Source organism: Kribbella sp. NPDC023972 (assembly GCF_040639075.1).
Classification (GTDB): Bacteria; Actinomycetota; Actinomycetes; order Propionibacteriales; family Kribbellaceae; genus Kribbella.
The window spans coordinates 1778227-1891591 of the sequence record NZ_JBEZZH010000001.1; the positions used below are offsets into that span (position 1 = coordinate 1778227).

Annotated in this window: 109 protein-coding genes (2 of these 109 running past the window's edge); 47 read left to right on the plus strand and 62 right to left on the minus strand. The window is 69.4% G+C overall.

Annotation, left to right across the window (positions count from 1 at the left end; genetic code table 11):
• Window positions 1-354 carry the 3' end of a substrate-binding domain-containing protein gene (locus tag AB0F43_RS08470; protein ID WP_360472501.1) on the plus strand. It extends 762 nt beyond the left edge of the window, so 354 of the gene's 1116 nt are visible here — the last part of the coding sequence; its start codon lies off the left edge, out of view; its stop codon occupies window positions 352-354.
• Here the strand turns inward: AB0F43_RS08470 and AB0F43_RS08475 are convergent.
• Both AB0F43_RS08475 and AB0F43_RS08480 read right to left on the minus strand, forming a co-directional pair.
• Window positions 334-2205 carry a DUF2264 domain-containing protein gene (locus tag AB0F43_RS08475; protein ID WP_360472503.1) on the minus strand — a complete coding sequence of 624 codons (1872 nt, stop codon included), beginning with the start codon at window positions 2203-2205 and terminating at the stop codon, window positions 334-336. The genes AB0F43_RS08470 and AB0F43_RS08475 overlap by 21 nt on opposite strands.
• Complete coding sequence (locus AB0F43_RS08480; protein ID WP_360472506.1) at window positions 2202-4016, minus strand: heparinase II/III family protein; 1815 nt, start codon at window positions 4014-4016, stop codon at window positions 2202-2204. The genes AB0F43_RS08475 and AB0F43_RS08480 overlap by 4 nt, the downstream gene beginning before the upstream one ends.
• 251 nt (window positions 4017-4267) lie before the next feature.
• Here AB0F43_RS08480 and AB0F43_RS08485 point away from each other — a divergent pair, with 251 nt between their 5' ends.
• The 6 genes from AB0F43_RS08485 (at window position 4268) to AB0F43_RS08510 (ending at window position 10941) form a co-directional block, all read left to right on the plus strand.
• Window positions 4268-6238 carry a septum formation family protein gene (locus AB0F43_RS08485; RefSeq protein ID WP_360472509.1) on the plus strand — a complete coding sequence of 657 codons (1971 nt, stop codon included), beginning with the start codon at window positions 4268-4270 and terminating at the stop codon, window positions 6236-6238.
• On the plus strand, window positions 6235-6744 hold the full coding sequence (locus AB0F43_RS08490) for a hypothetical protein (RefSeq protein ID WP_360472511.1): 510 nt from the start codon (window positions 6235-6237) through the stop codon (window positions 6742-6744). Before AB0F43_RS08485 ends, AB0F43_RS08490 begins: the two co-directional genes overlap by 4 nt.
• On the plus strand, window positions 6737-9217 hold the full coding sequence (locus AB0F43_RS08495) for an Hsp70 family protein (RefSeq protein ID WP_360472514.1): 2481 nt from the start codon (window positions 6737-6739) through the stop codon (window positions 9215-9217). The genes AB0F43_RS08490 and AB0F43_RS08495 overlap by 8 nt, the downstream gene beginning before the upstream one ends.
• Window positions 9214-10140, plus strand: coding sequence for a hypothetical protein (locus AB0F43_RS08500; protein WP_360472517.1), 927 nt, complete (start codon window positions 9214-9216; stop codon window positions 10138-10140). Before AB0F43_RS08495 ends, AB0F43_RS08500 begins: the two co-directional genes overlap by 4 nt.
• 40 nt (window positions 10141-10180) lie before the next feature.
• Window positions 10181-10669, plus strand: coding sequence for a DUF2505 domain-containing protein (locus tag AB0F43_RS08505; RefSeq protein WP_360472520.1), 489 nt, complete (start codon window positions 10181-10183; stop codon window positions 10667-10669).
• A gap of 74 nt (window positions 10670-10743) precedes the next feature.
• Window positions 10744-10941 carry a hypothetical protein gene (locus tag AB0F43_RS08510; RefSeq protein WP_360472523.1) on the plus strand — a complete coding sequence of 66 codons (198 nt, stop codon included), beginning with the start codon at window positions 10744-10746 and terminating at the stop codon, window positions 10939-10941.
• Window positions 10942-11701: 760 nt separating this feature from the next.
• On the opposite strand, the gene AB0F43_RS08515 is transcribed toward AB0F43_RS08510, so the two are convergent.
• Window positions 11702-11914, minus strand: a complete 213-nt coding sequence (locus AB0F43_RS08515; protein WP_360473091.1) for a hypothetical protein — start codon at window positions 11912-11914, stop codon at window positions 11702-11704.
• Between AB0F43_RS08515 and AB0F43_RS08520 the strand changes: the two genes are divergently transcribed.
• Complete coding sequence (locus AB0F43_RS08520; protein ID WP_360472526.1) at window positions 11851-12219, plus strand: transposase; 369 nt, start codon at window positions 11851-11853, stop codon at window positions 12217-12219. The genes AB0F43_RS08515 and AB0F43_RS08520 overlap by 64 nt on opposite strands.
• On the opposite strand, the gene AB0F43_RS08525 is transcribed toward AB0F43_RS08520, so the two are convergent.
• From AB0F43_RS08525 to AB0F43_RS08560, 8 genes are all read right to left on the minus strand, one after another.
• Complete coding sequence (locus AB0F43_RS08525) at window positions 12194-12679, minus strand: GNAT family N-acetyltransferase (RefSeq protein WP_360472528.1); 486 nt, start codon at window positions 12677-12679, stop codon at window positions 12194-12196. The two genes, AB0F43_RS08520 and AB0F43_RS08525, sit on opposite strands and share 26 nt — an antisense overlap.
• A 149-nt stretch (window positions 12680-12828) precedes the next feature.
• Window positions 12829-13896 carry a hypothetical protein gene (locus AB0F43_RS08530; protein WP_360472532.1) on the minus strand — a complete coding sequence of 356 codons (1068 nt, stop codon included), beginning with the start codon at window positions 13894-13896 and terminating at the stop codon, window positions 12829-12831.
• A gap of 64 nt (window positions 13897-13960) precedes the next feature.
• On the minus strand, window positions 13961-15589 hold the full coding sequence (pruA, locus tag AB0F43_RS08535; protein WP_360472535.1) for an L-glutamate gamma-semialdehyde dehydrogenase: 1629 nt from the start codon (window positions 15587-15589) through the stop codon (window positions 13961-13963).
• Between the two features lie 146 nt (window positions 15590-15735).
• Window positions 15736-16323: a helix-turn-helix domain-containing protein gene (locus tag AB0F43_RS08540; protein ID WP_360472538.1), complete on the minus strand. Its 588-nt coding sequence runs from the start codon at window positions 16321-16323 to the stop codon at window positions 15736-15738.
• Window positions 16324-16432: 109 nt separating this feature from the next.
• Window positions 16433-16942, minus strand: coding sequence for a VOC family protein (locus AB0F43_RS08545; protein ID WP_360472541.1), 510 nt, complete (start codon window positions 16940-16942; stop codon window positions 16433-16435).
• A 58-nt stretch (window positions 16943-17000) separates the two neighbouring features.
• A complete protein-coding gene (locus tag AB0F43_RS08550) occupies window positions 17001-17936 on the minus strand; it encodes a Ku protein (RefSeq protein ID WP_360472544.1) in 936 nt (311 codons plus the stop codon).
• 33 nt (window positions 17937-17969) lie between these two features.
• On the minus strand, window positions 17970-18485 hold the full coding sequence (locus AB0F43_RS08555; protein WP_360472547.1) for a hypothetical protein: 516 nt from the start codon (window positions 18483-18485) through the stop codon (window positions 17970-17972).
• On the minus strand, window positions 18482-19984 hold the full coding sequence (locus tag AB0F43_RS08560) for a wax ester/triacylglycerol synthase family O-acyltransferase (protein ID WP_360472549.1): 1503 nt from the start codon (window positions 19982-19984) through the stop codon (window positions 18482-18484). The genes AB0F43_RS08555 and AB0F43_RS08560 overlap by 4 nt, the downstream gene beginning before the upstream one ends.
• A 172-nt stretch (window positions 19985-20156) precedes the next feature.
• On the opposite strand from AB0F43_RS08560, the gene AB0F43_RS08565 reads away from it, so the two are divergent.
• Window positions 20157-20666 (plus strand): cupredoxin domain-containing protein, encoded by a 510-nt coding sequence (locus AB0F43_RS08565; protein ID WP_360472552.1) that lies wholly within the window; start codon window positions 20157-20159, stop codon window positions 20664-20666.
• Complete coding sequence (locus tag AB0F43_RS08570) at window positions 20663-21994, plus strand: hypothetical protein (protein ID WP_360472555.1); 1332 nt, start codon at window positions 20663-20665, stop codon at window positions 21992-21994. Before AB0F43_RS08565 ends, AB0F43_RS08570 begins: the two co-directional genes overlap by 4 nt.
• Before the next feature lie 14 nt (window positions 21995-22008).
• On the opposite strand, the gene AB0F43_RS08575 is transcribed toward AB0F43_RS08570, so the two are convergent.
• The 5 genes from AB0F43_RS08575 to AB0F43_RS08595 all read right to left on the minus strand — a co-directional run bounded on the left by AB0F43_RS08575 (window position 22009) and on the right by AB0F43_RS08595 (window position 27071).
• Window positions 22009-23196 carry a glycosyltransferase 87 family protein gene (locus tag AB0F43_RS08575; protein WP_360472558.1) on the minus strand — a complete coding sequence of 396 codons (1188 nt, stop codon included), beginning with the start codon at window positions 23194-23196 and terminating at the stop codon, window positions 22009-22011.
• Window positions 23197-23240: 44 nt separating this feature from the next.
• The gene (locus AB0F43_RS08580; RefSeq protein WP_360472561.1) at window positions 23241-23912 is read right to left on the minus strand and encodes an HAD family phosphatase; all 672 of its coding nucleotides are present in this window, start codon (window positions 23910-23912) and stop codon (window positions 23241-23243) included.
• 75 nt (window positions 23913-23987) lie between these two features.
• Complete coding sequence (locus tag AB0F43_RS08585; RefSeq protein WP_360472564.1) at window positions 23988-24776, minus strand: DUF4097 family beta strand repeat-containing protein; 789 nt, start codon at window positions 24774-24776, stop codon at window positions 23988-23990.
• Window positions 24777-25146: 370 nt separating this feature from the next.
• Entirely contained in the window at window positions 25147-26409 is a 1263-nt protein-coding gene (locus tag AB0F43_RS08590; RefSeq protein ID WP_360472567.1) for a hypothetical protein, read from the minus strand.
• The gene (locus AB0F43_RS08595; protein ID WP_360472569.1) at window positions 26409-27071 is read right to left on the minus strand and encodes an SAF domain-containing protein; all 663 of its coding nucleotides are present in this window, start codon (window positions 27069-27071) and stop codon (window positions 26409-26411) included. Before AB0F43_RS08595 ends, AB0F43_RS08590 begins: the two co-directional genes overlap by 1 nt.
• A 168-nt stretch (window positions 27072-27239) precedes the next feature.
• Between AB0F43_RS08595 and AB0F43_RS08600 the strand changes: the two genes are divergently transcribed.
• Complete coding sequence (locus tag AB0F43_RS08600; RefSeq protein WP_360472571.1) at window positions 27240-27488, plus strand: helix-turn-helix domain-containing protein; 249 nt, start codon at window positions 27240-27242, stop codon at window positions 27486-27488.
• A gap of 136 nt (window positions 27489-27624) precedes the next feature.
• Here AB0F43_RS08600 and AB0F43_RS08605 read toward each other — a convergent pair whose 3' ends face one another.
• Window positions 27625-28170, minus strand: a complete 546-nt coding sequence (locus AB0F43_RS08605) for a hypothetical protein (protein ID WP_360472574.1) — start codon at window positions 28168-28170, stop codon at window positions 27625-27627.
• Window positions 28171-29335: 1165 nt separating this feature from the next.
• Between AB0F43_RS08605 and AB0F43_RS08610 the strand changes: the two genes are divergently transcribed.
• From AB0F43_RS08610 to AB0F43_RS08640, 7 genes are all read left to right on the plus strand, one after another.
• On the plus strand, window positions 29336-29572 hold the full coding sequence (locus tag AB0F43_RS08610; RefSeq protein WP_360472577.1) for a LysM peptidoglycan-binding domain-containing protein: 237 nt from the start codon (window positions 29336-29338) through the stop codon (window positions 29570-29572).
• 625 nt (window positions 29573-30197) lie between these two features.
• Window positions 30198-30572 carry an Rv3235 family protein gene (locus tag AB0F43_RS08615; protein WP_360473068.1) on the plus strand — a complete coding sequence of 125 codons (375 nt, stop codon included), beginning with the start codon at window positions 30198-30200 and terminating at the stop codon, window positions 30570-30572.
• A gap of 682 nt (window positions 30573-31254) precedes the next feature.
• Window positions 31255-31617: a YciI family protein gene (locus AB0F43_RS08620; protein WP_360472580.1), complete on the plus strand. Its 363-nt coding sequence runs from the start codon at window positions 31255-31257 to the stop codon at window positions 31615-31617.
• 1069 nt (window positions 31618-32686) lie between these two features.
• Complete coding sequence (locus AB0F43_RS08625; protein ID WP_360472583.1) at window positions 32687-33391, plus strand: helix-turn-helix domain-containing protein; 705 nt, start codon at window positions 32687-32689, stop codon at window positions 33389-33391.
• 74 nt (window positions 33392-33465) lie between these two features.
• On the plus strand, window positions 33466-33705 hold the full coding sequence (locus AB0F43_RS08630) for a hypothetical protein (protein ID WP_360472586.1): 240 nt from the start codon (window positions 33466-33468) through the stop codon (window positions 33703-33705).
• Complete coding sequence (locus AB0F43_RS08635) at window positions 33702-34136, plus strand: MarR family transcriptional regulator (protein ID WP_360472589.1); 435 nt, start codon at window positions 33702-33704, stop codon at window positions 34134-34136. Before AB0F43_RS08630 ends, AB0F43_RS08635 begins: the two co-directional genes overlap by 4 nt.
• A 27-nt stretch (window positions 34137-34163) precedes the next feature.
• On the plus strand, window positions 34164-35216 hold the full coding sequence (locus AB0F43_RS08640) for an aminoglycoside phosphotransferase (RefSeq protein ID WP_360472592.1): 1053 nt from the start codon (window positions 34164-34166) through the stop codon (window positions 35214-35216).
• Window positions 35217-35262: 46 nt separating this feature from the next.
• Here the strand turns inward: AB0F43_RS08640 and AB0F43_RS08645 are convergent, their stop codons facing one another.
• The 9 genes from AB0F43_RS08645 to mtrA form a co-directional block, all read right to left on the minus strand.
• Complete coding sequence (locus AB0F43_RS08645) at window positions 35263-36219, minus strand: nitronate monooxygenase (protein ID WP_360472595.1); 957 nt, start codon at window positions 36217-36219, stop codon at window positions 35263-35265.
• Window positions 36220-36312: 93 nt separating this feature from the next.
• Entirely contained in the window at window positions 36313-39243 is a 2931-nt protein-coding gene (gene secA, locus AB0F43_RS08650) for a preprotein translocase subunit SecA (RefSeq protein WP_360472597.1), read from the minus strand.
• A 185-nt stretch (window positions 39244-39428) separates the two neighbouring features.
• Window positions 39429-40577, minus strand: coding sequence for a crosslink repair DNA glycosylase YcaQ family protein (locus AB0F43_RS08655; RefSeq protein ID WP_360473071.1), 1149 nt, complete (start codon window positions 40575-40577; stop codon window positions 39429-39431).
• Window positions 40578-40699: 122 nt separating this feature from the next.
• Complete coding sequence (locus AB0F43_RS08660; RefSeq protein ID WP_360472599.1) at window positions 40700-41251, minus strand: helix-hairpin-helix domain-containing protein; 552 nt, start codon at window positions 41249-41251, stop codon at window positions 40700-40702.
• Window positions 41252-41401: 150 nt separating this feature from the next.
• Entirely contained in the window at window positions 41402-42031 is a 630-nt protein-coding gene (gene raiA / locus AB0F43_RS08665) for a ribosome-associated translation inhibitor RaiA (protein WP_360472602.1), read from the minus strand.
• Window positions 42032-42249: 218 nt separating this feature from the next.
• Window positions 42250-42840 (minus strand): phosphoribosyltransferase family protein, encoded by a 591-nt coding sequence (locus AB0F43_RS08670; protein ID WP_360472605.1) that lies wholly within the window; start codon window positions 42838-42840, stop codon window positions 42250-42252.
• Between the two features lie 161 nt (window positions 42841-43001).
• Window positions 43002-44777: an LpqB family beta-propeller domain-containing protein gene (locus tag AB0F43_RS08675; RefSeq protein WP_360472608.1), complete on the minus strand. Its 1776-nt coding sequence runs from the start codon at window positions 44775-44777 to the stop codon at window positions 43002-43004.
• Window positions 44774-46417: an MtrAB system histidine kinase MtrB gene (gene mtrB, locus AB0F43_RS08680; RefSeq protein WP_360472612.1), complete on the minus strand. Its 1644-nt coding sequence runs from the start codon at window positions 46415-46417 to the stop codon at window positions 44774-44776. The genes AB0F43_RS08675 and mtrB overlap by 4 nt, the downstream gene beginning before the upstream one ends.
• Window positions 46418-46554: 137 nt before the next feature.
• Complete coding sequence (mtrA, locus tag AB0F43_RS08685; protein ID WP_141859693.1) at window positions 46555-47232, minus strand: MtrAB system response regulator MtrA; 678 nt, start codon at window positions 47230-47232, stop codon at window positions 46555-46557.
• Between the two features lie 230 nt (window positions 47233-47462).
• Between mtrA and AB0F43_RS08690 the strand changes: the two genes are divergently transcribed.
• The 5 genes from AB0F43_RS08690 (at window position 47463) to AB0F43_RS08710 (ending at window position 52671) form a co-directional block, all read left to right on the plus strand.
• Entirely contained in the window at window positions 47463-48476 is a 1014-nt protein-coding gene (locus AB0F43_RS08690) for a hypothetical protein (protein ID WP_360472615.1), read from the plus strand.
• Complete coding sequence (locus tag AB0F43_RS08695) at window positions 48473-49099, plus strand: DUF4129 domain-containing protein (protein WP_360472618.1); 627 nt, start codon at window positions 48473-48475, stop codon at window positions 49097-49099. The genes AB0F43_RS08690 and AB0F43_RS08695 overlap by 4 nt, the downstream gene beginning before the upstream one ends.
• Complete coding sequence (locus tag AB0F43_RS08700) at window positions 49096-50238, plus strand: DUF4350 domain-containing protein (protein WP_360472621.1); 1143 nt, start codon at window positions 49096-49098, stop codon at window positions 50236-50238. Before AB0F43_RS08695 ends, AB0F43_RS08700 begins: the two co-directional genes overlap by 4 nt.
• A 169-nt stretch (window positions 50239-50407) precedes the next feature.
• Entirely contained in the window at window positions 50408-51379 is a 972-nt protein-coding gene (locus AB0F43_RS08705; RefSeq protein ID WP_360472624.1) for a MoxR family ATPase, read from the plus strand.
• Window positions 51379-52671: a DUF58 domain-containing protein gene (locus tag AB0F43_RS08710; protein ID WP_360472627.1), complete on the plus strand. Its 1293-nt coding sequence runs from the start codon at window positions 51379-51381 to the stop codon at window positions 52669-52671. Before AB0F43_RS08705 ends, AB0F43_RS08710 begins: the two co-directional genes overlap by 1 nt.
• Here AB0F43_RS08710 and AB0F43_RS08715 read toward each other — a convergent pair.
• From AB0F43_RS08715 to AB0F43_RS08725, 3 genes are read right to left on the minus strand one after another with little or no spacing between them, the layout of a single operon-like run.
• Complete coding sequence (locus tag AB0F43_RS08715; RefSeq protein WP_360472630.1) at window positions 52649-53359, minus strand: phosphotransferase; 711 nt, start codon at window positions 53357-53359, stop codon at window positions 52649-52651. The two genes, AB0F43_RS08710 and AB0F43_RS08715, sit on opposite strands and share 23 nt — an antisense overlap.
• Window positions 53356-54153 (minus strand): VOC family protein, encoded by a 798-nt coding sequence (locus tag AB0F43_RS08720; RefSeq protein ID WP_360472633.1) that lies wholly within the window; start codon window positions 54151-54153, stop codon window positions 53356-53358. Before AB0F43_RS08720 ends, AB0F43_RS08715 begins: the two co-directional genes overlap by 4 nt.
• On the minus strand, window positions 54150-54485 hold the full coding sequence (locus tag AB0F43_RS08725) for a metalloregulator ArsR/SmtB family transcription factor (RefSeq protein ID WP_360472636.1): 336 nt from the start codon (window positions 54483-54485) through the stop codon (window positions 54150-54152). The genes AB0F43_RS08720 and AB0F43_RS08725 overlap by 4 nt, the downstream gene beginning before the upstream one ends.
• A 73-nt stretch (window positions 54486-54558) precedes the next feature.
• Here AB0F43_RS08725 and AB0F43_RS08730 point away from each other — a divergent pair, with 73 nt between their 5' ends.
• The gene (locus AB0F43_RS08730; protein ID WP_360472639.1) at window positions 54559-54813 is read left to right on the plus strand and encodes an amphi-Trp domain-containing protein; all 255 of its coding nucleotides are present in this window, start codon (window positions 54559-54561) and stop codon (window positions 54811-54813) included.
• Between the two features lie 76 nt (window positions 54814-54889).
• On the opposite strand, the gene AB0F43_RS08735 is transcribed toward AB0F43_RS08730, so the two are convergent.
• The 5 genes from AB0F43_RS08735 to AB0F43_RS08755 all read right to left on the minus strand — a co-directional run bounded on the left by AB0F43_RS08735 (window position 54890) and on the right by AB0F43_RS08755 (window position 60620).
• Window positions 54890-55873 (minus strand): ABC transporter ATP-binding protein, encoded by a 984-nt coding sequence (locus AB0F43_RS08735; RefSeq protein ID WP_360472642.1) that lies wholly within the window; start codon window positions 55871-55873, stop codon window positions 54890-54892.
• Complete coding sequence (locus AB0F43_RS08740) at window positions 55867-56826, minus strand: ABC transporter ATP-binding protein (protein ID WP_360472645.1); 960 nt, start codon at window positions 56824-56826, stop codon at window positions 55867-55869. The genes AB0F43_RS08735 and AB0F43_RS08740 overlap by 7 nt, the downstream gene beginning before the upstream one ends.
• Window positions 56826-57710, minus strand: a complete 885-nt coding sequence (locus AB0F43_RS08745; RefSeq protein WP_360472648.1) for an ABC transporter permease — start codon at window positions 57708-57710, stop codon at window positions 56826-56828. Before AB0F43_RS08745 ends, AB0F43_RS08740 begins: the two co-directional genes overlap by 1 nt.
• Before the next feature lie 76 nt (window positions 57711-57786).
• The gene (locus AB0F43_RS08750) at window positions 57787-58830 is read right to left on the minus strand and encodes an ABC transporter permease (protein ID WP_360472651.1); all 1044 of its coding nucleotides are present in this window, start codon (window positions 58828-58830) and stop codon (window positions 57787-57789) included.
• Window positions 58827-60620 carry an ABC transporter substrate-binding protein gene (locus tag AB0F43_RS08755; protein ID WP_360472654.1) on the minus strand — a complete coding sequence of 598 codons (1794 nt, stop codon included), beginning with the start codon at window positions 60618-60620 and terminating at the stop codon, window positions 58827-58829. Before AB0F43_RS08755 ends, AB0F43_RS08750 begins: the two co-directional genes overlap by 4 nt.
• A gap of 208 nt (window positions 60621-60828) precedes the next feature.
• Between AB0F43_RS08755 and AB0F43_RS08760 the strand changes: the two genes are divergently transcribed.
• Genes AB0F43_RS08760 through AB0F43_RS08770 form a run of 3 tightly spaced genes read left to right on the plus strand, consistent with a single transcriptional unit; the run spans window position 60829 to window position 63928 of the window.
• Complete coding sequence (locus AB0F43_RS08760) at window positions 60829-61437, plus strand: TetR family transcriptional regulator (protein WP_360472657.1); 609 nt, start codon at window positions 60829-60831, stop codon at window positions 61435-61437.
• Window positions 61438-61439: 2 nt separating this feature from the next.
• A complete protein-coding gene (locus AB0F43_RS08765) occupies window positions 61440-62336 on the plus strand; it encodes an ABC transporter ATP-binding protein (RefSeq protein WP_360472660.1) in 897 nt (298 codons plus the stop codon).
• Window positions 62333-63928, plus strand: coding sequence for an ABC transporter permease (locus tag AB0F43_RS08770; protein WP_360472663.1), 1596 nt, complete (start codon window positions 62333-62335; stop codon window positions 63926-63928). The genes AB0F43_RS08765 and AB0F43_RS08770 overlap by 4 nt, the downstream gene beginning before the upstream one ends.
• Here AB0F43_RS08770 and AB0F43_RS08775 read toward each other — a convergent pair whose 3' ends face one another.
• On the minus strand, window positions 63929-64780 hold the full coding sequence (locus tag AB0F43_RS08775) for a DUF1206 domain-containing protein (RefSeq protein WP_360472666.1): 852 nt from the start codon (window positions 64778-64780) through the stop codon (window positions 63929-63931).
• Window positions 64716-65714, minus strand: coding sequence for a stage II sporulation protein M (locus AB0F43_RS08780; protein WP_360472669.1), 999 nt, complete (start codon window positions 65712-65714; stop codon window positions 64716-64718). Before AB0F43_RS08780 ends, AB0F43_RS08775 begins: the two co-directional genes overlap by 65 nt.
• Window positions 65715-65794: 80 nt before the next feature.
• Here AB0F43_RS08780 and AB0F43_RS08785 point away from each other — a divergent pair, with 80 nt between their 5' ends.
• Window positions 65795-66904 (plus strand): RDD family protein, encoded by a 1110-nt coding sequence (locus AB0F43_RS08785; RefSeq protein WP_360472672.1) that lies wholly within the window; start codon window positions 65795-65797, stop codon window positions 66902-66904.
• Window positions 66905-67041: 137 nt separating this feature from the next.
• Here the strand turns inward: AB0F43_RS08785 and ahcY are convergent, their stop codons facing one another.
• On the minus strand, window positions 67042-68478 hold the full coding sequence (gene ahcY / locus AB0F43_RS08790; RefSeq protein WP_360472675.1) for an adenosylhomocysteinase: 1437 nt from the start codon (window positions 68476-68478) through the stop codon (window positions 67042-67044).
• A 120-nt stretch (window positions 68479-68598) separates the two neighbouring features.
• On the opposite strand from ahcY, the gene AB0F43_RS08795 reads away from it, so the two are divergent.
• Window positions 68599-68958 carry a MerR family transcriptional regulator gene (locus AB0F43_RS08795; RefSeq protein ID WP_132215156.1) on the plus strand — a complete coding sequence of 120 codons (360 nt, stop codon included), beginning with the start codon at window positions 68599-68601 and terminating at the stop codon, window positions 68956-68958.
• Between the two features lie 100 nt (window positions 68959-69058).
• Here AB0F43_RS08795 and AB0F43_RS08800 read toward each other — a convergent pair whose 3' ends face one another.
• The 5 genes from AB0F43_RS08800 to AB0F43_RS08820 all read right to left on the minus strand — a co-directional run bounded on the left by AB0F43_RS08800 (window position 69059) and on the right by AB0F43_RS08820 (window position 73955).
• Window positions 69059-70018: a cation diffusion facilitator family transporter gene (locus AB0F43_RS08800; protein ID WP_360472678.1), complete on the minus strand. Its 960-nt coding sequence runs from the start codon at window positions 70016-70018 to the stop codon at window positions 69059-69061.
• Between the two features lie 31 nt (window positions 70019-70049).
• Window positions 70050-71222, minus strand: a complete 1173-nt coding sequence (gene manA / locus AB0F43_RS08805; protein ID WP_360472681.1) for a mannose-6-phosphate isomerase, class I — start codon at window positions 71220-71222, stop codon at window positions 70050-70052.
• Window positions 71216-72292: an SIS domain-containing protein gene (locus tag AB0F43_RS08810; protein WP_360472684.1), complete on the minus strand. Its 1077-nt coding sequence runs from the start codon at window positions 72290-72292 to the stop codon at window positions 71216-71218. Before AB0F43_RS08810 ends, manA begins: the two co-directional genes overlap by 7 nt.
• A 76-nt stretch (window positions 72293-72368) precedes the next feature.
• Complete coding sequence (locus tag AB0F43_RS08815) at window positions 72369-72569, minus strand: Trm112 family protein (RefSeq protein WP_360472687.1); 201 nt, start codon at window positions 72567-72569, stop codon at window positions 72369-72371.
• Window positions 72570-73955 (minus strand): phosphomannomutase/phosphoglucomutase, encoded by a 1386-nt coding sequence (locus AB0F43_RS08820; RefSeq protein ID WP_360472690.1) that lies wholly within the window; start codon window positions 73953-73955, stop codon window positions 72570-72572.
• A 181-nt stretch (window positions 73956-74136) separates the two neighbouring features.
• Here AB0F43_RS08820 and AB0F43_RS08825 point away from each other — a divergent pair, with 181 nt between their 5' ends.
• Genes AB0F43_RS08825 through AB0F43_RS08835 form a run of 3 tightly spaced genes read left to right on the plus strand, consistent with a single transcriptional unit; the run spans window position 74137 to window position 78715 of the window.
• Window positions 74137-77235 (plus strand): FtsX-like permease family protein, encoded by a 3099-nt coding sequence (locus AB0F43_RS08825; protein WP_360472693.1) that lies wholly within the window; start codon window positions 74137-74139, stop codon window positions 77233-77235.
• Window positions 77232-78071 (plus strand): ATP-binding cassette domain-containing protein, encoded by an 840-nt coding sequence (locus AB0F43_RS08830; protein WP_360472696.1) that lies wholly within the window; start codon window positions 77232-77234, stop codon window positions 78069-78071. The genes AB0F43_RS08825 and AB0F43_RS08830 overlap by 4 nt, the downstream gene beginning before the upstream one ends.
• Entirely contained in the window at window positions 78068-78715 is a 648-nt protein-coding gene (locus tag AB0F43_RS08835; protein ID WP_360472699.1) for an ATP-binding cassette domain-containing protein, read from the plus strand. The genes AB0F43_RS08830 and AB0F43_RS08835 overlap by 4 nt, the downstream gene beginning before the upstream one ends.
• A gap of 5 nt (window positions 78716-78720) precedes the next feature.
• Here the strand turns inward: AB0F43_RS08835 and AB0F43_RS08840 are convergent, their stop codons facing one another.
• From AB0F43_RS08840 to AB0F43_RS08850, 3 genes are all read right to left on the minus strand, one after another.
• Window positions 78721-79464 carry a ThuA domain-containing protein gene (locus AB0F43_RS08840; protein ID WP_360472703.1) on the minus strand — a complete coding sequence of 248 codons (744 nt, stop codon included), beginning with the start codon at window positions 79462-79464 and terminating at the stop codon, window positions 78721-78723.
• A complete protein-coding gene (locus AB0F43_RS08845; RefSeq protein WP_360472706.1) occupies window positions 79457-80533 on the minus strand; it encodes a Gfo/Idh/MocA family oxidoreductase in 1077 nt (358 codons plus the stop codon). Before AB0F43_RS08845 ends, AB0F43_RS08840 begins: the two co-directional genes overlap by 8 nt.
• Window positions 80534-80827: 294 nt before the next feature.
• Complete coding sequence (locus AB0F43_RS08850; protein ID WP_360472709.1) at window positions 80828-81274, minus strand: metallopeptidase family protein; 447 nt, start codon at window positions 81272-81274, stop codon at window positions 80828-80830.
• Window positions 81275-81305: 31 nt separating this feature from the next.
• Here AB0F43_RS08850 and AB0F43_RS08855 point away from each other — a divergent pair, with 31 nt between their 5' ends.
• Window positions 81306-81689: a DUF3499 domain-containing protein gene (locus AB0F43_RS08855; RefSeq protein ID WP_360472712.1), complete on the plus strand. Its 384-nt coding sequence runs from the start codon at window positions 81306-81308 to the stop codon at window positions 81687-81689.
• On the opposite strand, the gene AB0F43_RS08860 is transcribed toward AB0F43_RS08855, so the two are convergent.
• From AB0F43_RS08860 to AB0F43_RS08875, 4 genes are all read right to left on the minus strand, one after another.
• Window positions 81690-83168, minus strand: coding sequence for a DUF5719 family protein (locus AB0F43_RS08860; protein ID WP_360472715.1), 1479 nt, complete (start codon window positions 83166-83168; stop codon window positions 81690-81692). It abuts the gene before it with no gap.
• The gene (locus tag AB0F43_RS08865) at window positions 83165-86077 is read right to left on the minus strand and encodes a glycosyltransferase family 2 protein (protein WP_360472718.1); all 2913 of its coding nucleotides are present in this window, start codon (window positions 86075-86077) and stop codon (window positions 83165-83167) included. Before AB0F43_RS08865 ends, AB0F43_RS08860 begins: the two co-directional genes overlap by 4 nt.
• A 289-nt stretch (window positions 86078-86366) precedes the next feature.
• Window positions 86367-86633, minus strand: coding sequence for a WhiB family transcriptional regulator (locus AB0F43_RS08870; RefSeq protein WP_132150138.1), 267 nt, complete (start codon window positions 86631-86633; stop codon window positions 86367-86369).
• 352 nt (window positions 86634-86985) lie between these two features.
• Entirely contained in the window at window positions 86986-88341 is a 1356-nt protein-coding gene (locus tag AB0F43_RS08875) for a hypothetical protein (RefSeq protein ID WP_360472721.1), read from the minus strand.
• Window positions 88342-88456: 115 nt separating this feature from the next.
• Here AB0F43_RS08875 and cofD point away from each other — a divergent pair, with 115 nt between their 5' ends.
• From cofD to AB0F43_RS08890, 3 genes are all read left to right on the plus strand, one after another.
• Window positions 88457-89434: a 2-phospho-L-lactate transferase gene (gene cofD / locus AB0F43_RS08880; protein WP_360472724.1), complete on the plus strand. Its 978-nt coding sequence runs from the start codon at window positions 88457-88459 to the stop codon at window positions 89432-89434.
• Window positions 89431-90405 carry a coenzyme F420-0:L-glutamate ligase gene (locus AB0F43_RS08885; RefSeq protein ID WP_360472727.1) on the plus strand — a complete coding sequence of 325 codons (975 nt, stop codon included), beginning with the start codon at window positions 89431-89433 and terminating at the stop codon, window positions 90403-90405. The genes cofD and AB0F43_RS08885 overlap by 4 nt, the downstream gene beginning before the upstream one ends.
• An 86-nt stretch (window positions 90406-90491) precedes the next feature.
• Window positions 90492-91211: a DUF3105 domain-containing protein gene (locus tag AB0F43_RS08890; RefSeq protein WP_360472730.1), complete on the plus strand. Its 720-nt coding sequence runs from the start codon at window positions 90492-90494 to the stop codon at window positions 91209-91211.
• Between the two features lie 93 nt (window positions 91212-91304).
• Here the strand turns inward: AB0F43_RS08890 and AB0F43_RS08895 are convergent, their stop codons facing one another.
• Window positions 91305-92279 (minus strand): WYL domain-containing protein, encoded by a 975-nt coding sequence (locus AB0F43_RS08895; protein ID WP_360472733.1) that lies wholly within the window; start codon window positions 92277-92279, stop codon window positions 91305-91307.
• A gap of 85 nt (window positions 92280-92364) precedes the next feature.
• Here AB0F43_RS08895 and AB0F43_RS08900 point away from each other — a divergent pair, with 85 nt between their 5' ends.
• The gene (locus AB0F43_RS08900; RefSeq protein ID WP_360472735.1) at window positions 92365-92850 is read left to right on the plus strand and encodes a DUF488 domain-containing protein; all 486 of its coding nucleotides are present in this window, start codon (window positions 92365-92367) and stop codon (window positions 92848-92850) included.
• 49 nt (window positions 92851-92899) lie between these two features.
• Here AB0F43_RS08900 and AB0F43_RS08905 read toward each other — a convergent pair whose 3' ends face one another.
• The 5 genes from AB0F43_RS08905 to AB0F43_RS08925 all read right to left on the minus strand — a co-directional run bounded on the left by AB0F43_RS08905 (window position 92900) and on the right by AB0F43_RS08925 (window position 97751).
• Window positions 92900-93997 (minus strand): mannose-1-phosphate guanylyltransferase, encoded by a 1098-nt coding sequence (locus tag AB0F43_RS08905; RefSeq protein WP_360472738.1) that lies wholly within the window; start codon window positions 93995-93997, stop codon window positions 92900-92902.
• Window positions 93998-94008: 11 nt separating this feature from the next.
• Window positions 94009-95031: an NAD(+)/NADH kinase gene (locus AB0F43_RS08910; RefSeq protein WP_360472741.1), complete on the minus strand. Its 1023-nt coding sequence runs from the start codon at window positions 95029-95031 to the stop codon at window positions 94009-94011.
• A gap of 123 nt (window positions 95032-95154) precedes the next feature.
• Window positions 95155-96225: a hemolysin family protein gene (locus tag AB0F43_RS08915; RefSeq protein WP_360472744.1), complete on the minus strand. Its 1071-nt coding sequence runs from the start codon at window positions 96223-96225 to the stop codon at window positions 95155-95157.
• Entirely contained in the window at window positions 96222-97559 is a 1338-nt protein-coding gene (locus tag AB0F43_RS08920; protein ID WP_360472745.1) for a hemolysin family protein, read from the minus strand. The genes AB0F43_RS08915 and AB0F43_RS08920 overlap by 4 nt, the downstream gene beginning before the upstream one ends.
• 9 nt (window positions 97560-97568) lie before the next feature.
• Window positions 97569-97751 (minus strand): twin-arginine translocase TatA/TatE family subunit, encoded by a 183-nt coding sequence (locus AB0F43_RS08925; protein ID WP_360472747.1) that lies wholly within the window; start codon window positions 97749-97751, stop codon window positions 97569-97571.
• Window positions 97752-97817: 66 nt separating this feature from the next.
• Between AB0F43_RS08925 and AB0F43_RS08930 the strand changes: the two genes are divergently transcribed.
• Both AB0F43_RS08930 and AB0F43_RS08935 read left to right on the plus strand, forming a co-directional pair.
• Window positions 97818-98498 (plus strand): TIGR03089 family protein, encoded by a 681-nt coding sequence (locus tag AB0F43_RS08930; RefSeq protein ID WP_360472750.1) that lies wholly within the window; start codon window positions 97818-97820, stop codon window positions 98496-98498.
• Window positions 98499-98501: 3 nt separating this feature from the next.
• The gene (locus AB0F43_RS08935) at window positions 98502-99281 is read left to right on the plus strand and encodes an SDR family NAD(P)-dependent oxidoreductase (RefSeq protein WP_360472753.1); all 780 of its coding nucleotides are present in this window, start codon (window positions 98502-98504) and stop codon (window positions 99279-99281) included.
• Window positions 99282-99287: 6 nt separating this feature from the next.
• On the opposite strand, the gene galE is transcribed toward AB0F43_RS08935, so the two are convergent.
• Window positions 99288-100241, minus strand: a complete 954-nt coding sequence (galE, locus tag AB0F43_RS08940; RefSeq protein ID WP_360472755.1) for a UDP-glucose 4-epimerase GalE — start codon at window positions 100239-100241, stop codon at window positions 99288-99290.
• A 67-nt stretch (window positions 100242-100308) separates the two neighbouring features.
• On the opposite strand from galE, the gene AB0F43_RS08945 reads away from it, so the two are divergent.
• From AB0F43_RS08945 to AB0F43_RS08965, 5 genes are read left to right on the plus strand one after another with little or no spacing between them, the layout of a single operon-like run.
• Complete coding sequence (locus tag AB0F43_RS08945; protein WP_360472757.1) at window positions 100309-101046, plus strand: phosphocholine cytidylyltransferase family protein; 738 nt, start codon at window positions 100309-100311, stop codon at window positions 101044-101046.
• Window positions 101034-102143 (plus strand): iron-containing alcohol dehydrogenase family protein, encoded by a 1110-nt coding sequence (locus AB0F43_RS08950; RefSeq protein ID WP_360472760.1) that lies wholly within the window; start codon window positions 101034-101036, stop codon window positions 102141-102143. Before AB0F43_RS08945 ends, AB0F43_RS08950 begins: the two co-directional genes overlap by 13 nt.
• A 13-nt stretch (window positions 102144-102156) precedes the next feature.
• Window positions 102157-102864 carry a tyrosine-protein phosphatase gene (locus tag AB0F43_RS08955; protein ID WP_360472763.1) on the plus strand — a complete coding sequence of 236 codons (708 nt, stop codon included), beginning with the start codon at window positions 102157-102159 and terminating at the stop codon, window positions 102862-102864.
• Between the two features lie 38 nt (window positions 102865-102902).
• The gene (locus AB0F43_RS08960; protein ID WP_360472765.1) at window positions 102903-103784 is read left to right on the plus strand and encodes an ABC transporter permease; all 882 of its coding nucleotides are present in this window, start codon (window positions 102903-102905) and stop codon (window positions 103782-103784) included.
• Window positions 103777-104538 (plus strand): ABC transporter ATP-binding protein, encoded by a 762-nt coding sequence (locus AB0F43_RS08965; RefSeq protein WP_360472768.1) that lies wholly within the window; start codon window positions 103777-103779, stop codon window positions 104536-104538. Before AB0F43_RS08960 ends, AB0F43_RS08965 begins: the two co-directional genes overlap by 8 nt.
• Here the strand turns inward: AB0F43_RS08965 and AB0F43_RS08970 are convergent.
• Both AB0F43_RS08970 and AB0F43_RS08975 read right to left on the minus strand, forming a co-directional pair.
• Window positions 104524-105525, minus strand: coding sequence for a glycosyltransferase family 2 protein (locus AB0F43_RS08970; RefSeq protein WP_360473074.1), 1002 nt, complete (start codon window positions 105523-105525; stop codon window positions 104524-104526). The genes AB0F43_RS08965 and AB0F43_RS08970 overlap by 15 nt on opposite strands.
• Window positions 105526-105537: 12 nt before the next feature.
• On the minus strand, window positions 105538-107013 hold the full coding sequence (locus AB0F43_RS08975; protein WP_360472771.1) for an LCP family protein: 1476 nt from the start codon (window positions 107011-107013) through the stop codon (window positions 105538-105540).
• 265 nt (window positions 107014-107278) lie between these two features.
• Here AB0F43_RS08975 and AB0F43_RS08980 point away from each other — a divergent pair, with 265 nt between their 5' ends.
• Together AB0F43_RS08980 and AB0F43_RS08985 are read left to right on the plus strand one after the other, a co-directional pair.
• A complete protein-coding gene (locus tag AB0F43_RS08980) occupies window positions 107279-108121 on the plus strand; it encodes a serine protease (protein WP_360472774.1) in 843 nt (280 codons plus the stop codon).
• Window positions 108122-108269: 148 nt separating this feature from the next.
• Window positions 108270-110360 (plus strand): spermidine synthase, encoded by a 2091-nt coding sequence (locus tag AB0F43_RS08985; RefSeq protein WP_360472776.1) that lies wholly within the window; start codon window positions 108270-108272, stop codon window positions 110358-110360.
• Window positions 110361-110426: 66 nt separating this feature from the next.
• On the opposite strand, the gene AB0F43_RS08990 is transcribed toward AB0F43_RS08985, so the two are convergent.
• From AB0F43_RS08990 to AB0F43_RS09000, 3 genes are read right to left on the minus strand one after another with little or no spacing between them, the layout of a single operon-like run.
• On the minus strand, window positions 110427-111119 hold the full coding sequence (locus tag AB0F43_RS08990) for a hypothetical protein (protein WP_360472779.1): 693 nt from the start codon (window positions 111117-111119) through the stop codon (window positions 110427-110429).
• A 25-nt stretch (window positions 111120-111144) separates the two neighbouring features.
• Window positions 111145-111465, minus strand: a complete 321-nt coding sequence (locus AB0F43_RS08995; RefSeq protein WP_360472782.1) for an AzlD domain-containing protein — start codon at window positions 111463-111465, stop codon at window positions 111145-111147.
• Window positions 111462-112148, minus strand: a complete 687-nt coding sequence (locus AB0F43_RS09000) for an AzlC family ABC transporter permease (RefSeq protein ID WP_360472784.1) — start codon at window positions 112146-112148, stop codon at window positions 111462-111464. The genes AB0F43_RS08995 and AB0F43_RS09000 overlap by 4 nt, the downstream gene beginning before the upstream one ends.
• A gap of 54 nt (window positions 112149-112202) precedes the next feature.
• On the opposite strand from AB0F43_RS09000, the gene AB0F43_RS09005 reads away from it, so the two are divergent.
• A complete protein-coding gene (locus AB0F43_RS09005; RefSeq protein WP_360472787.1) occupies window positions 112203-112772 on the plus strand; it encodes an XRE family transcriptional regulator in 570 nt (189 codons plus the stop codon).
• An 80-nt stretch (window positions 112773-112852) separates the two neighbouring features.
• Here the strand turns inward: AB0F43_RS09005 and AB0F43_RS09010 are convergent, their stop codons facing one another.
• Window positions 112853-113365, minus strand: the 3' portion of a protein-coding gene (locus tag AB0F43_RS09010; protein ID WP_360472790.1) for an SAM-dependent methyltransferase. 318 nt of this gene lie beyond the right edge of the window; only the last 513 of its 831 coding nucleotides appear in the window; its start codon lies beyond the right edge, outside the window — the gene reads right to left on this strand; the stop codon is at window positions 112853-112855.

The following is a 113365-nucleotide window of genomic DNA, read 5'->3' on the forward strand; positions in this document are numbered from 1 at the left end:
CGCGAGACGATCGGCCAGCTGCTCGAACGCTGCCGTGCCACCGGTACGACGGCACTCGTCGTGCACTCCGACCCGGACGCGATGTCGGTGGCGCAGTACTGCACCGAGCGCGGCGTGGCGATCCCGGAGGATCTCGCGATCATCGCCTACGACGACGAGGTCGCGCGGCTGGCCGAGCCGGCGATGACCGCGGTCCGGCCGCCGAAGCCGATGGTCGGGCGGACCGCGGTCGAGCTGATGGTGGCCCGGCTGGTCGAGGGACGCCGGCGTCCGTCACAACGGATCCTGATCACGCCCGAGCTGTTCATCCGCGCCTCGTCGATCCCGCTGGCCTCAAGCGGTGTCCAGACGTAGGTGTTGCACCTGGCCGTCCGCCCACTCGACCCGGACCGTGCGGCCATCCGCTGACACCAGCGGCGCCCGCTCGGGCGAGCCGCCGAGGGTGACCACGGCCAGGTAGACCACACCGGCCTCGGGATGCGTTCTGGCACAGGGAATCGCGGTGTGGTTGCCTGTCGGACTCGCCTCGGCCAGACGGCGTACGTCGTACTCGAAATCGACTCCGCTGGCAACGCACGAGAGCAGGCCGTTCGCGGCGGCCTTCGCTTTCAGCCCCTCGACGGTTTCGGTCGGCGGCTCGGCTGCTGACAACGGCCAGCCGCTGAACTCGAGCTGCCAGGACGGATCGAGCTCACCCTCGATCACCACGGCGCGCACCTCGTGACTGCCACGCAGCAGCGAGCCCACGACCAGACGTGGACCCTCGACGACGCTGCCACCACGACCGGAGCCGTGCTCGGCGCCTTTGTCCTCGTCGGTTCGCACCCAGTGGGCCGAGGTGACCGAGACACCGGTGCGCACGGCGGTGAACCCATTGCGATGACTCGGGCCGTACTCCGGATGCACGATCGCCACGCTGTTCTCGACCGCGGCCGACCAGGCGGTCTGTTCCAGCGGCGGCATCGTGTGGGTCGAGTACCCGAGCCGCGCGTACAGCGGCGAGTCGGCGCGCTGGTCGCCGGGCACCGAGTGATCCGTGCCGTGGTTGACGATCCGGACGACACCGTCGGCCTTGGTACCGCTGACGATCCAGCCCGGCTCCGCGACCTCCAGCGTGAAGTCCCCGGCCTCCACCGGCAGCGGCTCCTCGGTCGCGGTCCATACCGGATGATCGGCCGGAAGCATCAGCCCGAGCATGCCTTTCACCGCCCAGTACGGCGAACCAGGTCCGGAGTACGACTGGGCGATCCGCGGCCATTCGCCGTACCAGCCGAGGTTCAGCAGACCGCGGTCGTCGGGGACGCCGCGGTCGAGGAAGTGCGCGAGCATCCCGGACGCCGCGCGCCGGAGCAGACCCGGTGGTACGTCGGTCGCGCCGGTGAGTGCGCCCATCCACAACGGTGCGGCGGCGGCGAACCGGTAGGTGAGGCTGCGGCCCTGGATCAGCGGCGAGCCGTTTCCGCCGATCAGGTGGACGGCGGTCCGGAGGTACTGCGAGAGCCGGTCACGCCAGGCGAGTTCCAGCTTCGGATCGACCAGCGCCGGGTCCATCGTTGCCCAGAGCAACGGATAGACGTGCAGCGCCCAGCCGTTGTAGTGGTCGAACGCGCGCTCGGGCCCGTCGGCGTACCAGCCGTGGTCGCGGTAGAGCGACTCGTGCACGGCCAGCCCGCTCTCGATGTCGGCGGTCGACCACGGGCCGCCCACGGACTTGAGGAACGTCTCGACGACGATCTGGAACCAGACCCAGTTGATCGGCGGATACTCCTCCCCGACCACCGTCGCCAGCCAGGCCACGACCCGCTCGCGGTCGGCGTCGCCGAGGCGATCCCACAGCCAGGGACGGGAGAGGTGCAGGCCGAGGGCGATCGAGCACGCCTCCACCTTCGCCTGGCCGAGCCGGTCGGGGCGCGGCCAGGCGTTCGGCGAGGCCGGATCGGTACCGGCGCGGAGGCCGTCGGCGTACCACTCGGCGAGGCCGTGGGGGTCGTTCCCCTGGTCACCGTGCAGCCGGATCGCCGCCAGCAGGAACGAACGCGCGAACGCCTCGAGCGAGTCGCTGTCCGGACCGTACGCACTCGGCTGACCGGGCAGCTCGATGCGAGCATGGTCCGGCGAGGCCCACGGCCGCAGCGACAGCAACAACCCGTCGGCCGTCGCCGCCCAGGCCTCCCGGGTCATCCCGGTGTACGGCGCATCACTCACGGTCGCTCTCCTCTGCGAACGGTCAAGTGGAACGAGTTGCCGGTGCAGTCGATGACGAGCCGGTGCACGGTCGGCCCCCAGACACCTTCCAGCAAGGCGTCGTCGACGGCCCGCTTCTCCAGGTGTCCGGCACCAAGATCTGGGTCCCAGGTCAGCTGCGCGTATCCACCGGCCAGCGTCTCGACCAGCAGCCGGCCGGGTTCGTGGCTGAGCGGTGCGCCGGCGATCACGAGGTGCTGCGTCGCCAAGCCTTCCCACTCGTCGGCGATGGTGATCGCACCCGAATCCAGCGTCGCCGTGCGCCGGTAGCTCGACGCATCTGGATAGGCCTCTGACAGCCGGAGGGACAGCGAGTTCGCTTGTACGACGAGCTCGGTCGCACGGTGCCCCGAGCCGGCCTGTTGTTCGTGGCCGTTGATCAGCGCGACGTTGTGCCAGGCGCTCTGGACGACCCATTGCTCGTAGCGGCGATCGGAGAAGGAGAGCGCGGTGTACGTCGGCTGCCCGAGGTCGATGAGCACCGGCGTGGAGTCGAGCGCCGCGATGAACGAGCCGACGTCGTTGTGATTGTGGTTCTCGTCGTTGTGGCCACCCTTGATCGCGAGGGTCAGACCACTGTCGTCGCGGGCTACGAAGAGTTGGACGTCCGGCAACCAGGTCGACTTCGGGAGTGGCAGGTCGGCTTTGGCCGCGTTCCACCACACGTCGTCGGTCAGGCCGAGGAGCGCACGCCCGAGTCCGGCGGCGGGCGCGATCGGCAGGTCTCGGTGGGCGGCGGCTTGGGCCATCACCTCGGGGTCTTGGTGATGGCGGCCCCAGCGGTGGAGGACATGCCATGGCTGGTTCGGATCGGGGCGGGCGGAGCCGTCGGCGACGTTGACGTACCAACCGTCGCCGAGGGCGACCCGGTGCGGATAACGCGCCAGCTCGGCGAGCGGCGTACAGGACCAAGGTGCGAAGGCGCCGTCGGTGACGCGGTCCAGTACGTCGAGGGCCTGAGCCAGCCGGGCCGGGCCGTTCCACCAGTACGCGTAGCCTTCGTCGCAGCCGCCATCCGCCGGCATGGCATCGAGATAGCGACTGAGGCCATCGACCACGAGGTCGGTGACTTCCAGCTGGACCGGCGGGTCGTCCTCGAGGAACAGCGCGACCGCGAGGACGTGGCCGTGGATCCACGGGTTCCAGTTGTGCAGGTGACCGTCGAGTCCGAGCCAGTGCCAGCGGCGATCGTTGCGGAACGGCTCGATGACACGCAGTCTTGCCTCCCGCCGCATCCGCCGACGTAGGCCGGGCACCCGGTCGTCCAGCGCGGGCCCGAGGACGAGGTCCGCCCAGGCGAGGATCTCCGCGGTCTCCGCCGCCCCGAGATCCAGGTAGGGCTCGTCGGGATCGCCGACGACTTCCTGCCGGGCGGTCGCGAAGGACTCATGTGCCGCCCAGCACCACGTGGTCTGCTCGCACAGCAACAACAGTCCGTCGGCGGCCTGGTCGACGTACGCCTGATCGGCTGTCAGCGCCGCGGCGAGCACCGCGGCCGAGGTACGACGCCGCAGCTCGCCGGCCGGGCCTTCGTACGCCGTGCGTACGCCGTCGCGCCAGTAGCGGGCGTAATCGGACAGCAGCGTTCGCGGCCACGGCTGATCGCGATCGGACTCCGCCTCGGCGAGGATCGCCCGTACCGCGGCCGGATCGCGGCTGCCCCACACGTCTCGCCGGGTCAGCTCCGGAACACCCGACCGGGCCCGAGCCGCTTTGACCGCCTGCTCGCGTCCCGCGGCACCGATCGCCGCCCATCGTTCCCTGAGCCTCACACCACCCACCCTATGGGCAAACGCTTCCCCGTCAACGAACGGGGTGGCCGCCGAACTGTTGCCCAGGGCAACTGGAGGGTTCCGGTCCAGCTTCGGTCCAGGGCGGGTCCAGGGCGCGTCCAGGACCGGGCAAACGCCATCCGCGGCACTCCGCAGCGGTGGAAAGGTGGACTCGGCCCCCGGAGAATCGAGATTCCGGACCAGACCGAGACGGGGTGGCGTGTGAGGCGAGCAGGATCGGAGCCGAGCCGGTGACGGACGCGATCACCGGCGAACTACGCTCGCTCGCCGGTCCGGAGCTCTATCGGCGCAACGCGTTCCGGATCAGCGGGCTGCCGGCGACCGTCGACCGGCGGACGACCAGGCAGGTGGTGCAGCGACTGCGCGCGGCCTTGCAGGTCGGAGCCGATGTGGACCTCGGCCCGAACGCGTCCAGCGACCCGGACGAGATCCAAGCCGCCTGCGACCTCATCCTCGGCGATCCGCGCCGCCGGCTGGTGCACGAAGTGTTCGCTCCCTGGGGTGACGACGTCAGCAAGTGCGGCTGCCCGCTCGAGATCCATCAGCGCCACGACACAGCGGTGGCGGAACACGCGGCGGCGATCGAGTCGGAACTCGACGACGGCTGGCGCAGGACTGCGTCCACAGTCCGGGCCCGGCACTGGACCGCCGCCGGCAGCGCCTGGAGACAACTGCTGGACGGGTACGAGTTCTGGGACCACCTGGATCACCGGGTGGCCGAGCTGGACGATCGGCAACTCGACCTGTCCGCGTCGAACCTGATCGAGGACGAACTGCCGAGGACCCTGCTGAAGCCGATCATCGACCTGGTCGTGACGGCGAAGACGAAACCGACCCGGCTGGTGGCGAACGCGCGGCGCTGGCCGGCCCCGGCCACGCTGGTCGACCAAATGCTCGAATCGGCGGCGGGCCCGCAGTACGACGAGCTCGAGGAACGCCGGGTCGCGATCACCCGCCGGTCCCGGGAGGAGGACGCCGACCCGATCGCCACCGAGATCGAGCGCGACCTCGTTCCCAAGCTGCACAAGCTGGACGCGATCGTGCCACCCGACCGGCACCACCGGACGGCGACCCTGCACGACCAGCTCGCCATCCTGCTGAACAACTGCTCGGTCCAGCTGCTCGACCGCGGCGAGGTGACCGACGGCCGCGCGCGGAGGTGGCTCGACACCGCGGCGCAGCTGGTGAAGGACCCCCGCGACCAGGAGCTGATCCAGGCGAACCGCGAGACGCTGCGGACCAGCACGGAGTTGGTCAATCTCCTGGGCGACTATCGCCGGCCCAGCGGCTACTCGTCGCTGCCGACCTACTCGCCGACGTACTACTACCGCCCGCGGCGGCGCTGGCCCCGGGTCCTGTTCTGGCTGCTGGCGATCGCCGCGATCGCGTACGGCGTCACCCGGTGCGGACCGTGGGGCGCGGTCACCGCCAGCCTGTACTCGTACAAGATCGTGGACAACGCCAAGGTGGGGAGCTGCCTCGCGCGGCAGACCGATTGGGCGACCAAACCCGGCGAGGTCCAGCTGGCGGACTGCGACGACGAGCACTGGGCCGAAGTACTGGCCTATGTGCCGATCACCGGCGTACCGGCGCCGTACCCGGGTGCCGACCAGGCGACCGCGTTGGCCCGGTTCCAGTGCGAGGAGGCGCGGGAACGGCAGCACCTGCCGGCGGGCGAGTACGTGACCGAGTTCGTGGTCGCGCCGGCCGACGAATGGAACGACGGCAAGAACCTGACGGTGTACGAGAACTACGCGCCCTGCATCGTTCGCCGCGCGGACGGTGAGTCGATCCCGGCGGGACAGAAGGTCAACGAGGATGTCGCACCAGCGGCGGTGGTGGTCAAGATGAACCTGTTCAGCACCGATGTGGCGGCCAACGCCCCGATCGGCATGTGCATCCAGCAGGAGCACCGGACCGGCACCGACGAGGTGCCGGTAGTCCGCTGCGAGGCGAGGCACTGGGCGCAGGTGTTCGGGTACCCGGTCATCTTCCAGCCGGGCGAGAAGTGGCCCGGTGACAACGCCGTGTACGCGAAGGCGAAGAAGGCGTGCGCCAAACTGGTACCGAGGCTGCCCGGGTACACGACCACGGTCGGCTGGCCGGGCCGGACCTGGTGGGACGACCCGAAGCGGGCGATCTACACGTACTGCCTGGTTCATCGGGCCGACAACCAGCTCACCGCGGGGAAGCTCGGATGAGCGCGGCGAAGCTCCGCCAATGGCGGCAGCACAAGGCGTTCCGGATCGAGGCGCCACGCTGGTCCGCGGCGCAGTGTGCCGATATCGAACGCTATCTCGGTGAACTCGCCGAGGCCGTTCCTGTCGAGGTGCCCGAGGTCGTTCGTCCTACGGCCGACGACAACGCCTTGGCCGAGGCGGCGACCAATCTGTGGCGCGCCCAGCGAAAACTTGCCCAAGGCAAGCAAGAGGCCCAGGGCAAGCAGGCCGCTCGCTACCTGCGGACCTGTGCCGAAGCCCTGGCCGAGGCCGGCCTCACCCTGCAGGACCACGACGGCGAGCCCTTCCACTCAGGTCGGTCCGTCGAGGTCCTGTTGTACTCCGAGGATCCCGAGGCCACCGCCGAGACAGTCCTCGAGACCGTTCGGCCGGCCGTCTACCACCACGATCGCCGGATCCAGACCGCGCAGGTGATCGTCGCCGTACCCATCGCACCCGTCGCCGACCCCAAGGACAGCCATGCGTGACACCATCGACTTCGGCATCGACCTCGGTACCACCAACAGCGCGATCGCGTTGGCCGAGGGTGACACGGTCACGGTGATCAAGAGCACCGACGACAGCCGTGACATCACCCCGTCGGCGGTGTGGCTGCCGCGCCCCGGGCTGACCCGGGTAGGCACGAAGGCACGCGAGCGGGCGGAGCAGGACCCGGACAACACCGCGGTGGAGTTCAAGCAGGGGATGGGTCTGTCCGACGCCGGCAAGTCCTTCGCGCGGGCGGGCGTACGGCTCACGCCGCCGCAGCTGTCCGCGGAGGTGCTGAAGGTCCTGCGGGCGGACGCGGCCCTGCACCTGAACGCGGACGCGCCGACCGCCGCGGTGATCACGGTCCCGGCTGCGTTCTCGCTCAACCAGAACAAGGCAACCGTCGAGGCCGCCGTACTGGCCGGGTTCGTGCCCGGCTGCCCGCTGGTCCAGGAGCCGACCGCGGCGGCGTTCGCGTACGGCTTCCACGACACCGCCGACCGGGCGTACTGGATGGTGTTCGACTTCGGCGGCGGGACCTTCGACGCGGCCGTGGTGAGCAAGCGCGACGGCGACCTGCGGGTGCTGAACCACGCGGGTGACCCGTACCTCGGCGGCAAGCTGATCGACTGGGCGCTGGTCGATCGCGTCCTCGCACCGGCCGCGGCCCGCGAGCTCGGCCTGACCGACTTCACCCGGGACGCCCCGGCCTGGCGGGTCAGCTTCGCCCGGCTCAAGAATGCGGCCGAAGAGGCCAAGATCGCGCTGTCGCGGTCGGAGTCGGCGCCGCTCATGGTCGAGCTGGACACCGGCGGCGGCCTCACCGAGCTGTTCGAGTACACGCTGACCCGCGACGAACTGGACCGGGTCGCCGAGCCGTACTACGTCCGCTCGATCAACCTGTGCCGGGAGGCGATGCGGGACAGCGGGCTTGCTCCGGACGCGATCGACAAGCTCCTGCTGGTCGGCGGCGTCACGCTCTCCCCCGGTCTGCGCGAGCGGCTTGCGGACCCGGCCGAGGGTCTCGGCATCGAGCTGGACACTCGACTCGACCCGACCACAGTCGTCGCTCGCGGCGCCGCCGTCTTCGCCAGCACGGTCAGGCATCCGGCGCCGACGTCGGCGGCACCGGCAGCCGGTGAGTACGCCGTCGAGCTCGCCTACGAGCCGAGTGTCACGACCACCACTCCGACGGTCGCCGGGCGGTTGCGGGCGGGGCGGGACCTGGATTGGTCCGGGTTCTCGGTGGTACTCGCGAACCCCGAGGGCCGGCCGCCGTTCCGGTCCGACAACATCGCGCTGAACCGCGTCGGCGCGTTCGCCACCGAGGTCGACATCGACGAGCGGCGTACGTCGCGCTTCACCATCGAGCTGTTCGACCCGACCGGTGCCCCGCAGAAGCTGACCCCGAACACGTTGTCCATCACGCATCGCGAGGTGGAGTTCGGCGGCGCCCGGCTGACCCACTCGCTCGGCATCCAGCTGGCCGACAAGGCGTTCTCGCCGTTGCTGCGCAAGGGCGCCGGGGTGCCGACCCGGGTTCGCGAGACGTTCCGGACCGCGCAGGCGCTGCACCGCCGCGACGACGAGGCGATGATCCGGATCCCGGTGGTCCAGGGCGAACGGGCCCGCGCGGACCGGAACCGGCTGGTCGGCACACTGGAGATCCGGCCGGTCGACGTACGGCTCGACCTGCCGGCCGGGACCGAGGTCGAGGTGACCTTCGAGGTGGACGCGTCCAACCTGGTCACCGTGGTCGCCGACGTACCGCTGATCCAGGCCCAGTTCGAGGCCGAGATCGACCTGGACTCGATCCGTACGCCGAGCACCGAGACGCTGCACCAACTGCTGGCCGACGCGGAACGCCGGGTCGACGAGGCGCGGCGGGCGGACGACAATCCCGAGGTCCGGGACCGGCTGGACAGACTGGAGGCGGAAGGGACGCTGACGACGGCCCGCGAGCAGGTCCGGGCGGCTTCGACCGACGCCGGCGCGGCCGCGACCGCCGAGGATCGGTTGCGTGACCTGCACGCCGACCTGGACGAGGTCGAGGCCGCGGCCGGCCTGCCCCCGCTCGTACGGGAACTGCTCGACCTGCTCGCCGAGGCCGGCGAGCTGGCCGCACGCACGGGTGCCGCGCGTTACGACCAGGAGCTCGCCGCCCTGCGCGAGCAGGCCCAGCGTGCCATCGACGACCAGGACATCGAGGCTGTACGGACCCAGATCGACCGGACCAGCCAGTTCCTGGTCAGGCTCGAGAGCCGGCAACCCGGCTGGCCGATGCGGCTCTTCTACGGTCTGACCGAGCAGCCCGGCCTGCTGCCGCCGACCCGCGAGGCCGACGACCTCGTCCGCGAAGGCCGGCGGGCCATCTCCACCGGAGACGAGCGCACGCTGGAGAACGTCAACCAGCAGCTGATTCGAATGATCCCGCGCGACGAGCAGAGCAAGATCATCGGGCTGATCAAATGACAGTGGCCGGTGAGCTCCAGCAGCAGCTCGCGTTGAGTCGGGCCGCCGAGGCTGCTCGGCAGGGGGACCTCGATCGAGCGGCCGCACTGCTGGCCGAGCTTGATGAGATGGGGCCGGAAGTGTTGGACCTGCTGGCCCGGATCGCGGCCCAGCAGAAGCGATGGGATGACGCCGATAGGTACTGGTCGCGCGTGCAGGAGCTCGAGCCGGACGATCCAGCCGCGGCGGCGGGGCGCGAGACGTTGGCGGCGATCCTCGCGGGTCGTCGACGGGCGCGGCCGGTGCTGCCCGTCGTCGGTGCAGCAGCGGGCGTTGTGGCGGTCGTCGTACTGATTGCCGGGGTGGTTCAGCTGGGTGGCGATAGTGAGCCGGTGGCGCAGCAACCGACGCCTCCGGCTGCGACTACGCCAACGCCTGCGCCGACGGTCGACGGGAGTGCGCAGGAGCGCGCGGATCGGTTGGCTCGGCAGTTGGCCGCGATCGAGGCCCAACGTCGGGCCGCGGCGACCGCGTTGGTTGCGCAGCTGGATGCGATCGAGGCCAAGGTGGCCGGTCCGGGGCTCGTCGTCCAGCGGCAGCCAGGTGCCGTTCGGATCCTCTTTGACCAGGGCTTGTTCTCCCGGGGCGCCGAGCTCACGCCGGCCGGCCGCGAGGCGTTGGATGCCCTTGGCAAGCGACTGGCCGGACTCGACGTCGCGATCACCGTTACCGGCCACTCGGTCGTCGTACCAGGAAGCAGCTCCTCCGGCGGTTCGGGTACGGCGTTGCTCCGGGCGCGTACCGCTACCCAGCAGCTCAGCCGATCGTCCGGACTTCCGCTCACCACCTTCACTCTGCAGTCCGGCGACCAGCGCGCCGCGCCGTTCCGCACGGCGGCACAGAACCGCACGGTCAGCCTGCTGCTGACTCCGCACCGGCAGTGACCTGGTGTTGTGACCGAGTGGTAATGCCATGATGTCCGGCATGGAGCTGAAGCTGTCGGCGTCGTACGACGCCACACCCGAGGAAGTGTTCGCGATCGTCACGGACGCCACCTTCCGCGAGCAGGCGTGCCAGAAGACCAAGGCGCTGTCGTACTCCGTGGAGGTGACCGAGTCCGGCGGTGACACCATCGTCAAGGTCCAGCGCGAGATGCCGTCGGACGACGTACCGGACATCGCCCGGAAGTTCGTCGGCCAGACGCTGACCGTCGTCCAGACCGAGACCTGGCACCCGGCCAAGCCGGACGGGTCCCGCGACGCCGACGTCACCGGCGAGATCAGCAACACCCCGGTCACGCTGAAGGGCACCGCGTCGATCACCGCCAGCGGGGCGGGCACGGTGCAGGCGATCGACCTCGACGTGAAGGTCGCGGTCCCGCTGATCGGCAAGAAGATCGAGCCGTTCGTGGTCGGCGCGATCCGGTCCGGACTGCAGAAGGAGCACGAGCTCGGGCGGGATTGGACCCACTGAGTGTCGTTGCGCCGACTGGCTCACCCGCGGTGGCAACCTGAAAGCAGACGAGTTGCCCCGGAGGTGAGCCAGTCGTGCGAAAGAAAGGCCGGCGGGCCGAGCAGGCCGGCGAGGATTCGCAGTACTGCGTCTTCTGCGCCACCGTGATGCCGTTCGAACGGATCGAGGCCGCCGATCACCTGGTCGACGAGCCGGACGAGTGGATCTGCGTCACGTGCGGATCCGCGCTCCTGGTCGATCCGCCGCTGCAGCAGCTCAACCGCACTGCCTGAGGCCGACACCGGCGGGCCGAACCCGCTCGGCGGCCCCTTCGACTGATCTCGGTCTGGCTCTGGACGCGGATCCGACCAGACCCGAGCAGATCAAGACCCTGATCGACGACCTGATGGCCCTGCCAACGGCCACGATGTGGTTGGGGGGTGGCGCGCGGGTTGTGTCACCGCTGGCGGGTTGTAGCAGGCCAGCGGTGAGATAACCCGCCAGTGGCCGCCGTTCCGAGGGGCTGGTTTCGGCCTGTGGCCGGTTTCGTCCGGATGGCGGGGTTCCGAGGGTCCAGCCTCGGTTCGATCGTCGAGTCGTCAATCGTGGTCGAGAAATCGCCGCGGCCCGAACCAGAATCCGCGACCCGATGCACCACAGCCCGCCTCGACCACCAGACCCGGCCGGCTCCACGGGTGACCCGGCAACCACGATCGCAAGCGTCATCCACCCCCTCGGCTCACACCTCCCGCGGGATCCACGTAGCTGTGTCCTTCCCTGGTCGGTGTGGTGTGTGTCAAGGGTCGAAGATCCGCGAAGCGGACGCCGCAGGCGCCCTAATGACAGCCGAGCGAGCCGAGACTTGGGTCGCTCGGCCGTCTTGTCGGGTGACGTCTGCACACCTCGTGGACCGGTTGAGTCCTCGTGCAAGACCGGCGCGCCTGACGAGCATTCCTCCCGGGCCTCGGGCGCGCCGAAGCCCGAGCCATCCTCGCGATCGCGCCCACGCCGGCCGCGGCCGCGAGGCTGACCAAGACCCGGATCGCTGCGGCACTACGCCGCGCCGGCCGCCAGCGGCGCATCGACACCCGCACAGCCGAGATCCACACCGCGCTCCAGCGACCACAGCTGCGTCAGCCGGAACTCGTCGAGCAGGCCATGGGCCGCCAGGCACTCGTGCTGCTGGCCACCCTCGACACCGCATGCCGCAACGTCGACCACCTCGGCCAGGCCCTCGCCGAGGCCTTCGCCCAGCACCCCGACCACGCCATCATCACCAGCTTCCCCGGCCTCGGCGACGACACCGGCGCGAAATCCTCGCCGAGCTCGGCGATGACCGGAACCGTTTCATCGACGCCCGAGCGGTCAAGGCCTACGCCGGATCCGCACCCATCACCCGGGCCTCCGGCCGCTCAAGAAGCATCACCTACCGGCGGATCAAGAACGACCTCCAAACCGGCCAACCCTACGATCCGGCGAGAGCCTTCCTACGCACTGACGATCCTGAGCACGCCGGCTCGGTGTCGGGTCGACCTCCAACATCCGTCACAGTGGCCGCTCCAATTGGATGATCGCCTCGCCACCGTGGTCGTGCACTCGGCCGGTCGGGACGAATCCGGCACGTCGATATAGCCGTTGAGCCCGCTCGTTCCGCGTCCCGGTCCAAAGCTGCAAGCGTCGCGCCCCGGTATGAACGGCCACTTCGGCGACCTCGGCCAGCAGCAGCTCACCTATCCGTCGGCCCCAGTGAGCCGGGTCCACGAACACCATCGACACGTGGCAGAGGTCCGGTAGTTCGGGGCCGGTGCCGTCGTCTGCCCGCCCCGGCTCGGCCAACGCCATCCCAACCACTGTGTCCCGGTTCACGGCGACCACCGGCAGGGCCACGGGATCGGTCAGCTTCTCCTGTACCCGCTTGATCCGAGCGGCGTCCGGCAGCTTGCCGCGAGCCTCATTCGCGGCCCGCCATACGCGCAACGCGCCGGCCAGCTCGGTTCGCTCCGCACGGCGGATGGTGACATCGTCGATCATGGGTGCATCCTCCCAGAACACCGTTCGGCTTGACGCGTACCGCTGATCGGAGGTCTTGACCCGCACCACACCGACCAGCACCATCACGCAGCCGCGGAACCACACCGGCCTCTTTACGGCGTCGAACCGTCAGGCACGGCCCAAGCTCATTAGTCGAAGACGAGGGTGCGGAGGGCCACGTGGCCTTCCTCGTCGATGACGTAGTGGGCGTGGCCCTCGTGGTCGACGGCGACGCCTTCGACCCGGCGGATGTCGCCGAAGTGGTGCACGACCTTGGCGCTGACGACACCGCCGCCGGTATCCGTCGGGAGCTCGAAGCGCACGTGCTCGGAGGCCGCCCGGGCTCCTTCCGGGTGATCCGCGAGTACGGTGGCCGACTTGCCGGAGGCGTCGAGATCACCGACCACGGCGTCGAACCGGTCCCCACCTCTGGTGTCGAGACCACGCAGCCCGGCCGGCGCCTCGATGCTGCCGACGTCCCCGAGCACCCAGACGTTGCCGCACCGCGGTACGGCGTTCGGGTCGGCGAACAGTTCCTCGACGTTCTCGAGCTCGACCAGGAGCGGGTGACCGTCGGCGGTCACCGGGTAGCGCAGCCCCAGCAGCAGCCGGCCGTCCGCGCGGAACTCGGCCGCCTCGATGTTGATCGGGTGATCCGTCGGGTGGACGGTCCCGTGCCAGCGCTTGGCCTTCTGCTGACCGATCGCGATGGTGGCGTCGACGTACGCCTGTCGCTCCAACGCACCCAACGGCAGCAGCTCGACGTCCGCCAACGCGTCATTGACGGCTCGGTGCAGTCCGAACCGGAACCGGACGACCTCGAGCTCTGCCCGGCCACCGTGCTCCACGGCCTCCGCGAGCGACTGCTCACGCACGCGGGCGAGCCAGGACCGCTTGGCCGCGAGCGGTCCCGCCTTCTTGCCGAACTGCGAACCGACGATGTAGACGTAGCCTTCGCGGGACGCGCAGGCTTCGGCGTCCTCGGTCTTGCCCGCGTTCGGCCCGGCGTCCGCGAACACCCGCAGCGCGTCCCACTCCTCGTCGAGCGGCGCGCCGGCGGTGTGGACGAGCAGTGCCAGCGCGTCCTCGGCCGTCGCCTCGTCCAGCACCGTGACAAACGCCCGGTCCCAGCCGTGACGGCTCAGCACGTCCGGCGTGAACACGCGGCACAGGTCGGACGCTTCGTTGGGCTCCAGGTGCAGATCGGTCTCATGCATACCCGGGAAACGACGCCACCGGTCTCGGTACTCCCGATCTCGCCAATTCCCGGGTAAACCCTGATCAACCCTGGTGCGGGTACCGGTAGTCCGTCGGCGGGGCGAACGTCTCCTTCATCGAGCGAGGGCTGGCCCAGCGGATCAGGTTCCACATCGAGCCGGCCTTGTCGTTCGTCCCCGACGCCCGCGAACCACCGAACGGCTGCTGGCCCACGACGGCACCGGTCGGCTTGTCGTTGACGTAGAAGTTGCCGGCCGCGAAGCGCAGGTAGTCGGCAGCCGCCGCGATCGCCTGCCGGTCCTGCGCGATGACCGCACCGGTCAGGCCGTACGGCGCCGCGCTCTCCATCTGGCGGAGCACGGTGTCGTAGTCGGCGTCGTCGTACACGTGCACCCCGAGGATCGGGCCGAAGTACTCGGTGGTGAAGACCTCGTCGGTCGGGTCGTCGGAGACCACCAGCGTCGGCCGGACGAAGTACCCCTCGCTGTCGTCATAGGTGCCACCGGCAACGACATCGGTCGCGTCGGTCTGCCGGGCCCGGTCCAGTGCTGCCTTGTGCTTGGCGAACGCGCGGTCGTCGATGACCGCGCCGATGAAGTTCGACAGGTCGGTGACGTCGCCCATGGTGAGCGACTCGGTCTCGGCGATCAGATCGTCGCGCACCCGCTCCCACACCGAACGGGCGACGTACGCACGACTCGCGGCGGAGCACTTCTGCCCCTGGTACTCGAACGCGCCGCGCACCATCGCCGTCTTCAGCACGGCCGGATCGGCGGACGGGTGGGCCAGGATGAAGTCCTTGCCGCCGGTCTCGCCGACGAGCCGTGGGTAGGTCTTGTACGACGCGATGTTCGCGCCGACTTCTGCCCACAGCGACTGGAACGTCTTGGTGGATCCGGTGAAGTGGATCCCGGCCAGGTCGGGGTGCGTCAGCGCGGCCTTGCTCACGTCGATGCCGTCGCCGGTGACCAGGTTGATCACGCCGGCCGGCAGGCCCGCGGCCTCGAACAGCCGCATCGTCCAGTGCGCCGCGAACTGCTGTGTCGGCGACGGCTTCCAGACCACCGTGTTGCCCATCAGCGCCGGCGCGGTCGGCAGGTTTCCGGCGATCGCGGTGAAGTTGAACGGCGTGATCGCGTAGACGAACCCTTCCAGCGGCCGGTAGTCGACCCGGTTCCAGATACCCGGGGACGAGATCGGCTGGTCGCTGACGATCTGCCGCGCGAACGCCACGTTGAACCGGAGGAAGTCGATCAGCTCACAGGCGGCGTCGATCTCGGCCTGCTGCACCGTCTTCGACTGACCGAGCATGGTCGCCGCGTTCAGGGTGTCGCGCCACGGGCCGGCGAGCAGGTCGGCCGCCTTCAGGAAGATCGCCGCGCGGTCGTCGAAGGACAGCGAACGCCAGGCCGGCGCCGCGGCCAGCGCCGCGTCCACGGCAGCCCTGCCGTCGGCCTCGGTCGCGTTGCCGAGGGTGCCGAGCACGTGCGCGTGCTTGTGCGGCTGGACCACCTCGATCGGCGCGCCCCCGCCGAGCCGCTGCTCACCGCCGATGGTGCAGGTCAGGTCGATCGCACCTGCCGCGGTGAACTCCTTGAGCTTCGCCTCCAGGCTCGCCCGCTCGGACGATCCGGGCGCGTATCCCTTGACGGGTTCGTTGGCGGGAGTGGGTACGGCGGTGACGGCATCCATCGTGCGGTGCTCCTCGATCGGGTGTGGATCGTGCTGGTACGCCGGTACGGGTGGGCGGCGCGACTCGCTGGTGATACGAGCATGCCATGACTGACCACCGGAAACGAACCTGACCACAGACCTGACCACGAGGCCGACTGGTCCGGTCAGGAAGCGACCACGCCACGCCGCAATATTCGGAGCATTCGTTTCACTCGAGCCGGGTCTGCTGTGGCCATCCCGGCCGCCAGGACGAGCAGGTCGACCGGGTCGACGTCAGCCTGTAACCCACCCGCGTTCCGCGCCCGATCGACCAGGCGACCGGCCGTCTCCACCATCGCCGCGTGCCACTCCTCATGCAACTCCGACCGCCGTACCGAAGGCTCCAGGCTGCGAGCGAGGTCGCCCTTCTCGGCGACGTGCCGCACGAAAGCGGCCAGCCACTCGAACAGCCGGTCGACGAGGGCATCGGCATCGCCCACCAGGTAGGCCCGGGCCCGGTCCACCGTGTCCAGCCCAGCCGCGTCCAGACCGGCCGCGCACAGCGCCTGCACCTCTTCGGCGTACACAGCGACGAGCAAGTCGTCCCGGGTCGGAAAGTGCCGGTACAACGTCGCGTTGCCGATCCGCGCCCGCCGGGCCACCTCATCCAGCGGCGCCGCCGTACCGAGCTCGGCAAACACCTCCCGCGCGGCCTCGACCAGTTGGTCGCGGTTCCGCTGGGCATCGGCGCGCAATGGCTTAAGTGGGGACATCCCTGGTTAGGCTACCCTTCTCGTTTAACCGGGGATTTCCCCACTTAGGAGGACCATGCATCTTGACGACCGGAGCGGGAGCCTGGCCGTCGCGTGCGGACGGTGGGTGCTAGGCGCGCCAGGGCATGTGTTGGAGGGTCCAGGTGTTGCCGTCGGGGTCTGTGAACCAGGCGTAGTAGACGCCGCCGAGATCCTCGGTCTCGCCGACGTCGACGCCGCGGCCGATCAACTCCTGGCGCGCGGCCTCGATGTCCTTGACGACCAGATGCAGAGCGCGCAGCGAGCCGGGCTCCATGTCCGCCATCGGCAGGCCTTGGAGCAGGCTGATCGAGCAGTACGAGCCTGGTGGCGTCAGCTGGACGACGCGTACGCCGTCCGCCGGTGAGACGTCCACGTCGACGTGGAACCCGCACTGCTCGGAGTAGAACCGCTTCGCCCGGTCGATGTCCGACACCGGCACCGGGATCAGCTCGAGCATGAAGGCACCGGGCCGGACCGGCGCCGCGGTCGGATCCGGCCGGATCTCCGAGGCATCCTTGGGGATCTCGGTCTGCGTCGGCGGAGGAGTCGGCGGTGGACCCGGTGGCTCCGGCACCCCGGCCGGCGTCTGGTCGCTCATGCGACGACCTCGCCGACACCCGGCTCCGGCCGGGCCGAGAGCCCGCTCGTCGGCCCGATCATGCCGACTTCTTCGCCGTCTTCTTGGCGGCCTTCTTCGCCGTGGTCTTCTTCGCAGCCGCGGCCTTCTTGGCCGGCGCCTTCTTGGCGGCTTCGGCCTTCTTCGCCGCGGCCTTCTTCGCGGGCGCGGCAGCCTCACCATCACCGCCACCGGCCCGGCGAGCCTTGGCGGCTTCGACCGAAGCGCGCAGCGCGGCGACCAGGTCGACCACCTCGGCGCCCTCCGGCTCCTCCTCCTCGGTCTCCGGCAGTGGCACGCCGCCCGCCTTCGCCTCGACCACCTGCTCCAGCGCGTGCCGGTACTCGTCGTGGTACTGATCCGGGTCGAACTCACCACGCAGCGTGTCGATGTAGGACGCCGCCATCGCCTTCTCCTGCGACCGGATCTCCACGTCCTCCGACGGCGCCGCGAACGAGGAGTCGCGGACCTCGTCCGGCCACAGCATCACCTGCAGCACGAGGATGTCGTCGAACGTCCGGAGCAGCCCGAGGCTCTCCCGCGACCGCAGCGCGACCTTCACCAGCGCGTACAGCTCGGAGCCGTCGAGGGCGTCCCGCAGCAGCACGTACGGCTTGGCGCCGGGCCCGCCGTCGGCCTGCAGGTAGTAGGACTTCCCCAGGTACAGCGGGTCGACCTGGTCCGCGGGCACGAACTCGAGCACGTCGATGACCTTCTTGCTGGACAGCGGCAGGTCGGCGAAGTCCTCCGGCTCCAGCACGATCATCCGGCCGTCGGCCATCTCGTAGCCCTTGCCGATGTCGGAGTACGGCACCTCCTCGCCGCACTCGGAGCAGACCCGCTTGTACCGGATCCGGCCGCCGTCGGCGACGTGCACCTGGCGGAAGGAGATGTCCTTCTCCTCGGTCGCCGAGAACACCTTGATCGGGATCGTCACCATCCCGAACGAGATGGCACCCTTCCAGATCGCCTGCATCGCCACCAACTCCCCTTGGTCAGCTCGAGCCGTTCAGCCCGCCGTCGGCCCCTCCGCCGCCAGCAGATCGGGAATCTCCTGTGTCGCGTACCACATCAGGTCTTCACCCTCGCACGAATCGAGGGCGAAGACCGCGTCGTCGTCACCATTCTGGGCCGCGTCCCACAGGTCGGCGGCCTTCCCGACCACGGCCGCGGCCTCCGCCGCGTCCATGTGGACGGCGGCCACCGTCGCCCACGGCACCACCACGTGCAGCTCCAGCCGGGCGTCACCCAGCTCGACCGTGCCGTCGGCCGGCGGGATCGCGCTCACCTCGCAGGCGACGACCACCCGTCTCCGTGCGGTACCCGGATCGGCCGCGAGCAGTCCCACCGAGGCCCGTGCCGCCTGCGCCATCGCGGCGTACTCGAGCTCCTCGTCGTCGCCCTCGGCGTACCACTCCCGCAGCGCCGGGGTGACCGCGTACGCCGTCAGCGGCGGCGGGCCGAACTCGCCGGCGTGGCAGGCGTCGTCGAGCAGCCGCAGCGTGGATGGGAGGTAGATCCTCATGAGCCCGCCTTCTTGGTCGTGCCACTTGTCCGTCCCCGCCCTTCCGCCCCAGTCTGGCCGCGGGGTTTCTTCCGGCCCCGGGAAGCCCGGTTCCGGCTGCCTCGGGTGGTCTCGAGCAACTCGTCCAGCGCATCCGTCACACACTGGGCGAACACGGCCAGATCGGGCATCGCGGTCCGGTCCGCGTTCAGCCCGAAGGACACCTTCCCGTCGTACGACGTGACGCCGACGGACAACCCCTGTCCCGGCATCAGCGGGACCACCGGGTAAGACGCCAGCATCGGCGCACCGGCGGCGTACAGCGGGAACTGCGGTCCGGGCACGTTGGTGATCACCACGTCGTCGATCGGCCGGACCGTGGCGGTCGCGACCCGCGCGGCGAGCGCGTGCAGCGTGGTCGGCGCGAACCCGGCGATACCGACCAGCGAGCGGGCGCTGACCGCGCGGCCGGTGTCCTTGTGCACCTTGGTCTGGTACGAGATCTGGTGCAGCCGCATCACCGGGGAGTTCTCGCCGACCGGCAGGTTCACGGTCGAGGCGATCACCCGCGACCCGAGCGAGGTCGGCTCCTCCTCCTCGTCGTCACGGATGCTCATCGGGACCACCGCCCGCACGCTCCGGGTCGGGCCGATACCCTCACCGCGCGTCATCATCCAGGCCCGGAACGCCCCGGCGACCACGGCCAGGATCACGTCGTTCACGGTGCCGCCGTGCATCGCCCGGACGGTCCGGTAGTCCTCCAGGTCGGTCTGCACGGTGGTGAACCGGCGCTGGCCGGAGGTCTTGACGTGCAGTGAGCTCTCCTGCACGTGCCGCTGCGCGACCAGCGAGCCGACCACGTCGCCGAGCACCTCGCGGACCGAGGTGGACCCGGTCAGGCTGGCCATCTCGGCCCGGGCCAGCTCGAGTACGGCGGTCGGGTGGCGGGTGGCGTCCGCGAACACGCCGGCGAGCAGCTCCAGCGCGGACGGCGGGTGAGCCGGCTGCCACGTGTCGGTCGGGGTCTCCCGGGGGTGCGCGGTCGAGTCCAGCACGACCTGGCCGATGTCGACCGTGCTGTTGCCGTCGACAAGGGCCTGATGGGACTTGGCGATGATCGCGAACCGGTCGCCCTGCAGGCCCTCGACCAGGTACATCTCCCACAGCGGCCGGGCCCGGTCGAGCCGGCGGGACATGATCCGGGCGACCAGCTCCAGCAGCTGCGCGTGCGTCCCCGGCCGGGGCAGCGCTGAGCGCCGTACGTGGAAGGTGATGTCGAACTCTTCGTCGTCCACCCAGACCGGGCCGGCGAACCGGCCGGGCACCTGCTGGACCCGCTGCCGGTACCGGGGCACGAAGGCGATCCGGTCCCGGATCAGGGCGACCAGGCTCTCGTAGTCGAACCCGTCGTCACCATGCACCGGCGGCTCGAAGATGTCGACCGTCCCGACGTGCATCGGGGTGGCCGGCGACTCGGCCTTGAGGAAGGTGAGATCCAGCGACGTCAGCCGGTCCGGCATCGGGCACCTTCCTCTCAGTCGATCAGCTTGTCTCGTCACCCTAGCGGCCCGCGCCGACAGTGGGCTGCGACACTGGCTCAACGGGAACACTGCGGTATCGGTGTTCGTCAGGCAAGAGGGTGTGTCCCACGCCCCGAGAAGTTCATCGACCCCTTGAAAGGCCCTCCGACCGATGCGTTCGACGCTCACTCGCGGTACCGCCGCCGCTGTTCTCCCCGCGCTCGCCGTGCTCGTCCTGGCCGGCTGCGGGAACGAATCCGACAGCGGCGCGAGTCCGAGCGGCACCCCGTCGTTGACCCCGGTCCTGCCCACGGGCACCCCCACTTCCACCCCGACCGACCTGCCGACGCTGACGCAGACGCCGGGCAAGCCGAACGCCGGCAGCCCGTCGAACACCGCCGACCCGTCCGGTGAGCAGGCCGACGTGACCATCAACGTCACCGTTGCCAATGGCAAGGTCAATCCGAGCGGCACGACCATCAAGGTGAAGGCCGGCCAGACCGTGCTGGTCACCGCGGTCAGCGACGCGCCGGACGAGCTGCACATCCACGGCTACGACAAGGAGCTCGCGCTGACACCGGGCAAGCCCACCTCGGTCAAGTTCACCGCGAACATGAAGGGCACCTTCGAGATCGAGACCCACGAGAGCGGCAAACTGGTCGCCAAGCTCGCCGTCTCGTGAGGGTGTCACTCCTGCTCCCGCTGCATGGGATCGGTGGTCGTCAGGATCTGCCGATCCCGTTCGGGCTGGCCGTCGGTGGTGCCGCGGTCGCGATCGCGTTGTCCTTCGTCGTCCTCGGCCTGGCCTGGCGGAACCCGAAGTACCGCGGCAACAGCTCCGGGAAGCCGTTGCCGTACGCAATCACCCGGACGGTCGACGCGGGCTGGTTCCGCTGGGTGGTCCGGCTGGCCGGTCTGGCGACCTTTCTCTACGCGATGGTCTCGCTGCTGTTCGGCGTGGACCGGCTGACCAATCCGATCTTCGGCTTCATCTACATCCTGGTCTGGGTCGGGCTGGTACCGATCTCGATCCTGCTCGGCCCGGTCTGGCGGACGCTGAACCCGCTGCGGACCCTCCACCTGCTGCTGTGCAAGGCGCTCCGCCAGCCCTCGTCGAAGGGCCTGCTGGAGCTGCCTTCCTGGCTTGGCCTCTGGCCCGCGGCGCTCGGCATCTTCGCCTTCACCTGGCTCGAACTGGTCGCCCCGGACCGGGCCACGATCCCGGTCCTGCAGGCGTGGATCGCGCTGTACGTGGTGATCATGCTCTTCGGCGCGATCCTGTTCGGCGACCGCTGGTTCTCCGCCGCCGACCCGTTCGAGGTCTACGCGACCCTGATGGCCCGGCTGTCGCCGTGGGGCCGACGTGCCGACGGTGCGCTGGTGGTCCGCCGGCCGCTGGAGAACCTCGACGGCCTGAAGCCACAGCCCGGTCTCGTCGGCATGGTGGCCGCGCTGCTCGGCTCCACGGCGTACGACGGATTCTCGAACTCGTCGGCGTGGATCGGCTGGGCCCAGAACACCGACTACTCGATGACCCTGCTCGGCACGGGCGCGCTGATCGTGTTCATCCTGTTCGTGTTGCTGACGTACTCAGGTGCGACGCTGCTAGCCGGGCGGCTGTCGCACAGTTCGCGTCGCGCGCTGCCCGGTCTGTTCGCGCACTCCGTCGTACCTATTGCCCTTGGGTACGTCGTCGCGCACTACCTGACGCTGCTGATCCTCGAAGGGCAGCGCACACTCATCTACCTGAGTGATCCGCTCAGCAACGGGGCCAACGTGTTCGGCACCGGCCTGCTCGCGGTGAACACCGACATCACCAACTACAGCGGGACGATCTCGGTGATCCAGGTGCTGGCCGTGGTCTGCGGTCACCTGCTGGGCGTCATCTCGGCTCATGACCGTGCGGTCGCGCTCTTCCCGCGGCACAAGGCGCTGGCCGGTCAGCTGCCGCTGCTGGTCGTCATGGTCGGCTACACCACAGGTGGCCTGCTCCTACTGTTCTCTTCGTGATGTACACCTGGCTGTCAGGCTTGAGCGGCCGTTGCGGGCGCTGGCTTAGGCAGGCTCCGGCTGGTGATCGCCAGGACGATGAAGGCGATCATGCCGAGGATCAGGTGGGAGTTGCCGGGGATGGACTGCCAGAAGGTCCAGTCCAGCTCGCGGTCGTCGCGGAACGGCACCCACCAGATCGAGCGCAGTACGAACAGGCCGTACCAGAGCACGCCCGTCGCCACCGCCGGGTTGAGCCCCCACACGCGGTTGACCGCGCGGATCAGGCTCACGCCGAGCGGGATGATCCACACCCAGTGGTGGCTCCAGGTCACCGGTGACGCGTACAGCACGGCCAGCGCCATCACGGAGATCGCGGTGACCCGCTCCTCCGCCAGCCAGTACCGTCGGGCCATCCACAGCACCAGCAGGCCGAACACGGCCGAGAGCACGAACCACGTCGGCTGCACCCAGCTCGCCTCGTCACCCAGCCGGTGCAGGAAGCCGTTGAACGACTGGTTGCCCGTGTAGGCGAGCCCGCCGACCCGGTTCGCGTCGAGGATCACCTCGGTCCAGTACCGCCAGGACTGGTTCGGCACCACCGCGAACCCGACCGCCATGGTCGCCAGCAACCCCAGCACGGCGTTGCGCAGCGCCCGCCACTGCTTGGTCACCACGAGCAGCGCCAGAAGAGGCAGTGGGGTCAACTTGACGCCGATCGTCACACCGAGCCAGAACCCACGCAGCCGCGCGTTCTGCGGCCGGACCAGGTCCAGCAGGATCATTGCCGTCAGCAACAGGTTGATCTGGCCGAACTGGATCGTCTGCCAGACCGGCTCGAGCAGCAGTGACAGCACGGTGAGGGCGACCAGTACGGCGGTGCGCTTGCGCTGGGTGAAGAACGACCAGGCAGTCTTGGGCAGGCTCGTCCGCCACAGCGCCGCGATGCACAGCACCGAGATGGTGGTCCAGACGACCAGCGCGACACCCCACGGCACGGCGGCCAGCGGCACCATCGCGATCGCGGCGAACGGCGGGTAGGTGAACGGCAACCCGGATCCCGGCAGCTTGGCGTCGTACAGCGAACCGCCGTCGAGCAGCACCGAGCCGCCCATCCGGTAGACGCGCAGGTCGATCATGCCGCCGAACAAGCCGTAGGCCCAGGCGCCGAGCGCGACCAGCGCGGCGCAGGCGACGATCCCGAGGAGGAGCCGGCGGGGCACGACGGGGCGGGAAGCAGAGGAGGAGGAAGAGGCGGTCGTCACGGTCACGTCAGGTCTACTCCGAACAGGGTTTCCAGCGCGCGCCGGGTCTCGTCGTACGAGGTGTGCAGGATGCCGGTCATGCCGAGCGCTCTCGCGCCCTCGACGTTCAGCTCGAAATCATCGATGAACACACAGTCCTCGGGCTTCAGGTCCAGCCGGCGGGCGGCCAGCAGGAAGATCTCCGGCTCCGGTTTGCGCAGCCCGACCTCGCCGGAGATGACGATGTCGTCGAACATGCCGTCCCAGGTGTCCCGCGGATACGTGTTGCCCCAGGAGTTCGACAGCAACGCGGTCCGGATCCCGTACCCCCGTGCCCGGCGGATCAGCGAGCTCATCGCCGGCTGGTGCTCGAAGTGCGCGAACATCCGCTCGATCAGGCCCTCGGCGGGCACCGGCGTACCGTCGTGGCGGACCAGGATCGAGGCCAGCTTCCGCTCGAAGTCGGGTACGGCGAGCTGGCCGCGCTCGAGGGCGTGGACCGGGTTCAGCTCGGCTTCCGCCACCGCGTCGGCGGGCGTCCCGGCCGGCAGCCACGCCATCACGGCCTGCACGTAGGAGTCGAAGTCGAACCCGTCCAGCTCGGCCCACCGCCGCAGCGCATCCTCCAGCCCGGAGGTGAGCACACCGCCCCAGTCCACCAGCAACCCGCGCGGCACATCCGACTCCAACGACATGCGCGCAAGCCTACTCAGGCCACTGACGCGTTAACCCTCACGGTCCTGGCAGTTACTCGCCGTACACACCACTCGTCAGCGGTTGTACTCGACCGTGACATCGCCTGAAGAGGTCTTGGCGTTGATGGTGCGGGTGGCGGCCGGGTCGCTGCGGACGGTGGCGGCCTCGTCGCCGGAGGACGTGTCAGTGTCGACCTTGTACGTCTCGGTCCCCGACGGGATCCGGATCGTCACGTCACCCGAGCTCGCCTCGGCCTCCACGATCTGCGGCGCGATGGTGAAGTCGAGGTCGATCTTCCCCGAACTGCTCTGCGTGCTCACCGTCGTCGCGGTCAGCCCCTGCGCCTCGAGGTCACCCGAGCTGGACTCCATCTGCAACGCCCCGCCGACGCTGTGGACCTCGATGCTGCCGGAGCTCGACTTCAGGTCCGCGCCGGCCGGCAGCCCGGTCACCTTCAGGTCCCCACTGCTGCTCTCGAGCGTCACCTTCACGTCCTTCGGCACCGTGAGGATGTAGTTCGTGTCGCACCCGAACGAGAGGAACCCGCAGCCGGCGTCCCGCAACTCCAGCTTCCCGTCCTCGTACTTCTCCTTCGGGTCCGAGCCGAACAGATTGCGCTCGAACTGCCGCTCCACCTTGACCTCGGACCCATCCCCGGACCGTACTTCGACATCCGCCGAGCTGGCGTCGATCGTCAGCGCCTGACCTTCCACCGGGTAGCTGGCCTGACTGATCTTGGTGTCCTCGGTCAGCCCGGTCAGCGCCCAGTACACCCCGCCGAGGATGAGCGCGACGGAGATGGCGATGCCGTACCGCCGCTCCGTGCTCATTGTGCTCGCCGGCCGGCCCTGAACCTCAGACATGCTTCCCCCTGGGATGCGGAGACTACGAGCCCACCCTGGCACATCCCCAGGCCCGTGTCGGTGGGGTTTTCCCCCCCATTCCCCACCAACCCGACCCTGACCCCGCCCACCCCGCCCGCACCCCACCCACAACGCGGTCCGTCAGCCCGCGCAACACCACCCACAACGCGGTCCGTCAGCCCGCGCAACACCACTCACCGCGTCCTGCCCCACCGCGACGTACCCGATCGACCGCTGACTTTGTGCACCGTTCGTGTACCAACGAGCCGCCAAAACGCGAATCTGGTGCACAAAGTCGCCTGCCCCGAGGCCGCACCTCACGCAGCACGCCAGCTCGACGCGCGGCGGGCTCCGGTCGGCCGGACAGGGGTCAGGTTCCGAGGTCTTTGGCGATGGCGGCCGCGAACTGCTGGAGCGACTTGCGGAGTTTGCTGGACTTGGCGGACTCGGCGAGGCTGCGGCCGTGGGACATGGCGGCGTCGACCGCGTTCTGGTCGAACGGCAGCAGCGCAGCGGCGTCGACCCCGGCGTACCGCCCGAGTGCCTCCGCGATCGCGTCCGCCGGCGAGCTGCCGAGGGAACCCGGACGGATCCGGTTCACCACCACCCGCATGCTGGCCGACGGCACCACCGCCCGCAGCTCGTGGAGCGCGCGGATCAACCGGGTCAGGCCGACCGGGTCCGCCGTGCCGACGACGATCACCTCGTCGGCTTCCTCGAGCGTCGCCAGCGTCGCACCGTTGCGCCGCGGCGCCAGCGAGTCGAACGAGATCTCCTCGTCGGTCTCGATGCAGAACCCGACATCCACCACCGTGCATGGCGCGAGCATCCGCGCCGTCGACCAGATCGACTCGATCGCGGCCGGCCGCAGCTCCGTCCAGCGGTCCGCCCGGCTGAGCCCGGTCAGGACCAGCAGATGCGGCTCGACCTGTCGCGCGTGCTTCGCGAGCATCGCCATGTCGAGGGCCCCACTCCCCGCCGACCGCGCCGCGGCCGCCAGCCCCGACGTCTCGTCGAGCATGCCGAGTTGCTGCGCTACGGTCCCGCCGTACACATCGGCGTCGGCCAGCAACGTCGGCACACCTCTCACCGCGAGCTCACACGCCAGGCCGACCGCGACCGTCGTACGTCCTGGAGCACCTGTCGGCCCCCAGACCGCGATCATCCGGCCGCTGCCCTGGTTGTAGACCGGCTGCGGTGGGCCGGTCGTCTCGGGCGTGGGTACGAACCCGCCGGCGAAGTGCGAGACCGACAAGGGCGGACCGGAATCGACTGCGTCGGTGATGGCCCGGCCGAGGTCCTCCGGGCTGACGTCGGCCGGGAGGATCCGCTCGATCCCCATCCGGCTGAGCCTGTCCTCGGTGCCGAAGGGTTCGCCACTCTCGGACGGGTCGACCAGCGCGACGACAGTGATCCCGCGAGCGTGCAGCGCGGCGACCGCATCGGACGTCAGCCTCGGCAGATCGTCCGCGAGCAGGACCGCCCGTGCCTGCCCGCTCGCGGCCGCGCCCATCACATCGGCGATGTCGACACAGCGCCGTACCACCCGGATTCCCGGCGCGCGCTCCGCTCGCCGTACGACGTCGGCCTCCCACGGAGCCCCGGTCACCGCGAGCAGGACTGGTATCGACATCAGCTGCCTCGCCTCAAGAGCACCGGCTCGCCTGTGCTCATCGCGGACAACGCGGCCCGGAGCCGTGTCAGGTCTTTGGGTGCCAGCCCGACCAGGACCTGTCTTCGAGCCGAACCACCCGCGACACCTTTCACCGCGTCGGCCTGGAGCACCCGGACGTTTGCCCACAACAACGTCGCCGGCTGGTCGGCATCCTTCGGCACCACCCAGATGTCGACGTCGTCCCCAGCCGCGGTGTCCGACGGCAGACGTCCGATGGCGACCGACAGCGGCAACTCGGTGCGGTCGTTGTCCGACTCCGTGACGGCCGCGTCCCGGGGCACGAACTCACCCGCGTCGACGGCCCGGGTGACGACCAGACCCTTCAGCTCCGCGTCGGCAGCGACGTACTTCTCCGCATCCTGGCTGTTGGTGAAGCGCACCCGCGCGGTGGTCAGGTTGTCGCCGGTCAGCGTCGTCCCGGCCGGCAGGTCGTGTTTGGCCGCCCAGATCGTGGTGGTGTCGTCGGCGGCCGAGAGCAACTTGGCGCCGGCCAGCGCGGTGACGGCGACGAGCAGTACGCCGAGCACGAGCCGCCCGTCCTTCCACCGGGCCCGCCGGTTGCGCTGGGCCGGGACGGACGGAGCCCCGAACCCGGTACCGCGCACTGCTGTGTCGACCACGTCGAACTCCCCAGTCAATCGATCGCTCGAAGCCGACATTCTGCCGTGTCCAGGCTCCTCCGCGTGAACGGATATCCACAGGCTGTCAGCCTGGGGACAAACGGGATCGTCCGGGTGCCAACCATGGCAAACTGAAGTAACCAGCCACTACATGAAGGAGCAGACCGGATGCCGACTCCGCGGTTCCTCCAGCTCGCCGACGTCGCCGAGGTGCTCAACATCTCCGCGAACCAGGTGTATGCCCTGGTCCGGCGCGGCGACATCCCCGCGGTCAAGATCGGCGGGCGCGGTCAGTGGCGGGTGGAGGCCACCGAGTTGGAGAAGTACATCGAGCGTCTCTACACCGAGACCCGGGAGTTCATCGACGCCCATCCGTTCGGCGAGGAGGCCGAGCAGGCGGAAGACGTCCACAACTAAGCGATGCCTCCGGCTCAGGTGGGCCGGTTATTCGGCCCGGGTGACTGCTCGGCTCGGCTGGTGGCTCGGCTCAGCTGGTGGCTCGGCTCGGCTGTTGGCTCGGCTCGGCTGTTGGCCGGCTGACTGCTCAGATTCGTCAGCGGCGCCGTAGGGCGCACAGCGCCTGGGTCGGCACCAGGCGCACGTTGTAGACCTCGGTGCGCCGCCGCGGCGCGTCCAGCGGATGTTCCGCGAGTTCCAGGAAGTCCGCGCCGACCCGATCGATCGTTCCGGTGACCGGCACCCCGCCGCAGAACAGCGTCACCGGCGAACGGTCCCGCGCGATGCCGCGTAGCAGGTGCGCCAGCCCCAGCTTCCCCGCCAACGCCCCGACAGCCGGCTCGGCCCACGGCCCGAGTCGGTGGACGGCGACCAGCGCGTGGACCGGGATCAGCCACTCCTCATAACGCTCGGCCTCGATCAGCAGACAGTCCTTCCCGACCCGGGTGAGCTGCCCCTGGACGGGTTCGGCGTGGGTGAGTTCCACGCGTACGACGGTGTCGACGGCCCCGCGAAGCCGGTCGAGCACAGTGATCTTGCCGACCTCGGCCCGGATCCGGTCCGCCACTTCGCCGTACAGATCCGCTTCCTGGAGCGCGTCGAACTGCGACTCCAGATCCGCGAACAACGCATCCCACCGCATGCCCGCGAACCTACCCGATCCTGCTCACCTTCCGTGCGGCAAGCCGACGCTGCGTGACATTTGCACTTGCGAACTGGGCTCAGTACCGGTCTATAGTGGTCAAGCCAAAGCAAACTAAAGCAAACTCATAGATCCGAGACTAAGCGGGGTGAACGCGATGATCCGGGGACTAAAGGGTCTCCTCGCGGTGGTGGCGGTGGGCGGCCTCGGCCTGGGATTGCGCTGGATGACAGCCGGTTCGATCGGTGCGGCAAGCAGTCACGACCTCGACTCTCTCGCCGTACTCGCGGTCGGGACGGTCGCGTGGATGGCCTATGGCTGGCTCGCCCTCGCCGTACTGGCGACCGTCCTGGAACAAATCCCCGGCGCAATGGGCGCGGCCGCCTCCGCCATTGCCGGCCGCATCACCTCGCGAACCTCCCGCACCCTGCTCCGCTCCGCCCTAGGCCTAGCCGCCGTCAGTCCCCTGACAGTCGCTACAGCCCACGCCACCCCACCCGACGCCCCCATTACCCGCCCCTGGCCCCAAACCGAACCCCGCTCCACGGTCCTAACGAGCCCCACACACCCCCACGCCAAGGTCGGCCTCTCCACCGCCCCTGGCACGACGGACAACTGGAGTTCCTCCGGTACGCCAGGCCGCACCCGCAGCTCAGATTCGGCCGGCGCACCAGGCCGCACCGGCCGCACGACTCCCTCCCGTACGCCAGGCTCCACCAGCGGCATGCCCCATCCGCCGGGCGCCGCGAACTGGCGCACCACCGAGCCACCGTCGTCCGTCCGCCTCACCGGTCCCATGCCGACCGAGGCCACCCACGCTGGCCGCCCTCAGGACGCCGTACGCCGGGACACTCCCCCGCACAACACAGTTGCTCGGGGGACTCACCCGCAGGGCGTCGTACCGGCGGAGCCTCAGAGGACGACCTCGCCGCCTCGCACCGCTCCTCCGGCCTCTTCAGACATTCGCACCAGCCAATCGGCACACCCAACCGAGCGGCCGACACCCGGCACCCCGGCCAAGGCCGACACCGCATCGCCGAATATGCCGACCGACGCCGGGACGCGGGATGAGCGGCCGGGTGGGGCGCGGGTGCGGGTTGGCGTGCCGGATCGGCCGACCGCGGGAGCTGCTACCCGGTACACGGACCTGCGGTCAGGTCAGCCGGTGCGACTGCCTGCACGTGTCGTCGTGAAGCCCGGCGACACCCTCTGGAGCATCGCCGCAACCGAGCTCGGCCCGAACGCCACCCCCGAGGACGTCGCCGCCCGCTGGCCGGCCTGGTACGCCGCCAACCGCCAGCTGATCGGGCCCGACCCCGACCTCATCCTTCCCGGCCAGGTGCTGCGCATCCCGGCACCCGCGACCGGCAATCCCGTGCCGCCCACCCACCAGGAGAAGTGACATGACCCAGAACCTGCCCGCGGTTCCGCGCCAACACCCGACGCCGCTCCGCACCCTGACCCCGGTCCCACCACCCTCCGAGGACCCGAACATGCCCAAAACCGCAACCACCCTGCCCGACCCGACCGAGGTGGCAACACCCCGCCTCCGCCCAGTCGACGCCTCCAAGATCCCGGCGACCGTCCACCACGCGGGCACCATGCCTCCGGAGTCCCTCCCCCTCCGCCACCGAGCCCTCACTCACCTAGGCATCTCTCGTCCCCCAGCAACACCAGACACCGCCTCGACACTCAACCCGAGCGAGCATCAGGTCGCGGTCCCGTCTGCGTCCGGCGAGCGCGAAAAGCTCTCCGCCGACCTCGGCTCCGTCGCCGATACCGGGGATCCCCGGCAGGCACACGGCCCCCTCAACACGGCCCCTGATGTCGGCGGACTGTCTGAGGTCTCTGAGTCTGAAGTGGTTGAGACTGCGGTTCCGTCTGCGGCTGGCTCGGGTGAGGTCTCGGTTTCGTCGCTCGGGACCACTCAAGGTTCCGTTGGCGGGGCGGGGGTTGGTTCTGGGCCGACGCTGGCTGCGGTGCCGGCGGTTGCGGAGGGTACGGCGGCCGACGGGGCATCGGCGGCGATGGATGCACCGGGCGGGGTTCGGGCGGTGGGCCCTCGGGTGCCGGATCCTCGGGCCTGGGGTGGACGGTTGGCGCAGGCGGTTTCCGAGGTGCTGGCAGGTGATCGGCCGATTTCGCAGCTGGTGAGGTTCACGGATGAGGCGGTGTTCGCCGACCTCAACCGGCGGGTACGGATGCTCGGCCTGACCACCACCGCCACCGCACGCGGCGCCAACGAACGCAGCTCCGTCCGGTCGGTCCGCGTCTGCACGCCGGCCAAGGAAATCGCAGAGGTGGCAGCGCACGTCCGCCACGGCGAACGCTCGCGCGCCATCGCCTTCCGCATGGAGATCCGCCGCAACCGCTGGGTCTGCACCGCCCTGGAGATCGGCTGATGCCACCGGCTCCCCCGCCAGGTGCCCACCCGCCGCGCACCCAGCGGCCACGCACCCGCCGCCGCGCGCCCTCTCGAACTGGAGGTCGTCGAAAGGCGGCGCCTGCGGTGCCCGCGGATCGCGGAGATGCCCCGCTGGACGACGTCTACATGGCGAAGGACGGCGGTCCGCACGATCCAAGCTAGAGGTCAGGATCGAGCGGGTGCGCCCGCGGCGGCCCGGGGGAACTCGCAGCGGACGAATGTCTCCGGTCCGGCGCCGATGGCAGTGCCGGTGCGATTCCCAAGGCAACTGCCGGCCCGGCTCCACATGGCAAGCGCCGGGCCCGTTCCACATGGCAAGCGCTGGCCGGTTCCACATGGCAAGCGCCGGTCCCGTTCCACATGGCAAGTGCCGGCTGGTTCCACACGGCAGGTGCTGGCCCAATCCCCGTGGCAAATGCCGGCAGGGGTCGCGGTCGCAGTGCTGGCCGGATTCCCCGTGGCACTGCCGTCCTACGGTGCTCGAGGGGATGGTTTCCGGGGCTGGGGTTGTCGAGGGAGCGCGGCGTCGAAGCGCATAGCTTGGGCTGGACGGCGGTCTTCCGTACGCCGAACTCGTGCAAGCGCGCCTTCGTTGGGTAGTGCACGAAACCGGGGTTGAGCTGGTGATGGGGCGGGGTGGGGCGAGTAGGTTTCGGGGTATGCGATTTGACCGGTACACCGTGATTTTGTTGACGTTGCGGGCTGATGCGCCGGTGATGTCGGAGGAAGAGGCGGCGGAGCTTCAGGATCGGCATTTGGCGCATGGAGCGGAGCTGCAGGATCGCGGGTTGGTGCTGGCTCGTGGGCCGTTGACTGAGCAGGATGATGAGCGCTTCCGTGGATTCTCCATCTGGTCAGTGGATGCGGAGACCGCGCGGAAGTATGCCGAAGCCGATCCGGCCGTACGGGCTGGGCGGTTGGCGGTGCAGGTTATGACGTGGATGATGCCCGCCGGCAATATCCAGTTCACCAAGGTGCGCGCCCCCAGGTCGATCGCCGAAGCAGCCGCCGACGAAGAGTGACTCCTCACGGTCCCCCCACCACGCACCTCGCAGTCCCTCCACTGTCTCGAGGTCCCATCACGTTCCCCGGGCGGTCCGCCTCATCTAACCCTCGACACCCAGTGGTCCTGGGAGGGTTTCCGCAAGGTCAGGGGAGGGTTTCCTTCTGGATCCGGGCAGAAACCTCCCAGAATTCGGCCGGCTGGGGGTCACCTGCTTGCCGATCACGTTCCCTGCGCGCCTTGTCGCAGGGCTCCTTGCGGTTCGGCGCCGCGGTGGCTTGAGTAGCGCAACGGGATCGTGGGGTTGTTGTCATGTGGTTGCGGCAGGGGCGGCGTAGCGTGCTGGGACCGGTCGAGGGATCGGTGGTCGTCGTTCGGGGGAACGAATATCTGACAACACGATCAGCGGCGCGGTGAACTTTGCGCGCTCAATCGCCACTTCAATGACACCCCGCTGGCCGGCGTCCATAGGGGGTGGCGCCGGATCAGCCGGTTCTCCATCAGTTGAGTCCTGTGTCGCCGTGGCTGACGGATGTACGGCGTTCGCGCGGTCAGACGATCGCTCAACGGGCGGCTGAGGAACTGGGCGCGGTCGGTGAGCGCGCGGCGGCACCCAGCAGGCGCGGGTCGACGCAGGCGAGGACCGCACACCCGGAGGCGCGGCACAGTGCCGAAACGATGCCTAAGGCAAGCACTGCCGGTCCGGCGGTAAGTGGCCGACAGGTGGTGGAGGTGAGTGTTGGATCCCCGCCCGAGGTGGGTGCCGCGAGGCGCGGGGCCGGGGATGGTGTTGCAGGTGGCGACGGAGTAGGCGGCGTACGGGCGGAAGCTTCGTACCCGGGCGGTGGTGCACAGGCGGGCGAGGGCCCGGACGCGGCTGATGGTGCTGGGTGGGGAAGGGTGTGGGCGCGTGTGGTGTGGCGGTGGCAAAAGCTGTCCGTGCGGCTGTGACGCGCGGGTGGTGCTGCTGGGCGGAGGCCGTGACGAGCGTACGAATGGACCGGTAGGGGTGGGCGCCGGCTGCGCGGGTGAGGACGGGGGGAAACGCGTGGGGTGGAAATGTCGGTGAGGGGTTGGAGACTGGAGGGGTGAGTGGGTTCGAGCCGTATCGTGAGCGGCCGGCGCGGGTGCCGGGGGCTGTGGTTTGGACGCGGACGGCTGAGGGCGGGGAGTATCGGGTTCTGCCCGACGGCTGCATGGATCTGCTGCTGATGGATGACGAGCTGGTCATCGCGGGGCCGGACAGCCGGGCGTGGATCGGGTCGGCTGAGGCCGGGACTCGGTATGCGGGGATCCGGTTTGCGCCAGGGACGGCGCCGGGGTTTCTCGGTGTGCCGGCGCGGGAGTTGCTGAATGAGCGGGTGCCGCTGGCCGATCTGTGGTCGCCTGCGCGGAGTCGGCGGCTGGTCGATCGGGTGCGGTCGGCGCCGGTGCCGGCGATCGCGCTGGAGCAGGCAGTGGGGAGCTTGGTCGAGGAGCCGCCTGATCGGTTGATCACGCAGGTGTTGCGGGCTGTGCGGAGTGGCGTCCTTCGGGGTGGCGCCGGCGTACTGTCGCTGGCGGGCAGTGTCGGGCTGAGTGAGCGCCAACTGCACCGGAGGTGCCTGTATGCGTTCGGCTATGGGCCGAAGATGCTCGACCGCGTGTTGCGGATGAACGTCGCGCTCGACCATGCGCGCACCGGTCTCGCCCTTGCCGACGTCGCGGCACTCACCGGGTACGCCGACCAAGCCCACCTCACCCGGGATGTCAAAGCCCTCACCGGCGTACCACCGCGCATCCTGCTCAGCTGATCAGCCCTGAAAGCGCCTTGCATCTCATAGCTTGCTATGTAAAACTCATAGCAAGCTATGGGAATGAGGTGCGGATGATGACTGCGATCGCGGAGCGACGGACCGGCGGCGGGAAGCGGGTTCGAGATCGGCAACGGCTGGCTCACCTGGTGGGTGGGTTGCTGCTGGTTGCCTATGTGTACGCGCCGGGCGCCCCGGTGCTCGAGACGGCGGTGCGATGGGTTGTACTGCCCGTGCTGGTGGCGTCAGGAGTTGTGATGTGGCAGTGGGGGAAGATTCGGCGGTGGATGCGGAAGGTGAGAAGTCAGGCGTGAGTCAGGCGTTTCGGCAGGAGTCCCTGGGATACCAGGTCAACCAGCTGGCGCGGTTGCTCGCGCATGCGCTGGCCGCGCGGATCGCGCCGTACGGCGTGGTGCCGGGGCAGTTCGCGCAGTTGCTCGCGTTGTACGAGGAGGACGGGCTGACGCAGCGCGAGTTGTGTGACCGGGTCCGGATCGAGCAGGCGACGATGGCGAACACGCTGCAACGCATGCAACGCGACGGTCTGGTGCGCTGCGTTCCCGACCCGGACGACAAGCGCCGGATGCGCGTGTATCTGACCGATCAGGCCCGGGCGATCGAACCTGACCTCGTCGCCGCCGCCCGTTCGCTCAACACGTCGGCAACGGCCGGGCTCACCGACGCGGAAGTCGCGCAGTACCTGGATCTGACCGCGCGGCTGATCAGGAATCTGGAAGCGGACTGAAGCCGGATCGTGTCACCATTGCTGGTTGTGAGCCACCCAGGCGAGATCGGTACGGCGCCCCTGCGGCACAACCCGCTCAACGCGGTGACCGCGACAGTCGAGCGGGTGACGTACGCCGACGGCCGCACGCTGATCCGGAAGCGGCTCCGGAAGCCGGCGACTACGAGCGGCACTCCGGCAGCACAATCATCCCCGTGGGCCGCCTCCGAGGACCCGCGGCACTGGAACTACTGGCGCCGTGAGGTCGAGGTCTATCGGGACGACGAACTTCGCAAGCAGCTCGCCGAGGCGGGACTGGTGCTGCCGGAGGCGGAGGTCGATGAGTCAGTGGACGGCGCCGTACTGCTGATGGAGGACATCGACGGCACCCACGGGACCGAGTTCTCGCTGGCGGAGCACGCGACGTTCGCGCGAGCGTGTGGGCGCTGGCAGGCGCGGCCGGCCGGCGATCGGCCGTGGACGTCGGTCGGGTTCCTGCGCGACTACTCGACGACCCGGGACGTGCCATGGGAGCTGGTCGACGACGATGCGGCCTGGCGGCAACCGCTGGTGGCGGAGACGTGGCCGGCCGGGTTGCGGGCGGCCTGGATCCAACTGCTTGCCCATCGCAACCAACTGCTCGACCTGGTGGCGAGTCTGCCGCGGGCTCGGTGTCATCTCGACCTCTGGGTGTCCAACGTCGTCCGGCGTCCGACCGGCGAGCTCGCGCTGCTCGACTGGGCGTTCACCGGCGACGGAGCGCTCGGTGAGGACATCGGCAACCACATCCCGGATGCGGTGTTCGACCTCTTCTGGCCGGCCGAGCGGCTGCCCGAGCTCGCCGAGACCTGCATCGACAACTACCTCGACGGCCTGCGCGAGGCCGGCTGGCGAGGCGACCCCGACCAGGTGCGCCTCGCCGTGATGGCGTCCGGCGTCAAGTACGCCTGGCTCCTCCCCGGCCTGCTCGCCCGCGCCTCGGACACCTCGCACAACGCCTACCACCAGCAAGCGGACAGCCAGCACCTCTTCTCCCAACGCGGTCAAGCACTCGCCTTCGTGGCGGACTGGTGCGCGCAGGCGATCACAGCACGATCGTGAAGCCGCCGGGTTGATACAGAACCTGAGAGCTGGTTGCTCCTAGCAATTACTTGGCACCGTCGTTGAGGGCGGCCTGCAGATAGGTGCGGTAGGCTGCGAACGAGCCGACGACCGCGGCGGCGCTTGTTTGAGTAGTCAGGGCGCCGACGCCTTGGCCCGCGTAGATGGAGGTGCGGGCCGGGTCGGCGGCGCGGACTCCGGCCACGTAGTCGGCGTGGCCGGTGTCGTCGGCCTTGAGTTCCTCCTCGCGGCCTTCCCACGTGTCGAAGTACGGGTTCCGGAGTGCGCGACCGCCGAACTCGTCCGGCCAGCCGGCGCGCGAGGCCGCGTCGAAGACGGTGCCGTACACGGTGTCGGTCTCGACGGCCTCGATCACTCGCTCCCGCACCGGCTCGGGCGTCAGCGCCTCGTGGCAGGTGAGGAACGCCGTACCGATCCAGCCACCGGCGGCTCCCGCGGCGAGTACGGCGGCCAGCCCGCGCGGACCGGAGATACCGCCGGCCGCGAGAACGGGGAGGTCGGTCAGGTCGAGGATCGCCTGCAGGAGTGGGAGCGTGGCGACCGCGTTCCGACCGTGGCCGCCGGCCTCGGCCCCGCGCGCCACGATCACGTCGACGCCGACCTCGATCGCCTCCCGCGCATCGGCCACCGTCCCGGCCTGCATCGCGACGACGATGCCTTCCTTCTGCAGCATCCCGACGTACGGCGTGTAGTCGCCGAAGCTGAGCGACACGAGGGCCGGCTTGAGCTCCAGGACCGCGTCGAGGTGCTCGGGACGGTCCTTGACCGACCACGCCATCAGGCCGACGCCGTACGGCTTCCCGCTCGCCGCGGCGATCGCGCCCTCGGTCCGGATCCAGTCAGCACTGACACCCGACCCGGCGCCGAGCATTCCCAGCCCGCCCGCCACCGAGATCGCCGCCGTCAGCTTGCCGCCACTCACGTTCGCCATCGGTGCACCGACCAGCGGAACGGACACCCCGAACTTCTCCGTCAGCCACATGAGTCCAGGGCACCACACCTGGTCGGTCGACCGCCATGGCGTCAGACACACGCAACGGCCGGCCCCGGGAAGGGCCGGCCGTTGCGCGGTGACTCAGTACTTGTAGACGTCCGACTGCGGGTCGCCGTGGCAACGCTTGTACTTCTTACCCGATCCGCACGGGCACGCGACGTTGCGCGGCGTCCCGGCGTACTGCAGGCCGCCCTCGTCGGCGCCCTCCTGGCGGACCGAGACCTCCTCGTCACCGTCGATCGTCGGCGCCGAGTACGACAGGCGCTGCGGGCGGCTGTCGCCGGTCAGGCCCTTGGCGCGCAGCCGCGGGGTGTCGCGCGGGCGCGTCGTGTCCTGCGGCCGCTCCTCGTCCTGCACCCGGCCCGGGAACTCCGCCACCGGCGCGCCCGGGGTGAGGATGTCCTCGATCCGGCGGCCTTCGAGGCTCTCGGCGCCGGCCTGCTCGGCGTCGTCCGCGAGCTCCATCTCGGCCCGCATCGCCTCCACGTCGACCTCGACGTTGAAGATGAAGGCGACAGACTCCTCCTTGATCGACTCCATCATCGCGGCGAACATGTCGTAGCCCTCGCGCTGGTACTCGACCAGCGGGTCGCGCTGCGCCATCGCGCGCAGGCCGATGCCCTCGCGCAGGTAGTCCATCTCGTACAGGTGCTCGCGCCACTTGCGGTCCAGCACGCTGAGCACCACCCGGCGCTCCAGCTCGCGCATCGCGTCCTCGCCGAGCGTCGCCTCGCGCCGCTCGTACGCCGCCTTGGCGTCGGCGATGAACGCCTCGACCAGGAAGTCCTGGGTCAGCCCGGACTTGTCACCACCGGCCTCCTCGATCAGCTGCTCCTCGGTCAGCTCGGTCGAGTACAGCGTCCTCATCGCGGTGAACAGCGCGTCCAGGTCCCAGTCCTCGGCGAATCCCTCCGCGGTCGCGCCCTGCACGTAGCCGGTGACGGTCTCCTCGAGCATGTCGCTCACCTGCTCGCGCAGGTTGGCGCCCTCGAGCACCCGGCGGCGCTCGTCGTACACGACATGCCGCTGCCGGTTCATCACGTCGTCGTACTTGAGGATGTTCTTCCGGGTCTCGAAGTTCTGCGCCTCGACCTGGGACTGCGCCGACGCGATCGCCTTGGTGACGACCTTGTTCTCCAGCGGCTGGCTGTCGTCGTTGTTGCGCGACATCGCCCAGTCGACCATCTCGCGCTTGAACAGCCGCATCAGGTCGTCCTCCAGCGACAGGTAGAACCGGGACTTGCCCGGGTCGCCCTGACGGCCGGACCGGCCGCGCAGCTGGTTGTCGATCCGGCGGGACTCGTGCCGCTCGGTGCCGAGCACGTACAGGCCGCCCACCTCGCGGACCTCCTCCTGCTCGTCCTTCACCTGCTTCTCGAACTGCTCCAGGACCGACGGGTACTCCGCCTCGTACTCCTCCGGCGATTCGGCCGGGTCGAGACCGCGGGCGCGCAGGTCCTTGTCGGCCAGGAACTCCGGGTTCCCGCCGAGGATGATGTCGGTACCACGGCCGGCCATGTTGGTGGCCACCGTGACCGCGCCCTTGCGGCCGGCCTCGGCGACGATCGCCGCCTCCCGCGCGTGCTGCTTCGCGTTCAGCACCTCGTGCGGGATGTTCTCCTTGCGCAGCTGGGCGGACAGCCGCTCCGACTTCTCCACGCTGGTGGTGCCGACCAGGATCGGCTGGCCGGTGGCGTGCACCTCGACGATGTCCTTGACCACCGCGTCGAACTTGGCGTCCTCGGTGCGGAAGATCAGGTCCCGCTCGTCGGTCCGGATCATCGGCTTGTTGGTCGGGATCGGCACGACGCCCAGGCCGTAGATCTTCTGGAACTCGGCGGCCTCCGTCATCGCCGTACCGGTCATACCGGCCAGCTTGTCGTAGAGGCGGAAGTAGTTCTGCAGCGTGATGGTCGCCAGCGTCTGGTACTCCTCCTTGATCTCGACGCCTTCCTTGGCCTCGATCGCCTGGTGGAGCCCCTCGTTGTAACGGCGGCCGTGCAGCGTCCGGCCGGTGTGCTCGTCGACGATCAGGACCTCGTTGTTCACGACCACGTAGTCCTTGTCCTTGCGGAACAGGTCCTTGGCCTTGAGCGCGTTGTTCAGGTAGCTGATCAGCGGGGTGTTCGCCGACTCGTACAGGTTGTCGATGCCGAGCCGGTCCTCGACCTTCTCGATGCCGCGCTCGAGGATGGCGACCGTGCGCTTCTTCTCGTCCACCTCGTAGTCGGCCACCGGACGCTGCTCCTCCGGGACCTTGTCGTCGGCGATCCGGGGCTTCAGCGTCGCCGCGATCTTGGCCATCTCGACGTACCAGCGCTGGGAGTCCTCGGCCGGGCCGGAGATGATCAGCGGGGTCCGGGCCTCGTCCACCAGGATCGAGTCCACCTCGTCCACGATCGCGTAGTTGTGGTCGCGCTGGACGCAGTCCTCGATGCTCTGCGCCATGTTGTCGCGCAGGTAGTCGAAGCCGAACTCGTTGTTGGTGCCGTAGGTGATGTCCTTGGCGTACGCGATCCGGCGCTCGGCCGGCGACATCTCCGGCAGGATCACGCCGTAGTCGAGGCCGAGGAAGTGGTAGACCCGGCCCATCCACTCAGCCTGGAACTTGGCCAGGTAGTCGTTCACCGTGACCACGTGCACGCCCTTGCCGGACAGCGCGTTCAGGTACGTCGGCAGCGTGCCGACCAGGGTCTTGCCCTCACCGGTCTTCATCTCGGCGATGTTGCCCAGGTGCAGCGCCGCGCCGCCCATGATCTGGACGTCGTAGTGGCGCTGGTGCAGGGTCCGCTTGGCCGCCTCCCGGACCACCGCGAACGCCTCCGGCAGCAGCGAGTCGAGCGACTCCCCGTTCTCGTGCCGCTGCTTGAACTCCGCGGTCTGACCGCGCAACTCCTCGTCGGACATGCCGACGAAGTCGTCCTCGATCGAGTTGACCATCTTCGCGATGCCCTGGAGCTGGCGCAGGATCTTGCCCTCGCCGATCCGCAGGACCTTGTCGATCACCTTCATGGTGGGGAGTTCTCTCCTTGCTGCTGAAGCCTGGTTGCGGCCGATGCCGACAGGGCACGGTCCACCCGTGGGCAGGCGCGCGTGACCCATGGTACGGGGCCGGGTGCGCCAAGCCCACGCCCGATGCGTGCCGTAGGGCCTATCGGACTCACGCTCCAGGCGGGCGAAAAGTTCCGCCTGCGGAGTCAGGAACCGCGGAGAGCGTCACTCAGCGCAGGCGACAGGTCACCGCCACCCGTGATCCGGACCTGGTCCAGCCCCAGCCACCCGGCCAGCTGCACCAGCTCGTCGGCCAGCTCGTCAGCGGTCTCGACCGGCGCCTTCGGCTCGGCATGCGCCGACTGGACCAGCAGCACCCCGGCGGACCGGTCCGCCTTGAGGTCCACCCGGGCGACCAGCCGATCCCCGAGGAGGAAGGGCAGCACGTAGTACCCGTGGATGCGTTTCTCCGCCGGGACGTAGATCTCGATCCGGTACCGGAAATCGAACAGGACCTCGGTCCGGGTCCGCTCGAACACCAGCGAGTCGAACGGGCTGACCAGGGCCCGCGTGTTCACCCGCCGGGGCAGCCGCGCGTCCCGGTGCAGGTACGCCTGCCGCTTCCATCCGTCGATCGTGACCGGGATCAGCTCGCCTTCCTCGACCAGCTCCCGGATCGCCTGCGCGGTCGGCGCCGGCGCGGTCCGGAAGTAGTCCTTCAGGCACTGCGCGGTCGACACCCCGTGCGCCCGCGCCGCGATCGACACCAGCCCCCGGTGCGCCTCCGCCACGGACGGTGTCGGAGTCGCGAGTACGGCGCTGGGCAGCACCCGCTCGGGTACGTCGTACATCCGCTCGAACTGCTGGTTGCGACGGGCCACCGTGATCTCCCCGGCGAAGAAGAGGAACTCGAGGGCACGTTTCACGTCGGACCAGTTCCAGCCCCAGTTGTCCTTCGACCGCTCGACGTCGTCGTCGATCTCCCGCGCGGTCAGCGGGCCGTGGGCGCGGACGTCGGCGAGCACCTGCTTGAGCAGGTCCGGCCGCTCGCGGGCGATCGATCGCGGGCCACCCCAGGCCTCGGTCGTCGCGCGGGCCATCCGCCAGCGCATCAACGGGTGCGTCTCGACCGGGATCAGTGAGGCCTCGTGCGCCCAGTACTCCACCAGGCGGCGTGGGGGCTTCCCGGCGGCGCGGTCGAGCAGGTCGCGCGGGTACGGACCGAGGCGGGAGTAGAGCGGCAGGTACTGGGCCCGGCTGAGCACGTTGACCGAGTCGATCTGGATCAGGCCTATCCGGCCGAGGACCCGCGACAGCGCCCGCAGGTCCGGAACGCCCTTCGGCCGTGGATCCATGAACCCCTGCGCCGCCAGCGCCACCCGCCGCGCCTGAGCCGTCGACAACACCTGAGTATTCACGCCAGGAATTCTGCCGGGCACCTCGGACACTTTTCCGTCCCCACCCAGGTCGGGCGGATTCAGTCCTGTGGCCGGACGACGATCAGCCTGTCCCGGAGCTCGTCGCTCGGCGAGCCTGGCAGGAGACCGCGGGTCCACAGCTCGTCGACGTGGTGGAAGCGGCCGGTCAGCTGCCGGCTGGTGACGATATCGGCGGCGAGCTGCGGGGTGAGGCCGGGCAACGTGGCGATCACGTAGGCCGAGGCTTCGTTCAGCTCCACGGGTTTGCCGGCGTACTTCCGGGCGCTGCCGATGGCGATCGCAGCCTGCACGCTGGCCGCCGCGATGGCTGCCAGCTGGCAGACCACGAGCACGTCGCCCGGCGTGGAGCTCGCCTCCCGGTCGTCGCCCCAGTCGAACGCCCAGAACGGAATCGCGATACCCAGGTAGGCCCCGACCGACGCCCACAGCAACAGGCTCCGCAGCCAGAACCTGCGCCTGCGGAAGGCGAGCACCCCCATCAGCACCGGGCTGCCGGCACCGAGCGTCAGGATCGGCACCGCGGCCCCGGCGAGCTTGAGGAGCACGGCCGTCCAGTCGGTTCGCGCTCTGGCCGGGACAGAAGGATGCACAGCCGAACTGTAGTGAGCGCCGAGGCCATAACTCGGGAGTTACCGCCAGTGGGAGGTGCACCATGGAGGGGGAAGGGGCCGGGCTTGCCGCCCGGCCCCTCTTTCTGTGCTCCTCCCGCAGGTTTCGGAGGTCGGCCTCACCCGACCAGGTCAGACGGCCAGACGAATCACGCCGTAGTCGTAGCCGCGGCGGCGGTAGACGACGCTGGGCTGGTTCTCGTCGGCGTCGACGAACAGATAGAAGTCGTGTCCGACCAGCTCGAGCTCGTAGAGCGCCTGGTCCAGGGACATCGGCTTGGCGGTGTGGGTCTTCTCGCGCATCACCAACGGCCCGTCGCCGGTGACCGTGAGGGATCCGAACTTGTACGTCGCCACCTCATCCTCGGCGGCTTTGTCTTCCTCCACTGCTGGTGTGGTGCCGTTGAGCGGCTGTTTCGCGTTCACGTGCCGCAGGCCTTCCGGCGTGCGCTCACCTCGATGCACCCGGCGGCGGTCGGCCGCCTTGCGGACCTGGGCCCGCAGCCGGTCCAGGCAGACGTCGAACGCCGCCTGCTTGGTCTCGCCGGTCGCTTCGGCGCGGACCACCGGACCCTTCGTGTACATGGTGAGCTCGACACGCATCGCTCGATCGTGCTGTCGCGGGTTCTTTTCCTGGCTGACTTCTACCTCGCACCGCAGTACCCGGTGATCGACCTTCTCGATCCGCTCGAGTTTTTCCTCGACGTACTGCCGGAAGCGGTCACTGACCTCGCAGTGATGACCCTTGACAACGACGTCCACGGAAACCTCCATCGATCGGCGACTTCTTTTTTACGTTCCCGGACCCCCGTACCTGTCGTGACGGTGCCCGAAACGAGAACACCCGCCATCGAGCCGGTCGAACTCCGTGGTGAGGATTCCGGCTGATCCGGCCCTGCACCACATCACTGTCCGACAAGCCCTAGCGGGTGTCATAGGCCAACGCTAGTCGGCTTCGGCGAAAACCGGTAGGGAAGTTCTCATGAACCAGACGGCCACTGCCGGCGGGTCGCGGCCAGCACCGCACATCCGAGCACGGGAATTCCCCGGGATTCCAAGGCCCGGCACGCTTCGGCCAGCGTGGAACCGGTGGTGATCACGTCGTCGACCAGCAGGACCGGCTGATCCGTCAGTCTTTCAGCCCAGCGCGAACGAGCCGCGAAAGCCCCGTCCACATTGGCGGTACGGCGTTGCGCGGACAACCCGGCCTGGTCGTCGGGACGCCGTACGACGGTCAACGCGGCCGCCGGCCGGGCGTCGATCCCCTGCCGCCGCAGGGCGCGTGCCGCGGCGCGAGTGATTCGGCGCAGGGGGTCATGCCCGCGGTGCCGGACGGTGGATCGCGCGGACGGGACCGGGCACAGCCAGACGGCCCGGCGCTCGCCGAGAGCAGTCCGTACGGCGGCCGCCAGGACCGCACCGAGTGGACGCGCCAGCGCGTACCGGGCGTCCTCCTTGTGGGCGATGATCAGCTTGCGCAGCTCACCGGCGTACGGCGCACTCGCGGTGGGCGGAGGCAGACCGGCCGGCCGAGGCTCCGGCCAGGCACGGAACGGAGTCACCGATGTCATGAGCTCCCGGCAACCACCACAGACAGTGACGCCCGGCCGGTCGCATCCAGCGCACCGCCCGCCCAGGACGAGATCCACGAACGCGTCCCGCACCGGCACCGCTCAACCATCCGCGACAGCACCGCCATCCGCAACCGGAGGTCGTCCAACCTGTGGACAACTCAGCCCGGGTAGGTCGGGATGATCGGCGCGTCCTTGCCGTCCTCGTCCATGTCGACCCAGGTGAGGTCGCGGGTCTGCCAGTGCAGGTGGCCCTTCACGTCCTGGATCACCGGCAACGTGTCCTTGTTCAGGTTCGACGCCAGCTGCGCGGTCTCGAACTCCGACGAGGCGCCGGGCAGCAACTGCAGCCGGGAGCCGTCGGTGTTCACCAGCCAGGGCTGGCGGGCGTTGCTGGCGGACGCATCCACACCGGCGACCAGGATGCCCTGCTTGTTCCATGCCGCGTCGGTGATGTCCTCGAGCGGCAACTGGAGCTGGCGGAGCTGCCCCAGGATCAGCCGGCCGCCGCTGGCCGTCTGGATCGTCCCGGTCTGGACGTAGTTCCCGCCGCTGGTCTTGGACCGCATCACGAGCAGCGCCCGGACCCCGTCCGGCGCCATCCGCAGGACCTCCGGGGTGTCACCGTGGAAGCTGGTCGTCACGTCGGCGATCTGGTTGCCGTCGCGGTTGCGGACGCGCAGCCGCGGCGCGGAACTGTCCGCCCGGTCCAGGATCCAGAGGTTGTCCTGGTTGTCGAAGCTCGGCCGCAGCACCCGGCCCTGAACCGGGATCGTGCTGACCGCGCCCTCCTGGTCGGTGGAGTCCAGTGGGGCGTAGACCACCACCTTGTCACCCGTATGCCTGGCGACGACCGCACCGGCGTCCGCGCGCAGGTTCACCGCGAACGACTCGGCCTGGTACTGGTACAGCATGCTGGTGTCCAGTGGCCGGGCCGCGATGTCCGACGCCCCGTCCAGCCCCTCGATCCGCTGCACCTTGCCCGAGCGGAGGCCGTACAGCTCGGTCAGCGCGCCGTTCGGGACCTGCGGGTCGTACTGGGTGAAGTTGGACAGCGGCAGCACGTCCGGATCGTCGGGCAGCAGCGGCGCGCCGTTGACGGTGATCTTGACCCGCAGGTTGATCTGGTTGAGGGTCCAGACGATCTGCGCCGCGAGCAACCGGCGTTCCGCGTCCCGCAGCGGGGCGGCCGCGTCGTTCAGCGCCACCGTCGCGACGCCGTACTCGACCGGTACCGAGACCTGGACCTCGGTGCCCGGTGGCGCCAGCGAGACCACGCCGTTGCCGAGCCGGCTGGTCGGGCCCTTGAGCAGCTCCTGGATCAGCTGGGTGGCGGCCTGACCGGGTGACAGGTTGACCGGCAGGTAGACCGGGTCGGGGACCAGCAGGTCCCGGCCCGGGGTGAAGAAGTAGAGGTTGCGCGGGGCAAGCTTCGGGTCCAGCTGGTTGCTGCCCAGGTACACCCCTGGCGGCACCGACGCGACCCGCCACTGCCCCTCGACCTTGCTCAGCTTGAACTCGAACGAGAACTGCTCGTCGAGCTTGGCCGGAATCCACGAACCGCGCTCGTCGATGGTCGCGATCTTGCGGGCCCGCAACTGGATCCGGTCGGTGCGCAGGCTGGTGACGGCGTCACGCTGCTGCTCGTACACGATCGTCTGTGACTCCGGCTTCCACGCGGCCGCGGCCTCCGGCGTCATGTACTCGCGGGCCACGTCGAAGGCCCGCGAGTCCGACATCGCTTCCAGGAAGCCGTTCACCAGCTGCAGCGGCTCGGTGTCGCTTCGCGGCGGCTTGGCCTCCACGCCGACACCGCCGAAGTCCGGCGCCAGGCCCTCCCGGCTGCCGTTGCGGATCGTGCCCTTGGTCGGCACCGTCGCACAGCCGGTGGCCAGCAGCAGCACGGCCAGCACGGCCGCGAGCAATTTGCGCGTCACCGTTCCTCACCACCGGTCAGCTTCTGGTACGGCGCTCCGACGTCGACCAGGGACTTGTCCGGCACCACCCGGCTGGCGTCCGGCGGGCGGGCCGGCAGCGGGGATCCGGACAGCGTGACGTCCGGCCGCCGTGGCAGCGTGAGCCGGAAGTAGGCGCCGTCGCCCGGCGAGCCCCAGGCGTCCAGCCGGCCGCCGTGCAGCCGGGCGTCCTCCAGCGCGATGGACAGCCCGAGCCCGGTGCCACCGGTCGTCCTGGCCCGGGCCGGATCGGCCCGCCAGAACCGGCTGAACACCATCTCGGCCTCTTCCGGCCGGAAGCCGACGCCGTGGTCGCGGACACCGACCGCGGCCGCGTCGTCGTCGTACGCCGTACTGATCCGGATCGGCAGGCCCTCGCTGTGCTCGATCGCGTTGCCGATCAGGTTGCGCAGGATCCGCTCGATCCGGCGCGAGTCCACCTGGGCTCGGCACGGTTCGGGCATGTCCACCTGGACCTCGCAGCCCTTGCGCTGCAGCAGGGTCTCGTGGTTCTCCAGCACCCGGTTGACGATGTCGCGCAGGTCCACGTCCTCCAGGTCGAGGGCCGCCGCGCCGGCGTCGAACCGGCTGATCTCGAGCAGGTCGGCGAGCAGCTCCTCGAACCGGTTGAGCTCGTTCTGCAGCAGCTCGACCGAACGCCGGCTGATCGGGTCGAACTGGTCCCGGCTCTCGTGCAGCAGGTCGGCCGCCATCCGGACCGTGGTCAGAGGCGTGCGCAGCTCGTGCGAGACGTCGGAGACGAACCGGCGCTGCAGCCGGGACAGCTCCTCGAGCCGGCGGATCTGCCGTTGCAGGTTGCCAGCCATCTTGTTGAAGGAGACCGCCAGCCGGGCCAGGTCGTCGGTGCCGCGGACCTGCATCCGCTCCTCGAGCTTGCCAGCTGCCAGCCGCTCCGCGATCCGTCGCGCCATCCGGACCGGGGTGACAACCTGACGGGTGACCAGCCAGGCCACCGCGCCGAGCAGGACGACCAGCAGCAGGCCGGCGGTGACCAGTGCGCGCTGGACGACGTCGAGGGTCTCCTGCTGCGGGGTGAGCGGGAAGAGGAAGTAGACCGCGTACCGCTCGGTGGGTGCGGTCGGGACCCGGAGCTGGGACCCGATCACCAGGCCGGGGACGCTGGGCCCGTCGCGGTAGTTGATCACCGTGTAGGTGTCCCACAGCTTGGTGTCGTCGCTCATCACCGAGGACGCCAGCTCGGTCGGGATCGAGTCGCTGTCGACGAGCCCGGTGTAGCGGATCGCGTTGGTCGTGGACGAGTCGGCCGGCACCAGCAGGACGTCGTACAGACCTGGCCGGTTGGAGCCGAGGACCAGCTCGGACAGCTGCTGGTTGATCGTGTTCGGTGGGGCTGCCTCGATCGTGCTGGACAGCGAGGCCAACTGCGCGACCGCCTCCGCCTGGGCACTGGTACGGCGGGACTCCAGCACGCCGTCGGTGACCTGGCTCATCATCACCCAGCCGACCAGGAGCAGTACGACGGTCGACATCAGCAGGGTGCCGGTGACGATCCGGGCCTGGATGGACCGGCGCCAGAAGTCCGGCCAGTGCTTCGGGTGCGTCCGCCACAGCGGCTGCGGGTAGGCAGGCCAATCGGCCACGGCGGCGGTGAGCTCCAGCTCCGTCCCGCGGGTCTCGGCCGTTTCCTGCTCGGCCGGGGCCGGCTGCTGCTCCGGCCCGGCCGTGGTGGCCGGGGCGTCGGCGGCCGCCTGCGACTCTTGGTCGCGTCCGTACTCGATCAGTCCGCACCCGCCTTGTAGCCGACACCTCGGACCGTGACCACGATCTCGGGGTGCTCGGGGTCTTTCTCGATCTTGGAGCGCAGTCGCTGGACGTGCACGTTGACCAGCCGGGTGTCGGCCGCGTGCCGGTAGCCCCAGACCTGCTCCAGCAGCACCTCGCGGGTGAACACCTGCCAGGGCTTGGAGGCCAGGCAGACCAGCAGGTCGAACTCCAGCGGGGTCAGCTGGATCGTCTCACCGGCCCGCTTCACCGAGTGCCCGGCCACGTCGATGGTGAGGTCGCCGATGGTCAGCGACTCCGGCCCGGGCTCGTCCATCCGGCGCAGCCGGGCCCGGATCCGGGCCACCAGTTCCTTCGGCTTGAACGGCTTCACCACGTAGTCGTCGGCGCCGGACTCCAGGCCCAGCACCACGTCCACGGTGTCGCTCTTGGCGGTCAGCATCACGATCGGTACGCCGGACTCGGCCCGGATCGCGCGGCAGACGTCGATCCCGTCCATGCCCGGCAGCATCAGGTCGAGCAGCAACAGGTCCGGCTTGAACTCGCGGAACGCCGGCACCGCCTTGTCACCGGTCGCGCACAGATAGGTGTCGTAGCCTTCGTTGCGCAGCACGATGCTGAGCATTTCCGACAACGCCGTGTCGTCGTCGACGATGAGGATGCGGCCCCGCATCGTCCGGTTACCTTCTGCCACGCCCTGCTCCTTGCCGTCCGATCTTTGTGCGCCCAGCGGATGCTGACCGTACGCACTACGGATAGTGTCCCATTCCCCGGGTGGTGCACACGCCGGATCGCCGTGTGACCCCGAGTTGGGCTGTGATCATGGTGCACAGCCCGGGCCCGGGACAACTTATGGACTACACGGCTCAGCGGGACCCGCGGTTCGACGGAGGGAGGTGACCGGTGGCCGACATCAGTCTGCACGAGGACCCGGCGGCGGAGCCGCTGCGGCCGTGGCTGCCCGCGGACCTGCTCGACAACGCGGCCCGGACCATCTCCGACAACAAGACCATCATGCTGGGGCTCCCGGTGCTGGCCGCCATCGCCCTGCTCGCGGTCCAGGCGGTGCTGACCGAGATCGCCGTACCAGGTGGGATCAGTGGGTTCTTCGGGGCCGACGACCCGTTCCAGCAGGCCGGTGCGGCGCTGCTGCTCACGTACGGCGTCCAGCTCGTGCTGTTCACCGTCGTGTCGAGCATGCTGGCCGGGATCATCGCCCTGGCCGCCGTCCGGAGTCAGCTGGCACACCGGGTCGGTCCGGTCGAGCTGCTGCGGCTGGTCCGCCCCGCGCTGCCCGCACTGGCCGCGGTCGGGTTGGTCCAGTCGCTGTCGTTCATCATGCTGATCGGCGGCTGGGGGCTGGCCGTGGTCGGCATCGGCTCCGGCGCGGAGTCGGCGGTGTCGTCCGACGTGGCCGGTGCGGTGGCCGTCGTGATGATGCTGGTCGGCGGCGTGCTCGTGCTGATCTTCGGCATCCGCCTGGTGCTGGCCGGGACCGTCGTACTGATGGAGGGCCGGCACGCGCCGGACATCGGTCTCTACATCCCCGCACGGGTGGGGATCTGGGGTGCGCTGAAGCGGTCCTGGCAGTTGGTGAAGGGCAAGTTCTGGCGGGTGTTCGGCATCCTGCTGTTCGCCGGCCTGGTGGTGAACATCGTCAGCTACGCGCTCCAGTTCGGGGTCACCACGCTGGTGATGACGGTCGGCTCGTGGGCCGACGCCAGCGACAGCAGCAGTGCGACAGTGGCCGCGATCGTGCTCGGCGTGGCGGCCGGGCTGGCGACCGCGATGACGCTGGTCGCGAGCCTGGCCTTCATGTCCGCTGTCCAGGCCCTCATCTACCTGGATCTCCGGGTACGGCGGGAAGGCCTCGACCTGTGGATGCGGCCGGTACTGCGCTCTGGAGGCACGCCATGATCATCCTGGAGCCGCCGGTGGACATCGGCCGGGACGAAGCCGCTGCCGAGGCGGCCAAGGAGCTGTCCAAGTCGGCGTACCGGCAGTCCGGCGACTCGCTGATCGAGCGGGGCTTCGGCAAGGTGATGGAGTGGATCAGCGAACTGGTGGACAGCCTGACCGGGACTTCTCCGAGCGGCCACGCCGGTCTGTTCATGCTGATCGGGCTGATCATCCTGATCGCCGTGGTGGTGCTCTGGCGAGCCGGCGTACTGCGGACGAGCCGCCGGGGGAAGCAGCAAGCGGTCTTCGACACCGCCAAGCCCCGCCGTGCGGCTGAGTACCGGGCCCAGTCGGAGCAGGAGGCCGCGGCCGGGGACTACGCGCTCGCCATTCGCAGCCGGTTCCGGGCCTGTGTGGCCGAGCTGACCGAGCGGACGATCCTGGACGAGCGGGCCGGACGGACGGCGTACGAGGTGGTGGCAGACGCCTCCCGGGCCGTGCCTTCGCTGCGGGACCCGTTGCAGCCCGCCGCGTTGGCCTTCACTGAGGTTGTCTACGGCAACCGTCCGGGAACGCCGGAACGGTACGCCGCCGTGGTCACGGCTGACGGTGCGGCCCGGACGGCGCGGGTGCTGGTGTGAGTACTTCGGTCGGCAGGAGCGCCGGGGAGAGCTGGCGGGCGTTGCGGACACCCGTGCTGGCGACCGGTGTGATCGTGCTGGTGGCGATCGTCATCATGATCGCCACCGCGGCACGGACTTCGGGACCGTTCAGCCCGGACTCCACCGAGGAGAGCGGTGCACGGGCTCTCGCGGCCCTGCTGGAGAACCACGGCGTCAACGTGCAGGGCACTGAGCTCCTGGACGACGCGGTGCAGCCAGGAGACGGCAAGACCTTGCTGATCGGCCCGATGGGCCAGCTGGATCGCTCCGACTGGCAGCGGATCGCCGACGCGGGCTGGAGCCACATCGTCCTCATCCGTCCTGGTTCCCGTGCGCTGGAGATCCTCGCGCCCGGTGTGCAGGACTCCGGCCACATCCTGTCCTCGGGCAGCCGTGAGCCGGACTGCGACCTCCCAGCCGCGGTCAAGGCCGGCACGGTGACTGTCAGCGGTTCCACCTACTCGGCGCCCTCCACGGCCGAGGCCTGCTACGGGGACGGCATCACGAACACGGTGATCCGGCTGGAGACCGCTGGGCGGATCGTCGATGTCGTGGGGTCGCAGCGCTCGTTCACCAACGGTCAGCTCGCGGACGACGGCAACGCGGCGCTGGCACTCAACCTGCTCGGCACGCACCAGGACCTGACCTGGTACCTGCCGCAGTGGGAGTCGACCGGCTACGACGAGCCCGACGAGGACGCTCCCCCGCTGATTCCTCCGGATGTCCGCTACATCGCCTGGGCGGTGGCGTTCGCCGTACTGGTCGTCGCGCTCTGGCGCGGTCGCCGGCTCGGTCCGGTGGTCGCCGAGCGGCTGCCGGTCATCGTGCACGCTGCGGAGACCACTGAGGGCAGGGCACGGCTCTACCGCCGCTCACGCGCCCGGGACCGGGCCGCGGCCGCTCTGCGCGAGTCCGCCCTCGGCAAGCTCCACCAGGCGCACGGCATCCCGCGCCGGGCCGAACCATCCGCTGTGGTCGCGACCGTTGCCGCACGCACCGGCCGCGACCCGGCCATGCTGTACGAGTTGCTCTACGGCCTACCGCCTCTCAGCGACGCCGCGCTGATGTCCTTGTCCCACGAACTCGACGTACTGACGCAGGAGGCACGACACCCGTGACTGTGCCTTTGGCCGGGCCTTCGGCGCCGGCGGGTCATTGGGCCCTTGGCTCCCGCCCTTCCCTCGTCACTCCGGTCGCTTCGCTCCCTCCGCTCCTCAGTCCAGGGCGGGAGGGCCCCATGACCGTCGCTTCGCTCCTTACGCTCCGCAGTCCACGCCGGGAGGCCCCGTGACCACTACCGAGATCAGCGCTGACCAGGCCAGGCAGGCACTGGTGGCGCTGCGGACCGAGATCGGCAAGGCGGTGGTCGGCCAGGACACCGCGGTGACGGCGCTGGTGCTCGCCCTGCTCTGCCGCGGCCACGTCCTGCTCGAAGGCGTCCCCGGTACGGCGAAGACGCTGATGGTACGGGCCCTGTCGACGGCGATGCGGCTGGACACGAAGCGGGTGCAGTTCACCCCGGACCTGATGCCCGGTGACGTCACGGGATCACTGGTGTACGACGCCAAGACCAGTGAGTTCGAGTTTCGGCCTGGCCCGGTGTTCACCAACATCCTGCTGGCCGACGAGATCAACCGGACCCCACCGAAGACTCAGGCGGCACTGCTGGAGGCGATGGAGGAAAGGCAGGTCACCGTCGACGGCTTGCCGCGCAAACTGCCGGTGCCGTTCGTGGTCGCCGCGACACAGAACCCGATCGAGTACGAAGGCACCTACCCGCTGCCGGAGGCCCAACTCGACCGCTTCCTGCTGAAGGTCACCCTCGACATCCCGCCCCGCGACGCGGAGATCGCCGTACTGGCCCGGCATGCGCAGGGCTTCGACCCGCGGGACCTGGCCGCGGCTGGTCTGCGCCCGGTGGCCGGGCCGGAGGACTTGTTGGCCGGGCAGGCCGCCGTACGACGGGTGGCCGTCCGGGAGGACGTGTTGGCCTACGTGGTCGATCTCTGCCGGGCTACGCGGCAGTCGCCGTCGTTGCAGCTCGGTGTGTCGCCGCGAGGGGCTACCGCGTTGCTGGCCGTGTCGCGGGCCTGGGCCTGGCTGTCCGGGCGCGACTACGTGATTCCGGACGATGTGAAGGCGATGGCGCGTCCTTGCCTTCGGCACCGAGTGCAGGTACGGCCGGAGGCTGAGCTCGAGGGTGTGAGCGCGGACGCCGTACTCGAGAGCGTGCTGGCCACGGTGCCGGTGCCACGCTGATGGTTCTCACTGGCCGGGCCGGGCTTCTGGCCGCTGCTGGCGTCGTCTTCGTCGCTCTGCTCATGCCGAGCTGGAGCGGAGTCGGCGTGGTGGTTGCGGTCGTGCTGGTGGTTTGCCTGGCCGACCTACTGCTGGCGGGTTCGCCCCGGCGGCTCCAGCTCAGTCGTGACGGTGACAACGCCGTACGGCTGGGTGAGCCGGCTGTGGTGCACCTGCTGGTCGCGAACCCCGGTCGGCGGGTCAAGGGGTTGCTGCGTGACGCGTGGCCGCCGTCGGCCGGCGTACAGGATCCGCCGCACAAGCTGGACCTGCCGCGGGGTGAGCGGCGACGGTTGACGACGCATCTGCTGCCGACGCGGCGGGGTGACCGCCAGGCGCATCGAGTCACGATCAGGTCGATCGGTCCGCTCGGCTTCGCCGGCCGCCAGGGGTCTCACCAGGTGCCGTGGACAGTGCGGGCGTTGCCGCCGTTCAAGAGCCGCAAGCACCTACCGTCACGGCTGGCGCGGTTGCGGGAGCTGGACGGCCGGACCGCCTTACTGGTCAGGGGTCAGGGCACCGAGTTCGACTCGCTGCGCGACTACGTGCCGGGCGACGACGTCCGGAGCATCGACTGGCGTGCCACCGCGCGCCGCGGCAACGTCGTACTGCGGACCTGGCGGCCCGAACGCGATCGCCAGGTCGCCATCGTGATCGACTCCGGCCGGATGTCCGCCGGCCGGGTCGGCGACGCACCGCGCCTCGACCACGCGATGGACGCCGCCCTGCTGCTCGCCGCGCTCGCCACCCGCGCGGGTGACCGGGTTTCCTTGCTGGCTTGCGATTCCGCGGTCCGGGCCGACGTACGGCGTCCCGCGCCGCAGGACGTGCTGCCGTCGTTCGTGAACGCGCTGGCGAACGTCGAGGCCGAGCTCGTCCAGACCGATTTCCGCGTGGTCGTGTCGCAGGTACTCGAACGGCTCGGCCAGCGCTCTCTCGTCGTACTCCTGACCGGCCTCGACCCGGCCGTCATCGAGGAGTCCCTGCTCCCGGTGATCGGCCCGCTGCTGCGCCGCCACGTGATCGTCCTGGCCTCGGTCGCCGACCCCCGCCTGACCGAGCTCGAATCCACGCGCTCCGACCTGATCGAGGTGTACGGCGCCGCCTCCGCGGCCCGCACCCGCCTCGACCGCGAACGCGTCACCGCCATCCTCACCCGGGCCGGCGTCACCGTCATCGACGAAAACCCCGACCAGATAGCCCCGGCCCTGGCCGACACCTACCTGGCCCTCAAGAAAGCCGGCCGGCTGTAAGAACTCGTTCGAACACGTCGCGGTTGGCGTGGATGAAAGCGTGCTCGTGGCGCGACCAGGTGATGCGGTCGGCTCGTTGTTCGGGGGTGACTTCGACCGTGGTTTCGGTCCAGAAGCGGGCGTTGCGGAGTTGGCGTTCGAGGATGGCGTCGACGACGGCGTCGCGGTGGGGTTCGGTGAGCCCGTAGGCGTCGACGAGGACTTTCACCTGTGCCGCTTGGGCTTCCGCGTCGTCGTACTTCGATGCGACGCACCAGGTCCACGCGGCGTAGCCGATGTCCTCCAGTACGCTGCCGGGCGCCGCCAGGTCGAAGTCGATGAACGCGGTCGGCACGTTGTCGCGGAACACGACATTGTTCGGGCCGGGGTCGTGGTGGCAGACCACGTCGTGATGACCGGCGAGCCGGCTGCCTCGGGTCGCGTCGTGGAACGCGCGCAGCAGGCGGCCGGCCGCGGCGACCTGCTCGTCGGCCCAGCGCTGGAAGTTCGCCGGGACCCAGCCGGCGAGGTAGGTGAGGATCTCCCGCCCCTCGGCGTCCCGGCCCAGGTAGCGTGGTGCGCCGGCGAAGCCCTGCGTCTCGAGGTGACGCAGAAGCCTGGCTGTGAAAGGAGACTCGGGCCTGCGGACCGTGTCACCTCTGCGCACCACGCCTGGTGTGAGTCTGCCGCCGGTGAGCGGTGTCGTCATGCCATCGTCGGGCGAGCCTGCGCGAAGACCCAGCGGTGACCTTCCAGGTCGTCGGCCTGATAGCGGCGGTAGCCGTGCTGGTGGATCTCCGAGACGATCTTGGCGCCGTTCGCCGTACTGCGGGCGAAGTGCGCGTCGAGGTCGTCGACGTACACCCAGACCTCGTGATCCAGCCCGCGGCGTTCCTCGGTCAGCTTGAAGAGCAGGATCCCGGCCGAGCCGACGTGCAACTCGATCCAGGACGGCTCCTCCCCCTCGGCCGGGATCTTGTCCCACGACCCGAGGCCGAAGACCGAGTGCAACCACCGCGCCGCGCCGGCCGGATCCTCGTAGTACAAGCCGATCGAGAGCCGGTCGAGCTCACGCGGAGCCTGCGGTACGTCGCGCCGCTCGATCCACTGCGGCACCCAGTGCAGGATGTTCGGCCAGAAGTAGAACGCCTTCTCGCCACCCTGGACCAGGCTCTGTACGACGGTGACCCGCGTACCGCCGTCGAGCCCTTCGAAGCTGATCCGGGTCTCGGTGTCGTCGACCGAGCTGCGGTACGCGAGCACCGCACCCGGCTCCCAGTCGGTGATCGTGCCCAGCTCGAGTACGTCGTCCGGCAGCGAGTACACCTCGAGGATGCGGCCACCGACACCCGGCTCGATTCGCATCGCGGTGGCCCGCGCGGAGTCGAAGAAGTTGATCGGGCCGCGGACCCACCACAGGTCGATCTCCTCGGTGAAGATGCGGAACGCGGTCGCTGGATCGGCGGCGACCTCGACGGCTGCGGTCGCGGAGGGCTTGGTCACGATGTCTCCTTCTGCTCGACGTGTCGTTTGAACGAGCCCAACTGGTCTCGCCAGTGCGCCTGCACCTGATCCAGCCAGGCCTGGACGGCCACCACGGGCTCGGGGTTCAGCCGGAAGATCCGCACCCGCGCGTCGTCCGGACCGCGCTCGTCGGCCACCAGGCCGGCGGACAGCAGGATCCGCAGGTGCCGGCTCATCGCGGGTGACGACGAACCGGTCGCGGCCGCCAGCTGACCGGCACGCCGCGGGCCCTCACCCAGCAGCCGCACCACCTGACGCCGGGTCGGATCAGCCAGTACTTCGAAGAACCGGTCCACCTGATCTTCCACCATGCTGGAATAGTTCTACTTCTCGTTAACTATTGTCAAGAGGTGGAAGAACCTTTCGCCTGGTTGGATGGGTCGCATGAGTGAAAGAGATGTCGAGAAGGACTACTCGGTCGCCGACTTCGCGGCCAAGCTGCGCCGGCTGGCGGACGCCCTGGAAGCGGGCAAGCCGTTCCGGATCCAGATCGCCGGTGAGCGGTTCACCGTGCCCAGGAACGCCCGGATCAGCGTCGAGCACGAACGCGGCGACAGCGAGGAAGAGGTCGAGTTCCAGCTCAAGTGGTCCCTCGCCGAAGCCGACGAAGAACCCGAACCCGCCGCCCCCGAGGTCTGACCCATCTGGCTGGCTGACCCACCAAGTGCTGGGTTTGCCACCCGGAATCAGGGTGGCAAACCCACAACCTCACGGGTCAGCCAGGCAAATCGGGTACGGCGGTGGGCTGCGGGGGCGAGGTGGTTGCGGGGAGTTGGGCCAGGTGGCAGGCGACGGCGGAACCGGTGGTTGCCGGGAGCACCGGAAGGGTGGCTGTTCGGCAGGCGTCGACGCCTTGGCCGGTGGCGAAGAGTTGGCAGCGGGGGTGGAAGCGGCAGCCGGTGGGGATGCGGGTGGGGTCGGGTGGTTCGCCGGTCAGGGCGATCCGCTGAGGTGACTCGGGCAGGACCGACAGCAACGCCTTGGTGTACGGGTGCTGTGGGTTCGTCAGCACCTCCTCCGCCGGGCCGCACTCGACGATGCGGCCGAGGTACATGACCGCCACTCGGTCCGCGATGTTCCAGGCCAGCCCGAGGTCGTGGGTGACGACCAGGGCACCCAGGCCGAGGTCGTCCCGTAACCGCAGGAGCAGCGACAGGATCTCGCCACGGACCGAGGCGTCCAGGGAGGCGACTGGCTCGTCGGCGATCAGGAACTTCGGACTCAACGCCAACGCCCCCGCGATCACGACGCGCTGCCGCTGGCCGCCCGACAACTCGTGCGGATACCGCAGGAAGAACCGCTCCGGCGGACGCAGCCCCGCCCGCGACAGGGCGGACGTCACGACCGACTCCTCGTCCGGCAGCCCGTGGATGCGCGGTCCTTCGGCGACCGCCTCGTAGACCGTCTGCCGCGGGTTCAGCGACCCCATCGGATCCTGCAGCACCAGCTGTACCTGCCGGCGGAACGCCCGCAGGCGACGACCCGAGTAGCTCAACGGCGTACCGTCGTACGCGATCTGACCGGACGTCGGACGTTCGAGGCCGAGGAGGGTCCGGGCGAGCGTGGTCTTGCCGCAGCCGGATTCGCCCACCAGCGCGACGATCTCGCCCGCACCGACGGCCAGGTTGACGCCGTCCACGGCTCGCGCCCGTCGGCCGCGTGACGCGAACTCGACCGCCACATCCTTTGCCTCTAGCACGTTCCCTCCCCTACCAGGACGCAGGCCGCCGTACGGCGATCGCCTGCCGGCCGCAAGTCCACGCTCTCGGTCGAACAAGACTCCAGCGCCACTGGACAACGGGGATGGAACGCGCATCCACCGGGCAGTTGCTGCGGATCCGGCGGATCGCCGGCCAGCCCGCGGGGAGCCAGCCGCGACGCCGGATCGCCGACCGTCGGGAAGGCCGCCGCGAGCGCCTGGCTGTACGGATGCTGGAACTTCCCGGACGACGGACCGGCCTCGACCAGCCGGCCGGCGTACATCACCGCCAGCCGGTCGCAGACGTCGGCGAGCACCGACAGGTCGTGCGAGATCATCAGCAGCGAGATGTCGTGCTCGGCGATCAACTGCCGGATGAGCGTCAGCACCTGCGCCTGCACCATCAGGTCGAGCGCGGTGGTCGGCTCGTCCGCGATGATCAACCGGGGCGAGCACGCCAGTGCCATCGCGATCATGACTCGTTGCCGTTGGCCACCACTGAGCTCATGCGGATAACTCCGTGCCCGCCAGGCCGGCAACCCGACCTGCTCCAGCAACTCCCGCACCCTCACCGACGCCTTGGACGGCGAAGCCAGCTTGTGCACGAGCAGCGGCTCGGCGATCTGGTCACCGATCCGCTGCACCGGGTTCAACCCGTGCTGCGCACCCTGGAACACGATCGACGCTGCGGACCACCGGACCGCCCGGAGCCGGCCCCAGTTCATGGTCAGCACGTCCTCGCCGTCCAGCAACACCCGTCCTTCGAGCCGCGCCGATCGCGGCAACAGCCGCAGCAACGCCATCGCGACGGAGGACTTCCCCGACCCCGACTCGCCCGCCAACCCGACCGCCTCGCCGGCCTCCAACGACAACGACACATCCCGTACGGCGGGAACCTCGCCGGACGCGATCCGGTAGGTGACGGACAGACCGTCCAGCTCGAGCAGACCCATCACGCCGCCCTCGTCCGCAACCGGGGATTGAGCACACTCTCCAGCGCCCGCCCGCACAGCGTGAACGCCATCACCACGATCACGATGCACAGCCCCGGCACGAGGATGTACCACCACGCACCAGCGGTGGCCGCTCCCCAGTCGTACGATCCGCGCAACATCGTCCCCCAGGAGGTCTTGTTCGCACTCACGCCGAGGAACGCGAGGGTCGACTCGGTGACGATCGCACTCGCCACCTCGAGCGTCGTACTTGCCAGGAGCAACGGTGCGACGTTGGGCAGCACGTGCCGGGTGGTGATGTGCCAGTGGCCGGCGCCGAGGGCCAGCGATCGTTCGATGTACGGCCGTGCTTCGACAGCGAGCGTCTGGGCGCGGATCAGCCGGGCCGTGGACGGCCAGGACGTCACCCCGATCGCGATGATGATGGTCGCCGTACTGCCGCCGAGAATCGCGGCCAGCACCAGCGCGGTGACCAGCGAGGGCAGCACCAGGAACCAGTCGGTGACGCGCAGGATGATCGCACCGAGCCAGCCGCGGAAATGCCCCGCCGCGATCCCGAGCACGGTGCCGATCACCATGCTCAGCAGGGCCGCGAGGAACCCGATCAGCAGTGAGGTGCGTGAGCCCCACCAGATCATCAGCAGCACCGAACGCCCGGACTCGTCGGTCCCGAGCGGATCGTCGAGACTCGGCGGCGCCATCTTCTCGCCGGTCCCGCTGACCACGTTCGTCACCCCGGCGTCGATGAACAGCGGCGCGATCAACGCCAGGACCACCGCCAGCACGAGAATGGCGAGACCGGCCACACCCGCTCGATGCGTCCGGAAGTCGCCCCAGAACCGCTTGAACGCCCGCTGCCGTCGTACCCAGGTCACGCTGCTCATCCACGTCCTCGCTTCGCTCCGGGCGCGGATGAGGCACAAGTTGCGCAGTGCCCGATCATGAACTCGCTTCGCTCGTTCATGCCGACCTCACCCGCGGATCAAGCACGTGGTAGACCACGTCGGCCAACGTGTTCATCACGATCACTGACACCGTGATCAGCAGGAACGTGCCCTGCATCAGGGTGAAGTCCGGCACCCGGATCGCCTCGTAGAACAACTGCCCGAGCCCCGGCCAGCTGTAGATCGCCTCGACCGTCACCGCACCGCCGACCACGAACCCGATCCGCATGAACACCAGCGTCACCGTTGGCAGCAGCGCGTTCGGTACGGCGTGCTTCCGCCGGATCTCGTCGTCCCGCAGACCCTTGGCCCGGGCCGTGGTGATGTAGTCCTGCCCGACCTCGTCCAGCACGGAGGACCGCATCACCAGCAGGTACTGCGCGTAGACGACCGCGACCATGGTCAGGCACGGCAACACCATGTGCTGCGCGACATCCAGCACATAGGCGAAACCGTCCGGCGCGTCCACACTCGAGCTCCCCCGGGTCGGGAACACACCGGGAATCGGCCCGACCCCGGCCGCGAACACCATCAGCAGAAGCAGGCCGAGCCAGAACGTCGGTACCGACCACAGCACCAGCGAGATCGCGGTCGAGAACCTGTCGAACCGGCTGCCCGGCTTCCATCCCGCCCGCGCGCCCTGCCAGATCCCCAGGCTGACCGCCAGCACCAGCGCCGTACCCGTGAGCAGCAGCGTGGAGCCGATCCGCTCCCCGATCAGATCAAGGACCGGACGCTTGTACTCGTAGGAGGTGCCGAGGTCGAACTGCAGCGTCTGCTTGACGAACTGGACGAACTGCTCCGGCAACGACTTGTCCAGGCCCAGCCGGGCCCGTTCGAGGTCGAGCTGCTCCGGCGTCATGTTCCGGCCCTGCGCGAGCGCCCGGACCGGGTCACCCGGCAGCAACCGGAACAGGAAGAACGTCGCGACGATCACCATCGCGATGCTGAACAGGGCCCCGCCCACCTTGGTCGCCGCGTAGCGCAGCAGACCATGGCGGGCCGGGCTCTCGTCCAGAGCCTCGACGGCCGGCTGGGTGACCGGCGGCGTTGCTGTCATTCGCGCTCGTCGGCCGCACTCTGCCGGCGCCGCAGCAGAAGGAATCCAAAGATGGCCAGTACGGTGACGCCACCCGCGACGCCGGCGATCACACCGGCGCTCGATCCGCCGTCGTCCGCGCTCGCGGCGTCGGTGCTCACCGCCTCGAGGGTGTAGAACGGCCAGTAGCCGCTACCGCCGTACAGCAGGCCCTTGTCCTCCGGGATCGAGGTGATGCCGGCGATCCGGTCCTTGCGGTAGCCCTCGAGGTTGTTCGGGTAGTACAGCGCGATCACCGGCGCGTCGGTGTAGAGCCGCTCCTGCATCTTCTTGATGAACTCGGCCCGCTTCGGCCGGTCGAGCTCCTTCTGCTGCTGCTTGTAGAGGTCCTCGTACTGCGGGTCGCAGTAGAACGACTCGGTGCCGCCGCCCTCACCGGACGCGGTCGGGCGCCGGCTGCACAGGTGGGTGGCCAGCACCTCCTCCGGGTCCGGGTTCACCGACCAGCCGCTGATCGCGATGTCGAACAGCGCCGTCGTCCCGGTCTCCTCGGAGAACTTGCTCGAGTCCAGTCGCTTGGTCGAGAGCTGGATGCCGATCTCCTTGAACCAGCCGGTCAGGTACTCGGCCAGCTTGTCCTCGATCGGGGCGTCGGTGTGGATGCTGAACCGGAACTGCAGCTTCCGCGACCCGTCCGGCATCGTCCGGATGCCGTCGGCACCTTTCTTGTACCCGGCGTCGTCCAGGATCTTGTTGGCCTGGGCAACGTCGTACGAGACCTTCCGGTCACCTTCGGCCTGCCAGAAGAAGTCCTTGTACATCGGCGGGACGATCGATCCGTCGGCCGGTTCGGCCAGTCCGTTCTGCACCTCGTCGACCAGTTTCTGCTTGTCGATCGCGTAGTGCAGCGCCTGCCGGACCCGCTCGTCCTTCAGCGCAGGGTGGCCGTCGCCGATCGGCTTGTTGTCGCTCGTGGTGGCGCCGTGGTTGATCTGCAGGTACGTCGCCCGCCGGCCCGCGGTGTTCCACTGGACGATGTTGTCGTCGCCCTTGAGCGACTCGAAGTCCGGCGGCGCGAGCCGGCCGATCAGATCGATGTCACCCTTCTTCAGCCCGACGATCGCGGCAGCCGGGTTGTCGTAGAAGATCATCTGCAGTTCGTCGATCTTCGCCGGCCCGCGCCAGTAGTTCGGGTTCGCCTGGAGCTTCACGTACTGGTCCTTCTTGTGCTCCACCGCGATGTACGGGCCGCTGCCGACGGCCGGGTAGACGTCGGCCTCGTACTTCGCGATGTTCGGGACCTTCTCCCAGACGTGCTTCGGCATGATCGGGACCGGGTTGTCCAGCATGGATGCCTGCGGGCTCTTCAGCTTGATGGTCAGCTCCTGGCCGTTCGCGCTGACACTGGCGAAGTTCTCCACCGCCGGGCCGTTACCGGTCTTGGCGCCGTCGTCGGTCATCATCTTGTTGAACGTCCAGGCCGCGTCGGCGGCGGTGACCGGCTGCCCGTCCGACCACTTGGTGTCCCGGATCTTGAAGGTCCAGGTCAGGCCGTCGGGTGACGTCGTCCAGGACTCGGCCAGGTCGGGGCTCGGCTGCAGGGTCTTGGAGTCGGGCACGGTCAGGAAGCCGTACATCCAGCGCTGCAGCGACCCGGACACGAGCCGGACGGCCAGGAACGGGTTCATCGAGTCGACCGACTGGGTGACCCCGACCCGGATGGTCTTCTTGGCCGGCTCGGCGGCACTGGCCGTCGTACCGGGTAATGCCAGTAGCCCGATGGCAGCGATGACTGCCAAGACCTTCCTCATCCGCCCCACACATCCTTCCGCTGTGGCCTGCCCACCCCGCCGCCCCGGCCAGGGAGGCCTGTTGGGGAAGAAACCACACCAGCAAGCGCTCTCCTGTCAACGAGCTACGGAAACTTGTCACAGTTTTGTTCCCGAGTAAGTAATCATTTTACGCTTGACTATACGATCGTGTAGTAGTTTGCTCTTATGTGTAGCGAGAGGACGTGAGATGGACCGACCGGCCGACGACCTGAACGCCCGGGCCCGGATCCGGGACGCGGCGATGAAGCTGTTCACCGAGCGCGGTATCGAGGGCGCCTCGATCCGCGACATCGCGGCCGAGGCAGGTGTCTCGTCCGGGCTGGTCCGGCATCACTTCGGCTCGAAACAGGCCTTGCGCGAAGCCTGCGACCACTACGCGAAGGAGCGGATGCTGCAGATCGGTGAGGAGCTCGTGTTCCAGGGCGGTGCGGCGCACACCAACGTGACCACGATGCACCCGATCATGCTGCCGCTGCAGACGTACCTGATCCGCTCGATGATGGACGGCTCGGAGACTGCGACCGCGCTGTTCCTGGAGATGGTCGACGCCGGGGAGGAGTTCACCAAGACGCTCGGCACCGCACCCAGCGACCGGCGGGCGTACGCCGCCGTCCTGGCGGCGATGAAGATGGGCGTCTTCGTGCTCCGCGACCAGGTCTCCAAGGCGATCGGCGAGGACATCGCCAGTCCCAGCGGCTATGCCCGGCTGACCCAGGCCGCGCTCGACATCTTCACCATCCCGATGCTGACGCCGGAGCAACTCGAACAACTACGGAAGTACTCAGAGGAGCATTGATCATGTCGGCTGCGATCAGCACCGAGGGCCTGGTCAAGACGTTCGGGCGCACCCGCGCCCTGGACGGCCTGGACCTCACCGTTCGGACCGGTGAGGTGCACGGCTTCCTCGGCCCGAACGGCGCCGGGAAGACCACCACCATCCGGATCCTGCTCGGACTGACCCGGGCGACCTCGGGCACCGCGCGGCTGCTCGACGGCGATCCGTGGTCGGGCGCGACCGCGCTGCACCGGCGGCTGGCGTACGTGCCCGGCGACGTGACGCTGTGGCCGAACCTGTCCGGCGGCGAGGCCATCGACCTGCTCGGCCGGATGCGCGGCGGGATCGACCGCAAGCGCAAGGCCGAGCTGCTCGAGCGCTTCGACCTCGACCCGCGGAAGAAGGCGCGGGCGTACTCGAAGGGCAACCGGCAGAAGGTCGCGCTGGTCGCCGCGTTCGCCTCCGACGTCGAGCTGTTGCTGCTCGACGAGCCGACCTCCGGGCTCGACCCGTTGATGGAGGAGGTGTTCCGGGAGGTCGTCCAGGAGGTGAGCGACCGGGACGGCCGGACCGTCCTGCTGTCCAGCCACATCCTGTCCGAGGTCGAGGCGCTCTGCGACCGGGTCACCATCATCCGCGCCGGCCGCGCGGTGGAGAGCGGGACGCTGTCCGGCCTGCGGCACCTGACCCGTACGACGATCCAGGCCGAGCTGGTCGGGCCGATGGACGGGCTGGCCCAGCTGAACGGCGTCCACGACCTGCGGGTCGAGGACGGCCAGGTCCGGTTCGACGTCGACACCGACGAGATCAACCCGGTGCTCAAGCGGCTCACCGAGATCGGCGTACGCAGTCTGGTCAGTCAGCCGCCGACGCTGGAGGAGCTGTTCCTGCGGCTGTACGAGCCGGAGGGGTCACGGTGACGACCCTGGCCGGCACGTGGGGGCTGGCCCGGCTGGTCCTGCGCCGGGACCGGATCGTGCTGCCGATCTGGATCGTGCTGCTGGTCGGCATCCCGGTGAGCTACGCGCAGTCCTTCAACGACCTGTTCCCGACCGCCGAATCGCGGCGGCAGTACGCGAGCAACGCCGGCTTCGTCACCCTGTACGGCGAGTTGACCGGGACGAGCCTGGGCGAGTTCCTCACCTGGCGGCTGGGGTTTGTGCCGGTTGTGGTCGGACTGATCAGCCTGCTGACGGTGATAAGGCACACCCGGGTCGAGGAGGAGACCGGCCGCGCCGAGCTGCTCGGCTCGAGTGTCGTCGGCCGGCACGCCGGACTGGCGGCCGCGCTGGTGATCACCTTTCTGGCGAACCTGCTGCTCGCCGTATTACTTGCCCTGGGCATGAACAGCCAGGATCTGCCGCTCGCAGGATCCGTTGCCCTGGGCCTCGAGTTCGCGTGCGCCGGCTGGCTCTTCGGCGGGGTGGGAGCGATCGCCGCACAACTGACCGCGAGCGCGAGTACGGCGCGCGGGATCGGGCTCAGTGTGCTCGGCGCGGCGTACGTGCTGCGGGCTGCCGGCGACACGAGTGCACACTCGGACGGTCCACTGGCGTGGCTTTCTCTGCTGTCGCCGATCGGCTGGGCGCAACGGATCCGCCCGTACGGCGACAACCGCTGGTGGCTGGTCGTCGTGGTGCTCGCGATCACCGCCGTACTCGTTGCCATCGCCGTCCGGCTGCAGGCCCGGCGCGACGTAGGCGCCGGGTTGTTGCCGGACCGGCTGGGTCCGGCCGAGGGTGGACGTGGTCTGGGCTCGCCGCTGGGGTTGGCCTGGCGGTTGCATCGGGGGTTGTTCGTCGCGTGGACCGCTGGATTCGCCGTTCTCGGCGTGCTGTTCGGCGGTGTGGCCGAAGGGGTCGGCGAGCTGATGCGGGACGATCCGGCCGTGCAGGAGGTGTTCGCGCGCCTCGGTGGTGCAAGCGGGTTGATCGACTCATTCTTCGCCGGGGTGATGACGATCGTCGGGCTGATCGCGTCGGCGTACGCCGTGCAGGCGACCCTGCGGTTGCGCACCGAGGAGACCAGCGGACGTGCCGAGCCCGTGCTCGCGACCGCTACCGCCCGGCTGCGGTGGGCCGCGAGTCACCTCCTCTTCGGGCTGCTCGGCCCCGCGGTTGCTCTGCTCGTCGCGGGGCTCGGCGCCGGACTGGCGTACGGCGCAGCGGTCGGAGATGTGGGTGGGCAGGTACCCCGGCTGATCGGTGCCGCGTTGGTGCAACTGCCGGCTGTGTGGGTGCTGGCCGCGATCACGGTCGCGCTGTTCGGGCTGTTCCCGCGGTGGTCCGCGGCCGCCTGGGCGCCGCCGTCGATCTGTCTGGTGATCGTGATGACCACCTCCGGCACCGAGTTGTCCCGGTGGATCAAGGACATCTCCCCGTTCAGCCATCTCCCCCAGTTGCCCGGCGGTTCGGCATCGGCCGCGCCGGTGATCACGCTGGTCGCGATCGCCGTCGTACTGGGTATTGCCGGTCTGGTCGGACTGCGACGGCGGGATCTGCCGGTCGGTTGATCAGTGCCGGGCGTTGCGTGACCACGCGAACGCGTACACCCCGAAGGCGGCGATACCGATCGCCAGGACCGTGAGCAGGACGGACCCGAACGGCTGGTCCTTGATCGTGCGCAGGGCCGCGTCCAGACCGCCGGCCTTCTCCGGGTCGTAGTCGATCGCGGCCCAGCCGAACAGGGCTCCGACGACGATGAACGCGACACCCTTGGCGGCGTACCCGATCCGGCCGAGCAGGATGGTCAGGTCGGAGACGCCGCCGACCAGGTCCTCGGTGAACTTCGTGGTGATCGCCTTGTAGACGTGGTAGATGCCGATCGCAACGATCGCCCCGCCGATCACGACGATCAGTGCCCGGCCGGCACCGTGCTCCATCAGCCGGGCGCTGATCGTCTTCTGCTCACCAGTGCTCGAACCACCAGAGCCGGTGGCGACCTTGATCGCGAGGACGCCAAGTCCCAGGTAGACCAGACTCCGCCCGGCCGCGGAGACCATCCTGGACGGCTTCAACCGCCCGAAGAACAACAGCAGGGCCTGCCATATCACCAAGGCGAACAGGCCGATCGCGACCGCCCAGAGCAGCACACCGCCAAGCGGTTTGCCGGCCAACTCCTCCAGGGCGCCCTGTTGCGAGGCCTCGTGGGACGCCTTGCCGAGGGCGAGTTGCAGGGCGAGCCAGGCGATCAGCAGGTGGACGACGCCGTACCCGATCAGTCCCACGGTGATCGCGGCGTCGTACGTACGGCTCTGTCGAGCTTCTTGGGCGGTAGTCACGCGACCCCTGTGCCCAGGCTTATGCGGAGACCGGGGCGGTGGCTTCGCGATCGGCTTCGTCGACGTCGCCGTACTCACCGGCACGGAAAGCGCGGCGGCCGAGGATCCAGACGTACAGGACGAAGCCGATCTCGGCCAGTACGCCGATGCCGACCCGGACCGCGGTCGGCAGCGACGACGGGGTGACGAACCCTTCGATGATCCCGGTGACCAGGAGGATCGCGGCCAGGCCGATCGCCATACCGACGGTGGCGCGGCCGGTCTGGGCTACGGCCTGCATCCGCGTGCGCGGCCCGGGGACGATCCAGGCCCAGCCGAGCCGCAGGCCGGCCGCGGACGCGACGAAGACCGCCGTAAGCTCGAGCAGGCCGTGCGGCGTGATCAGGCCGAAGAACACGTCCGCCCGGTCGTGGCCGATCATCAGGCCGGCGGTCACACCGAGGTTGAGGGCGTTGTCCCAGAGGATGAAGACCGACGGGATCAGCAGGATGCCGAGCGCGAGTACCGCGGCGCTGATGGTGGCGTTGTTGATCCAGACCTGGAAGGCGAAGTCCTGGGCCGGGTGCTCCGAGTAGTAGGAGGCGAACTGCTTGTCGACCAGCTCCTGGACCTGCGCCGACGTGAGGATCGAGTCCACCACCTCCGGGTGCGCGATCACGCGCCACGCACCCCAGGCCGCGACCAGGTAGAACAGCAGGCCGATGGTGAGCCACCAGCGTCTGGACGCGTAGAGCGCGGCCGGGAAGCTCACCAGGAAGTACTTGGAGATGTCACGCCAGACAGGGGCCTGTGCACCGGTCACGGCACCACGGGCGTCGGCGATGAGGCCGGACAGCCGTCCGATGGACACCGGGTCCGCACCGGCGGCCCTGAGCGCGGCCAGGTGCGTGCCGACGCGCTGGTAGAGGGTGACGAGCTCCTCTGCCTCCGCACCGGTCAGACGCCGCTGCCGGCGGGTCAGGTACGCCAGGCGGTCCCACTGCGGTTGGTGCACCGACACGAACGCTTCGACGTCCACAGCGGCCCTCCTCCCAGGTCTGGCTCTCCGCGCTGGCAGACTAGCCGGACCTAGTGTCTCGGCAGGAGGGGGGCGACGGAGTGTCTCAGCTGGTCACGGGCGAGGCGGTCGTCCTCCAGGTGCGGATCGCACGGATGCCGACGCGGGCTCTGGCGTGTGCGATCGACGTGATCCTGCAGGGCGTCGTACTCGGGGTGCTGATCTCGCTGCTGGCCGGATTCCTCATCGGCGGGGAGGCGAGCGAGGCGCTCGCGGTCGCGCTGATCTTCGTCGTCGTACTGGTCGTCGTGGTCGGCTACCGGGTGGTGATGGAGACGCTGACCCGCGGGCGGACGCTCGGCAAGATGGTGCTCGGGCTGAAGGTGGTCCGCGACGACGGCAGCTCGATCCGGTTCCGGCACGCGCTGGTGCGGACACTGATGTGGTTCTTTGTCGACTTCGCGCCGTGGTTCGCGGCCAGCCCGGGGATCGTGGCGAGCCTGATGAACAAGCAGGGCAAGCGGATCGGCGACATGGTCGCCGGGACGGTGGTGATCCGCGAACGGCACCAGCCGATGGCGTCGCCGCCGCTGTTCGTACCGGGTCACCTGGTGCAGTGGGCGCAGTCGCTGGAGCTGTCCAGGCTGTCGGACGAGCTGGCGAACGCGGCCCGTGAGTACCTCGCGCGCTACACCGAACTGCTGCCGGACGCCCGGGCCGCGATCGGGGACGCGCTCGCCTATCGGGTCAGCCAGGTGACCGCTCCGGCGCCGCCGGTGGCGCTGGTGGCGCCGGCCTTCCTGTCCGCTGTGCTGGCCGAACGCCGCCGCCGCGAACTCAACCGACTCGCCACCACCCGCCCAGCCCAGACCGGCCCCTTCGCCCCACCCAACCCATACGCCGCACCGGCCAGCCCGTACGGGAGTCCTGGCGGGCCTTACAGCGCTCCGGCGGGGCCGTACGGCGCTCCGGGCGGCCCGTACGGCGTGGCGGCCAACCCCTACGGCGGTCCGGCCGGTCCGTACGGCGTGCCGGCGGGGCCGTTCGCTCCGCCCAGTCCGTACGGCGTCCTGCCGCCGGCGCAACCCGCCATACCGGGGGCAGCCGGCCCGTTCCCCGCGCCGGCTCCGGTCGCGCCGTACCGCCCCGCCGTGGTCAACGCCGAGGGCTGGGCCGCCCCGGGCAGCAACGAAGCTGGGCAGGGGTTCTAGTCTTGCGACCATGTCGCAGCTAGTGGATTGGCCCGGTGGGGCTGCTCCTCTATCCCCACGCCGTAACCCCAGCCAGCCACAACAGCAAGGCGCCCCACCAAAGTGATGGGGCGCCTGCCGGGCGTACTGGAAAGAACTCAGTAGCGGTAGTGGTCTGACTTGTACGGGCCTTCGACGGGTACGCCGAGGTAGTTGGCCTGCTCCTTGGTGAGCTCGGTGAGCTTGACGCCGAGGGCGTCGAGGTGGAGGCGGGCGACCATCTCGTCGAGGTGCTTGGGCAGGACGTACACCTCGGTCGGGTAGTCGGCCGTCTTCACGAACAGCTCGATCTGGGCCAGCACCTGGTTGGTGAACGAGTTGGACATCACGAACGACGGGTGGCCGGTCGCGTTGCCCAGGTTCAGCAGGCGGCCCTCGGACAGGATGATCACGGTGTGGCCGTCGGGGAACCGGAACTCGTCCACCTGCGGCTTGATCGTGACCCGCTCGACCCCGTCCAGCTTGTAGAGGCCGGCCATGTCGATCTCGTTGTCGAAGTGGCCGATGTTGCCGACGATCGCCTGGTGCTTCATCGCCGCCATGTGGTCGGCGGTGATGACGTCGCGGGAGCCGGTCGCGGTGACGAAGATGTCGGCGATCCCGACCACGTCGTCCACGGTCGCGACCTGGTAGCCGTCCATCGCCGCCTGCAGCGCGCAGATCGGGTCGATCTCGGTGACGATCACCCGGGCGCCCTGACCACGCAGCGACTCCGCACAGCCCTTGCCGACGTCGCCGTACCCGCAGACCACCGCGACCTTGCCGCCGATCAGTACGTCGGTGGCCCGGTTGATCCCGTCGATCAGCGAGTGCCGGCAGCCGTACTTGTTGTCGAACTTCGACTTCGTCACCGAGTCGTTCACGTTGATCGCCGGGAACAGCAGCGTGCCGGCCTTGTGCATCTCGTACAGCCGGTGCACGCCGGTGGTGGTCTCCTCGGTGACACCCTTGATGCCCTGACCGATGGCGGTCCACTTCGACGGCGACTCCGCCAGCGACCGGGTCAGCAGCTTGAGGACGACGCCGTACTCCTCGGACTCCGCGGTCGACGGGTCGGGGACGACGCCCGCCTTCTCGAACTCAGTGCCCTTGTGAACGAGCATGGTGGCGTCACCGCCGTCGTCCAGGATCATGTTCGGGCCCTCACCACCGGGCCAGGTGAGGATCTGCTCGGTGCAGGCCCAGTACTCCTCCAGCGTCTCGCCCTTCCAGGCGAACACCGGGACACCGGCCGGGTTCTCCACCGTGCCCTCCGGTCCGACGACGACCGCGGCGGCCGCGTGGTCCTGGGTGGAGAAGATGTTGCAGCTCGCCCAGCACACGTCCGCACCGAGCGCGACCAGGGTCTCGATCAGTACGGCGGTCTGCACGGTCATGTGCAGCGAGCCGGCGATCCGCGCCCCGGCCAGCGGCTTGCTCTCGCCGTACTGCTTGCGCATCGCCATCAGGCCGGGCATCTCGTGCTCGGCCAGCCGGATCTCCTTGCGGCCGAACTCGGCCAGCCCGAGGTCCGCCACCTTGTAGTCGAACGTCATGCGGTTACCGCTCCCCTGAAGACTGTGATTGCTTCCTGCCTGCCAGAGCCTAGAGCGCCGGACCCGGACAGTTGATGGCCCCGGAGGTGTTTCTGACACTGAAATGTCAAGATTGGTGTCATGCGCATCACCGAGGCCGCCAGACACCTGGGCACCACCCCCCGAATGCTGCGGTACCGCGAGGCCCTCGGCCTGCTACCGCGGTCCCGCCCCGGACACAACACCCAGCGCCAGTACGACGAACGCGATCTGGCCGCGGTGAAACTCGCCCTCGACCTCGAGCACCGGTACGACGTGACGCCGGCCGCGCTGGCGTTCGCACTCCGGGCCCTGGCCGAGCCGTCCGTCGCGGCCGACATCCGCAACCTCGGCTACCGCACCGGCCGCCTCACCACCCCACCCACCCAGTCCGAGATCGACCGCGAACGAGCCCTCCGCTGGCTCGGCCGCTCCGGCGTACTCCCACCCCGCCCCCGCTGACCTCCAGGCATTTCCCTGGCTGGCCAGCGATGTGGGGGGTTTGCCACCCTGAATCAGAGTGGCAAACCCTCCAGCTCGGTGGTCAGCCAGGCAAATGGGGTCAGTGGGAGGGGGCCTCGGGGACCGGGGGGCGGTCGGCGGGGGTGTAGTTCTCGAGGTAGATGTCGGGCTCGAGGTAGACGTGGATCGACATCGGCTCGGCTTCGCGGATGGCGCGTTCGGCGGCGTTGATGGTCTGCGCCACGACGGCCGCGTCGGTAGTCGGCTCGACGCCGAGCTTGGCGGCGACCAGGACCTCCTCCGGGCCGAGGTGCAGGGTCTTGATGTGGATCAGCCGCTGCACACCCGGGGTGTTCTCGATCGCGGCGACGATCTTCTGCTGCGACTCGCGGGTCGCGGACTCGCCGAGCAGCAGCGACTTCATCTCGATCGCCAGGAAGACCGCCACGCAGACCAGCAGCGCACCGATCGCCATCGAGCCCAGGCCGTCGTACACACCGTTGCCGGTGGCAAGCGTCAGGACGACGCCGATCAGCGCCAGCACCAGACCGGTCAGGGCGGCGAAGTCCTCCAGCAGGATGACCGGCAGCTCCGGCGACCGGGCGTTGCGGATGAACCTGGCCCAGCCGACCGGGCCGCGGACCTTGTTCGCCTCGACGATCGCGGTCCGGAACGAGAACGTCTCCATGATGATCGCGGCGACCAGCACCGCGACCGGGACCCACTTCCAGTGGTCGATGGCGTGCGGGTCGTGGATCTTGTGCCAGCCCTCGTACAGCGCGAACAGGCCACCGACGCTGAACAGCACGATGGCCACGATGAACGAGTACACGTACCGCTCCCGGCCGAAGCCGAACTGGTGCAGTTCGTTCGCTTGCCGCTGAGCCCGCTTGCCGCCGACCAGCAGCAGCACCTGGTTACCGGCGTCGGCAACCGAGTGGATCGCCTCGGCGAGCATCGACGCCGACTGGGTCAGTCCCCAGGCGGCGAACTTGGTGATCGCGATCCCGGTGTTCGCCAGCAGAGCCGCGACGACCGCCTTGGTTCCGCCACCAGCCATTTTCTCCAGGTCCTCCGTCAACGTTGGGTGATCAGCGCGCGGACACGACGAACGCCGTGCCGGAACCACGCAGGCTACAGGGTCCTTCGGGTCCTGCCGCGAACGCGGACTGACCGGCGGACAACATCACAGCGGACTCGTTGCCGTCAGCACCGACTTCGACACTTCCCGCGACACAGCAAATGATCCGCGGTCCCTCACCGGCGACCATCCGCTCGTCGCCGGACAGGTCCACCCGGCGGATGGCGTAGTACTCGCACCCGGTCTCGTACGCCGAGATGCCGTCGCTCACCGGGGTCGCCGACAGCACCGGATCGGCGAGCGGTTCGAAGTCGACCACCGAGACCAACTCCGGTACGTCGACGTGCTTGCTGGTGAGGCCGCCCCGCAACACGTTGTCCGAGTTCGCCATCACCTCGAACCCGAGCCCGTGCAGGTACGCGTGCACGTTCCCGGCCGGCAGGTACACCGCCTGGAACCGTTCCAGCCGCACCCGGTTCAGCAGCAGGGCCGCCAGTACGCCGGGATCGTCGGGGAAGTCCGCGCACAGTCGCGCCAGCGTCTCCCGCTCCAACGCGAAGGCCTCACCGGCGTACTGCGCACAGGCCTCGCCCAACGCGGCGACCAGTGGACGGATGGTGTCCCGGTCGTTGCTCATGATCTGGGTGAACACGTCCTGGAGCTTGCCGTTGCGGAGCAGGTCGGTGCATTCCTCGAACCCGACCGGCGTCAGCGCGTCCAGGAACGCCACCGTGGCCTCCAGCGGCCGGAACCCGACCAGCGCGTCGAACGGGCCGAGCGCGATCAGGACCTCCGGCTTCGGCCAGGCGTCCTTGTAGTTGCGGTCACCGGCGTCCCGCGGGATCCCGGCGGCCTCGTCCCGCGCGTACCCGTCGATCGCCTGTTCGCGGGACGGGTGCGCCTGGATCGACAACGGCTGCGCGGCCCCCAGCAGCTTGGCCAGGAACGGGAACCGGCCGTCGAACCGCTCGGCCGTCTCCGCCCCGAGTACGTCGGCCGGCCCTGCGGACACCACGTCGTACAGGGAATCACCTGAAGGCAGCAGGGACGGCGCGGACTCGTGCGCACCCATCCACAGCTCGGCCTGCGGACGGCCGTCCGGCTCCACCCCGGTCAGCTCGGGGATCGCGGTCGGCGACCCCCAGGCGTAGTCCCGGATGGTGTTCCGCAGCCGAACTACCACGCTGGGTCCTCCGAGGGAATACCTGGTTCCGCGTGCTCGGTGTCGGTCGCCGTACCGTAGCGGCCCAGGCCGATGCCCAGGTACGCCGCGGCGTAGCGGCCGTGCTGGGTCAGTGCGGCGTACCGGGCGATGTCGGTGCCGTTGGCCTGCGTCACGATGTGTACCCGGACGTCGTGGGCCTCGGCCTTCGCCTCCAGCTTGCGGCGATGCTCGGTCACACCTGGGTCGTCCACACCGTCGTCCAGGATGACCAGACCCGGCCGCAGCTCCTCCGGCTTGTCGAACGGGTCGGCGAACAGGTCGCGCGGCGGCTGGTTGAGCACCGGCAGCAGATGCCCGGCGTCCGCGGCCAGCGCGGGCCGGCCGCTCGCGAGCCGGAAGGCCTCCACCACCCGACGTGCGGCACGTGCGGCCAGGACAGAGCCACCCCACACCAGCGGCAACGCGTCCGCGAGCATCAGGGCCAGGTCCTTCGCCGGGTTGGACGCCACGTCGTTGTTGGGCGAGCACTCGATCGCCACGTCGTCCAGCATCGACGCGACAGCCTTGACGTCCACCTCCGGGCCGAGCTCCATCTGGTGCAACCCCTGGAGTACGGCGACAGCCGCGGCCAACTGGTCGTCGGACTGCGAGGGCAGCCGGATCGCGTGGCGTGAGCCGGCGGAGGCCTGGGCGACCGGGGAGTCCGGTGGGCAGGCGACCATCAGGCCGCAGCCACGACGCTCTGCCTCCGAAGCGGCCGACACCGCGTCGGAGTCCTCGGAGGAGCCGCCGAGGACGATCACCAGGTCCAGCGGACCGGCCCACCCGGGCAGACCGGGACCGGGCCAGGCCACGAACGGAACCGGGCAGACCGGCTCCAGCACGGCCCGGACCAGCCGGGCGTCACGACCGGCGGCCAGCACCGCGCGCGGCCGGAAGCCGCCGGGGTCGACCTTGGCCAGCGCCTCTTCGGCCGCGTCCACCTCGGCCCGGACGCGGGCGCCGGCCATCGCCAGGCGGCGGAGCAGGTGGTCCGTCGCCGCGAGCGCGGCGGGGTCGTCCAGCCTCGAGTCGTCGAAGACGCTCATCCACGTCCTCGCTTCGCTCCGGGCGCGGACGAGACACGAGGCGCACTGTGCCTGATGATGAACTCGCTTCGCTCGCTCATGGGTTCTCAGCGACCTCTTTGGTGTCCCGCGCCTCGTCGATCAGCAGCACCGGGATGTCGTCGCGGACCGGGTAGGCCAGGGCGCAGGAGCCGTTCGTGCAGATCAGCTCGTTCGCCTCGTCGTCCACCCGGAACTCCGACCGGCACTTGGGGCAGACCAGGATGCTCAGCAGGTCCGGGTCCAGATTGACTGCCATTCAGTTCTCCTCCACCGATGCACCGGTGATCAGGGCCAGTACTTCGTCACGGACGCGTTCCATCGTGGCCCGGTCCGCCGCCTCGACGTTCAGCCGCAGCAACGGCTCCGTGTTCGACGCACGGACGTTGAACCACCACTGTCCCGCCGACACGGTCAGACCGTCCAGATGGTCAACGGTAATCCCGTCCCGGCCGCCGTAGGTGTCCTCGATCGCCGCGACCGTCGCGGCCGCGTCGTCGACCTTGTTGTTGAGCTCGCCGGATGCGACGTACCGCTCGTAGTCGGCGAACAGCTCACTGGCCGGCTTGTCCTGCTCACCGAGTGCGGCCAGCACGTGCAGTGCGGCCAGCATGCCGGTGTCGGCCCGCCAGAAGTCCCGGAAGTAGTAGTGGGCGGAGTGCTCGCCGCCGAACACGGCGTCGGTCTCGGCCATCTTCTGCTTGATGTACGAGTGCCCGACCCGGGCCCGGATCGGCGTGCCGCCGTGCTCGGTGATGAGCTCGGGCACGGCTTTGGAGGTGATCAGGTTGTGGATGACAGCCGAGCCGGGGTGCTTGGCCAGTTCCCGGACCGCGACCGCGCCGGTGATCGCGCTCGGCGAGATCGGGTCGCCCTTCTCGTCCACCACGAAGCAGCGGTCCGCGTCGCCGTCGAAGGCCAGGCCCAGGTCGGCGCCGACCTCGCGCACCTTCGCCTGCAGGTCGACCAGGTTCTTCGGGTCCAGCGGGTTCGCCTCGTGGTTCGGGAAGTTGCCGTCGAGCTCGAAGTACAGCGGGATGATCTCGACCGGCCCGGAGGCGAACACGGCCGGGACGGTGTGACCGCCCATGCCGTTGCCGGCGTCCACGACCACCTGGAGCGGGCGGATGCCGCTCAGGTCGACCAGGTCGTTGAGGTGGTCGGCGTACGCGGTGAGCAGGTTCTTGCGAACGACCTTGCCCGGTACGGCGCTCTCCGCCGGGCCCTCGGTGAGCGCCTTGGCGACCAGGTCGGCGATGTCGCGCAGGCCCGAGTCCGCGCCGACCGGAGCGGCACCCGCGCGGCACAGCTTGATGCCGTTGTACTGCGCCGGGTTGTGGCTCGCGGTGAACATCGCGCCGGGCAGCTGGAGCCGGCCGGAGGCGAAGTACAGCTGGTCCGTCGAGGCCAGGCCGATGTCGATCACGTCCGCGCCGGTGCTGGTCACCCCCTCGGCGAAGGCGGCCGCCAGGGCCGGGCTGGACGGCCGCATGTCGTAGCCGACCACGACCGCCCCCGGAGACGCCAGGACGTCCAGGACCTCGACGAAGGCCGCCCCGGTTGCCCGGGCCACCGACTCGTCCAGCTGGTCCGGGACGACCCCACGTACGTCGTACGCCTTGAAGATCGCAGCAACGTCAACCATGCGTGGACCCTATCCGGCCCACCGGCAAACCTGTATCTCAGCCTCGATCCGGGCATCCTGGCACCGGCAGGCAACAACTGGGCATCGTTGTCATCGATCGTCCTGACGCTGCCCCCCTCGTTCCGTATCTTCGGGCCTGGTCACCGACCGGGGTGGCCCGGCGGCTGGGGGGTGGCCAGTGATGTTCCTGCGGCAGGCTCTGCGGTACCACTGGTCGCAAGCCTTGGTCCTGGCTGGTCTCAGCCTTTTGATCGGGATGTGCGCGGCGTTCGCGCCCTGGTTCGCACGGGCGGTCGAACAGACTGTCGCAACCGAGACGCTGACCCGCCAGTGGAACTCGGCCAGCTGGCAGCTGGAGGCGACCCCGCCGACGGCGGTCGACGGGCCGAACGAACCGATCCCGCCGGAGGACCTGGCCCAGCTCATCCCGGCCGACCTGAAGCCGTTGTTCACCCCGCCGTCGTACGGACAGACCGTCAGCGTGACCTGGGGTCTCAGCAAGGACAAGCCGACGATCGGAGGCCGGCTGGTCTGGCGGGACGGCTACTGTGCCCAGCTCGTGCTGACCACCGGCCGGTGCCCCCGCGCCCCCGGTGAAGTCGTCGTGTCGGCAGCGGACGTGAAGAACTTCGCCGCGGGGGTCGGGGCGACGATCAAGGCCGAGTCCAGCAGCTACCCGGAGGGTGGAACGCTGCGAGTGGTCGGGGTCTACCAGGCGGACGACCAGGCCACCTTCTGGTTCGGCCGCGGTCCGACCGGCCACTCGAGTCCGGCCAGCGAAAGCAGGCCGGCCCAGGCCGATTTTCTGCTCACCGAGCGCGGCACCTTCGCCGCGGGCACCTGGGGCTACCACTCGACGCTGGACACCCGCCCGCAGCCGGGACATGCGCGAGTCGATGATCTGGACCGGATCCGGCAGGTGACCGATCAGCTCGAAAGCCGGATCGCCGAGCTCGGCCTCCAAGCGAAGAACAACTCCGGGTTGATCGATGTCATCGACGGGATCCAGGCGGAGCGCCGGCAGGCCGGCCTGATCATTCCCTTGGTGATGGTGCAGGTGGCCCTGTTCGGTGTGGTCGTGCTGGCGCTGGCGCTGGCCGCGGTGGTCGACCAACGCCGCCCGGAATTGGCTGTCGCGCGACTGCGCGGGTCAAGCGCCGGCCGGATCGGCCGGGCGCTGGCCGTCGAGCTGAGCGTGCCCGTGCTGCTCGGTACGTCGGTCGGCGTGGCCTCCGGCTTCGCCCTGCTCCTCGTGGTGCGGGTCGCCTGGCTGGACGGAGCAGCGCCGCTGGAGGTGCCGTGGACGGTTCCGGTGACGGCCGCCATGGCGGCTCTGGCCGGGCTGGCGGTCGTGTCGCTGTCGATTCGTGCTGTCGTCCGCAAGCCGATCTCCAGCCTGCTGCGGCGGATCGCGCCCCGGCGACGCCATCGAACCATCGGCCTGATCGATCTCACCGTCATCGTCGTCGCATCGGCCGGACTGGTGAGCGGACTGACCAGTGGCGGGCGAGGTCCGCTGCCGATCCTCACCCCGACCTTGCTCGCTCTGGCCGCAGGCCTGGCGTTCGCCCATCTGCTGCTGCCGGCGGCAGGGCTGGTGAGCCGCCACGCGCTGCGCAAGGGGCGTCTCGGTCTCGCGCTCGGCGCTCTGCAGGTGTCCCGGCGCCCAGCGGTGACGCGACTCGTCGCCGTCGTCGCGGTGGCGACAGGCTTGGTGTCGTTTGCCGGTCAGGCCGCTTCGGTCGCTGATCGCAACAGGGACGCCCGAGCCGGCTACGAGACCGGCGCCGAGGCTGTGCTGGCGATGGACACCACCAACCTCGGCGACTTCACCACGGCGATCGACAAGGTCGATCCGGACCGACGGTGGCTGACCCCCGTCGTACTTTCTCAGGCGCCCTCTACCGAGAGCCTGCGTGCCGTGCTGATCGAGCCGGACAGCTATCGGCAGATCGCCTTCCGCGGCGACCGGCTCACCGATGCCGAGAGCTTCCGCAACCTCAAGGCTCCCACGGAGCCGAGACCGATCGAGCTGCGCGGCGACCGGCTGACGGTGACCGCCGTCATCGGCGCGATGACGGCGTACACCAGTGACGGCGTGGTTCCTCCACCCGACGAGCAGGCCAGGTCCGTGATCCTGCAGGCGACTGTGGTCAACCAGCGCAGAGGGGTGCGCTACCTGATCCGCTTCCCGGCGATGCCATTGGGAACGGGCAAGCCGGTCCAGCTGAGTACGGCGATCGACTGCCGGCCGTCCTGCCGCCTGATCCGGCTCGGGGTGGCCCGCGAAGTGGATGACCCGGTGGGCATCAAGGGCGAGATCGTGATCAGCCACCTGGCGACCGACACGCAGCGATCGGTCCCGCTGGGCCGGGCGCAGGACTGGGCGAGCGGCCCAGAGACAGGAACGGACGACCAAGGCAGCATCGCGGCCGAGAACGGGCCGAACGGGCTGATCCTCGAGGTGGCCAGTCTCGGCAGCGACCAGACCCTCCAGCACGCCGCCATCCCGACGCCTGTCCCAGCGCTGGTGAGCCCGGACTTCTCCGTCAGCGAGGTCCAGACCGTGCCCGGCCTCGACGGGCTCTCGACCCCGGTTCGCAAGCTCGACGGCCTGCAGACGCCGGTACCCCGCCACACCGAGCGCGCCGCTGTCCTCGACCTGGAGACCGTCCGCCGGCTCGGTGGAAGCGTCGATGACACCTCGACCGATTTCGAGCTCTGGCTCAACGCCGACGGGCTCGCGAACGTCGCCAAGATCATCGACGACCTCACCGCGGCCGGCATCACCCCCACCCTCGTCGATCGGCGGTCGGACCGGATCGCGGGGTACGGGCGCTCCGCCAGCGCACTCGCGCTCCAGCTCACCCCGGTCGTCGGACTCGCCAGCTGGGCCCTCGCGATCATCGTGCTGCTGCTGATGGGGGTCAGCTCCTGGCGATCCCGAGCCCAGGACTACGCGAGTCTGCGCATCAACGGCGTACCGGCGACCACGACCGGCGGGGCGGCGCGCTGGGAACAGACCGGGCCGGTCGCGCTGGGAGCGCTGCTCGGGCCGGCCTGCGGGATCGTCGGCGCCCACATCGCGCTACCGAGGTTTCCGCTCTTCGCGGAGACCTCCGAACCGTCGCCCGTTCCGCTCGACTTCGCGATCAGCTGGTCTGCAGCGGGGATCCTCTGGCTGGTCGGCACCGTGGTGCTGACGGCGACCACGCTGGTGCTGGGCACCAGTGTGAACCGGCGAGCGGGCTACAGCCGGATCCAGGAGGAGCTGTCATGAGTGGACTCGCGATCAGCACCAGCGGCCTGGTCCACATCTACCGCAGCCAAGGCCATGACGTCGCCGCCCTGTCGGGGATCGGCATCACGGTGCGGCCCGGTGAGCTTGTCGGTCTGCTGGGCCCTTCCGGGGCCGGCAAGTCGACGCTGCTGCAACTGTGTGGTGGTTTGCTGACGCCGAGCGCCGGGCGCCTGCAGATCGGCGAGCACAACCTGGCCACGATGACCGAGGCCGAGCTCGACCGGATGCGCGCGCGTGACGTCGGCATCGTGTTGCAGGGAGCCGGGCGCAATCTCATTTCCTACCTGTCACCGGTGGACAACGTCCGTTACGCACAGCGCGCCGCGGCTCGTGATCGGTCCCTGCCGACCGCGGAGGAAGTGCTCGAACTGGTCGGCCTGACCGGCCACGCCCGTACTCCGCTGCCGTCGCTGACGCCGGGGCAGATCCAGCTCTGCGCGGTGGCAGTGGGGATCGCCACGTTTCCCGGCCTGCTGCTGGCCGACGAGCCGACCAGCCAGCTGGACCACAGGGCCCGGGACGAGGTCCTTACGGCGATCTCGACGATCAACGCGAGCACCGGCATGACGGTGCTGCTGATCACCCACGACCCCGAGGTCGCCGCGGCGCTCCCCCGCACCATCACCATCCGCGACGGGCGGATCGCGTCCGAAGGGCGGAGCGGCGAGGAGTTCGCGGTAGTCGCCACCGACGGATCCCTGCCGCTGCCGCCGCACGTCGCCGAGCTGTTGCCACCTGGAACCCTGCTGCGCGTCACCACCGCCGAGGACGGCGACGTCCGGCTGAGCCCGATCGAGCAGGAAGGTCAGTCGTGATCACGGTCACCAACCTCACCGTCGCGTACGACGACGTGGTCGCGGTGGCGGACGTGTCCCTGCGAGTGCCGCCTGGGTTCGTCCTCGCGGTCAGCGGGCCGTCCGGGGCCGGCAAGAGCTCGCTGCTCTGGGCGATCGCCGGCGCCGTTCCGGCGAAGTCCGGCACGGTCGAGGTGGACGGCCTCACGATCAGGGACCGGCCCGCGGCCGCGGCTCACGGCGTCGTGCTGATCCCCCAGGGCAACGGCCTGGCCCGGGTCCTGACCGCCCGGGAGAACCTCTCCATGCCACTGCTTGCCCAACGCAACGAACCGGAAGCGGTCGACCGCTCCGTCGAGCAGGCACTGGCCGACGTCGGGCTCCAGGACAGCGGCGACCACCTGGTCGAGGAACTCTCCGGCGGCGAGCAGCAACGCGTCGCCGTCGCCCGGGGGCTCGCTCAGCAGGGCCGTGTCATCCTCGCCGACGAGTCGACCAGCGAGCTCGACAGCACGAACCGTGAACGCATCCTCGACCTCCTCCGCCGGGAGGCCGGCCGCGGCGCCGCGGTGATCATCGCCACCCACGACTCCAACGTCGCGGCCGGCGCCGACGGACACGCCATCATGGACGAAGGCCAGCTGACCTGGCAAAGGCGCCTCTGAGGGCCTCAGGCGTTGTCGAACCAGCCCGGGGTCTTGCGGTGGTGGACCTCGGGGAGCTGCCGCGGGCTGGTCGGAGCGGCCCAGCCGACCGCGTTGGCGATGATCTGCTGGATCTCCGGCTGGTGGTACGTCGGGTACTCCTGGTCGCCGGGGCGGAAGTAGAAGACCCGGCCCTGGCCGCGGCGGTAGCAGCAGCCGGAGCGGAACACCTCGCCGCCGGAGAACGAGCTGACGAACACCAGCTCGTCGGGCTGCGGGATGTCGAACAGCTCGCCGTACATCTCCTCGCGCTCGATCACCAGCGGGTGCGGGACGCCCTGGGCGATCGGGTGACCGGCGGCCACGGTCCAGAGCAGCTCGCGGTCGTTGTCGGACCGCCAGTCCAGCGAGCAGGTGGTGCCCATCAGCCGGATGAAGATCTTGCTGAAGTGCGCCGAGTGCAGCGCGATCAGGCCCATCCCGGACAGTACGTGCCGCTGCACCCGCTCGACCACCGCGTCGTCGACGTCACCGTGCGCCGCGTGACCCCACCAGGTGAGCACGTCGGTCTCGGCCAGGACCTCCTCGGTCAGACCGTGCTCGGGCTGCTGCAGCCACGCGGTCCGGACCACCACGTCCTGACCCAGCCTGGCCCGCAGGCCGGCCGCGATCGTCTCGTGCATGGTGTCCGGGTAGACCTTCTGGACCGAGGCATCGCGCTGGTCGTGCACGTTCTCGCCCCAGACGGTGACGCGAATCGGATCAGTCATGGAGTACAACCTCTCGTCCCGCCTTCGCCGAGGCGTAGCAGGCGTCGATGACCTCGGTCCGGAGCAGTGCCTCGGACCCGTTGTGTGCGGCCCAGTCGCCGCTCTGGACGATCCGGACGAACTCCCGCACCACCGCGCGGTGGCCGAGCCCGGCGCCGGTCGCCGGCTTCACCTCGGCCGGTACGCCGCCGACGTCGGTGAAGATCCGCAGCGTGTCGACGGTGGTGTAGTTCTGCACCTCGATCTTGGCGCCGCCGTCGGTACCGAACAGCTCGATGCCGAAGTTGTCGCCGGGTGCGCGGTAGGTGGCCCAGCTGGTCTCCAGCTGCAGCGCGCCGCCGTTCTGCAGCCGCAGGTACGCCGTGGCCAGGTCCTCCACCTCGAACGCCGAGCCGAGGGTGTTCGCGTTCGGCACGGTGCTGCCCTTCCCGCGAGGGCCGAGCTCGGCGAAGGTGCTCGCGCTGACCGTGCTCACCTGCGGCTCACCCAGCAGGTGCAGGGCCAGGTCGAGGATGTGCACGCCGAGGTCGATCAGCGGGCCGCCGCCGGAGAGCTCGCGGTTGGTGAACCAGCCGCCCATCCCGGGGATGCCGTTGCGGCGCATCCAGTGCGCCTTCGCGTAGTAGACCCGGCCCAGCTGGCCCTCGTCGATCTGGTGCTTCAGCGCCGCGACGTCGCCGCGCTCACGGTGGTTGAAAATGACCTTCAGCACCTTGCCGGCCTGCTTGGACGCCTCGACCATCGCGGCGCCCTCGGCCACGGTCCGGGCCAGCGGCTTCTCGCACAGGACGTGCAGGCCCTTCTCCAGCGCCGCCAGCGCGATCGGGGCGTGCAGCTGCGTCGGCGTACCGATGCTGACCGCGTCCAGGCCGTCGGTGCCGAGCAGGTCCTCCCACTTCTCGTACAGGTGCGGGACGCCGTGCTTCTCGCCCAGGCTGGTCAGCGCGTCCTTCTCCAGGCCGGCCAGCGCCACCACCTCGACGTCCGGCAACTCGGAGAACGCCTCCAGCGCCGTACGCCCGGCGAACCCCAGACCGACCACTCCGACGCGCAGTTTTTGATCGTTCACACTCGCGATCCTCTCCCACTGCTGTTCAGCCTTACAAACCGGTTCCCACACTACGAAACAGGTTCGGACACCAGTTCTTCGACTGGTCTCATCTGCGGGTCATGGGGCCTCCCGGCCTGGACTGAGGAGCGCAGGGAGCGAAGCGACTGGAGCGACGAGGGAAGGCCGGGAGTCCAAGCCCCATGACCCGCCGCGCTGGAGGCGTGGCATTCAATACAGCGACCGGAGTGACGAGGGAAGGGCGGGAGCCAGGGGCCCCATGACCCGCCGGCGCCGAAGGCCCGGCAATTCAATTCAGTCGTCGCCGGACTCGAACTCGGGGTCGATCTGCTCCGGCGACAGCGCCAGTACGTCGGCCAGCTCGAGCACCAGCGCGGACCGGACCAGCCAGGCCAGGCTGGTGCCGGAACGCTCGGCCCGCAGCTCGATCGGGCGGCGGAACACGACGATCCGGTACGGCTCGTGCGAGGTGCCGCCGCTGGAGTGGGTGAGCGGGATCTCGACCGCGTCGAGGTCGAGGTTCGGCACGTCCTCGATGGCGAACTCGACCCGGGTGACGACCTGCGGCAGCCGTTTCTCCAGCCGGGTCACCTCGATCGCGACCACCTCGTCGAACTGGGCCGCGGCCGACCGCTGCAGCGGCAGCCCGCGGGGCGCGAACCTGCTCGGCCGGCTGATCGGGCCGAGCATGCCGCGGCCATGGCGGTCGATGTGCCTGCGATGACGGCGAGCCTCGGTCACGCGCTCAGCCTAGTGGGGGTAACGTCTGGTCGTGAGCATCGCCAGGATCTGTTCGCGCGCCGCCTGTCACAAGCCGGCTGTGTCGACGCTCACGTATGTGTATGCCGACTCCACCTGTGTGCTCGGCCCGCTGGCGACGTACGCCGAACCGCACTGCTACGACCTGTGTGCCGACCACGCCGACCGGCTGACGGCTCCGAACGGCTGGGAAGTGATCCGGCTGGCTCCGGACCCGGCCGCCGCCGGACCTTCGTCGGACGACCTGGAAGCCCTGGCCAACGCCGTCCGCGAAGCAGCCCGGCCGCTCCCCCCGCGGGAGCCCGGCCGCGGCACTCCGGGAGCGCCGGTCGAGGTGGCCCGCCGGGGCCACCTGCGCATGCTGCAGGACCCCGGCGCCAACTCCTCCGAAGCCTGACTACCTCAGCGCGGCTCGTACGTCCGGCTGCGCCCCGAGCTGCGCGCGGAACACCAGTGACGTGGTGAGCGGCCACGCCGCCACCTGAGCGACGTCGTCCTCGCCTGGCTTGGCCGCGGGCATCAACGTCACACCGGCCACCACCGTGCCACGGGTCTGCTCGACCATCAGGTACGTCGGACGCGGCTGAGCCTTGAAGGAGATCTGGCTGGTCGCGCCGGCGATGACATCCAGTGACCGCGTGTTCAGCACTCGCCCGGCCCCGTCTCGCAGCTCGAACTTCACGCTTCCGTTCTTGCCCGGCGCCGTCGCCTGCAGGATCGCCGGCTGCTGATGCGCCGGCAGCACCAGGTACGCCGGCCCGGTCAGTGCCTCGGCCGACCCGAGCGAGGCGAAGTCGCGCCCACTCGCGTCCACCATCCGCATCGAAGCCGTCACCGGCTGGTCGGAGGTCACCGTGATCGCACTCGGATCCCCGTGCAGCACGGGGTCGAGCCGGAACGTCTTCACCGAGCCGGCCGGGATCTGCACGGTCTCCAGACCGGCCGGTTTGAACGGACCGTTCGGCCCGTGCACGGTCAGGCTGGCGGTCGCCTGGAGGTCCGTCGGGTTCGCCACCGACAGGATCCGCAAGCCGGCCCCCGGCGCCGCGGCGGGCACGAACGCCTTGTTCGCCGGCGGCGCCGACGGGTTCAGCCAATCCACTCCAGCGGGCTTGCCACCAGTGGTCGCGTTGGAGCGCAATGCGGGCGCCACCCGGCCGCCCGTGGACTCGACGTGCAGCGCGATGTCCCGCAGGTTGCGGGCGACCAGACCGAGGTACAGCTCGGACGTCCCCCGCGCCGGTACGACGATGCCGCGCGCGTTCGGCAGATCCTGCGGACCGCTCCGCGCGTACACGCTGACGTTCACCTCGGCGTTGATGCTGTCCAGGTTCGTCAGCACCAGGACGTCGCGGCGGTCGCTGGCCCCGGACGCGCCGACGAACCAGAAGTCCGAGCCGGGCAGCTGGCACGGCGTACTGGCCATGCCGCGGTTCACGCCTTCGACGGAGGTCGTCGTACTGGTGCCGACGGCGCCGGCTGCGAGTGGGCCGACGCCGCGGATCGACAGCGGCGCGGGCTTCGTGACCGGAGCGGTCGAGGCGATCTTGCCGCGCACCAGGAGCGACCCGACGGGATCGGCCGTGGTCGGCAATGGCGTGATCGACAGCGGCGTCTCGTTTCCGGCCGCGGTCGGCGTACCTTCGGGCAGTGCGGGCGCGACCGCGTTGACCACGCTCGACAGCTTGCCACCGCCGGCCAGAGCCGGGCACGACAGCGCCGTACGGTTCACCACCGTGCGGGCGGGCTCGTCGGTTCCCTCCGCGCGGGTCACCGGTTCCTTGGCCTGCGTCACCACGCCCAATCCAGCGGCGGCAGCCATCGCCAGCACACACGCACCGAGCCGGATCCGTGCGTCCGAGAGCAGTCGCCTCATCGGTCCCTCCTGGCGTGGGTGCCGTGCGGGACCGCGACGGTCCGGCGGACGGTCGGCAGGCAGAAGATCAACGCGATGATCCAGGCGATCACGCCGAGCAGCCGCCACAAGCGGTTGGTGTCGTCGGTGAGCGGCGTACTGCCCTCGATGCCCGACCGGTCGACCAGCCAGGCGGCGTCACCGTCGTCCGCGCTGGCCCGGGTCAGCCCCGGAAGCGAGTCGAGGGTCGCCTGCAGCGTCGGGTCGACCGGCGCGGGCAGGTAGACGTAGTCGATCGCCAGCCCGGCCAACTGCCGGCCCTCCTCACCCGTGCCGCCACCGCCGAGCGTCGACAGCACATCCGTGATCGGTTTGGCCTGCTCCGGCTTGGGCGCTGCCTCCAGCGACCCCATCCGCGGCCCGCCGTCCTTCACCAGCGCATATCGCATCGGCCCGCTCGAGTCCTTGCGCACCACCAGGATCGACGCGTCCTCGGGCGGATCCTGCGCGGAGATCAGGTACGCAGGGAGGTCCTGCGCCGGCCCACGCCACAGCGGACCGTCGGCACCCCGCACCATCCAGAACCCAGCGGTCACGACCGTCGTCACCAGCACGATCCCGAGCACACCCTGCACGATCAGCGCGGTGGACTTCCCGACCGAGTCCCATGCGACTGTCACCGCGACGATCCAGCCCGCGGTCATCAGGAACATCAGCGGGCCACTGCCACCGCCGAGTCGGCTGGCGACCAGTGTCGCGAGCAGACCGGCCAGTGCGGCGAACCAGCCGAGCAGCTCGTAGCGCTGCCGCGACTCACGCACCAGGCTGAGCAAAGCCACCAGAATCAGCGGTACGACGAACCACCAAGGCGTCGGCGCACCGATCGGCGTACCGGTCAGCAAGTGCGGAAGGCTGTCACCCGGACCCACCGCGGCCGTAGGCGGTCCGCCCGCCTCCTGACCGAGTCGCGCCGGGTGCAGCACCAACTGGATCGTCCACGGCAGCACCAGCAGCAGACCCAGTACGACGGAGAAGACGAGCTGCCGACCCTGACGACGCCAACCAAGCCCGAGCACCGCACCGATGACCAGCGTGACGCTGACCAGCAGGCCCAGCGCCGGCGTGAACGCGAACAGCACGGCCTGGCAGATGCCCGCGAACCACGCAGCCCGCCAGCTGCCCTGGATGATCACGCGACGCCGCCGGGCGACCGTGTGCACAGCCGCACCGAGCAACGGCAGCACGATCGCCGCCACACACGTCCCGAGCCGCCCCTGCGTGATCGCGCCGTTGGTGAAGACCGCAAGCCCGTACGCCGACGCACCCCACGCCCGGGCGACACGGTCGACGACGAACGCCCGCAGCAGTACCCACGCGGCCAGCCCGGCCAACGGAACCGCACCGAGGAGCAGCAGGTTCGTCGCACCGGACGGACCGAACATCACTGTGGAGAAGGCCCAGAACTGCCCAAGCCAGGCAGGAGGTGTCACACCCGGCGGAGCGGCGGCCGCCGCATGCCAGAGCGCGCCGAGGGTCTCGTGCGGAGGCAGCAGCAAGTTGGAGCGGAGCACGCCCCCACCGATCAGACTGCGAGCCGCGACCACCGCGCCGATGGCAAGGAACACCCAGGCGATCAGGAACGGACGCCGAATCAGTTGCCGACGCCAACGAGGTTGGTCGACGGCCACCCGGGCCGTGGATTTCGCCCGGCGGGCAGTGGTGACGACCTGCTCTTCCGGTTCGTCCGCCCAGGCTTCGCGGATCCGCTCGGAGATCGTGCTGGTCGTCTCCTCCAGGTTGTGCCGCAAGGCGTGCACGGACCGGGAGAACAGTCCCTTGATGTCGTCGTATGGGACTCGATCGAGACTGCGGCGGTCCTTGCGGGCCTGGGTCCAGCCACCGGCGAGCAACGTGCCGAGCAGTGCGGTCCACTCGTCGACGGCGCCGGACGGCGTCTTGCCGATGAGGAACCAGACCGAGCGCAGGATCGTGCCGAGCAGGAAACGCAGGATCAGCAGCGGCAGCAGCTTGCCGGGCGCGTTCGCCAGGACGGTGTAGTACGCGTGCGAGCGGTCGAGCTGGTAGGCGTGCCGCCGGGTGCCGGCCAGCGCGCGCTCACCGGTCGCGGCGGCCTGGGCGTGGTAGACGACCGCGTCGGGCGCCACGCCGACCTTGTAACCCGCGCGGCTGGCCCGCCAGCCGAAGTCGAGGTCGTCGCGGAACATCGGCAGCCGCGGGTCGAATCCGTGCAGGGCTTCCCAGACGTCACGGCGGACGAGCATGCCGGCCGAGCTGACCGCGAGCACGTTGCGCAGCTGGTCGTGCTGGCCCTGGTCGAGCTCGCCGGTCTCGATCCCGGTGTCACGGCGACCGCCGAGCGACGTGGTGACACCGACCTCGAGCAGCTCCCGGTCCCGCGGCCAGAGCCGCAGCTTCGGGCCCCAGACGCCGGTGTCCGGAGACATTGTGGCCTGGAGCAACAATTTCTCCAGGGCCTTCGGAGCCGGCGCGCAGTCGTCGTGCAGCAGCCACAGCCACTCGACCACGGGCATGTGACCGTCATCGCCGTACGGGCCGACGGACGACGGGATCGGTGCGAAACCGACCGTCTCGATACCGCGGGAGACCGCCGTACCGAAGCCGGTGCGGGCCGAGACGCTGACCACGGGCTCGACGCCGGGCATCGCGGCGAGCAACTCGGCCGTCTCGTCGGTAGAGCCGGTGTCGACGGCGATCAGCCGGTCGGGGCGCGGGGTCAGCGCCCAGAGCGCCTCGGACAGCCTGGGCAGCCAGGCGGCGCCCTCGTGCCCGACCACCACCGCGGTGACGACATGGCGGACCCGCGGGCGACCCATCGGGTCGTCGGTGTGGTCGGCCGGGAAGTCGACGGAGTCGAAGAACTCCCAGCCGGCCGGAGCTTCTTGTTCCATGCGGAGCAGTGACACCTTTGCGGGGAAGGGACGGCCTCGGTCACGCCTGGTGATCCCCCGCCAGACCCGACCTCGCCGCGGCCGGAGTCGCGGCGAGGACTCACCATACAGCCGCCACCCTGAGCTACGCCCCGCTCACCCCACTACTCGCCCGGGCCCTGAACAGCCGCGAGCCCCGGCGACGATTGTCGAGCCGGGGCCTCCGCGGTTGATTCTTCTCGAGTTTTCCTGGTTTTCTTACCGATCGCGGCGGGGTGGCAGGGCACCCAACCGATCGATCAGACGGGCCCTAGACGGCCTTCTTCTTCAGCTTGCGGCGCTCCCGCTCCGACAGCCCGCCCCAGATTCCGAAGCGCTCGTCGTTCTGCAGTGCGTACTCGAGGCACTCGCCCCGCACGTCACAGCCGAGGCAGACCTTCTTCGCCTCGCGGGTTGATCCGCCCTTCTCCGGGAAGAATGCCTCTGGGTCGGTCTGGGCACACAGCGCCCGTTCCTGCCAGTTCGGCTCCTCCTCGATCGCCTCACCGTCGACAATCGCCATCAGGCCTTCTGTCACGGTACGACCTCCTCGACCCTGTTCGTTCCCCTGTCGCATGTGGGTTTGCGGTCCACATGCCTGACCTCGTCCGTCCTGCGCTCTGCAACGGTCCCCGATACCGAGTGTCCAACGAACGACACGGTTGAAATTACATTCCTGCAATCCACGAAAGTCAAGCCGTGGTCTGCTATTGGCATCATCCGCAACACGGCTGCAAAAGAACGAGAGGCCTGCGTACACAGGCCTCTCGCGTCCGTGTGGTGCCCCGCGAACCGGCAGAAAAATAATGAGTCCGCCGGTTCGGTAAGGGCTTGCTGCCTTGCCAGCAAGGCGATTCGGGGCGCAGTGATGTGATCAGGCAGTCGCCGGATCAGGACGGCTGCGACCACCAGCCCTGCTGGCCCTGACCCTGCTGCTGACCCGGCTCGTCCTTGTCGGACTCGGAAACCCGCGGATCCACACGGGTTTCGTCCGCCGCCTCGGTCGCGGGCTGCTCCGGCTGCGGAGCGGGCTGAGCTTCGGCGGCCGGGGTCTCGTCGGCCGGCCAGGCCTGCTCACCCTGCTGCCACGGCTGGGCTTCCGGCTGCGCCTGCTCCGACTGGCCCGGCTGCCAGGACTGCGGGGTCTCGGCCTGCTGCTCCGACTGGCCCGGCTGCCAGGACTGCGGGGTCTCGGCCTGCTGCTCCGACTGGCCCGGCTGCCAGGACTGCGGGGTCTCGGGCTGCTGCTCCGGCTGACCCTGCTCCGGCTGCTGCACCGGCCACTCCTGCTGGGGGTAGTCCTGGCCGGCCCACTGCTGCTGGCTGGCCTCGCCGCCGCCCCACTGCTGCTCCTGCGGCCACTGCTGGCCCTGCTCCTGACCGGGCCACTGCTGCTGGCCCTCGGAGCTCCAGGCCTGGGTCGGCTCAGCGTGCTGGCCCTCACCGGACCAGGCCTGCTCGCCGCCCTGACGCTGCTGAGCCTCGGCCTCACCGGCCGACCAGGCCTGCTGCTCTCCCTGGCTCCAGCTCTGCTCCTGCGGCCACTGCTGCTCGCCTTGAGCCGCGGCGTAACCACCGGCCGCACCAGCACCCGCACCGGCGGCAGTCGCGCCATAAGCGCCGTACTGCCCCTGGCCCTGGTCCTGGCCGTACTGCCCGTACTGGCCCTGCGGTTGGCCGTAGCCGCCCTGCTGCTGCCCGTACGGCGCCTGCTGCCCGTACTGCCCAGGCTGTCCGCCCGGCTGGCCGTACTGACCAGGCTGTGCCCCCGGCTGCGCGAACTGGCCCGGCTTCGGCGCGCGAACCGGGGCCGGCAGGGCCTGGAAGGTCTTGAGGATGTAGAGCCCGGCGGCGCCGTACAGCGCCAGGCCGCCGAGGGCGTAGATGAAGGCAACGATCTTCAGGCCGGCGGTGCTGGTCTCGGCGAACCCGGCGAACGCCGTGATCAGGCCGATCAGCAGGGCCACACCGGTGATCACCAGCGCGGCCAGTGCCACGGTACGCGCGTTCGGCGTCCGCTCACCCGCCTCGCTCACCAGCCAGACCGACGCGACCAGCGAGAGCAGGAGTAGCACTGCGCCGAAGGACGGCGGGGTGAGAATGCCTTGCACGCCTCCGGCGGCGGCCGTGAAGCCGGCACCACCGACGAACAGGCGAATCAGTGAAGCCAGCGCGATCAGGCCGGCGAAAGCGAGCAGGATATACGCGACCGGCTCTCTGAGCTTCTTGGTTGCGTCGGTGACCACGAGGGCTCCTCGGGATGTTGGGGGCCGTACAAACAGCTGTGCGGTTGGTTAGTGACGCACCGCAGCATAGTCGTGCGGTGGTCCGCCGCATTGACGACTCGTGCAGACTCTTCCCATGCGATTGACAGTACTCGCCGGTGGCATCGGCGGCTCCACCTTTCTGCGCGGGCTGATCAAGGCCCGGCCGGACGCCGAGATCACCGTGGTGGGGAACACCGCGGACGACATCACCCTGTTCGGGCTTCGGGTCTGCCCGGACCTCGACACCGTGATGTACACCCTCGGCGGCGGCATCTCGGCCGAGCGCGGCTGGGGCCGGGAGGACGAGACCTGGGTGATCAAGGAGGAACTGGCCGCGTACGGCATGGAACCGACCTGGTTCGGCCTCGGCGACCGGGACGTGGCGACCCATCTGGTCCGCACCCAGATGCTCGACGCCGGCTACGGGCTGACCGCGGTCACCGAGGCCCTGTGCGCGCGCTGGAAGCTGCCGGTGCGGCTGCTGCCGATGAGCGACGACCGGGTCGAGACCCACGTGGTGGTCGACGACCCGGACCAGCCCGGCCGGCGCAAGGCGATCCACTTCCAGGAGTACTGGGTCCGCCTGCACGCCGAGATCCCGGCCCACCAGATCGTCGCGGTCGGCCAGGACAAGGCCAAGCCGGCGCCCGGCGTCCTGGACGCGATCGCCGACTGCGACGCCCTGATCCTGCCGCCGTCCAACCCGGTCGTCTCGATCGGCACCATCCTCGGCGTCCCGGGCATCCGGGAGGCGGTCCGGGAGACGTCGGCCCCGGTCATCGGCCTGTCCCCGATCATCGGCACCGGTCCGGTCCGTGGCATGGCCGACAAGGTGCTGGCGGCTGTCGGTGTCGCGTCGACCGCCTCGGCCGTGGCCCGGTACTACGGCTCGCGCGCGTCCGGCGGCGTACTGGACGGCTGGCTGATCGACACCTCGGACTACACGCAGCAGGACTCGATCGCCGGAGCCGGAATTCATGTCCAGGCGGTGCCGTTGTGGATGACGGACGAGACCAAGACCGCCGCCATGGCCGATGCGGCGCTGAACCTCGCGGAGGCAGTCCGGCGATGAGGAAGCACCTGGAGATCTACCCGGTCACCGGCTTGCCCGAGGTGGCGGCCGGCGCCGACCTCGCCGTCCTGATCGGCGACGAGGCCGACCTGCGCGACGGTGACGTTGTCTCGGTCACCTCGAAGATCGTCAGCAAGGCCGAGGGGCGGCTGACCACCGGCACCCGCCAGGAGGCGGTCGACGCCGAGCTCGTCCGGGTGGTCGCCCAGCGTGGCGACACCCGCATCGTGCAGACCCGGCACGGCCTGGTGATGGCGGCCGCCGGCACCGACACGTCCAACACGGCCCCGGGCACAGTCCTTCTGCTCCCGGTCGACCCGGACCAGTCCGCGCGACAGCTGCGGAAGGCCCTGAAGCAGCAGTACGACGTCAACGTCGGCGTCATCATCACCGACACCCTCGGCCGCCCGTGGCGCAACGGGCAGACCGACCTGGCCATCGGCGCCGCCGGCGTCCAGGTGATGGAGGACCTTCGCGGTACGACGGACAGCCACGGCAACGTCCTCGCGGTGACCGAGCCGGCCCTGGCCGACGAGATCGCCGGCGCGAGCGAGCTGGTGAAGGGCAAGGCCGACGGTGTCCCGGTCGCCGTACTGCGCGGGCTGCAGGACGTCGTACTCCCGATCGGGGAGGACGGGCCGGGCGCCCGCGCGCTGGTGCGGGCCGCCGAGTTCGACATGTTCAGCCTGGGGACGCGGGAGGCCGCCCGGGCCGCCGTACTGGAGCGGAAGGCACCGACTGGGCCGCGCGAGGTCGATCCGTCGGTGTGGGACGGGCTGCTGGACGAGGTCGAGGACGTCCACCTCGAGCTGCTTGATAACGCTGTCACCGTGTTCGGCGACGAGCCGGTCGCGGTCGGGATGATCGCCGAGCGGCTCGCCGTACTGCTGCATGCGGAGGGGTACGGCGTCGAGGTCCGGACCGGCCCGGGCAGTGAGGCCACGGTCACGTTCGGCTCACGGTCGATGTAGGTTTCTAGGCAACTTCTCAGGGTCGATGCGTACACTGCATCCGCACGGCGGCGTCTTGGCCGCCCCGATCCGGGAAGACCAACACTGTGGGTAAAGCGTCGTCGCAGAAGCAGTCGCGCCGCGAGATGATCGAGAAGATGCAGCGAGACCAGGCGCGAGCCGACCGTAATCGGACCCTGTTGATCGTGATCGCGTCCATCGTGGTCGGACTGGCCATCATCGCCTACCCCGCGATCCGGCTGATCCAGGACTCCCGGACCAGGAACCAGGCGATCACCGAGATCGGCGTGCCCGCCGGGTCCGCCTCCTGCGACAAGGTCCTCGACGACCCCGCCTCCGGAACCCAGGACCACAAGCCGGACGGCGAGGTCATCGCCTACCCGGTGTCGCCGCCGTCGTCCGGCCCGCACTACGCCGTCTGGGCGCCGTTCGGGAAGAAGTTCTACACCGTCGACGACCGGCCCGCGGTGCCGAACCTAGTGCACAACCTGGAGCACGGCTACACCATCTTGTGGTACCGCGACACGCTGCCGAAGGACCAGATCGACCAGATCGAGAAGATCTCCAAGGCAAAGCTCCCGGACAGCTCGATCGGCAAGTTCATCGCCGCCCCCTTCAAGGAGTCCGAAGGCAAGCCGTGGCCGGACGGCAAGAACGTCGCCTTCTCCCACTGGAGCGGCAACACCGCCGGCCAGAACACCGCCTTCGGCCACCGCCAGTTCTGCAGCTCGGTCAGCGGCGAAGCCCTCCAGCAGTTCATGGACAAATACCCCGCCTCCGACGCCCAAGAACCCAACGGCGGCTGAGCCCGCTCGACCCGCAACTGCCGCCGCCGAAAGGAAACCACCTTCGGCGGCGGCTGTTCTTTGCCCGCATGCGGGGGAATCGCCCGTCGACGCTCAGGAGGTCACTTCGTAGCGGGCGGCGACTCCGGCGGCGCGGTTGTGTAGGGCGGTGCGCAGCCATTGCGGGGCCAGGGCTTCCGCGTTCGTAGCGAGCTGCCACAGCGCCCATTCGGCGTGTCTCGAATCTTGGAAGGTCACCTCCAGCCGCAACCAGCCGTCTGCGTCGGCATCCTCGGCCAGGACGGCCAGCGCGGTCCCCACCAGGTCCTCCCGCCGCGCCGGGTCCACTCGCACCAGCGCGGTGACTTGGTCGCCACCGGTTCGAAACTGCGTGCTGCGTTCCTGCCAGGCCCGGTCCAGATCGACCCGCTCTGGTCGCTGTGCGGGTTCGGCGAGTTCCTTGGCGGCCAAGATCCGGGACAGCCGGTAGGTGCGGTTCGCGCCCGATCTCGTGGCCAGCAGGTAGCCCTGGTCCCGTACGGTGACCAGGCCGATGGGATCCACCGTGCGCCATTTCGGGGTCTGCTCCACCGCCGCGTAGTGGATGCGCAGTTTGTGTCCGGCGAACACCGCGCGCCGGACCTCGGCCGCGATGGGGTCGGGCACCTCCTCGGCGACCAGCCGACGCGAGAGGAGGTCGGTCTCGGGGTCGATGAGCAGTCGCTCGGCCACGCCCTTCGCGGTGTCGCGATGGCTTTCGGGTAGCGCGTCGACCACCTTCAGCATGGCCGAAGCGAGCGCCGAGCCGAGGCCGAATGCCTGCGCGCCGCGCCGTGATCCGGCGACCAGCAGGGCAAGGGCCTCGTCGGGGTTCAGTCCAGTGAGCTCGGTCCGGAAACCGGGCAGCAACGCGAAACCCCCGTGCCGGCCGCGTTCGGCGTAGACCGGTACGCCGGCCGCGGACAGCGCCTCGATGTCGCGCAGCACGGTGCGGGTGGATACCTCCAGCTCGCGGGCCAGGGTGGTCGCGGACAGCCGACCGCGCTGGCGCAGCAACAGAACCAGTGAGACCAACCGGTCGGCGCGCATACGAAAACCTTAACGAATATGCGACAGAGGATGTCGTGATTTGCTGTGACGCTTGCCGGAGTAGCGGGCGATGGGGGCGGGGGCGATGAGGCGTATCGCGACGATCGGCATCTATGGCTTCACTGCCGAAACCTTCGTCGAGAGGCTCACCGGCGAGGGGGTGGGGCTGCTGCTCGACCTCCGGCAGCGCCGCGGCGTTCGGGGCTCCGACTACTCGTGGGCGAACTCGGCGCGGCTCCAGCGCGCGCTCGCCGCGGCGGATATCGGCTACCGGCACGTGAAGGGCCTGGCGCCGACGACCGAGCTGCGCCAACTCCAGTACCGCGAGGACGACCGACAGGGCGTGGGCAAACGCAACCGCCTCGCGCTCGCGCCCGAGTACGCCGAGCGCTACACCCGTGAAATCCTCGAACTGTTCGATCTCGACGCGCTCGTGGCGGAACTTCCGGGGGACTCGGCGACTGCCCTCCTCTGCGTCGAGCGCGACCCGGAGGCGTGCCACCGCTCGCTCGTAGCCGCGCGGCTGCACGCCCAGCACGGCATGTCGGTCAGAGACATCCTCCCGGATTGAGCCGACCGGATCTGTGCAAGCTCAGGGCGTAGCCGGGCCGCGGAAGCGGTCAGACGTAGCGGGTGGCGTGACTGGATTGGACTTGAGCTACCAGGTCTTTGATGCGTTCGCCGTCGGCCAGTGGGCAGACCATGGTGACGTCGTGGGTGTGGACGATGATGTGGCCGCGGAGGCCGACGGCGGCGATCAGGTGGTCGGGGTCGTCGGTGACGATGATGTTGTCATGTGAGTCGAGCAGGCAGCTCAGCGTGCTGTCGTCCGTACGGTTGCCGCAGGCATCGACCTCGTACGTGCCGGCCAGCGCCGCCCAGGAACCGACGTCCAGCCAGTGCACCGGCATCGGTACGACGACCACGTCGGCGTCGACCTTGCCCTGCGAGGCGGGCTCCATCACCGCGTAGTCGACGCTGATCTTGCGCAGGTTCGGGTAGATCTCGGCCAGCGTGGTGTCGCGCGACGGGGTGTCCCAGACCGAGGCGACCTGGCGCAGTTGGGCGGCCGACTCGGGCAGGAGCTCGTCGAGGACGCTGAGCACGGTCTCGGCCCGCCAGACGAACATGCCGGAGTTCCACCAGAACCGCCCGGTGGCAAGGTACTCCTCCGCGGTCGCCCGGTCCGGCTTCTCCCGGAACCGGTCGACGACGTACGCCGTGGTGCCGTCGATCGCGTCACCGCGTTCGACGTACCCGAGGCCGGTGTGCGGATGGGTCGGCTCGATCCCGAACGTCACGAGTGACCGGGGCCGTTGCTCGACCAGCTCGAAACCGCTCTCGATCGCGGCCCGGAACTCCTCCTCCGGGGTGATCAGGTGGTCGGACCCGACGATCGCCAGGACGGCGTCCGGGTCGTTCCGGGCGACGACCGCGGAGGCGAGGCCGACCGCGTTCGCGGTGTCCCGGCCGACCGGCTCGCCGATGATGTTGTGCGCGCCGAGCTCCGGCAGCTGCTCGCGGACCAGGTCGGTGTGCGCGGCGACCGTGCACACGTAGATGTTCGCGGGGTCGACGAGCCCTCGCAGGCGGTTGTACGCCACCCGCAGCAGCGAGTTGCCGGCCGCCAGCGGCAGCACCTGCTTGGGTTTGTCGGCCCGGGACAGCGGCCACAACCGTGTCCCCGAACCGCCGGCCAGGATCACCACGTTTCGCATGAGGAGAGACCTTACCGGGCGTCACCAGGTGGTGGGGGCAGGCGAAGATGCGCGAGGTCGGGCGGGACCGGGCTGGTCGGGCGCCAGAAGGCGTCGGATTCCCCGTCGAGGGCGGTCGCGGGGGCGTCGGTGAGGCGGAAGCGGTCGCGCAGCCGGCCGTAGAAGTCGGTCGGGCCGAGCCGGACCAGGCGGAGCCGCCGGGGCGATCCGTACACCCCGATCCAGTCGCCTGGGTCGAGTACGCCGCGCAACTGCCCGTCGATGCTGACCACGGCCTGTCCCGAGTGCGGCAGGACGCGCAACCCGATCGACTCGTCCGCCGCCGCGATGACGGACCGGTTGAACGTCATGTGCGGCGCGACCGGGGTGAACACGATCGCCTCGGTGTTCGGCGACAGGATCGGCCCGCCGGCCGCGAAGCTGTACGCCGTCGACCCGGTCGGCGTCGCCACGATCACCGCGTCGGCCGAGTACGACGCCAGCAGCCGGCCGGACAGGTACACACCGATCGCCACCTGGTGGTCCCGCGCCAGCTTCTCCAGTACGACGTCGTTCAGCGCGGTCACGTCCAGCGCGACACCCCAGCCGTCGCCGTCAGTGCTCTCCGGCCGGACCGTCGGCGGCGGCAGCGAAGGACCGTGCCCGTAGCGCAGCAGCGACTCGATCCCGGTCGGGATCTCCAGCGGACGGGACGCCCGCATGGTCAGCGTCATCCGCTCCTCGATGGTGGCACCACCGTGATGAACCGCCTCGAGTGCCGCCTCCACGTCGCTGCAGGCCACTTCGGTCAGGAAGCCGACCTTGCCGAGGTCCACACCGAGTACGGCGGCGTCGTTCTTGGCCGCGATCCGGGCACCGCGCAGGAACGTCCCGTCACCACCGAGCGTGACCACCAGGTCCGGCTCCCCGGCGCGGTGCAGCTCCTCCATGCCGCTGCGCCGGTCCTGGTGCGCTTTCCAGACGTCGATGTCCGTGCATCCGATCCCGTGCCGGCTCGCCCACTCCCGCACGGTCCCGGCCGTCTGCACGGCCACCGGACGCCCCTCGTGAACAACAAGTCCAAGCCGGCGCACGGGCACGACAGTCCTCCTCCGACGGTTACTTCCCCAACGGTAGCCGCCGCCGGAGGACCGGTCCGGGTCTGGCCTACGCGGAGACTACTGCTCCGGTGATTCTGCTCTCGCGGCGCTGATGATCGGGTCTGTCTCGTCGTCGAACTCCCCGATCACCTCCTCCAGCAGATCCTCCAGCGCGACCACCCCGAGCGGCTGATCCCGCTCCAGTACGACGGCCAGCTGCGAGCGGCGCTCACGCATCGTCCGGATCGCCGTCGCCACCGGGGTGTCGGAGGGCAGCTCCAAGGGGGCTGTCATCAGGTCGGATGCGTGCAGCGTCGTACCGCCGCTGGTCGTCGCGCGAGCCGCGTCGCGGACGTGCACGATGCCGCAGATCGTCGTACCCGAGCTGACGACCGCGAGGCGGGAGCGGCCTTCACGGCGACTGGTGAGCTCGACCTCGCGAGCGGACGCGCCGGCGGGGACCGTGCTGAGCTGCGAGAGCGGCGTCATCACCTGGACGACCGTGGTGTTCTGCAGGGCCAGCATCGCGGTCAGCAGCTGATGCTCGGGCTCCTCGAGGGTGCCGTGCTCACGGGACGACTCGATCAGGAGGCGGAGCTCGGCCGGACCGTGGGCGCTGGCCAGTTCGTTCTGCGGGGTCACCTTGAGCGCCCGGACGCAGGCGTTGGCGAGCCAGTTGAGCACCAGAAGCAACGGGCGGACGACGTACGTGAACCCGCGGAACGGCAACACCAGCAGCTGCGCGGAGCGTTCCGGATTGCTGATCGCCCAGGACTTCGGGGCCATCTCACCGAGCAGCACGTGCAGCAGGCCGATCCCGCCGACGGCGATGATCAGCGCGATCACGTGTCCGGCGTCCTCGGGCAGGCCGATCAGGTCGAAGAGCGGGTGCAGGAGGTGGGCGACCGCGGGTTCGGTCAGTGATCCGAGGCCAAGGGTGCACAGGGTGATGCCGAGCTGCGCTCCGGCCAGCATCAGTGACAGCTCGCTCACGCCGGCGATCGCGGCCCCGGCCGTCCGGCTGCCGGCCGCCGCGGCCTCCTCGAGCCGGTGCCGCTTCGACGCGACCAGCGCGAACTCCGCGGCCACGAAGAACGCGTTCAGGATCAGCAGCAGGACCGAGATGAGCAGGGCAACCGTCGTACTCATGAGACCCGCTCCATCACGACGATCCCCGGCACGTGCCGCTCGATGCTCTGCACGGTGAGCTGGACGAGCTCGGGCGGGATCGGCCGGCCGTCGTGGTCGAACCGCCGGGGCAGCTCCACCATCACGTCGTCACCGACCACCGGGATCCGGCCGAGCTGAGCCATCACCAGGCCGGACACGGTCTCGTAGTCGTCGCTCTCCGGCAGCCTGATGCCGGTCGCCTCCGCGACCTCGTCGAGCCGCCACCGGGCCGGCAGCACCCACGATCCGTCCGTTCCCGCGACCAGCCCCGTCTCCGGCAGGTCGTCCTCGTCCCGGATCTCGCCGACCAGCTCCTCCGCGACGTCCTCCAGCGACACGATCCCGGCGAACCCGCCGTACTCGTCCACCACGATCGCGAGCTGGCGATGCGCCGTCCGCAGCCGTTCCAGCACGACGGGCAGCGGCAGCGTGAACGGTACGACGACCGGCGCCGACGCGAGCGAGCCGGCGGTGACGTGGTGCCGGTCGGCCGGGTCGACCTCGACCACGTCGCCGACCGCGATCACGCCGACCACTTCGTCGACCGAGTCGGCGATGACCGGGAACCTGCTGTGCCCGGTGTCGAGCAGCTCGACCACCCGGGTCAGCGGGTCGTCCTCGTGCACGGTGATCACGTCGACGCGGGGTCGCATCGCCTCACCGGCGTTGCGGCCGCGGAAGTCGAGACCGCGGTCCAGCAGCCGCATGGTGTCCTCGTCCAGCAGGCCCTGCTCGTACGAGGTGACGATGATGCGGTCGAGCTCCTGCGCGGTGGCACCTTGGGGCAGCTCCTCGACGGGCTCGATCCCGACTCGGCGCAGGATCCGGTTCGAGGTCGCGTCGAACACCCGGATCACCGGTCCGGCGACGGCCAGGTACATCAGCGTGGACCGGGACAGGCTCAGCGCGATCGCCTCGGCCTTCGCGATCGCCAGGTTCTTCGGTGCCAGCTCACCGAGCACCATCTGGATGATCGTTGCCGCGAGCAACGCGAGGACGACCGCGATGGACAGGCTGACCGCGTCCGGTACGCCGGCCGAGCCGAGGACCCGGGCCAGGCCCTCGCCGAGGTAGGGCTCGGCGACGTACCCGGCCAGCAGCGCGGTGATGGTGATGCCGACCTGGGCGCCGGACAGCACGAACGACAGCCGGGCCGTCACCTTCAAGGCCCGGGCCGCCGCCGCGTCACCACCGTCGGCCAGCGACCGCAGCCGGCTGCGGTCGACCGCGACGTACGAGAACTCCTGCGCGACGAAGTAGCCGGTGGCAACGGTCAGCACCAGGATGAGGCCCAGGCCGGCCAGGATCAGCATGCACCGACTTTAGACCGGCTTCGCCTCCTCCTTCTCATCGGACTCGTCGGCGGTCGCCTTCTTGAACTCGACCATCGCCCGGGCGGCGTTGCGGCTGAGCTCGGGCAGCTTCTTCGCGCCGAACAGCAGCACCACGATGATCAGGATGACAACCCATTCGCCGCCCTGAGGCAGCTCCAGCAGTGGAACCATGGCAGGCCTTCTCTCGCGGAAATCCCGGCCACGGTACGTCGGCTCGCGAACCGTAAGGTGGGCCATATGTCACGAGTTCTGCCAGAACTTTTCGCCGCCGCGGTCCGACGCGACGGCGGCGCTCCCTTCCTCACCTACTACGACGACGCGACCGGTGAGCGGATCGAGCTGAGCACCGTCACCACCGCGAACTGGGTCGCCAAGACCGCCAACCTGCTGGTCGACGAGTACGACCTGGAGCCCGGCGAGACCGTCGCGATCGGGTTGCCGCCGCACTGGCTCGGGGTCGTCTGGGCGCTCTCCACCTGGTCGGCGGGGGCCTCGCTCACCAGTGGCGCCGGCGCGCTCGCGATCACCGGCCCGGACTTCGCGATCCGCGGCGAGCGGGAGACCGTCGCGTCCGCGCTGCTGCCGCTCGGCGGCCGGTTCCGCGAGCCGCTCCCCGACGGCGTCCACGACTACGGCGCCGAGGTCTACAACCACCCGGACGTGTTCGTCCCGTTCGATCCACCGTCGCCGGCGTCACCGGCGTACGACGAACTGACGCACGACGACCTGATCAGTACGGCGGAACCCGTCGCGGACCGGATCCTGGTGACGCGCGACCTGGTCAGCCGGGACGGCGTGAGTCTGCTGGTCGGCGTGATCGCCGGGGGTGGTTCGATCGTGCTCTGCCGCAACCTCGACCAGGTGAAGCTGGAGCGGCGAGTGGCGGACGAGAAGGTCGACCGAGTGGTGGAGGACTGACACGTGCAGCGGTTCGAGGGACGGGTGGCGCTGGTCACCGCGGCAGCGCAGGGGATCGGCGCCGCGGTGGCGCGGCGGATCGCGGCCGAGGGCGGATCCGTGGTCGTGACGGATCTGCAGGAGGACAAGGTCGAACAGGTCGTCGCGGAGCTCGGTGAGCAGGCGATCGGCCTGCGGGTCGACGTGACGAACCGCGACGACGTGGACGCGGCGGTCGCGGCGGCGGTCGAGCGGTTCGGCCGGCTCGACGTGCTGGTGAACAACGCCGGCGGATGCGTCGTCACCTCGGTGCCCGAAGACGCGACCAGCGAGGAGTGGCACCAGCAGCTGGACCTCACGCTGGTCGGCGCGGCTCGCTGTATCCAGGCGGCGCTGCCGCACCTGGTCACAACCCGCGGCAGCGTGGTCACCATCAGCTCGGTGAACGGCATCGCCGCCTTCGGCAACATCGAGTACTCCGCCGCGAAGGCGGGACAGATCGCGATGTCGGTGAACTACGCGGCCCGGTACGGCGGTCTGGGCGTCCGCTTCAACGTGGTAGCGCCGGGCACCATCCGGACTCCCAACTGGGACAAGCAACCCGGGACGCTCGCGGAGTTCGGCAAGATGTATCCGCTCGGCCGCGTCGGCGAACCCGAGGACATCGCGGCCGCCGTCGCCTTCCTCGCCTCCGACGACGCCTCCTGGATCACCGGGCACACCCTCCCGGTCGAGGGCGGCGTCCTGACCGGCCCCGGCCTCCTCGACTTGACCCCGTCAGGCCACTTCCGCAAGGAGTACTGACACGGCCTACCCCTTCGGCCAGGCCTCCCAGGCGGTGGCGAACATGTCGTCGACCGTGTAGGTGTTCTTCCACTCCAGGTCGCGGGCGGCCAGGTCACCGGCGGCCACCACTCGGGAGGGGTCGCCGGGCCGTCGCGGGCCCTCGGTCGGGGTGAAGTCGATCCCGGTGACCCGGCGGGCGGCGTCCATGATCTGCCGGACCGACGTACCCGTGCCGCTGCCGAGGTTGTACACGCGCTCCAGCGTCTTCCCGGCCTCGAGCGCCCGCGCTGCCGCTACGTGCGCGCGGGCCAGGTCGGCCACGTGGACGTAGTCCTTCACCGATGTACCGTCCGGCGTCGGGTGATCGGTGCCGTAGATCTGCGGGGTCTTCCCCTGCGTCAACAGGTCGCACACGATCGGGAAGAGGTTGTACGGGCTGGCGTCGTACACCGATGGGTCCCCGGAGCCGACCACGTTGAAGTACCGCAGCGAGGTGTGGTGCAGCTCGACCGCGCGGGCCTGGTCCGCGAGCAGCCACTCCCCGACCAGCTTCGACTCACCGTACGGGCTCTGCGGGTCCGGCGACGTCTGCTCGGTGACGATCTCGTCCGCGGGCGTCCCGTAGACGCCGGCGCTGGACGAGAAGACGATGTTGCGGACCCCGGTGTCCGCCATCGCTTCCAGCAGCGACACCATCGCGGTCACGTTCTGCGTGTAGGTGTGCAGCGGCCGCTCCACCGACACACCGGCGTACTTGAACCCGGCCAGGTGGACAACCCCGCTGACCCCGTCCAGTGCGTCGCGGACCGCCGTACCGTCGAGGAGGTTCGACCGCACGAACCGGACGCCGTCCGGCACGAACTCCGCCTTGCCGCTGGACAGGTCGTCGATCACCACCACGTCGATACCGTCCGCGAGGAACGCGCGCACCACATGCGCGCCGATGTATCCGGCACCACCAGTCACGAGCCATGTCATGTCCTCGATCCTGACACCACACCGCAGCTCAGCGCGCACAGACGGGCCGAACCCGTACCATCAGGCAATGATCGGACTTGTGCTCGCGGCCGGCGCCGGCCGCCGCCTCCGCCCGTACACGGACACGTTGCCCAAGGCACTTGTCCCGATCGACTCTGACACCACTGTTCTCGACCTCACCCTGGCCAACTACGCCGAGGTCGGCATCACCGAGGTCGCCATCGTGGTCGGGTACGCCGCCGGGGCGGTCGAGTCCCGGGTGAAGGGCTTCCAGGAGCGGTACGGCGTCACGCTCGAACTGGTCCACAACGACAAGGCCGAGATCTGGAACAACGCCTACTCACTGTGGTGTGCCCGCGACCTGTTGTCGAACGGGGTCGTGCTCGCCAACGGTGACACTGTGCATCCGGCCTCGGTCCAGCGCGCGCTGCTCGACGCGCGTGGGGGCGACCGGCGGATCATCCTCGCGCTGGACACCGAGAAGAAGCTGGCCGAGGAGGAGATGAAGGTGATCTGGTCGGAGGCCGCCGGAGTCGAGCGGATCACCAAGCTGATGGACCCGGACACCGCCACCGGTGAGTACATCGGTGTCACCCTGATCGAGTCCACCGCCGCCGCCGCCCTCACCGAAGCGTTGCGGGAGACCTGGGAAAGCGATCCCCACCTGTACTACGAGGACGGTTACCAGATTCTGGTTGACCGTGGGTACCGGATTGATGGCGCCCCGATCGGCGCCGTCGAGTGGGTCGAGATCGACAACCACGACGACCTCGCACGTGCCCGGGAGATCGTATGTCCTACCTAGCCCGGATGATCCCCGCGCCGATCGTCATCGACGTCCGGCGCGGTGCTCTCGCCGACCTGCGCAAGATCCTCGCCGACCAGCGGATCTCCTCCTCCGGCCGGGTGGCCGTCGCCGTCGGGCAGACGTATGGACCGGTGGTGCGGGACAAATTCCACCACGGGTTGCCCGGTGCGGACTGGTTCACCGTGACCGGTGGCACCCTCGACGCGGCGATCAAGCTGGTCGAGAAGGTCCGGATGCAGCGGTACGACGCGATCGTCGGGATCGGCGGTGGCACCGTGCTGGACGTGACCAAGTTCGCGGCCGCGCGACTCGGGCTGCCGATGGTCGCCGTTGCGACGAACCTGGCTCACGACGGGTTCGCCTCCCCGATCTGCACGCTGGGCAACGACGCCGGCCGCGGCTCGTACGGCGTACCCGCGCCGGTCGCCGTTCTGGTCGACCTGGACCTGATCGGCCAGGCGCCGGCCCGGTCGGTGCGCAGCGGAATCGGCGAGATCGTCTCGAACCTGTCCGCGATCGCCGACTGGGAGACCTCGCACTGTGTGCGGGGCGAGGCGATCGACGGACTGGCGGTCTCGCTGGCCAGGACGGCCGCGCAGGCGGTGATGAACCACCCGGGCGGGATCGGCGACGACACGTTCCTGACCGCGCTGGCCGAAGGGCTGGTGCTGTCCGGGATCTCGATGGTCGTGGCGGGCTCGTCCCGGCCGTGTTCCGGCGCCTGCCATGAGATCTCGCACGCGATCGACCTGCTGTACCCGGGGCGGCGCGGGTTCCACGGCGAGCAGGTCGGCCTGGGGACGGCGTTCGCGTGGTTCCTGCGCGAGGATCTCGAACACTTCCACGCCACCGTGGACTGCCTGTACCGGCACGGCCTGCCGGTCCGGCCGGTCGAGCTCGGGTTCACGCTGGAGGAGTTCGCGGAGATCATCGCCTACGCACCGCAGACCCGGCCTGGCCGCTTCACCGTCCTGGAGGAGGCCGCCCTGACCCCCGACCGGATCATGGCCAAGGTCGCCGACTTCAACGACTACGCCTACGTCCGGACCACTCAGCCCGCGATCACCCCCGAAGGCCACAACCTCGACGCTTGACGCCTCTGTTTGGATGGCTGTCGTGGATCTTGACTGGCCGGGGTGCCGGAACGTGCGTGATGTCGGTGGACTGCCGACGGCTGACGGAGGCCGGGTTCGCGAGGGGGTGCTGATTCGCGCCGACAGCCTGCAGTTCCTGTCGCCCGAAGGCGTCGAAGCGGTCCGGCGGGCCGGCGTCGGGCGGATCCTGGATCTGCGCGGGGACGGTGAGGTGGCGGCGTGGCCGACGCCGTTCACCGACGACCCGTTGGGGGTTCGGCAGGCGTTGCAGGACCCGGCTGATCCGGACCACGGGCAGGCGACCATCGTGGCCGCCTGCACCTGGATGCTGGACCGGCGGCCGGAACTGTTCGCGGCGGCAGTGAAGGCGATCGCGGACGCACCCGACGGCGCGGTGGTGGTGCACTGCCACGGCGGCAAGGACCGGACCGGCATGGTTGTCGCGCTGGCGTTGAGCGTCGCCGGCGTACCCGAGGAAGAGATCATCGCCGACTACTTCCTCACCCAGGAGCGGATGGCGGCCTGGCTGGCCGAGCAACTCGCGGACGAGCCGGACGCCTCGAAACACCCCGAGATGATGGAGTTCCGCGACACCCGGGCCGAGTCGATGGTCGCGATCCTGCGCCACCTCGACGAGAAGTACGGCGGCCCCGAGCCCTACCTGCGCCACGGCGGCCTCACCGCCGACGACCTCGACCGGCTCCGCAAGCGCCTGACCTGAGTCACGACCGGGTCACACTGCGCAGTACATTGACCCTCATGCCGACCGCCGAGCCAACGACAGATCCGGCGGCGCTGGCCGAACGTTACGGGCTGACCAAGAGCTCGCTCCGCCCATCGCTCGGCGCCTACCTGCGCGAACTCTGGAGCCGTCGCCAATTCGTCGTCAGCTACGCGACCGCGCGGACCTACGCGATGTACGCCGGTGCTCGCCTCGGCTCGGTGTGGCAGGTGCTGACCCCGCTGCTCAACGCCGCCGTCTACTACCTCGCGTTCGGCGTCCTGCTCGGCACCAAGAACGGGATCGACAACTACGTCGCGTTCCTGCTCAGCGGCATCTTCGTCTTCACCTACACCCAGCGCTGCATGACCGAGGGATCGCGGTCGCTGGCCCTCAACCTGTCACTGATCCGGACGCTGCACTTCCCGCGCGCGACCCTGCCGCTGGCCTACGTGCTGAACGAGCTGAACCAGATGCTCGTCTCGATGGGCCTGCTGTTCGTCATCGTCGGCCTGACCGACGGACTCGCCTGGCGCTGGTTCCTCGTCGTACCCGCCCTGCTGCTGCAGACCATGTTCAACATCGGGATGACGCTGATCTTCGCCCGGATCGGTACCTTCGTCTCCGACATCAGCCAGCTGTTGCCGTTCGTCACCCGGACCTGGCTGTACGCGTCCGGGATCTTCTTCTCGCTGCCGGCCAAGCTGACCCAGGCGAACGCGCCGGACTGGGTGATCCACGTGCTCGCGTTCAACCCGATCTCGGCGTACATCGACATCGTCCGCCGCTCGCTCCTCGAGGAGCACGCCGTCAACCAGTTGCCGCACGCCTGGGCTATCGCGGTCGGGTGGTCGGTGGTCGCGCTGGCTGGTGGCTTCATGTACTTCTGGCAGGCGGAGGACCGCTATGGCCGTGGCTGATTCCGGGGCTGAACCGACGGTCATCGCCGACCGCGTGAACATCATCTACAAGGTGATCGCCGGACAGGGCGGCAAGGGTACGGCGGCCACCGCGTTCCGGCGGATCCTCAAACGCCAGGACCGGCCGACGATCCGCGAGGTGCATGCGGTCAAGGACGTCAGCTTCACCGCCTGCAAGGGCGACGCGATCGGCGTGATCGGGCGCAACGGCTCCGGCAAGTCGACGCTGCTGCGTGCGGTCGCCGGGCTGCTGCCGCCCGCGTCCGGGGCGATCTACACCGGCGGCCGGCCGTCGCTGCTCGGGGTCAACGCGGCGATGATGAACGACCTCACCGGCGACCGCAACGTCGTCCTCGGCTGCCTGGCGATGGGCATGTCCTCGGCCGAGATCGACCGGCGGTACGACGAGATCGTCGAGTTCTCCGGGATCGGCGAGTTCATCGACCTGCCGATGTCGACGTACTCGTCCGGGATGGCGGCGCGGCTGAAGTTCGCGATCGCGTCGGCCAAGGCGCACGACATCCTGCTCGTCGACGAGGCGCTGGCCACCGGGGACGCCGAGTTCCGGGTCCGCTCGGAACGCAAGATCCGGGAGCTGCGCGACCAGGCCGGCACGGTGTTCCTGGTCAGCCACAGCCTGGACGTCGTACTGGACACCTGCAACCGCGCACTGTGGCTCGACAAAGGCGTCCTCCGCCTCGACGGCCCCGCCGACGAGGTCGTGGCCGCCTACACGAAATCAACCCGCGGCTGACGGCTTCTCGCGCAGGCCGATCAGGAAGCCCAGGCCCCAGGAGACGTGCATCGTCGCGCAGACCAGCGGCATCCAGAACAAGGCCTTCCACGGCAGGTAGCGGCCCTCGACGGCCGAGCCGGCCAGCAGGAGCAACGCGTAACCGAGCGGGGCCAGGAAGCCCAGGTCGAGCCAGCTGTTGCCGGTGATCAGGCCGATGATGCCGAGGACGGTGCCGACCGCCAGCAGGATCACCGCGACCGGCGGCGCCAGGTAGCGCTTGCTCGCGGTCTCGGGATGCCGGCGGATCACCTCCCGGCGCCACTGGCCGGTGTGGAAGAACTGCTTCGCCACTGCGGCCAGCGAGGACCGCGGCCGGTAGGTGACGGACAGGTCCGGGCTGAACCAGATCAGCCCGCCGGTCTTGCGGATCCGGTAGTTCAGCTCCCAGTCCTGGGCCCGGTGCATGGTCTCGTCGAACCCGCCGACCCGCTCCAGCGCGGCCCGCCGGAACACGCCCAGGTAGACCGTGTCGGCCGGGCCCGCCTTACCGCCCTGGTGGAAGGTGGACGCGCCGAGCCCCAGCCGGGAGCGGTACGCGCAGGCGACCGCCATCTCGGTCGGCGTCCGGCCCTCGGCCGCCATCACCCCGCCGACGTTGTCCGCGCCGCTCTCGTCGAGCACCTCGACCGCGCGGGTGATGTAGCCGTCGGTGAGGGCACCGTGGCCGTCGACCCGGACCAGGATGTCGTGCTTGGCGTGTGCGATCCCGACGTTCAGCGCGGCCGGCGTCTTCCCGGTCGGGTTCGGCACGATCGTGATCCGTGGGTCGCGGTCGGCGAGCTTGTCCGCGATCTCCTGGGTCCGGTCCTTGCTCGGGCCGATGGCCAACACGACCTCCAGCTCACCGGGGTAGTCCTGTTCGAGGACGCGGCCGACCGCTTCCTCGAGATGGCGTTCCTCGTTCAGCACGGGCATCACGACGGACACGGGTGGCCAGTGGGACAGCGGCATATCAGGTCAGGCCTTACAGATCGAAGCGACGTCGTCGACGTCGTTGGTGGGTTTGGACGGTGAGCTGGTGGGTTTCGGGGTCTTCTTGGTGGTGCTGGTGGTCGGCTTGCTCGCGGGACTACTCGGAGTGCTCGAAGTCTTACCGTCTCCTTCCGAGCCCGCCTTGTCCAGCGCTTCCGACCGCGCGACCGCTTCGGAGACCTTGGTCCTGATCAGCGCGAAGTCGGGATCGCCGGTACGGATCAACGGCGGGACCGCGGAGAAGCTTGACACCGGGAGCTTCTTCGCGTCCAGCGCGAGATCGGTGAAGGTGCCCAGCTCCCCGGCCGGAATGTCGGTCTGGACCACTTGTTTGCTGGCCGCGGCGATGCCCTGGAACTTGGTCAGCACGGTCTGCGGCGACAACTGGTTCAGCATCGCCGACATCACGCACTTCTGCCGGGTCATCCGCTCGTAGTCGGTCGATCCTTCCCGGGACCGGGCGAACCAGAGTGCGTGGTAGCCGTCCAGGTGCTGGTTCGTGCCCGCCTCGATGTAGCCCTTGATCGGCGAGCTGCCGCCGCCGATCGGGACCCGCTTGCCGACGTCCAGGGTGATCCCGCCGACCGCGTTGAGCAGGTCCCGGAACCCGGCCAGGTCGATCAGCACGTAGTAGTTCACCTTCAGCCCGGTGATGCCCTCGACCGCCTGCCGGGTCGCGGTCACACCGGGGTTCGGATCGTTGGGGAACAGGTTCTTGTGCTCGGAGGCGTACATGTAGACACCGTTGAGCAGGCAGTTCGACCCACAGTTCTTCCACCTGAAGCCCTCGGGGAACTGCTTGGCCATCGCCGTACCGGCCGGGAACGGCACCTTGGCCATGTTCCGCGGCAGGCCGATCAGCACGGTCCGGCCGGTGTCGGCGTCGATACTGGCCAGCGTGATGCTGTCCGGCCGGGTGCCGATCCGGTCCGCACCGGAGTCGCCGCCGAGCAGCAGCACGTTGTAGCGGCCCTTCTCGGCCTTCGACTTCTGCCCGCTGCCGAACACGCTGGCGACGAAGTCACGCTGCGCGTTCACGATCACGCTGCCGTAGATCAGCGCGCCGACCACCGCGAACACCAGCACCGCGTCCAGGATGCTGGTGGCGAGCCGGTGGTTGCGCTCCAGCGTCAGCGGCTGGCCGAGCCGGTAGGCGTCGACGAAGAGCGCGGCCCAGCCGATCGCGAGCACGATCAGCAGGATCTGGATGAGCCGCAGGGTGCCCGGCCGGGCCATCAGGTTGATCGTGCCGGACCGCCACACCAGCGACAGCAGCACCAGGAAGACGACGATCGCGACCAGCCCGGCGATCACCCGCCAGGCCCATCGGCCGGCCCGCTTGCTGCCGGCCACGATCTGGGCGGACCCGGGCAGCACCAGGGTCATCAAGACCAGCGTCAACGCCCGCTTGAACCGCACCGGCTCGCTGAGACTGCGCAGGTCAGGCTTCTCCTGCGGCATGACGTCCTTCCGTTCTCCGTACGGCGGGCTGCTGCCCGACCGTACCTTGTCGTCCCCACCACCACTCGGTACGACGTGCCGAGCGGTGCAATGGTTCGAGCAGAGGCGGATCCGGAGACGAAGAGTAGCAGTCTTCTCACGCAGCGCAGGAAAACCCCTGCAGACACCCTGTGGACAGCGGGTTTCACGCAGTTGTCATGGTGAGCGAGGGGCGGATGCGTTACGAAGTCCTCCAAGCACCTTCCGTGAGGACAGGAAACCGCCCATGAAACTGTTCCGTACGCTCGTCGCCGCCACCGCGGCCGCCGCCATCACCCTGCTCGGCACCGGCGCGGCTCAAGCAGCCGAGACTGCCGCGCCGGGAGCCGACTTCACCGGGATCGCAGCACTCAGCAACTGCTCCGCCTCCCTGATCCGGTACGCCGAGTCCGCCGCCACCGATCGCGCCCTCGTGCTCACCAACGGCCACTGCTACGAAGGCGGGTTCCTGAACCCGGGCGTCGTACTGGTGAACCGCCCGTCGAGCCGCTCGATCACGCTGCTCCGGCCGGACTCCAGCCGGGCCGGCACGGTCCGGGCCAGCCGGATCCTCTACGGCACCATGACCAAGACCGACATGATCGTGTACGAGGTGAACGAGTCGTACGCGTCGATCAGGTCCCGGCTCAACGTCACGCCGCTGACCCTGGCCAAGCAGGGCCCGGCCGACGGCGCCGGGATGGCGGTCGTGTCCGGTTACTGGAAGCGCATCTACACCTGCTCGGTGCAGGCGACGATCCCGCAACTGCGCGAGGGCAACTGGACCTGGCAGAACTCGATCAAGTACCAGCAGCCCGGCTGCGAGACGATCGGCGGAACGTCGGGATCGCCGGTGGTGAGCACCACCACGGGTGAGGTGATCGGCGTGAACAACACCGGTAACGAGAACGGCGAACGCTGCACGCTGAACAACCCGTGCGAGGTCGACGCAGGAGGCAACATCACCGTCGACCAGGGCGCCGCCTACGGCCAGCAGACCTGGTGGCTCTACACCTGCCTGACCGCCAACCGCGCCATCGACCTCAACAAGTCCGGCTGCCAACTCCCGAAACCCGCCCGCCGGCGCTGACCGCCCCTCCCCATTTCGCTGGCTGACCCACGAGGTGGTGGGTTTTACACCCGGAATCACGGTGCGTAACCCACAACCGGCGTGGTCAGCCAGCGAAATGGCGCTACGAGTGACGCATTCCACTCGATATCCGGTAACGTCGCGGCGCATGGCAGTCGACTCTTCCACTGACCAAGTCAGCCGTACCAACTGGCCGAGCCCGTTCGGGGTCCGGACCCGCTTGGTCGCGTCCAGCGCGCTGATGCTCTTCCTCGAGCTCGCGCTGATCCGCTGGACCGGCTCGAACGTGGTCCATCTCAGCTACTTCTCGAACTTCGTGCTGCTCGGCTCGTTCCTGGGCATCGGCATCGGCATCCTCCGGTCCAGCCGGGCGAAGCGCCTGCCGTACTACTCCCCGATCATGCTCGGCCTGCTGGTCCTGGTCATCGCCTGGAAGCCGGTCACCGTCAACCGCGGCAGCTCCGAGAGCGTCATCTACTTCACCAGCCTGAACACCACCGGTCCGCCGGTCTGGGTGATCCTGCCGATCGTCTTCATCGCGGCCGCGGTGATCCTGGCCGGTCCGGCCGAGCTGGTCGGGCGGTGTTTCGCCGAGCTGCCGCGACTGACGGCGTACCGGTTCGACCTGGTCGGCAGCCTGATCGGGATCGTGGCCTTCACCGCGCTGTCGTTCCTGGGCGCGCCGCCGATCTGGTGGGGCGCGATCGTCACCTGGATGTTCGGCGCACTGATGATCCCGAGGACCGCCGGCTCCGGTCGCCGGGTAGTGGCCACCGGATTGAGCGCCGTGCTGACGCTGTCGCCGCTGCTGGTGATGATCGGCGTGCTGTTCCACGAGTCCCGGCAGCCGGAGAACAGCTGGTCGCCGTACTACAAGGTGCAGACCAAGAGCTACACCTGGCAGGGCGTGCCGCTGCTGACGATCACGGTGAACGGCGTACCGCACCAGCAGGCCATCCCGGCGGACGCCCGGTTGCAGTGGGAGCCGCAGTACGGCCTGCCGTACGAGCGGGCGAACGCCGGCAAGGCGCCGAAGAACGTGCTGATCATCGGTGCCGGTTCGGGTTCGGACGTCGCGATCGCGCTGAAGAAGGGCGCGGAGCACGTCGACGCGGTCGAGATCGACCCGCGGATCCGCGATCTCGGCAAGGAACTGCACCCGGACCGCCCGTACCAGGACCCGCGGGTGACGTCGCACATCGACGACGGGCGCGCGTTCCTGTCCCGGACGGACAAGAAGTACGACCTGATCCTGCTGGCGCTGCCGGACTCGCTGACGCTGGTGAACGGCGCGAGCTCGCTGCGGCTGGAGAGCTACCTGTTCACCGAGGAGGCGTTCAAGAGCGCCAAGGAGCACCTGAACCCCGGTGGCGCGTTCGCGATGTACAACTACTACCGCGAGACCTGGCTGATCGACCGGCTCGCGTCGACCGCGCAGACCGCGTTCGGGCACAAGCCGTGTGTCGACCAGGTCGGCGACGACCTGCAGCAGGCCGTCGTGACCGTCGGGCTGACCGAGGCCGACCAGACCTGTGGTGACAAGGAGTGGGCCGGGGCCACGTCGATCACCCCGCCGCCCGCGACCGACAACCGGCCGTTCCTGTACCTGTTCACCGACCGGATCCCGTCGCTCTACCTGGTCACGCTCGGCCTGATCATGGTGGCCGGCCTGATCGGGGTCGGGATCGCCGGCGGCGGTTCGTCGTACCGGCGGATGCGCCCCTACGCCGACCTGTTCCTGCTCGGCGCCGGCTTCATGCTGCTGGAGACCAAGAGCATCACCGGCTTCGCCTTGCTGTTCGGTACGACGTGGGTGGTGAACGCGATCGTGTTCGCCGGCGTCCTGGTCGCCGTACTGGCCGCGGTCGAAGTGACCAGACGGTTCCGGACACCACCGTTGAAGGTGATGTACGTCGTCCTGTTCGGCGGGCTGGCGTTGTCGTGGATCTTCCCCGACGAGTGGCTGCTCGGGATGCCGGTCGGCCTACGGGCGGTGGTCGCGGTGCTCATCGCGTTCCTGCCGATCTTCGCCGCGAACGTGATCTTCGCCAAGCGGTTCACCGACACCGCGGATGGGACCGCGTCGTTCGGCGCGAACCTGCTCGGCGCCATGCTCGGTGGCTGCCTCGAGTACGCGGCCCTGCTGATCGGCTTCGACGGGCTGCTGATCGTCGCTGCGCTGCTCTACGTGGGAGCGTTCCTGCTGACGCCGAAGGTCCGCGCCGCGGTCCGGACTTAGCGGTCCAGGGTTAGCGGTCCAGGGTTAGCGGTGCGGGGCTAGCGGTCCAGGGTTTGCGGTGCGGGCCTAGCGGTCCTGCGGGCGGTCCGGGTTCGGGCCGGGGTGGTAGGGCTGGAAGTTCGGGTTCGGCGAAGCCGGGAAGGTGGTCCCGGGTGACGGATAGTTGCCCGGGGCACCTTGCCCCGGCCCGCCGCCCGGGAAGGTGTTGCCGGGGAACGTGTTGCCCGGGCGGTCGCGCCGGCGTTTCTTCACCGAGCTGACGACCAGGAGCACGATGCCGAGGCCGAGGAAGATCAGGAACGAGAAGATCGCGCCGAGGATCGAGACGACGAAGGCGACGACCGACATCTTCGGCCCGGCGGCGTACGTCGCACCGGTCTCGTCGTCGGTGCAGGAGATGGTGTAGTCACCGGCCGGCACGGTCTCGGCCGAGCGGGCGACGACGTACCAGGTCTCGGAGTTGACCGTGATCTGCTCCGAGCCGGACGGCCGGGTGAGTGGGACGTCGGCGCCGCTGGAGTCCTTCGCCTGGCAGGGCGGCGTGAGCACCGGCACCGACGAGTAGATCGTCAGGCCTTCCCTGTCGAGCTGGACGACGCCGTCCTCCACCGGCTGCGGCATCGCCGGAGCCGTCGCGACGATCCGGTAGACGAAGAATCCGGTCAGCCCGAGCCCGATCACGAAGCACGCGATCGCGACCCAGGTCAACGTTTTCCTCGGAGCCGGAGCCGGAGCCGCCTGCCCAGGGTGAGTGCTCATGCCTGAACCGTAGCGGCACGCCGGTCTACGGTACGCCGAGCAACCGCAGGCCGGCCGCGGTCGCGGCGGCAGCCACCACCACAAGCACGAACGGCGCGCGCCGCCAGGCGAGGACGCCACCGACCAGCACCCCGGCCGGGCGGGCGATCCCCGCCGGCCCATGGCCGTCCATCAGCGCGGACGTCGCGACCAGCGCCGCGAGCAGCACGATCGCCGCGGCGCCGAGGAACTGCTGCGTCCGCTCCGGCACCTCGAACCGGCTGCGCATCAGCGGCCCGGCGATCCTCAGCGAAAAGGTGCCCACGGCAAGGATCGCGATCGCGGTCAGCAGGACTGGCGTGCTCATCGGGACACCTCCAGCGCGGGTTTGTTCGCGCGGTAGAACACCAACCCCACCAGGGCGAGCAGCACCGGCAGCCCGGCCGGCAGGAACGGCGTTGCGGCCAGCGCGACCACGGTCCCGGCCAGAGCCGCCGTACGTGTCGGCTTGTCGCGTAGGGCAGGCAGCACCAGCGCCAGCAGCACGGCCGGGAACGCCGCATCCAGCCCGAACACGTCGGTGTCTGTGATCACGGTCCCGGCCAGTCCGCCGACCAGGACGCCGACGTTCCAGCAGACGAAGATCCCGATCCCGGCGGCCCAGTAGGCGGCCCGCTTGTGCCGCAGGTCGTCCTGGCCGAGCGCGAACGCGACGTTCTCGTCCGTCATCAGGTGGCTGCCCGGCACCCGGCGCCAGCCGCCGCCGATCACGTCACTGACCGCGAGCCCGAACGCGACGTGCCGGGTGTTCACCAGCACCCCGGCGACCATCGCCGCGATCGGGCTTCCGCCGGCCGCCACGATCCCGACGAACAGGAACTGCGACGCGCCCGCGAACACCACGATGGACAACACCACCGGCACCCACAGCGGCAGGCCGCCGCCGACGCTGATCGCGCCGTACGAGAGCCCGACCACGCCGTCGGCCAGGCAGACCAGCGCGATGTCCCGGGCCAGCCCAGGGTCCAATGTTCGCCAGATCGAACGCATGGTCACTATAATGAACAGCGGACCGCCTGTTCGTCAAGCCGAACGATCAGACCGATGGAGCGAACACCGATGGACAGCAAAGCACCTCTCGACGTCATCGCTGCCTCGTTGCGCCGTCACCGCGCCCGGGCGGGCCTGTCGCTCAGCGAGGTGGCCAAGCGGGCCGGCGTGGCGAAGTCCACGCTGTCTCAACTGGAGTCGGGCACCGGCAATCCGAGCGTGGAAACCCTCTGGGCCCTCGCGGTCGCACTCGACACCCCGTTCGCAGCACTGCTCGACCCACCCCGCCCCAAAGTCCAGGTGATCCGCGCCGGCGAGGGCCCGGTCATCTACTCCGACCAGGCCGAGTACGCCGCCACCCTGGTCGCATCCTCTCCCCCGAACGCTCGCCGCGACATCTACCGCATCGCCGCCTCCCCCGGGCCCGGCCGGAAGTCCGAACCGCACATGCCAGGCGTCGTCGAACACGTCGTACTCAGCTCCGGCCGAGCCCTGGTCGGACCGGCCGACGCTCCTATCGAGCTCAGCCCAGGCGACTACATCGCCTACCCCGGCGACCTCCCGCACATCTTCCAGGCCCTGGACGAAGGCACCTCCGCCGTCCTGGTCTCCGAGCATGTCTGAGCCCGCCGGTTCTGTCACCGATGGCGGGTTACAGCACGCCGGCGATCAGACAACCCGCCATCGATGCCCTTGGCAACAAGTCACACCTTGCGGCCGACGCCGCCGGCGATGCACTCCTCGACCTGGTTGAGGGGCTTGACCCGCGGGCCGTCCGGCCACCAGTCGTCGCACAGCACCAGGCCCGGCGGGACGAACTCCTGGTCGGGGAACAGCGACAGCAGTTGCTCGCGGGTGCGGAACATCCCACTGCCCATCGGGCTGTGGATGAACTTCTCCTCCATCTTCCGCGCGATCTCGGAGTGCTCCGGGGTCTCCGGGTCGAAGAAGTGGGCGATCACCGTGTACGACCCCGGCACGACGGCGTCGACGTACTTCTGCATGATCGCGGCCGGGTCGTCGCCGATGTAGTGGTGGAGGGTGCCGTTCTGGATCACCGCGATCGGCTTGCTGAAGTCGAGGAACTCGCGCACGTCGTCCAGGCCGAGCACCTCGTCGGGCTCGAAGATGTCGGCGCTGACGAACAGGGTGTTGTCGTTCTCCTCCAGCAGCGCGCGGCCGTGCGCGATCACCACCGGGTCGTTGTCGATGTAGAG

Coding starts and splice junctions, on each gene's coding strand:
- AB0F43_RS08490 (WP_360472511.1), top strand. CDS start 6,235: ATGAGCGCGGCGAAGCTCCGCCAATGGCGGCAGCACAAGGCGTTCCGG.
- AB0F43_RS08495 (WP_360472514.1), top strand. CDS start 6,737: ATGCGTGACACCATCGACTTCGGCATCGACCTCGGTACCACCAACAGC.
- AB0F43_RS08500 (WP_360472517.1), top strand. CDS start 9,214: ATGACAGTGGCCGGTGAGCTCCAGCAGCAGCTCGCGTTGAGTCGGGCC.
- AB0F43_RS08505 (WP_360472520.1), top strand. CDS start 10,181: ATGGAGCTGAAGCTGTCGGCGTCGTACGACGCCACACCCGAGGAAGTG.
- AB0F43_RS08520 (WP_360472526.1), top strand. CDS start 11,851: ATGCCGCAACGTCGACCACCTCGGCCAGGCCCTCGCCGAGGCCTTCGC.
- AB0F43_RS08525 (WP_360472528.1), bottom strand. CDS start 12,679: ATGATCGACGATGTCACCATCCGCCGTGCGGAGCGAACCGAGCTGGCC.
- AB0F43_RS08530 (WP_360472532.1), bottom strand. CDS start 13,896: ATGCATGAGACCGATCTGCACCTGGAGCCCAACGAAGCGTCCGACCTG.
- pruA (WP_360472535.1), bottom strand. CDS start 15,589: ATGGATGCCGTCACCGCCGTACCCACTCCCGCCAACGAACCCGTCAAG.
- AB0F43_RS08540 (WP_360472538.1), bottom strand. CDS start 16,323: ATGTCCCCACTTAAGCCATTGCGCGCCGATGCCCAGCGGAACCGCGAC.
- AB0F43_RS08545 (WP_360472541.1), bottom strand. CDS start 16,942: ATGAGCGACCAGACGCCGGCCGGGGTGCCGGAGCCACCGGGTCCACCG.
- AB0F43_RS08550 (WP_360472544.1), bottom strand. CDS start 17,936: ATGCAGGCGATCTGGAAGGGTGCCATCTCGTTCGGGATGGTGACGATC.
- AB0F43_RS08555 (WP_360472547.1), bottom strand. CDS start 18,485: ATGAGGATCTACCTCCCATCCACGCTGCGGCTGCTCGACGACGCCTGC.
- AB0F43_RS08560 (WP_360472549.1), bottom strand. CDS start 19,984: ATGCCGGACCGGCTGACGTCGCTGGATCTCACCTTCCTCAAGGCCGAG.
- AB0F43_RS08565 (WP_360472552.1), top strand. CDS start 20,157: ATGCGTTCGACGCTCACTCGCGGTACCGCCGCCGCTGTTCTCCCCGCG.
- AB0F43_RS08580 (WP_360472561.1), bottom strand. CDS start 23,912: ATGTCGTTGGAGTCGGATGTGCCGCGCGGGTTGCTGGTGGACTGGGGC.
- AB0F43_RS08585 (WP_360472564.1), bottom strand. CDS start 24,776: ATGTCTGAGGTTCAGGGCCGGCCGGCGAGCACAATGAGCACGGAGCGG.
- AB0F43_RS08590 (WP_360472567.1), bottom strand. CDS start 26,409: ATGTCGATACCAGTCCTGCTCGCGGTGACCGGGGCTCCGTGGGAGGCC.
- AB0F43_RS08600 (WP_360472571.1), top strand. CDS start 27,240: ATGCCGACTCCGCGGTTCCTCCAGCTCGCCGACGTCGCCGAGGTGCTC.
- AB0F43_RS08605 (WP_360472574.1), bottom strand. CDS start 28,170: ATGCGGTGGGATGCGTTGTTCGCGGATCTGGAGTCGCAGTTCGACGCG.
- AB0F43_RS08615 (WP_360473068.1), top strand. CDS start 30,198: ATGGATGCACCGGGCGGGGTTCGGGCGGTGGGCCCTCGGGTGCCGGAT.
- AB0F43_RS08620 (WP_360472580.1), top strand. CDS start 31,255: ATGCGATTTGACCGGTACACCGTGATTTTGTTGACGTTGCGGGCTGAT.
- AB0F43_RS08630 (WP_360472586.1), top strand. CDS start 33,466: ATGATGACTGCGATCGCGGAGCGACGGACCGGCGGCGGGAAGCGGGTT.
- AB0F43_RS08645 (WP_360472595.1), bottom strand. CDS start 36,219: ATGTGGCTGACGGAGAAGTTCGGGGTGTCCGTTCCGCTGGTCGGTGCA.
- secA (WP_360472597.1), bottom strand. CDS start 39,243: ATGAAGGTGATCGACAAGGTCCTGCGGATCGGCGAGGGCAAGATCCTG.
- AB0F43_RS08655 (WP_360473071.1), bottom strand. CDS start 40,577: ATGGATCCACGGCCGAAGGGCGTTCCGGACCTGCGGGCGCTGTCGCGG.
- AB0F43_RS08670 (WP_360472605.1), bottom strand. CDS start 42,840: ATGACATCGGTGACTCCGTTCCGTGCCTGGCCGGAGCCTCGGCCGGCC.
- mtrA (WP_141859693.1), bottom strand. CDS start 47,232: ATGCGGGGCCGCATCCTCATCGTCGACGACGACACGGCGTTGTCGGAA.
- AB0F43_RS08695 (WP_360472618.1), top strand. CDS start 48,473: ATGATCATCCTGGAGCCGCCGGTGGACATCGGCCGGGACGAAGCCGCT.
- AB0F43_RS08710 (WP_360472627.1), top strand. CDS start 51,379: ATGGTTCTCACTGGCCGGGCCGGGCTTCTGGCCGCTGCTGGCGTCGTC.
- AB0F43_RS08715 (WP_360472630.1), bottom strand. CDS start 53,359: ATGACGACACCGCTCACCGGCGGCAGACTCACACCAGGCGTGGTGCGC.
- AB0F43_RS08725 (WP_360472636.1), bottom strand. CDS start 54,485: ATGGTGGAAGATCAGGTGGACCGGTTCTTCGAAGTACTGGCTGATCCG.
- AB0F43_RS08730 (WP_360472639.1), top strand. CDS start 54,559: ATGAGTGAAAGAGATGTCGAGAAGGACTACTCGGTCGCCGACTTCGCG.
- AB0F43_RS08740 (WP_360472645.1), bottom strand. CDS start 56,826: ATGGGTCTGCTCGAGCTGGACGGTCTGTCCGTCACCTACCGGATCGCG.
- AB0F43_RS08745 (WP_360472648.1), bottom strand. CDS start 57,710: ATGAGCAGCGTGACCTGGGTACGACGGCAGCGGGCGTTCAAGCGGTTC.
- AB0F43_RS08750 (WP_360472651.1), bottom strand. CDS start 58,830: ATGACAGCAACGCCGCCGGTCACCCAGCCGGCCGTCGAGGCTCTGGAC.
- AB0F43_RS08755 (WP_360472654.1), bottom strand. CDS start 60,620: ATGAGGAAGGTCTTGGCAGTCATCGCTGCCATCGGGCTACTGGCATTA.
- AB0F43_RS08760 (WP_360472657.1), top strand. CDS start 60,829: ATGGACCGACCGGCCGACGACCTGAACGCCCGGGCCCGGATCCGGGAC.
- AB0F43_RS08765 (WP_360472660.1), top strand. CDS start 61,440: ATGTCGGCTGCGATCAGCACCGAGGGCCTGGTCAAGACGTTCGGGCGC.
- ahcY (WP_360472675.1), bottom strand. CDS start 68,478: ATGACGTTCGACTACAAGGTGGCGGACCTCGGGCTGGCCGAGTTCGGC.
- AB0F43_RS08795 (WP_132215156.1), top strand. CDS start 68,599: ATGCGCATCACCGAGGCCGCCAGACACCTGGGCACCACCCCCCGAATG.
- AB0F43_RS08800 (WP_360472678.1), bottom strand. CDS start 70,018: ATGGCTGGTGGCGGAACCAAGGCGGTCGTCGCGGCTCTGCTGGCGAAC.
- AB0F43_RS08810 (WP_360472684.1), bottom strand. CDS start 72,292: ATGAGCGTCTTCGACGACTCGAGGCTGGACGACCCCGCCGCGCTCGCG.
- AB0F43_RS08815 (WP_360472687.1), bottom strand. CDS start 72,569: ATGGCAGTCAATCTGGACCCGGACCTGCTGAGCATCCTGGTCTGCCCC.
- AB0F43_RS08820 (WP_360472690.1), bottom strand. CDS start 73,955: ATGGTTGACGTTGCTGCGATCTTCAAGGCGTACGACGTACGTGGGGTC.
- AB0F43_RS08825 (WP_360472693.1), top strand. CDS start 74,137: ATGTTCCTGCGGCAGGCTCTGCGGTACCACTGGTCGCAAGCCTTGGTC.
- AB0F43_RS08830 (WP_360472696.1), top strand. CDS start 77,232: ATGAGTGGACTCGCGATCAGCACCAGCGGCCTGGTCCACATCTACCGC.
- AB0F43_RS08840 (WP_360472703.1), bottom strand. CDS start 79,464: ATGACTGATCCGATTCGCGTCACCGTCTGGGGCGAGAACGTGCACGAC.
- AB0F43_RS08860 (WP_360472715.1), bottom strand. CDS start 83,168: ATGAGGCGACTGCTCTCGGACGCACGGATCCGGCTCGGTGCGTGTGTG.
- AB0F43_RS08865 (WP_360472718.1), bottom strand. CDS start 86,077: ATGGAACAAGAAGCTCCGGCCGGCTGGGAGTTCTTCGACTCCGTCGAC.
- cofD (WP_360472724.1), top strand. CDS start 88,457: ATGCGATTGACAGTACTCGCCGGTGGCATCGGCGGCTCCACCTTTCTG.
- AB0F43_RS08885 (WP_360472727.1), top strand. CDS start 89,431: ATGAGGAAGCACCTGGAGATCTACCCGGTCACCGGCTTGCCCGAGGTG.
- AB0F43_RS08895 (WP_360472733.1), bottom strand. CDS start 92,279: ATGCGCGCCGACCGGTTGGTCTCACTGGTTCTGTTGCTGCGCCAGCGC.
- AB0F43_RS08900 (WP_360472735.1), top strand. CDS start 92,365: ATGAGGCGTATCGCGACGATCGGCATCTATGGCTTCACTGCCGAAACC.
- AB0F43_RS08905 (WP_360472738.1), bottom strand. CDS start 93,997: ATGCGAAACGTGGTGATCCTGGCCGGCGGTTCGGGGACACGGTTGTGG.
- AB0F43_RS08915 (WP_360472744.1), bottom strand. CDS start 96,225: ATGAGTACGACGGTTGCCCTGCTCATCTCGGTCCTGCTGCTGATCCTG.
- AB0F43_RS08920 (WP_360472745.1), bottom strand. CDS start 97,559: ATGCTGATCCTGGCCGGCCTGGGCCTCATCCTGGTGCTGACCGTTGCC.
- AB0F43_RS08925 (WP_360472747.1), bottom strand. CDS start 97,751: ATGGTTCCACTGCTGGAGCTGCCTCAGGGCGGCGAATGGGTTGTCATC.
- AB0F43_RS08930 (WP_360472750.1), top strand. CDS start 97,818: ATGTCACGAGTTCTGCCAGAACTTTTCGCCGCCGCGGTCCGACGCGAC.
- galE (WP_360472755.1), bottom strand. CDS start 100,241: ATGACATGGCTCGTGACTGGTGGTGCCGGATACATCGGCGCGCATGTG.
- AB0F43_RS08945 (WP_360472757.1), top strand. CDS start 100,309: ATGATCGGACTTGTGCTCGCGGCCGGCGCCGGCCGCCGCCTCCGCCCG.
- AB0F43_RS08950 (WP_360472760.1), top strand. CDS start 101,034: ATGTCCTACCTAGCCCGGATGATCCCCGCGCCGATCGTCATCGACGTC.
- AB0F43_RS08955 (WP_360472763.1), top strand. CDS start 102,157: ATGGCTGTCGTGGATCTTGACTGGCCGGGGTGCCGGAACGTGCGTGAT.
- AB0F43_RS08960 (WP_360472765.1), top strand. CDS start 102,903: ATGCCGACCGCCGAGCCAACGACAGATCCGGCGGCGCTGGCCGAACGT.
- AB0F43_RS08975 (WP_360472771.1), bottom strand. CDS start 107,013: ATGCCGCAGGAGAAGCCTGACCTGCGCAGTCTCAGCGAGCCGGTGCGG.
- AB0F43_RS08980 (WP_360472774.1), top strand. CDS start 107,279: ATGAAACTGTTCCGTACGCTCGTCGCCGCCACCGCGGCCGCCGCCATC.
- AB0F43_RS08985 (WP_360472776.1), top strand. CDS start 108,270: ATGGCAGTCGACTCTTCCACTGACCAAGTCAGCCGTACCAACTGGCCG.
- AB0F43_RS08990 (WP_360472779.1), bottom strand. CDS start 111,119: ATGAGCACTCACCCTGGGCAGGCGGCTCCGGCTCCGGCTCCGAGGAAA.
- AB0F43_RS08995 (WP_360472782.1), bottom strand. CDS start 111,465: ATGAGCACGCCAGTCCTGCTGACCGCGATCGCGATCCTTGCCGTGGGC.
- AB0F43_RS09000 (WP_360472784.1), bottom strand. CDS start 112,148: ATGCGTTCGATCTGGCGAACATTGGACCCTGGGCTGGCCCGGGACATC.
- AB0F43_RS09005 (WP_360472787.1), top strand. CDS start 112,203: ATGGAGCGAACACCGATGGACAGCAAAGCACCTCTCGACGTCATCGCT.